Raw genomic sequence first — 115,343 nt, forward strand, 5'->3', positions numbered from 1 at the left:
GCCGGTGACGACCTGCTGCCGCAGAAGGCACGGCTGCTGCTCCTGCTCAGCCTCGCCTTCGCCCCGACGAACGTGGACCGGGTACGGGAGTGGGTCACCACGCTCGGCAACCCGGAATGGGAGACCGCACCCGGCCGGTGAGGCCGTCCTAGTCGTCGGCGGCCGGTGCCCGGGGACGGCGGAAACGTACCCGGGGCCGGCCGTCGGCCTCGGCGGTGACGTCGGCGTGGGCCTGGTAGACCTCCAGCAGCCGCTCCGGCGTGCACACCTCGGCCGGGGTGCCGGCGGCGACCACCCGGCCACGGCGCAGCAGCACGATCTGGTCGCAGTACTGCGCGGCCAGGTCGACGTCGTGCAGGGTGACCACCACCGTCATGGCCGACTCGGCGAGCAGGTGCAGCAGCTCCAGTTGGTGCCGTACGTCCAGGTGGTTGGTGGGTTCGTCGAGGAGCAGCAGGTCGGGCTCCTGGAGCAGGGCCCGGGCGATGTCGACCCGCTGCCGTTCCCCACCGGAGAGCGCTGACCAGCGACGCGTCTCGAAGCCGGCCAGGCCCGCATCGGCCAGGGCCCGGCGGGCCAGGTCGAGGTCGGTCGCGCTGACCGGCGCCAGGCGGGACCGGTGCGGGATCCGGCCGAGCAGGAGTACGTCCAGGGTCGACATCTCCACGTCCGGGCTGACCTGCTGGTGCACCACCGCGATCCGGCGGGCGAGCCGCCGACGGGGCACCAGCCCCAGCGGTTCGCCGTCGAGCAGCACCTGGCCGGCGTCGGGTCGACCCAGCCCGGCGAGCAACCGGAGCAGGCTGGACTTGCCGGACCCGTTCGGCCCGAGCAGCCCGACGGTGGCACCGGGTGCGGCGGTGAGCACCGCCCCGCTGAGGATCCGGACGCCCCGTACCCCCCAGTCGACATTGTCCGCGGCGAGCCTCATCCTGCCCGGCTCCTACGACGCATCACGATCGCGAAGACCGGTACGCCGATCAGCGCGGTCAGTACGCCGACCGGCAGTTCCTGCGGGGCGAACACGGTACGGGCCGCGGTGTCCGCCCAGATCAGGAAGACCGCCCCGGCGACCGCGCAGGTGGGGAGCAGGATCCGGTGTTGCGCGCCGACCAGGAGCCGGGCCGCGTGCGGGATGGTCAGGCCGACGAAGCCGATCGCACCGCTCGCCGCGACCAGCACGGCCGCCAACAGCGCGGTCGTGCCGAAGAGCACCAGCCGGGTACGGGCGGCGGCGAAACCGAGCGACTCGGCGGTGTCGACACCGAAGGCGAAGGCGTCCAGCGCGGGCGCGTACCACCAGCAGACGGCGGCACCGGCGGCGGCGACCGTCGCCGCCAGGGTCACCGCCGGCCAGGAGGCCCCGGTGAGCGAGCCGAGCAGCCAGAAGGTGACGCCACGGGCGTTCTGCACACTGGCGTCGGAGATGACGACCAGGCTGGTCACGGCGCTGAACAGTTGGGAGACCGCGACACCGGAGAGGACGATCCGGGTCGACGAGCTCCAGTACCGGCCGGCGAAGAGCAGGACCGCGCCGAACGCGGTGGCGCTGCCGAGGAAGGCCCCGGTGGAGACGGAGACCGAACCGACACCGAGGCCGAGTACCAGCACCGCCACCGCCCCGGTCCCGGCGCCGGCGGAGATGCCGAGCAGGTACGGGTCGGCCAGGGGGTTGCGGGTCAACGCCTGGAGCACCGCGCCACAGAGCGAGAGGCCACCGCCGACCAGTCCGGCAAGCAGGACCCGGGGCATCCGTAGGTCCCAGACGATGCTGTCGGCGAGCCGGGGCAGCGGTCGCGCCGGCAGTCCCAGGTGCACCGCCACCGCACGGGCGACGTCGGTCACCGACAGGTCGGCGGTGCCGATGGTGACCGCCGCCGCGATGCTCAGCGCGAGCACCGCCAGGCCGCCGGTGAGCACCGGCCCTCCGATCCACCGACCCGGTGTGCCGGATCGGTGGATCGGTGTGCCCGCCGATTGCCGCGCCGACGGGCTGATCGGTCGCACCGACTGGTCGGTCGACTCTGCTGGCAGTGGATTCATCGGCGGGCGAAGACCACGTAGTCGTCGAGGTACTGCCAGACGGTGCCGACTTCGGAGAACCCGGCGGTACGCAGCGCGGCGAGGTGGAAGTCGAGCGGGGCGAGCGCCTGCGGGGGCCGGTCGGCGAAGCGCCGTTCCCGCTCCTGCGCGAAGGCGGCGATCGCCGGGTCGGCGAGGGCCTCGTCGTACCACTGCTGGTAGGTGAGCGCACCGCTCGCGAACCCCTTCTCCTGCGCGCGGATGTCGTGCCGTCGGGCGAGGTCGTGCAGGGTGGTCGAGGGGGCGAACCGGAGGTGGTCGGCGTTGAGCAGCAGGCCACCGGGGGGCAGGAGTTCCGCCGCCGCCTGGTAGACGCGGAGCAACTGCTCCGGTGAGAGCCAGTGCAGCGCGGTGGAGCTGAGTACGGCGTCGACCCGACGGCCGTCGAGGACGCCCGGCCAGTCCGGGTCGACCAGGTCGGCCTCGCGTACCTCCGCCCGTGGCCCGTGGTCGGCGAGCACACCACGGGCGATGTGCAACAGGATCGGGTCGTAGTCGACGGCGACGGCGCGGGCGTGGGGAAAGGCGGTGAGGACCCGGTCGGCGATCGCGCCGGGGCCGCAGGCCAGGTCGAGCACGGTCGGATCGTCGGGGAGCAGCAGCCGCAGGACGTCCAGCATGACGGCGAAGCGCTCTTCGCGGTCGGCGACGTACGCGGCCTGCTGCTCGTCCCAGAGTCGCAGCAACCGCCGAGCGGTGGTGGTGCTGGTCGTCGTCGTTTCGGGGGGCATGGGATTCTCCGGGTGTTCAGCGGGTGGTCGGGGCATTGGCGCGGAGTCCGGCGCTGACCTGTTCGAGGGCGGTGACGCTACGGACCGAGGGATCCATCGACGAGCCGGAGACGGTGATGAAACGGTTGTGCACGACCGCGTCGAGCTTGGCGGTGACCGGATTCGACCGCAGGAACTCGATCTTCGATGCGGCGCTGTCGCCCTCGCCGCCACGGGTCAGGTCGGCCAGCACGATGATGTCGGGGTTGCGCTGGGCGATCTCCTCCCAGTTTCCGGCCGGCCACTTCTGTTGCGCGTCGGTGAACGCGTTCCGCGCCCCGAGCAGGGAGCTGATGGTGTCCGGCAGGCCGCCGTGGCCGGCCACGTACGGGGTCTTGGTGCCGGAGTAGTACCAGAGCAGCGAGGTGTCGGGGGCCGTGCCGGCGTTCCGCTTCGCCGCGTCGAGCCGGGCCCGCTGGGCGGCCACCACCTGCTCTCCCCGGTCCGGTACGCCGAAGATGGTGGCGATGTCGCCGATCTCGGCGAAGATGCCGTCGAACGTCACCTCGTCCTTGGCGGCGGACGGGTCTTCGCAGGAGAACGGGGAGAGGTACGCGGGCACCCCGAGGTCGCCCAGTTCCTTGCGCGCGCCTGCGGCGTCCGACGCGTACGCCGACGCGTACGTGGAGTAGACGAAGTCCGGGTTGGCCGCGCGGAGCGCCTCCCGGGACGGGTACAGCTTGGCCAGTACGGGCACCTTCTCGTATCCGGCACGCAGTTCCGGCAGGACCGGGTCGGTCTGGTAACTGGTGCCGGCCATCCGGTCAGCCAGGCCGAGGCTCAGCATGATCTCCGTGGCGTTCTGCTCCAGGGCGACCGCGCGACGGGGCGGCGCGGCCACGGTCAGCGGCAGGCCGCAGTTGGTCACCACGACCGGACCCGCGGTCGTGGCCGGGGAGTCCTGGGCCGGTGAGGTGGTGCCACAAGCGGCGGTGCCGGCAACCGCCAACATCGCCATAATGGAAATGAAAGTCGTTTTCACAAAGCGGGAGATTACCAGGTCAGCGCGTTGCTCCTCGGCCGCCCTCCAGCAAGAGACTCATGTCGTCGCATTGATGGTTGCGACCGCCGATACAACAGAACGCCGGGTCACCAGAACGGTGACCCGGCGTTCGATACATCCGGTTGGCTACGACTGCTCCAGTCACCTGGCGCGTCGGCCAGGAAAGCTACCGACCGCCGCCCCGGAACACCTCGGCGACCGTGCGGAGCACGACCTTGATGTCCAGCCAGAGCGACCAGTTCTCGATGTAGTAGTTGTCGAACCGCGCCCGGTCGGAGATCGGGGTGTCCCCACGCAAGCCGCTGACCTGCGCAAGACCGGTCAACCCGACAGGCACCCGGTGGCGCATGGCGTAGTCGGGGTGTTCGGCGGAGAACTTCTCCACGAAGAAGGGGCGCTCCGGGCGTGGGCCGACCACCGTCATGTCGCCACGCAGGATGTTCCAGAGCTGGGGCAGCTCATCCAGCGACGTACGGCGCATGAACCGCCCGATCGGGCTGACCCGCCGGTCGTCGGCGATGGACCAGTTCGTCTGCGACTCCCGCTCGTTCACCGGCCGCATCGAACGGAACTTGATTACCTTGAACGGCTCGCCGTACCGCCCGATCCGCTCCTGGTAGAAGAAGATCCCGCGACCGCCGTCAAGGAACGTGGCGATCGCGCAGAGCAGCAGGATCGGACTCAGGACGATGAGCGCGAGGGACGCGAAGAAGATGTCCGAGGCGCGCTTGATCGCCCATCTCGGACCAGACAGGGTGGTGTGCCGGATCTGCACCACCGGAATGGCGCCGATGTGGTCCGGCAGCCCGGCGTACGAGCGGGAGCCCCACAACCGCGGCACCGCCCACAGATCGCAGTTCGCCGCGCTCGGCTGCCGCAGGACCTCCATGACGCTGGACTCGGAGGCGTTGACGTCAGCGATGATGAGCACGTCGCACTCGACGATGTCGATCAGCTTCTCGAGGTCGTCCAGGGTTCCGATGAGTGGCGGTGCGCCCGGGTCATTGCGCAACGCGAGGTCCACGCAACCGGCGTAACGGAGACCGTACTGCGGGTAGCGCCGCAGCAGCCGCGCGAGTTCCAGGGCGATCGGACCGCCACCGACGATGATGGCGTTGTGCTCGGCCCACCGCCGCTTTCGGGCAACGATCGCGAGCTTGCGGGTGATCGCACGTCCGATGATGACCAGGACGGCGGAGAGGGCCACGCCGTGCATGAAATCAACCAGGTACCCGAGCGAGTCGTGGCGCGCGGCCGCGATGACCGCCACGATGCCGGCCGAGGCCAACAGTCGCCCACAGATGCTCGGCAACTCGTCGAGAATGCTCACGTGTCGGCGGGCCCGGTAGAGCCCACCCGCCGCGAAGATCACGATGGTCAGCGCCGCCGCGAACAGCGTTCCGCGCCAATAGTCGTCGGAGAGCAGCAGCGGCGCCAGCAGTGCCACCAGGTCGGCCGGCGCGGTGAGCATCCAGGCTCGCAGCCCGCGGGTCTTCTTGGAGGCACGGGAACTCACGTAGGGCAACACCGCGGTGGACGCGTTCGGCAGATGCTCATGCGTGGGCACCTGCTGCTCGTCACTCACACGGGGACCGGGAAGCCTATGTTGGCCACCGACATCGTCGATGGCAGCCTGGTAACCAGGCACCGAAATCGGTTGCCCGGAAGCGTCAGCCGCAGGCGGCTTCACCGTATCCTGGCCCATTGTCGGCCAGCTCGACATCCTTTTGTCCTCCCCGTATGGCGCAACGCGTTACGCGCCGCGAGCAGGATACGGCCGGCATACCTGTTCCGCTAGAGGCACATCCGGCAGAGTTTGTGGGCCGAGAGTAGAAGAAGTCGTGGCGTGCAACTGATTGCCGGGTAAGGCTTACATTGCCGCCACCGTCGAACCAGTCCAATTTGGTCAGATGCGATGTTTTGCCCAGCACTGGAGGCGTCAACAACACGTGTTGCCGAGGGTACGGTCCCCGGAATGAGCCGCCCATCACACCGATTCAGGCTCTTTGCCCGACTAGCGGAAATAACCAAGATTGTCACCTGGCGAATCAGCTCCCGGACTGGATTGGCACCCCGGCCAGACATCCCTGACGACAATCCCGCCCCACGGAAGACGGCGCGCGTGGGCAGAGCCCGACGCGCGCCGCTTCATCCTTGTACGAATTCCCAGGTCAAGACGCCTCTGGCCGGGACAACCCGGATCGGCGTCGCCCGGTCAGCCCCGTTCGATCAGGTGCCCCACCAGGTCCGGACCGAAGACGGCGGTCCCGGAACCATCGCGCCGCTCGTCGGGCTCCGGCAACGCGAGCGGCTCCCCACGCTTGCCCGCACCGACCGGACGCGGGCCGACCCAGGCCACGACCAGCTTGGTCTCGCCCTTGAGGAACCGCTGCGCGCGCACCCCGCCGGTGGCCCGCCCCTTCGCCGGGTAGAGCGCGAACGGCGTGACCTTCACGCCACTGCCGGTGCTGGTCACCACCATCGGTTCACCATGTTCCGGGTCCTCGGTACGGACCGCCCCGAAGAACAGGACCTGGGCGCCGGCGGCCAGGTTCACGCCGGCCATGCCACCGCCCTTGAGTCCCTGCGGACGCACCAGCGACGCGGCGAAGCGCAGCAGCGAGGCGTCCGAGGTCACGAAGGTGAGACTCTCCGTACCGTCGTCGAGCCAGGTGGCACCGACCACCTCGTCGCCCTCACGAAGGCCGATCACCTCGAACTCGTCCGCGCGTACCGGCCACTCCGGTGCGCAGACCTTCACCACGCCCTGCCGGGTGCCCAGCGCGAGCCCCGGCGAACCGGCACCCTGTTCACCCAGGGGCGCCAGCCCGACGACGGTCTCGCCCGGGTGCAGTGCGACCAGTTCCGCGACGGACATGCCACCGCTGACCGACACCGTGCCGGCCTGCTCCGGCAGGACCGGCAGCGGCAGGACATCGGTCTTGAACGCCCGGCCCGCGCTGGTGATCAGGAGAACCTGGCCACGGGCGGTGGTCCGGACCACGGCCCGGATCGCGTCGTGCTTGGTCCGGCCGTTGCGGCGACGCCCCTCGGACGCCTCCTCCGACTCGGCCGCGGTCCGGGCGACCAGCCCGGTCGCGGAGAGGATCACCTGGCACGGGTCGTCGGCCACCTCCAGCGGACCGGCCGGCGCGGACGCGGCGAGCACCTCCTTGAGGTCACCGTCGACCAGCGTCGTACGCCGTTCGGTCGCGAAGTCCTTCACCACCTTGGCCAACTCGTCCGAGACCACCCGGCGCAGCACGCTCTCGTCGTCGAGGATCGCCGACAGTTCGGCGATCTCGCCGCGCAACTGGTCACGCTCGGCCTCCAGCTCGATCCGGTCGAACCGGGTCAGCCGGCGCAGTGGTGTGTCGAGAATGTAGGTGGCCTGGATCTCGGAGAGCGCGAACCGGGCCATCAGCGCGTCCCGGGCCGCCTGGGCGTTGTCACTGCCCCGGATCAGCCGGACCACCTCGTCGATGTCCAGCAGCGCGATCAGCAGCCCGTCGACCAGGTGCAACCGGTCCTGCCGCTTGCGTCGTCGGTACGTCGTACGACGGGTCACCACCTGGTAGCGGTGGGCGAGGAACACCTCCAGCAGGGCCTTCAGGCCGAGGGTCTGCGGCTGCCCGTCCACCAGGACCAGGTTGTTCACGCCGAACGACTGCTCCAGTGGGGTCAGCCGGTAGAGGTCGGCCAGCAGCGCCTGCGGATTCACGCCGACCTTGCACTCGATGACCAGACGGGTGCCGTTCTCCCGGTCGGTCAGGTCCTTCACGTCGGCGATGCCCTGCAACCGCGCCGGCTGCCGCTGCCCCTTGCGCGGCCCGGAGGTGATCACCTTGCCCCGGACCTCGTCCGTGATCGCCTCGATGACCTTCTCCGCCCCGACCCCGTAGGGCAGTTCGGTGACGGTGATGGCCTGCCGGCCCCGGCTCCCCTCGAGCGGGCCGATCGTCACCCGGCCGCGCATCCGGACCACCCCACGGCCGGTCTCGTACGCCTTGCGTACCTCGTCCAGGCCGAGCAGCAGGCCACCGGTCGGCAGGTCGGGGCCGGGGACGAACTCCATCAGCTTGTCCAGCGACGCGTCCGGGTGCCGGATCAGCCAACGGGCCGCCGCGACCACCTCGCCGAGGTTGTGCGGGATCATGTTGGTGGCCATTCCGACCGCGATTCCCGAGGTGCCGTTGACCAGCAGGTTCGGGAACGCCGCCGGCAGCACGCTCGGCTCGGAGAGCGACCCGTCGTAGTTCGGCCGGAAGTCGACCGTGCCCTCGCCGAGTTCGCCGACGAGCAGCATCGCCTCGCGCGACATCCGCGCCTCGGTGTACCGGGCCGCCGCCGGCCCGTCGTCCGGCGAGCCGAAGTTGCCGTGGCCGTCGATCAGGGGGACGTTCAGGGAGAAACTCTGCGCCAGCCGGACCATCGCGTCGTAGATCGCGGTGTCGCCGTGCGGGTGGTACTTACCCATCACGTCACCGACAACACGGGCCGACTTCACGTGACCACGGTCGGGCCGGTAGCCCTGCTCGCTCATCGAGAAGAGGATCCGCCGGTGCACCGGCTTGAGGCCGTCGCGCGCGTCCGGCAGCGCACGGGAATGGATGACCGAGAACGCGTACTCCAGGTAGGAGTCCTCGACCTCGGTGGCGAGCGGGTTGTCGATCACCCGCGCGCCCGCCTGGTCGAAGGCGGAGAGGTCGACCCGCTGCGGATTGCCGGTACGGCGTGCCATGACTACGTGCTCACTTCCATCCGTCGGCCGGTCCACCGGCCACTGAAACGACTTGGACCCGGGCGGGGCGAGCCGGCCGCCAAGGCGACCGGCTCCGGTGCTCACGTGTCGATGGTCTCCTGGTCGACCCGGCTGGCGGAGTCGATGAGCCAGTTCTTGCGGGGCTCGACCTTCTCCCCCATCAGCAGTTCCAGCACTTCCTCGGCGGCCGAGGCGTCATCGAGGGTGATCCGGCGTACGGCCCGGCTCGCCGGGTTCATCGTGGTGTCCCACAGCTCGTCGGCGTCCATCTCACCGAGTCCCTTGAACCGGGGAATCGGGGTGACGACCTGCTTGCCCGCCTTCTCCAGCCGGGCCACCGTGCTCGACATCTCGGCCTGTGTGTAGGTGTAGACCGTCTCCGGGCTGCGGCCCTTCGTGCTCACCTTGTGCAGCGGAGGCACCGCCGCGTAGAGCCGGCCGGCCTCGATCACCGGCCGCATGTACTTGGCGAAGAGTGTGATCAGCAGGGTTCGGATGTGCGACCCGTCCACGTCGGCGTCCGCCATGATCATGATGCGGCCGTACCGGAGCGCGTCCAGGTCGAAGGTACGGCCCGAGCCGGCGCCGAGCACCTGGACGATCGCCGAGCACTCGGCGTTGTCCAGGACCTGCTGGAGGCTGGCCTTCTGCACGTTGAGGATCTTGCCTCGGATCGGCAGCAGGGCCTGGTACTCGGAGGAGCGGGCCAACCGGGCGGTGCCCAGCGCGCTGTCACCCTCCACGATGAACAGCTCACTGCGGGCGACCCCGGTCGACCGGCAGTCCACCAGCTTCGGCGGCATCGACGCGCCCTCCAGCGCGGTCTTGCGCCGGGCGGCGTCCTTCTGCTGCTTCTGGGTCAGCCGGACCCGGGCCGCGTCGACGATCTTCTGTAGGACGGTACGCGCCTCGGTCTTGGTCCGCCGGTCCTCCAGCCAGGTCTTGAGCTGCTGCTCGACCACGTTCTGGACCACCTTGGTGACCGGCGCGGTGGAGAGCTCGTCCTTGGTCTGCGAGGTGAACTGCGGCTCCGGGATCCGTACGTGCACCACGACGGTCATGCCTTCGAGCACGTCGTCGAGGATCGGCGCGTCCTCCTTCGGCTTGAGCAGGCCACGGGTGTTGCGGATCGCGGCCGTCAGCGCCCGTACGGCACCCCGCTCGAAACCCTTGCGGTGGGTGCCGCCGTGCACGTTACGGATGGTGTTGGTGAAGCACTCCACCGTCCGCTCGTAGCCGGTGCCCCACTGGAGCGCGACCTCCACCTCGGCCCGACGCTCAACATTGCTCTGCATGACGCCGTGTTCGTCGGCGGCGTTCTCCCGGTAGTTCCCCTCACCGACGATCAGGAGGGTCCCGGAGACGGGCTTGTCGCCGGCCGGGGCGAGGAAGTCCACCATGTCGGTGAGGCCCTGCGGGAAGTGGAACGTCTCGAGGGTGGGTTCGTCGGCGGTGTTGTCCCGCAGCACGTAGGTGACGCCGGGAACCAGGAACGCGGTGTTGCGCAGCTTGGTCCGGACGGCGTCGACGTCGAGGCTCGCGCCGGTCTCGAAGTAGCGGGCGTCGTACCAGTAGCGGATGGAGGTGCCGGTGGAGGCGCCGCGCTTCATCCGGCCGACCGGCCGCAGTCCCGGTTGCCGGGTGAAGGTGCTCTCCGGTCCGGCACCGTCGAAGACGCCCGGAACGCCGTGCTGGAACGACATCTGGTGGATCTGTCCGCCCCGCTGGACGGTGACGTCGAACCGCCGGGAGAGCGCGTTGACCGCCGAGGCGCCCACGCCGTGCAGACCACCGGAGGTCTTGTAGCCGGAACCGCCGAACTTGCCGCCCGCGTGCAGCCGGGTCAGCACCAGTTCGACACCGGAGAGCCCGGACCTGGCGTGCAGGTCGGTGGGGATTCCCCGGCCGTCGTCGTCCACCTGCACCGAACCGTCGGCGTGCAGAATGACCTCGACCCGGGTGGCATGACCGGCGACGCCCTCGTCGGTGGAGTTGTCGAGGATCTCGTTGAGCAGGTGACCGACGCCACGGCTGTCGGTCGACCCGATGTACATGCCGGGTCGTTTCCGGACGGCATCGAGGCCTTCCAGATGGGTGAGGTCATCGGCCCCGTACAGAATCTCAGGTTGTGCAGTCAACGAGCTGAACTCCCAGAAGTGCGTTCTACACGCCGCGGCACGGCATGATCGTCGTCGGCCCGGCCGGCGCTGCCCGCGAGCCTACCTACTCCCCTGCGCGCTTCGACGGGACTGTCCGTGTCGACGGGCGTGGCAGGGACCGACATCACCGGATCGTGCCGTCCCGGTACGACAGGAACTTGTCCCGTACCACCCCACCGGCACATCTTGTCCTTGCCAAGTTCCCTCGCCAGGGCCGTGTTGTCACCGTAAAGATCGAAGGTGACCCCGCACGGTGCCCCACCGCCCGTCGCGGGCTGCCCCTGGGCGGCCGGCGCGCCGACCCCGCGACGGCGTCCGGCCCGGGCAACCAACCCGGGCCGGAGGCACTCACCGGCGCCGACCCTCTGGTCGGCGCCGGCCGCCGACTCAGTTCGTCCGCGCCGGGCGACGATCGGTACGGCGCAGCTCGTGCCAGAGCAGACGGTAGAAGTCGCCGTAGCTCCGCTCGACATTCGCCGCGAGACGCCGGGTCTCCTCGTGCCGTGACGGCAGCTGGTTGATCGGCACCGTCATCGCCGCGTGATGCTCGATGTGCAGGTTGTTGCCGTTGGTGAACCAGGTGCTCAGCCAGCTGCCCCGGATCGACCGGGTGTTGCGCAGCACGTCGGTGGTGTCGGTCTCACAGAGCAGGTGTTCCGGCAGCTCCACGAGGAAGTGCATCGGCACCGCGAGCAGCAACGGCAGGACCCAGAGACGCAGCGGGTACGCCCCGTACCCGGCCAGGGCCAGGCCGATCACGGCCAGCACGACGACGCCGAGTACGAGGTGTTCGGTGACGATCCGCCGACGCATGGTCGGGCTGACCGCGCCGTACTGGTAACTCCACCGCCCGGTGGCGCAGCGGAGCACGTCCCACCCGACCGAGCCGAGGCGCGGATAGTCGAGCAGCCCGCGCAGCAGCGCGGCCACGGTGATCGGCTGACGGGTGTCGAAGCCGAAGAACTCGGTGTCCTGCGGCGTACCGAGGTAGCGGTGGTGCTGGAGGTGACGCAACCGGTAGTGGCTGTAGACCACGAGCAACGGCAACCCCAACGGCACACCGACCAGCCGGTGCGGCCACGACTGCCGGAAGGCCGAGTGGTGCAGGCACTGGTGCTGCAACTCGACCGCGTGTGTGTACATCGCCGCGAGCAGCACCACCCCGACAGCGATGAGCAGCGGTTCCGGGCGCAGCGCCAGGACCACGCCCACGACGGTGAGCACGGCCAGCGCCACCAGCTTGGCCACGAAGACCCGCTCGTCGGCACGGGACACTCGGGTACGGGTGAACAGCAGGGCCGGGCTTGCGGACGTACGGGCTCCGGGTGCTGCGTCAAGTACGGTCATCACGTCTCCTGGCGTGGCTGATCACGATCTGTGCTGTGTCTGCGGGTCCGGCTCAGCGACCGCTGAGCAGCACCACGTGCGTGCCCGGGGTCAGGCCGACCGCCTCCGCCCGGGCGAGCAGCCCGGCCAGCGCGACGGCACCGGCGGCGGTGGGGTGCGCGCCGTAACCGGCGAGTGCGGTACGCGCCTCGACGAGTTGCCGGTCGTCGGCGCCGTACGCCGCGCCACCGGTGTCGGCGATCGCGGCCATCGCCTCAGGTCCCTGGAGGGCGTGCCAGTTGACCAGCGGCTGGTTGTGGTCCGAGGTGGTGACCCCGTCCGGCGGAAGCATCCGGTACTCGCCCGGCCAGCTCGTCAGTACCGGGTTGTTGCCGGCCGAACCGACGCCGTTGATCACCGTCGGCCAGTCCAGCGCCCGGAGCTGCCGGTGCACCGCGATGATCGTGGTGCCGTTGCCGACCGGGATCCAGAGTGCGGCCGGCGGGTCGCCCAGCACCGCGCGCAGCGCCGGCACCACCACCCCGTGCCCTTCGAAGACCGCGTCGACGTACGGGCCGTCGACGTTGCCGTCGACCGCGCCGTCCTCGGCGGCGAGCCGGCGGGACTCGTCGACCGCGTCCTCGTAGCTGCCGGGAACCAGGTGCACGTGGGCACCGGCGGCCCGCATGAAGGCGCCGCCGTCGCTCCACCCGGTCGGCAGGACGACGGTGCAGGTCAGCCCGCTGGCGCGGCAGGCCATCGCCATGGCCCGTCCGTAGTTTCCGCAGGTGGCGACGACGATGTGCCGGTAACCGTCGGCGATCGCACGGGCGACCACGGCACGGGCGGCCGGTTCCTTGTGGCTGCCGGAGGCGTACCTGGTCTCGTCCTTGATCAGGATCCGGACGCCGGGCACCAGGCCGGTGGCGTCGATCAGTGGCGTGCCGTACGCGTCGACGGGTGCGACGAGGTCGGCGAGGGTCTCGATGGACATGGGGCTCCTCAGGAGGGTCCGGGGTGGCCGGATGGCAGTCGGGTGGGGGGTGGGCTCAGGTCCTGGCCGCGAGAAGCAGCTCGTCCGCCTCGCGCTGGAGGGTGTCCCGGTCACCGATCTCGGCGGGCGGCACCGCGTCCGGCAGGTGGTCCTCGATCAGCCGCAGTGGTCGGTTGAACCAGCCGCGTACCGCCCAGGCGAGTTGGAGCAGGCCGCTGACGACGACCAGCAGGGCGAGACCTCGGCCGGGTCCGGTGCCGATCACCCGGCCGACCGTGTCGGCCAGAGCGCCACCGGGTTCGAGCAGGGGCTGGACGTACCGGTCGGCCAGTGGGCCGACCACCAGGTAGCCCAGCGGCATGGTCAGCATCATCACCGTGATGAAGATCGAGAGGACCCGGCCCTGGAGTTCGAAACCGACCTTGCTCTGGATCAGCGCGATCCAGTGCCCCTCGGTGACCGATTCGCCGAAGGTCAGCAGGAACATGCCGACCGCCGCGAAGACCGGGCTGGCGCCGATGCCGACGACCGCCATCGCGAGGCTGGCCAGCCCCATGAAGATGATCATTCCGTTGGCCCGCCGGGCGGTGCCGCCCCAGAGCCCCATCAGCAGGCTGCCGCAGAGTCCGCCGAGGCCACCGGCGGAGAGCGCCACGCCGAGCGCGATCGGCGACTGCTCGATCAGCAGCATCGGGGTGATCACCGCGAAACCGAGGGTGTAGAAGGCGTGGTCGATGACGAAGAACCGCAGCGCGGCGCGGAGCCCGGGCCGGCGGGCGATGTACCGCCACCCGTTGGCCACCTCGGTCCGGAAGGTCTCCTCCCGCCGCCGGAACATCAGATCCGGGAAGCGGACCAGGAGCAGCGTGGTCACGCCGACACCGAACGTCGCCACGTCCAGCAGGATCACGCCGTCGATCCCGATCAGACCGATCAGCCCGGCGCCGAGCATCGGCGCGAACACCAGTCCGAAGTTCACCCCGAGCTGGCTGACCCCGTTGGCATGACCGAGGTACCGCTTCGGCACCAGTTGGGCCACCGCCGCCAGGTAGGCGGGCCGTTGGAAGGCACCGGCGACCGAGGTGACCGACACCGCCAGATAGACCTGCCAGAGTTCCAGCCCACCGCCGAAGACCAGCAGGCCGAGCGCACCCATCGCGCACGCCGCCGCCGCGTCGCTGGCAAGCATCACCCGGCGCCGGTCCCACCGGTCGGCGACCGCACCGGCGATCGGGCCGACCAGGATTCCCGGCAGCATGCCCACCGCGCTGACCACGGCGAAGTCGGTGATCGCGCCGGTCTGCTGGTAAACCCAGATGCTCAGCACCAAGGTGCTCAGCCCGCTGCCGATCATCGAGATGAACTGGCCGAACGCGACCAGCGCGAACCGGGACAGGCTCGGTGCCGGCTGCCGGCGCGCGTCGGCCCCGCCGACCACCGGTCCGGCGGCGGCCGCCGGCTCCGCCGCACCCACGGTCGATCCGGGTACGGCAACCGCTTCGCCGCCGTCGACCGGTGCCGCCGCCGGCTCCCGGGCGGACCGGTCCAGCCACCCGCGTGCCCGCTCCACCAGCACCCCGGCCAGTGGTTCGGCGTGGCTGCGGACGAAGAAGTGACCGGCCTTGGGCAGTACCGCCAGGTCGACCTCGGCCGCGAAGTGCTCCCACTCGCGGTGGCGCTCCTGGTAGTGCTCGGTGACCCGGTCGCGGGCACCGACGACGCTCAGCACCGGGGCGCTCAGCTTGGTCGGCTCGTCGCCCCGGTAGTCGGCGGTGAAGTACTCCTCGGCGTCCCGCGCGTCGTGCCGTACGTTGCGCAGCACGAACGCCTCGTCCTCGGGGCGGTCCAGGTCGGTGAAGCCGCCCCGGCCACGGAGGTAGGCGAGGTACTCCCGGTCGGAGGTGAACCGGTCGGTCGGCACCAACCGGTAGAACCAGTCGAAGAACCGGCCGGGCAACCGGGCGGTGGGGAAGCCGGCGCCGAGCCCCACCCCGATCAGCTCGACCCCGGCCTCCTCGGCCCGCCGGGCGAGTTCCACGGTGACCGCTACCCCGAGGCAGTGCCCGTAGAGCAGAACCGGTCCGCTGATCCGCTGGAGTTCGGGCAGTACCCGGGCCGCCACCTCGGTACCGGGCAGCAGCGGGTCGTCCGGCCGGGCCTGGTCGTGACCGGGCAGTTCGAGTGCGTAGAGCGCCCAGTTGGCGGGCAGCGCCGACGCGAGGGGCTGGTATGCGATGGCGCTGCCACCGGAGTAGGGGACGGCGACCACGGTGACGCCACCGGTGGCCGGGTCGGCGTCGGCCGGGGTCAGCCGGTGCAGCAGCCGGTCCGGCTGCCGGTCCGGCCCGGCCGAGCGCTGGTCGAGCAGAGCGGCGAGGGTACGCACGGTCGGGTGCTGGTACAGCTCGATCAGGGTCGGCGCCGGTTCGATCCGCCGGACCAGCCGCAGTGCGCTGAACGAGTCGCCGCCGAGGGAGAAGAAGCTGTCGTCGATGCCGATCTCGGCGATCCCGAGCGTCTCGGCCCAGACCGCCGCCAGTCGCCGCTCGGTGCCCGTACGCGGGGCCGTTCCGCCGGGTGCGGCGCCCGTCTCCGGTGGTGCGGGCAGAGCGCGCCGGTCGAGCTTGCCGTTCGGGGTGAGCGGCAGTTTCGGCAGCGGAACCACCCGAGCCGGCACCATGTGCACCGGCAGGGTGGCGGCGAGCGCCTCCCGTACCTCCGCCTCGGTGACCTCGACGCCGGGCTGGGCCACCAGGTATCCGACCAACTGGGCGATGCCGGAGGGCAGCGGGTGTACGGCCGCGGCGCAGGCGAGCACGCCGGGCAGGGCCCCGATGGCGGCCTCGACCTCGCCCAGTTCCACCCGGTAACCATTGATCTTCACCTGGTCGTCCAGCCGGCCGAGGAAGTCCACGTTGCCGTCGCGGTGGAACCGGGCCGCGTCCCCGGTCCGGTACATCCGGGCCGGGCCCGCGTTCCGGTCCTGCTCCGGGCCCGCGTTCCGGTCCTGGTCGGGGGCGGTGGAGGAGGCCACGAACGGGTCGGGGACGAACCGCTCGGCGGTCAGCTCCGGCCGGTCGTGGTAGCCGGGCGCGACCCCGACACCACCGAGGTACAGCTCGCCGACCACACCCGCGGGCACCGGCTCGCCGTACCCGTCGAGCACGTACACCCGGTTGTTCGGGAAGGGCTGCCCGATCGGCAGCGGCGCGTCCAGCGGCAGCGTGTCGACGGCACCGTCGAAGTAGACGTTGTCGACGGTGACCTCGGTGACGCCGTACGCGTTCACCACCCGGTTGCCGGCCCCGACCAGACGCCGGGCCTGCTGGTACTCCCGGACATGCCACTTCTCGCCGCCGCCGATCAGCAACCGGACGAAGTCCAGCCGCTCCCCCGCCGCGTCCACGTGGGCGAGCAGGGTACGCAGCACCGCCGGCACGAGTTCGGTGCAGTTGACCTGTTCGTCGCGCATCAGGGCGTACAGGTCGGCCGGATCGAGCAGGACCTCCCGGGGCACCACCACCAGCCGGCCGCCGGTGCAGAGCGCACGCAGCGTCTCCCCGACGAACATGTCGAACGAGAAGCTGGCCGCCTGCTGGTAGGTCCACCCCGGATCGAGCCGGTACGCGCGCTGCCACATCACCGCCGCGTGCACCAGGTTGCCGTGGTTGACCACCACGCCCTTGGCCCGCCCGGTGGAGCCGGAGGTGTAGATCACGTACGCCGGGTCCTCGGGCGAGGTCACCACCGGCAGGTCGTCGTCGGCGGCGCTGTCGACCTCGGCCGCGTCGCGGTCCAGCGCCAGCACCGCCACGCCGTCCGGCGCCGCCGGGGCGCCGGCCAGGTCGAGCCGGGTCACCAGGGCCAGTGACCGGCTGTCGGTCAGCATGTAACGCAGCCGGTCCGGCGGGTAGGCCGGGTCGAGCGGCACGTACGCACCGCCGGCCTTGAGTACGGCCCACATCGCCACGAAGAGTTCGATCCCCCGGTCGAGGCAGATCGCCACCCGGGTGCCGGGCCGTACGCCGCGCTCGCGCAGCAGCCGCGCGAGCTGGTTGGCCCGCCCGTTGAGCTCCCGGTAGCTGACGGTGGTGGCACCGTGGGTGAGTGCCGGCGCGTCCGGGGTCGCCGCCGCGCACCGCTCGAAGAGCTGGTGTACGCCGTCGGCCTCGGGCACCTCCATCGTGTGGTCGTTCCAGTCGTGCAGGATCCGGTGCCGCTCGGCCGGCGTCAGCAGCGCCAGCCGGGTGACCGGGGTGGACGGTGCCCCAGCTCCGGCCGCCAGCAGTGTCAACAGATGGTCCAGCAGTGCCTCGACCCGCTCGGCGTCGAAGAGTTCGGTGGCGTAGTCGACGCTCAGCACCGGACCGTCGACCGGGAAGTCCAACCCGACCGCGAGGTCCACCATGGTCGCCGCCGGGGCCACCTCGCCGGCGTACCGCACCGTGTCGGTGCCGGGCGCGGGCGTGTTGTGCACTGTGAGCATGACCCCGCTGAGCCGGTTGCGGTTGCCGGTCGCCGGTCGCCGGGTCGCCGCGATGATGTCCGGCAACGACAGTTCCTGGTGGTCCAGGTCGCGTACCACCGACTCCCGGACCCGGCGGACCAACTCGGCGAAGCTCGGCTCGCCGCCGACGTCGCCCCGGATCGGCAGGATGTTGAGCACCGGGCCGACCAGTGACTCCAGCTCCGGCGCGGTCCGCCCGGCGACCGGCGCCAGCACGGTCACGTCGGTCCGGCCGGTGTAGCGCGACAGCACCGACTGGAGCCCGGCGAGCACCACCATGAAGAGGCTCGCCCGCTGTGCCCGTCCGTACCCGCGCAGCCGTTCGACCAGCTCCGGGTCGAGCGGCCGGCAGACCCGGCCGGCGGCGAACGAGCGTACCGGCGGGCGGGGACGGTCGGCGGGCAGTTCCAGGTCCAGGTCGGCGTCGGCGAACCGGTCGCGCCAGTAGTCGGTGAGCGAGGTGTCGTCGGCGTACGCCCGGCGCCGGGCGGCGAGGTCCGGCAGTGGGTGCGACCGCACCCGTACCGGCTCCCGACCTGCCGACAGGTCCCGGTAGAGCCCGGCGAGTTCGTCACCGAACAACCCGACCGACCAGCCGTCGAAGGCCAGGTGGTGCACCACGAGCAGCAGCTCGTCGTCGTCCGCGCCGGTACGCAGCAGCAGCGCCCGCGCCAGCGGCCCGTCGGCCAGGTCGATCGGTTCCCGTACGGCCTGCCGGCGTACCTCCTCGGCCCGGGGTTCCCGCTGCCGGGGCGGCAGGTCGCGCAGGTCGACCTCGGTCAGCTCGACCGTGCCGAACGGCGCCACCACCATCCGGGGTTCGTCCCCGTCGAGCGGGAACCGGGCCCGGAGTAGGGGGTGCCGACGAACCAGTTCGGTCAGGCAGTCGGCCAGGATCTCGGCCCGGACGCCGCCCGCCATCCGGTAGCGGATGCCGAGCGTGTGCGCCGGCAGGTCGGCGCAGACCTGCTCGGCGATCCAGAAGTCGCGTTGCAGCGGGGTGAGCGCCAGTCCGGCCGGGTCGCCCACCACCGGGACACCCACCGTGGGTGCCGACGGGGCGCCGGTCGCGGTCGTCGCCGTACCTTCGGCCGCCGTGGTCCGCTCCGGGGCGGCCGCCCGGACCAGGTCGGCGAGCTCGGCCAGGGTCGGTGCCGCGTAGAGCCGGCCGAGGGTGAGCTCCACGCCGTACTCGCGGCGGAGCGCGCTGATCAGCCGGACCGCGTCGAGGGAGTCGGCGCCGAGGGCGAAGAAGTCCTCGGACGTGGTGACCTCGGGGACGCCGAGCAGGTCGGCCCAGAGCCCGCTGATCCGTGCCACGACGGGATCGCCGGACGGTTCGGCCGGGGTCGGACCGGCCGACGGCGTGGGAGCGTCCACCCCGGCCAGTGCGACCCGGTCCACCTTGCCCTGGAGGGTGAGCGGGAAGCGGGCGTGGCCGACGAACGCGCCCGGTACGAGGTAACCGGGAAGGGTCTCGGCGAGCTGTCGGCGTACCGAGACCACGTCGAGCGTGCCGTCGTCGACCGTGAGGTGGCCGACCAGTCTCGGCGAACCGGTCCGTTCGTCGACCAGGACCACGGCGTCGGTGATCCCGGGCAGGTCGCGCAGCGCGGACTCGATCTCCCCCAGCTCGACCCGGAACCCGCGGATCTTCACCTGGTGGTCGAGCCGACCCAGGTACTCCAGTTGACCGTCGGCGAGCTGCCGGACCCGGTCACCGGTCCGGTACTCCGGTGTGCCGTCCGGGCCGGGAACGAAACGTTCCTCGGTCAACTCCGGACGACGCAGGTAGCCGGTGGCGACACCGGCACCGCCGACGGAGAGCTCGCCGGCCTCGCCGACCGGCACCGGGACACCGTCCGGGTCGAGCACCCGGATCGTGACACCCGTCAGCGGGTGCCCGATCGGCACCGGACCGTCGCCACTGTATGTGGTCAGGTCGGCGGCGGTCGCGACCACCGTCGTCTCGGTCGGACCGTACGTGTTGAGCAGCCGTACCGCCGGGTCGACCCGGTCCCGCCAGCGTTGCACGGCGGACGGCCGCGCCGCCTCCCCGCCGATGATCACGAGTCGCACCGCCGTCGGCAGTACGGCCTCTCCCCGGTCGATCGCGTCGACCAGCTCGTGCCAGTACGCCGTGGGCAGGTCCAGCACGGTGACGCCGAGCGCGGCGCAGCGGTCCAGGAAGAGGTCGGGCCGGCTGATCATGTCCTCGTCACGGATCACCACGGCGGCACCGGCGACCAGCGGCGGGAAGATCTCCTCGACGCTCGCGTCGAAGCTGATCGAGGCGAACTGGAGCACCCGGTCGCCCGGGGTGAGCGCGTACCGTTCGACGGCCGCCGCGCAGAAGTGGTCCAACGCGCGGCGGGGCAGCACCACTCCCTTGGGCTGGCCGGTGGAGCCGGAGGTGAAGATGACGTACGCCGGGTCCTCGGCCGCCGCCCGCGCGGTCGGCGCGGCGACGGACCCGGTCGGGGCGCCGATCGGCAGCAGCGTGGTTCCGGCCGGCAGCACCGGCGGATCGACGTCGGCGGGCACGAGCACCAGGCGGGGCCGTACCTGCTCGGTCATGAAGGCCAGCCGGGCCGCCGGATAGCCGGGGTCGAACGGCACGTAGCCCGCGCCGGCCCGCAGCACCGCGAGCATCGCCACCACCGCGTCCCGGCCCCGGGGCAGGCAGAGTCCCACCAGGTCACCGACGCCGACCCCGGCGGCGGCGAGGACACCCGCCAGACCGTCCACCTCGGCGAGCAGCTCCGCGTACGTCAGTTCGCCGGTCGTGTCGACCAGGGCGAGCGCCGTCGGGGTCCGGTCCGCCCGCGACCCGATCGCGTCGAGTACGTCGAGGTGACCGGCCCAGCCGTTCGCGGAGTCCCGCCGCGGCTCGACGGGTCGGCTGACGTCGGACAGGTCGACGGCAGGTACGGCACCCACGGTGAATCTCCTTGACCTTCGCGGCACGAGCGGGGACGGCGCTGAACGCTACGAAGGAAGTGCCGGTCGTGGGTGAACCGGCGACGAACATCAACCCATGATCAGGATGGGGTCACATGACAATTTGCCGATGGACGATTTTTCCTGACAACAACCACTGTCCTATGTCGAGGCGGATCAGCCGAGCGACTTGGCGAACCAGTGCGCCGCGTACGGGCTGTCGTTGAAGCGCTCCACCTCGACGTACCCGTGCCGGGCGTAGAGCCGGCGGGCCTCGACCAGGTCATGCCGGGTGTCGAGGCGCAGCCGGGACCTGCCGTTGACCCGGGCGGCCCGCTCCAGTTCGGTGAGCAGCCGTGACGCCACGCCACGCCGCCGGGCGCTCTCCGCCACGAAGACCCGGGTGACCTCGCCGAGACCGTCCGGCAGCAGGCGCAGGCCGGCGCAGCCGACGGCCCGCACCCCGTCGGTCGCCACCAGGAACAGGCCGTACGGCGGGGTGAGGTCGTCGCTGGGTTCGTCCACCAGCACGGCGTCGACCTCGGCGGTGGTCGCCGGGCGGCCGTGGTAACGGCCCACGATGTCGTCGTAGTACGCGCGCAGGATCGTGCGGGCGACCTCGCCGTCGGGGCGTACCACCGTGATCAGGATGTTGTTCGGGGTCGACGTCACCGGGTGATGATCGTCCGCCCACCCACCCCACACCACCGCTTTCCCTCACCGGGGCCATTCCTTCCACGCGTCACGGGTGGGGGGTGGTCGCGGCGGCCTCGATGCCGTCGAGCAGGACGGTGAGACCGAAGTCGAAGGTCTCCCTCGCCTCCTGCTCCAGGTAGGGCACGGTCTCGTCGTCCATCCGGAACCCCTGGTCGCTCTCCATCCGGGTCAGCGCCGGGAACCGCTCGGCCAGGTCGGGCGCGACCTCCGCCAGCAGCGCGGAGCGGGCGTACCACCACTCCTCGTCGGACATCCCGGTGGCGGCCTGCGCCTGCCGGGCCTCGGCGACGGTCTGGGCGGTGCCTCGGACGAAGTGGAACAGGGTGCCGACCGTACGTCGCAGTGCCTTCGCGTCGAGGCCGGTCCGGTAGAGGATGCGCACGACTGTCTCCAGGACGACGTACTCGTGCGGGCCGAGCACCGGCCGGGCCTGTGACACCTGAAGCAGCCAGGGGTGGCGCAGGTAGAACCTCCAGAGGTCGCCGGCCCAGGCGGTGAGTGAGGTCCGCCAGCCGTCGGTCTGGTCGTACCCGGTGGGTAGCTCGGCGTGCGCCCGGTCGTACATCAGGTCGAGCAGTTCGCTCTTGCTCGGCACGTAGGTGTAGAGCGCCATGGCGGTGCGGCCGAACCGCTCGCCGACCGCGCGCATGGAGAGCCCGGCCATCCCGTCTTGGTCGGCCACCTCGATCGCGGCGTCCACGATCTGGTCCACGCTCAGCGCGGGTCTCGGGCCGGGGCCGGTCCGCAAGTCGGAGGGGCCCGGGCTACGCCACAGCAGGGCCATCGAGCGGCGCGCGTCGCCCTGACCGGCAAAGACCACCACTTGCAACTCCTTAGCACATAAAGTAACCTCGCGAGGTTATCTTTTTATGTCCTAAGGATATCAGGGGGAACGGTATGGGCTCCGAGCACGTCAGCCACCTGTCGGGAAACGGCAACGGGCCGGAGGGCGGACTGCTGCTGGCCGACGACGAGCCACGCGACGAGCGACCCACAACCGAGGTCACCCCTGGTCAGCGAGGTGAGAGCGGAGTTCCCCACGCGGCCGACAGCCACGAGGTGATCGAGGTTCGGGGCGCCCGGGAAAACAACCTCGCGGACGTGTCGCTGGACATACCGAAACGTCGGCTCACGGTTTTCACCGGAGTCTCCGGATCAGGAAAGTCCTCCCTTGTCTTCGGCACCATCGCCGCCGAATCGCAGCGGCTGATCAACGAGACGTACACCGCGTTCATCCAGTCGTTCATGCCGAGCCAGGGCCGGCCGGACGTCGACGCGCTGCACAACCTGAGCGCGGCGATCGTGGTCGACCAGGAACGGATGGGCGCCAACTCCCGCTCCACCGTCGGCACCGCGACCGACGCCCACACCATGCTCCGGATCATCTTCAGCCGCCTCGGCACCCCGTACATCGGCACCTCGACCGCGTTCAGCTTCAACAGCGCCGAGGGCATGTGCCCGACGTGCGAGGGGATCGGCCGGGTCTCGACCATCGACGTCAACGCGTTGGTCGACACCGAACGGACCCTCAACGACGGAGCGATCACCGCGCCGAACTTCGCCGTCGGTTCCTGGTACTGGCAGACCATGGCCCAGTCGGGACTCTTCGACCCCGACGTCAAGCTGAAGGACTACACCCCCCAGCAGTGGGAGGACTTCCTCCACAAGCCCGCCACGAAGATCAAGCAGGGCACCTTCAACACCACGTACGAAGGTCTGCTGGTCAAGGTGCAGCGGCTCTACCTCGCCAAGGAACGCGAGTCGATGCAACCGCACATCCGGGCGTTCGTGGACCGGGCCTTCACCTTCACCGGCTGCCCGGCGTGCGGCGGCGCCCGGCTGAACGCGGCCGCCCTGGGTTCGACCATCGACGGCCGCAACATCGCCGAGTGCTCGGCCATGCACATCAGCGACCTGGCCCGGTTCGTGGCCGGCATCGAGGACGCCTCGGTACGGCCGGTGGTCAGCACCCTGCGTGACACCCTGGACTCGCTGGTCGAGATCGGTCTGGGTTACCTCAGCCTGGACCGGGAGTCCGGCACCCTCTCCGGCGGTGAGGCGCAACGGGTGAAGATGGTCCGTCACCTCGGCTCCAGCCTGACCGACGTCACGTACGTCTTCGACGAACCGACCGTCGGCCTGCACCCGCACGACATCGCTCGGATGAACGACCTGCTGATCCGGCTGCGAGACAAGGGCAACACCGTGCTTGTGGTCGAGCACAAGCCGGAGGTGATCGAGATCGCCGATCACGTGGTCGATCTGGGACCGGGAGCGGGATCGGCCGGTGGGCAGATCTGCTACACCGGCGACGTGGCGGGGCTGCGGCGTTCCGGGACGCTCACCGGCCGACACCTGGGACACCGGGCCCGGCTACGGGACCGGGTCCGCCAACCGCACGGCCAGTTGCGCATCACCGGCGCCCGGCTGCACAACCTCAGGGACGTCGACGTCGACATCCCGCTGGGCGTACTGACCGTGGTGACCGGTGTCGCCGGATCGGGCAAGAGTTCGCTGATCCACGGCTCGCTGCCCCGCCGCGACGGGGTGGCGGTGGTGGACCAGTCCCCCATCCGGGGATCACGGCGCAGTAACCCGGCCACCTACACCGGGCTGCTCGACCCGATCCGCACCGCCTTCGCCAAGGCCAACGGAGTGAAGGCGGCCCTGTTCAGCGCGAACTCCGAGGGTGCCTGCCCGAACTGCAAGGGCATCGGCCTGGTCTACACCGACCTGGCGATGATGGCGGGGGTCGCCACGGTCTGCGAACAGTGCGAGGGCAAGCGCTTCACCCCGGAGGTGCTCACCCACAAGCTGCGGGGCAAGGACATCAGCGAGGTGCTGGCGATGTCGGTGACCGAGGCGCGCGACTTCTTCGGCAGCGGGGCGGCGCGGGCGATCCTCGACCGGCTCGCCGACACCGGCCTGGGCTACCTCGGCCTGGGGCAACCGCTCACCACGCTCTCCGGGGGCGAGCGGCAGCGGTTGAAGCTGGCGATCCAGATGGCCGAGAAGGCCACCACGTACGTGCTGGACGAGCCGACCACCGGGCTGCACCTGGCCGACGTGGACACGTTGCTTGCGCTGCTGGACCGGCTAGTCGACGACGGCAACACGGTGATCGTGATCGAGCACCACCAGGCCGTGATGGCGCACGCCGACTGGGTGATCGACCTCGGTCCGGGCGCGGGACAGGACGGTGGCCGGGTGGTCTTCACCGGCACACCCGCCGATCTCGTCGCGACCGGTGACACGCTCACCGCCCGGCACCTGCGCGAGTACCTGCGATCGGGCGGCGTCTCCTGAGCCGACCCAGGACGATCCTGCTGGTGCGGTGGGCGGCGCCGCACGGCCGGTTCCGTCCCGAACCGGACCGTTAGGCTCGCCCCGGTTGCCGATCGGAGGAAGTGGCCATGGCCGAGGATCCGGATATCGCGTTGACGGTGGCGCTGGCCGAGTACGAGCACCTGCGCGAGGCGCGCCGGGCGAACAACGACCAGGCCACCGCACGGTTCAACTTCTTCCTGGTGGTAGCCTCGGCCGCGACCGCGGTGGCGGGTGCTCTGATCACCGGCGGGGCAGGTACGGCCACCACCAGCGCGGTGGCCGGGATCGGCGCCCTGGTGCTGCTGCTCGGACTGACCATCTTCGTACGCCAGGTCGAGTTCACCAACCGGGCCCGGCTCTACGCGGTGGCGATCGACTCGATCCGCACCTATCTCGTGCGGCGGGCACCCGAACTCGGTCCGTACGTCGTCATGCCCACTCTGGACGACGATGGCGTCTACCAGGGGCGTCCGCCCGGCGGGCCGTGGCTACGCGACGCGGTCGGCCTCTCCGGCACGATCGGGCTGGTGAACAGCGCCCTGTTGGCGCTCGCCACCGGACTCGGTGTACGGCACGTCGGAGCCGCGTGGTGGCTCGCGGTCACCTGCGGTGCGCTGGTGCTGGGCGGTGGTGCGAGCACGCACGTCTGGTACGTCCGGCGGCGCTCCCGTGCGTCGCACGCGCGGATCCGCGCCACGGTGGAGCGTCGGCATCAGCCGGCCGACGATCCGCCGGTCACGGCACCGCCCAGCGCTCCCCGGGGCGGGGCCACGAGCGAAACACCCCGGGTGCGCTGGACGCCGTAGCTCGTCCGCGACGGGAGCCCGTCGAGGTCGAGCAAGCAGCGGGCACGTCATCGGATGTATGCACGTCCGTCGACCAGCTCCGACCACCACAACAACGGACATCTCCACGCTGTCCCGGTGGCGTGCGGTACCGGTTCCACTACCGACGATCATCGCCATACCGGTCATCTCGAGGGCCTGACCTGGGCCGACAGAACATCGACAGTCAAGGATTGACTAGCAAAGACATCCGATGTTAACTGCATGTGACAGACGTGAGTCCGCTGGGCATCGGGGTCGGATCTTCCGGCCAAGGTGCCCATCGCACTCGCACGTCACAGTCTCGTGGTAGCTCCCCACTTCGGCGGATGGGGAGTGCATGGTCGCACCCGCGTCCCGTGGCACGAGACTCATCGGTTCGAGCGATCTAGAGGGGATCGTGTCGATGAAGATGAGTACGCCGACCCGTATCGCCGCCGCCGCCCTGCTTCTGGTCGGCCTGGCGGTCAGCGGAGAGAGCAGCCCCGCGCAGGCGTCACCGACCGACGCCGCCTTCAACTCCGGCACCGGGGCACTCAACGTCAACTACGCCAACTATCTGTCCAAGCACGACATTGTCTACAACCGCCCGAACACCAACCCGTTGCACGGCCTCACCGTCGGCAACGGGCGCACCGGGGCGATGGCGTGGAACCAGAACGGCCTGACCATGCAGGTCTCCGGCGTGGACCTGTCGCAGCAGTCGACGTACGCGGCAGGCAACGTCAACCTGTTCAGCAACCCGCAGATGGACACCGGGTACACCACGTTCCAGCAGCGGCTGTCGCTCTATGACGGAACGCTGACCACGAAGTACGACAGCAACCGCACGGTGACCGTGATGAGCTCGCCCAACTCCGAGGTGATGGGCATCCACGTCGAGGACACCCGCCCCGGGGTCACCAGCGTCGGGCTCGACCTGAGCCTCTGGGACCCGAACACGGTGCAGAACATCGCCGACGTACCGGACCTGAACACCTGGCGCACGTACTCCACCTTCGCCGACACGGCCGGCGTCGGCATCAGCCGGGGCCAGACCGACCCGAACAACTTCGGCTACACCCTGGCCGCCACCGTCGAAGGCGCGAGCTACACCTCGCAGGTCGTGGGCGGCAGGCAGGTACGGCTGAACATCACCCCGACCTCCAGCTACACGATCTGGTTCACCGCGGCCAGCCGGATCAACTCCCCCGGCCTCAACTCGGTCACCCAGGCCCGCAACCAGCTCGCCTCGGTCAAGAACACCGGGTACGGCACCACGCTGAACAACTACCGCAACTGGTGGCACGCGTTCTGGGAGAAGTCGTTCGTCCAGTACTCCAACTCCGCCGGTGACGCCGACTACCTGGAAAACGCCTACTACCTCGCGACGTACATGATCGCCGCCGGCGGCTACGGCAACTACCCGATGCACTTCATCAACGGCGTGTTCCGGGCGACCCAGGACCAGAGCAAGTGGAGCAACGGCTACTGGTACTGGAACCAGCGTGACGTCTACAACTCGTTCTACGCCTCGAACCACACCGAGCTGATGGGCGGGTTCAACCGGCTCTACAGCCGCAACCTCGCCGCGCTCAAGGCGTACACCACCACCCGGTACGGCAGTGACGGGCTCTGGGTGCCGGAGACGATGGGCTGGGACGGCAACGCCCGCGGCACCATCAACAGCGACTACGTCAACGACCTCTACTCGACCGGCACCGAGGCCGCCTACAACATGTACCTGCAGTACCGGTACACCAACGACGAGAACTACCTGCGCAACACGGCGTACCCGTACATGCGGGAGGCGGTGAAGTTCTACGAGGACCGGCTCTCGGTCGACGGCAACGGCCGCTACTACATGGCGAACTCGAACTCGCACGAGACGTACTGGGACGTACGCAACGCGATCACCGACCTGGCCGCCGTACGGCTACTCTTCCCGCTCACCATCTCCGTCAGCAACCAGCTCGGGCTCGACAGCGGACTGCGGGCGAACTGGCAGAACATCGTCAACAACCTGGCGCCGTACCAGATCCAGAACGGCGCGTACCTGCCGCACGACCCGCCGATCTCGCAGACCCGCAACAACGAGAACGTGGCGCTGGAACTCGTCTGGCCCTACGACCAGACCGGGATCGGCTACCCCGACCAGCAGACCGCGATCAACACGTTCAACGTGCGGCCGCACCCGTACGGCAACGTCTGGTCCAACGACCACGTGCACGCGGCGCGGCTCGGCCTCGCCGACCAGGCGTTCCAGGGCATGCGGACGATGTTGCAGAAGTACCAGAACTACCCCAACGGCATGACCAACAACACCAACGGGGTCTTCGAGTACCTGGGCATCCACCTCGCCGCGATGAACGAGTCGCTGATGCAGAGCTACAACGACAAGATCCGGGTCTTCCCGGCGATCCCGTCGGGCTTCGTCGGCAAGTTCACCCTGCTCGCCAAGGACGGTTTCCTGGTCAGCTCGGAGCGCGAGTCCAACGAGACCAAGTACGTCGGGCTCAACAGCCTGTACGGCAAGCAGGCCCGGGTGGTCAACCCGTGGGGCACCCAGGAGGTCCGGGTCCGGCGTACGTCGGACAACGCCATCCTGACGACCAGCTCGGCCGGCGAGATCACCTTCGCCACCGCGGCGAACGCGGTCTACGTGCTGGAGCGGACCGCCAAGCCGCTGGCCAACTACAGCTCGACCACCCTCACCGGGACCGCCAACCAGGGCGCCAAGACCCTGCTCAACACGGCGTCGACGCTCGGCCTCGGCGGTGCCGGCAGCGGCGGGCTGGTGAACAACACCCTGCTCACCTACGACGCCGACTGGCACCTGACCACCGCTCGCGGATACGGCGACTACAACGACGACACCCACCACACCAACACCGTCGGGGCGACCGCGTCGTACACCTTCACCGGCACCGGGGTGGAGTACCTCTCCGAACGCAACGGCGACATGGGCAACGTCGACGTCTACATCGACAACGTGTTCCAGGCCAACGTGAACCTGTACGTCAGCGGGGCACGGCAGGCCCAGGCGGTGGTCTACAGCAAGACCGGCCTGGCGAACGGCACCCACACCATCCGGATCGTCAACAGGGCGACCTCGGTCGGCATGGTCGACGCGCTGCGCATCCTGGCCGGTGGCACACCCCCGCCAGCCACCGGCGGCACCGCCATCCGGGCCGAGGCCAACGGTCAGTACGTCACCGCCGGCAGCACGCCACTGATCGCCAACTCGGCCACCATCGGCGCCACCCAGCAGTTCGACCTGGTCAGCCTCGGCTCCGGCAACGTGGCACTGAGGTCACGGGCGAACTCGATGTTCGTCTGCGCCGAGAACGCCGGCGCGGGCGCGTTGGTCGCCAACCGTCCGACGGCCGGCTCGTGGGAGACGTTCGCCCGGGTCGACAACCCGGACGGCACGGTGAGCTTCCGGGCCACCGTGAACAGCAATTACGTGACCGCCGAGAACGGCGGCGCGGAGGCACTCATCGCCAACCGTCCCGCGATCGGCCCCTGGGAGAAGTTCAACCTGGTCGCCAGCTAGCGCGCCCACGCCACGAACCCCGGGCGGGACCGCCCGCCCGGGGTCGGCTCCGCCCTCCCACCTGCCCCGCCAGTCCTGTGCGAAGGAGCACATCCATGCGCGTCCGTGCGCTCTCCACGGCCCTGAGCCTCACCCTGGTGGCCGCCGCCGCCCTGGTCGGGGCGAGTCCCCCCGCGTCGGCGGCTCCCCTGGCCAAGGTGCTGGTCTTCTCGAAGACCGCCGGCTTCCGCCACTCGTCCATTCCCAACGGCATCGCCGCGATCCAGCAGCTAGGTACCGCGAACGGTTTCACCGTCACCGCGACCGAGGACGCCGGCCAGTTCACCACCGCCAACCTCGCCCAGTACCAGGCCGTGGTCTGGCTCTCCACCACCGGTGACGTACTCGACACGGCACAGCAGAACGCGTTTCAGGCGTACATCGCCGCAGGTGGCGGCTATGTCGGGGTGCACGCCGCCGCCGACACCGAGTACGACTGGGCCTGGTACGGCGGTCTGGTCGGCGGCTACTTCAGCTCCCACCCGGCGACCCAGCAGGCGACCGTACGCACCGAGGACCGGTCGAACGTCTCCACCGCCCACCTGCCGCAGAACTGGACCCGCACCGACGAGTGGTACAACTACCGCGCCAACCCCCGGGCGAACGTGAAGGTCCTGTCCAACCTGGACGAGTCGTCGTACAGCGGCGGCACGATGAACGGCGACCACCCGATCACCTGGTGCCAGAACTACGGCGGCGGGCGGGCCTGGTACACCGGGCTCGGCCACACCGAGCAGACCTACACCGAGGCGAACTTCACCCGGATGCTGCTCGGCGGCATCCAGATCGCGGCCGGGGCGAAGCCGGCGGACTGCCGGCCGGAGGTCGGCTACACCGCACTCTTCGACGGCACCCAGGCGAGCCTGAACCAGTGGCGGCAGGCCGGACCGGGCGGCTTCACCCTGGCCGACGGCACGCTCACCTCCAACGGCGGCATGGGCCTGCTCTGGTACCCGGTCCGCACCTTCGCCAACTACTCGCTGAAGCTCGACTGGATGATGCCGGGCGACGACAACGGCGGCGTCTTCATCGGCTTCCCGGACCCGCAGGGCGACCCGTGGCAGCCGGTCGACGCCGGCCACGAGATCCAGATCGACGCGACCGACGCCGACCCGTCCCGGACCACCGGCAGCGTCTACAGCCTCCAGGCGCCGGACACCGCCGCGCGGGCCGCCGCGCTGAACCCGCCCGGCTCGTGGAACACGTACGAGATCGGCGTACACGGGCAGCGGGTGGAGATCTGGCTCAACGGCGTGAAGATCAACGACTACACCAGTACCCGGAACATCGCCAACGGCTACATCGGCGTGCAGAACGACGGCGCCGGAATGGACATCAACTACCGCAACATCCGGATCAGGACCGACGGTGGCGACCCGCCGCAGCCGCCCACCACCGACCTGGCCCAGGGCAAGCCGACCGCCGCCTCCAGCGTCGAGCCCGGCAGCCCGCACGTGGCCGCCAACGCGGTCGACGGCAACAGTGGCACCCGCTGGGGCAGCGCGCACGCCGATCCGCAGTGGATCTCCGTCGACCTCGGGGCCTCCTACGCGCTGAACCGGGTCCGGCTCAACTGGGAGGCGGCGTACGGGCGGGCGTACCAGATCCAGACCTCGCCGAACAACAGCACCTGGACCACCGTCCACTCGACCAGCACCTCCGACGGGGGCGTGGACGACGTGGCGCTCACCGGCACCGGGCGCTACGTCCGGGTGAACGGCACCACGCGGGGCACCGCCTGGGGCTACTCGCTCTGGGACCTGTCCGTCTACGGCACCCCGGTCACCGGCACCCCGACACTGCTCTCCTCGGGCCGACCGACCGCCACCTCCAGCGTCGAGCCCGGCAGCGCGCACGTGGCCGCCAACGCGGTCGACGGCAACACCGCGACCCGTTGGGGCAGCGCCTACGCCGATCCGCAGTGGATCTCCGTCGACCTCGGCGCCACCCGCTCACTGAGCCGGGTCCGGCTCAACTGGGAGGCGGCGTACGGGCGGGCGTACCAGATCCAGACCTCGCCGGACAACAACACCTGGACCACCGTCTACTCCACCACCGCCTCCGACGGCGGGATCGACGACATCACGCTCACCGGCACCGGCCGCCACGTCCGGGTCCACGGCACCCAGCGGGCGCTGACCCCGTACGGCTACTCCCTCTGGGAGCTCGAGGTCTACGGCGCCTGACCCACCCCCTCCCCGCCCCCGCGCCACCCGAAAGGAAGCCGATGTCCCCCACCCGTCATCGCTGGTCGCGCCTGCTCGTCGCGGCCACGGTCGCCGCGGCGAGCACCGCGCTCACCGTGGCCGCCGCGCCGAGCGCGGCGCAGGCAGTGGTCATCCCCGCCGCCGACTACCAGCAGGTTCCGCTCGCCACCGGCTCCGCCGAGATCGGCGAGGCCATGTCCCTGGCGGTGCTGCCGAACCGCTCGGTGGTGCACACCGCCCGCAACGGCACCGTCCGGGTCACCGACGCCGCCGGCAACACCAAGGTCGCCGGCACCCTGCCGGTCTACACCCACGACGAGGAGGGGTTGCAGGGTGTCGCCGCCGACCCCAACTTCGCCAGCAACCGCTTCATCTACCTGTACTACTCCCCCACCCTGAGCACACCCGGCGGGGACGCCCCCACCACCGGTACGGCGGCCGACTTCGAGCCGTGGAAGGGACACCTGCGGCTGTCCCGGTTCACCCTGAACGCCGACGACACGCTGAACATGGGCAGTGAGCGGATCATGCTCCAGGTCAACAACGACCGGGGCCAGTGCTGCCACGTCGGCGGAGACATCGACTTCGACGCCGCCGGCAACCTCTACCTCAGCACCGGCGACGACACGAACCCGTTCGAGTCCAACTCGTACACCCCAATCGACGAGCGGACCAACCGCAACCCGCAGTTCGACGCCCAGCGCTCCTCGGGCAACACCAACGACCTGCGCGGCAAGGTGCTGCGGATCAAGCCGCAGGCGGACGGGACGTACACCATCCCGGCCGGGAACATGTTCGCGCCCGGTACGGCCAACACCCGGCCGGAGATCTACGCGATGGGTTTCCGCAACCCGTTCCGGATGAGCGTCGACAAGCCCACCGGCGTCGTCTACCTCGGTGACTACGGTCCGGACGCCGGTGTCAGCGACGCCAACCGGGGACCGAGCGGTCAGGTGGAGTTCAACCGGATCACCGCGCCCGGCAACTACGGCTGGCCGTACTGCACCGGTACGAACACCACGGCGGAGACGTACAACGAGTACACCTTCCCCTCGGGCCCGTCGCAGGCGAAGTACAACTGCACCGGCGGCCCGACCAACAACTCGTTCCGCAACACCGGTCAGACCACGCTGCCGCCGGCCAAACCGAGCTGGATCCGGTACGGCGGCGACGCGGGCTCGCCGCCGGAGTTCGGTGGCGGTTCGGAGTCGCCGATGGGTGGCCCGGTCTACCGGTACAACGCCTCTTTGAACTCCCCGGTCAAGTTCCCGCAGTCGCTCGACGGCCAGTTCTTCGCCGGCGAGTACGGCCGCCGCTGGATCAAGGCGGTCGCGGTCAACTCCAACGGCACCCCCGGCGAGATCTCCGCCTTCCCGTGGACCGGGACGCAGGTGATGGACATGGCCTTCGGCCCGGACGGGGCGCTCTACGTGCTCGACTACGGGACCGGGTCGAACAATCAGGCCCTGTACCGGGTCGAGTACATCGGCGGCGGCAACCGGAGCCCGGTGGCGGTCGCGTCGGCGAACCGCACCTCCGGCCCGAACCCGCTGACCGTCACCTTCTCCTCGGCCGGCAGTTCCGACCCGGAGGGTGGGGCGCTCTCCTACCTCTGGACCTTCGGCGACGGCACCACCTCCATCTCGGCGAACCCGACGAAGACGTACACCGCGAACGGGACCTTCACCCCGACGTTGCGGGTCACCGACCCGACCGGGCTCTCCGGCACCGCGAGCCTGGTGATCACCGTCGGCAACACCGCGCCGGTGGTGAACCTGCAACTGCCGGCCGACGGGCAGTTGTTCAACTTCGGTGACACCGTCCCGTTCACGGTCAGCGCCAGCGACGCCGAGGACGGCACGATCAACTGTGCCCGGGTGACGGTGACGTACTCGCTGGGCCACGACAGCCACGCCCACCAGATCACCTCCAGGACCGGATGCACCGGGACGATCACCGTGCCGGTCGACGGCGAGCACGACACCGCCGCGAACATCTTCGGCGTCTTCGACGCCACCTACACCGACAACGGCGGACTCACCTCGCGCAGTACCAGGACGCTGCAACCGAAGCACCGGCAGGGTGAGCACTTCGGCGCCCAGTCCGGCATCCAGACCGCCGACCACGCCGCCGCCGAGGGGGGCCGGACCGCCGGCTTCGTCGACAACGGCGACTGGATCTCGTACCAGCCGTACCTGCTCGGCAACGCCACCCAGTTCACCGCCCGGGTCTCCTCCGGCGGGGTCGGCGGAACCATCGAGGTACGCACCGGCTCGGCGACCGGCACCCTGCTGGGCAGCGTCGCGGTGGCGCCGACCGGCGGCTGGGACACGTTCACCAACGTCACCGCCAACCTCTCCAACGTCCCAACCGGCAGTACCACGCTCTACCTCGTGTTCAAGGGTGTCACCGGGCAGGGCAACCTGTTCGACGTGGACGCGTTCACCTTCGTCACCGGCACCGTCGCCACGCCCACGGTGATCAGCCTGCGGGCTCGGGTGAACACCTCGTACGTCGCCGCCGACAACGCCGGCGCCGCACCCCTGATCGCCAACCGGACCGCCGTCGGCCCCTGGGAACAGTTCGACCGCCTCGACGCCGGCAACGGCACCATCGCCCTGCGCGCCAAGGCCAACGGACTGATCGTGAGCGCGTCCGGCGGCACCGCGCCACTGATCGCCAACGCGACCACCATCGGCACCTGGGAGAGGTTCCAACTCGTCAACAATACCGACGGCAGTGTCAGCCTCCGCGCCACCGCCAACAACATGTACGTCGCCGCCGAAGGCGCCGGCGCCCAACCCCTGATCGCCAACCGCGCCGCCATCGGCGCCTGGGAACGGTTCGACCTGATCACCAGCTGACCGCCGGAACCCGGTGACCGGTGCGGGCGATCCACCGCCCGCACCGGTCCGGCCCCGGCGACTACGGAGGAACGACATGCACCCGATCACCCGCTGGGCGCGCACCGCCCTGGCGTCCCTGCTGCTCGTCGCAGCCGGGATCGCCGGCGCCCCCGGCCCGGCCGCGACGGCGTCACCGCGGACCGCCGCGGAGCCGACGGCGGCGGCACTTGCCGCGCCCGCGCAGAACGTCCACATCTTCTACTACTCCTGGTACGGCAGCCCAGCCGTCAACGGCAGCTACCGACACTGGCAGCAGGGCGACCACACCCCGCCGCAGGACGTCGGCGCCAACTTCTACCCGACCCTGGGCGCGTACGACTCAGGCGACGTCAACACGATCAACCAGCACATGGCCTGGATCAGCCAGGCCGGTGTGGGGACCATCGTCTACAGCTGGTGGGGGCAGGGGTCGTACGAGGACAACCTGACCGCGCGGGTGCTCACCGCCGCCGCCCAGTACGGCCTCAAGGTCGCCTGGCACCTGGAGCCGTACACCGGACGGACGGCGGCCAGCACCGTCGCCGACATCAACTACATCAACTCCCGGTACGGCTCCAGCCCGGCCTTCTACCGGGACGCCGCGAACGGCAACCGGCCGGCGTTCTACGTCTTCGAGAGCCTACGGATCACCGACTGGTCCGCGCTGGCCCAGGTACGGGCGAACAACATCGTGCTCGCCCAGACCACCGACACCTCGAAGGTGGCGAACTTCGGCGGGATGTACACCTACGACGGCATCGCCGGGGCGACCGCGCCGGGCTGGGCGAACGCGGCGGCGTACTGCGAGGCGAACGGGTTGGTCTGGGCGCCCTCGGTGGCCCCCGGATATCTCGACGACCGGGCCGTGCCCGGCAACACCACACCGACCCTGGACCGGGACAACGGCGCCGCGTACGACCGGCAGTGGAGCAACGCGCTCGGTACGCCGACCCGCCCCGACTGGGTGTCGATCACGTCGTTCAACGAGTGGCACGAGGGTTCGACCATCGAACCGGCGAGCGCCAACCCGCCGGCCGGGCACGGCTATCTGACCTACTCCGGCGCGTACGGGCGGACCGGGGTGTCGGCGGAGACGGCGTACCTGGACCGGACCCGGTACTGGGTCGAGCAGTTCAACCCGGCCGCGCCGACCAGCCCGGTGATCAGCCTGCGGGCTCGGGTGAACACCTCGTACGTCGCCGCCGACAACGCCGGCGCCGCACCCCTGATCGCCAACCGGACCGCCGTCGGCCCCTGGGAACAGTTCGACCGCCTCGACGCAGGCAACGGCACCATCGCCCTGCGCGCCAAGGCCAACGGACTGATCGTCACCGCGAACGGCGGCACGGCACCGCTGATCGCCGACAAGACCACCATCGGCACCTGGGAAACATTTCAAATCGTCAACAATACCGACGGCAGTGTCAGCCTCCGCGCCACCGCCAACAACATGTACGTCGCCGCCGAAGGCGCCGGCGCCCAACCCCTGATCGCCAACCGCGCCGCCATCGGCGCCTGGGAACGGTTCGACCTCATCACCTAGCTGACCTGCGTCAACCGTGACTCGTGCGGGCCAGCCGACCCCGCGCGCCGCTGCCGCCGCGATGAGGCCGACGCCTTGTCGCGGCGGTGGCGTATTCTCGATCGCCGGACCGTACGGGTATCGCCGATGCCGCGGATTCCGGGACCGACGGATGAGGCGCCGACGGCTGGAACAGGAGACGATAAGCGGATGAAGGTCCTATTCCTTGGCGGTCCGTGGCACGACCAACGCCATGAGGTAACACCCGCTCGCGCAGTGGCTGCGGCTCGTTCGCTGCCGATGTACCTGAAAGTGCCGGTTACGGCGACCGAGGGCGGCGAGTCCGCCGACCCGACCTCGACCCTCCCTCGGCAGTCCGGCGGTCACGTGACCTACACCCGCCGGTTCGCCCGTGGTGGCGGCGAGCGCCTGCCGGTATACGTCGCACCGGATTACGACGGGCCGCCCCGGGCCTGAGGCCTCGGCGGTCGCGCGGGGCGGCGGGAAATCGCCCCGCGCCATCCGATCCTGACGGCACTCTCCCCCGGTGCCGGACCAGGGCCCAGCGGTCCTCGCCGCTGGTCACCTCTTCCCCTCGTGCTCCGGCCGGCGCCGGACCGCGCCCTGAAAGGGTGCGGTCAGCGCCGGCCGCGGCTTTCCAGCCGGCTGCGGTCAGCGCCGGCCGCGGCTCCCCAGCCGACTGCCGGCCGAGAACGCGGCGGCACTGCGTGCCGGGTTTGAGGTCTCTTGAGGGGTTCGTCCCGATTCAGACTGTTCAGAGCCCGTTTGGCTGGTCCCGCGGCGTGCCGAACGGTGCCGCCCCGAACCGCCACGAGCGGTGCCGTCGCGACCCGACTCCCCACGTCCGGCGCCCTCACGACCAGCACCGGCACGCACCGAGCCATCGTGGCCCGCCCCGGCCCGGCCGGCGCCCGCACGACCCGACCCGCCACGGCCCGAGCCGTCGCGACCCGAGCCGCCACGACCAGAGCCGTCGCGTCCCGACCATGCGCTCTCGGCGGAGCCCGCACGACCGGAGGCATCGCCGCTGGCGGCCGACCGGACCGGCGGGGCGGTGAACCTGCGCTCGCCCGGGGCGAGTTCCGCCAGCAGCGCGTGACCAGGCCGCAGGGGGGTGATGGTCGGCTTGATGCCCGCCTGCCGGGTCAGGTCCCGGACGTCGGCAACCTGGTCGTCGGTCATCAGGGTGACCACGGTGCCACTGGCCCCGGCGCGGGCCGTCCGGCCCGACCGGTGCAGATAGGCCTTGTGCTCGGCCGGCGGGTCGGCGTGGATCACCAGGGTCACGTCGTCGACGTGGATGCCACGCGCCGCGATGTCGGTGGCGACGAGCGTACGGGCGTCGCCGGTGGAGAACGCGGCCAGATTCCGGGTGCGGGCGTTCTGCGCCAGGTTGCCGTGCAGCTCCACGGCGGGGATGCCCGAGGCGACCAGTTGGCTCGTCAGCCGCTTGGCCCCCCGCTTGGTACGGGTGAAGACGAGCGTGCGGCCGGGGGCGGCGGCGAGGTCGATCAGCACCGGCAGCCGGTCGTCGTGGCGTACCTGGAGCACGTGGTGGGTCATCGCCGCGACCGGGGAGGTCGCCGAGTCGACGCTGTGCGTGACCGGACTGCTGAGGTAGCGCCGGACCAGGACGTCGACACCGGCGTCCAGGGTCGCCGAGAAGAGCAGCCGCTGGGTGCCGGCCGGCGTACGGTCGAGCAGCCGGCGTACCACCGGCAGGAAGCCGAGGTCGGCCATGTGGTCAGCCTCGTCGAGCACGGTGATCTCGACCGCGTCAAGGCTCGCCTGACCGGTCGAGACGTGGTCGGCCAGGCGCCCCGGGCAGGCGATCATGATGTCGACACCGGCCCGCAGGGCGGTCACCTGGGGCCGTGCGCTCACCCCGCCGAAGACGGTCTGGGTGCGCAGTGAGAGCGCCTCGGCCAGCGGCGCGATCGTCGCCTCGATCTGGGTGGCCAGTTCCCGGGTGGGGGCCAGGATCAACGATCGCGGTCGGCCGGGGCGCCGGGGCGTCTTCGACGCGGCGAGCCGGGCGAGGACCGGGATGGCGAAGGCGTAGGTCTTGCCGGAACCGGTCCTGCCCCGACCAAGCACGTCCCGACCGGCGAGTGCGTCCGGCAGGGTCGCGGCCTGGATCGGGAACGGGGCGGTGATGCCCGCCCGGCCGAGCGCGGCGACGAGTGGGCCGGGCACGCCGAGTTCGGCGAAGGAGGTTACCGGGGTATCGAGCGTCTTACTGGGGCGGCGTGCCGCCATGGAGTGTCTCCGAACGTGGAAGGAATCGCCCTGCACGGCGCTGACCGTGCGGTCGCGGCGCGTGATGGTCGACATCAGGCAGGTCGCGGTGATGACCGGCGGGCTGCACTCGCCACTCTACCCGCTGTCGAAGAGCGGACACCGACCGTACGCCGAAGTCGTGTCGGGGTGGCGGGGTACGCTCAGGCTGCGATCGGATGACGACTTCCGGCGATCGACCGGATCCACTCCCGCTCGCTTCTCCACCCCGCTCTCGTACCATCCCGTTCGTTTCCCGGCCGGCCCGCGTCCGCCAGCGGGCGAGCCGCGCGTCAGCGCAAGCATTGGAGCAGATGTTGACCGGTGTGACCCTGCATGACCCGAACCCGTTCGGCGACCAGCCGGAGGGTGACCCGACGGTCGACGACCGACCCACCGTCGACGTGAGTTCGGACGCGATGACCAAGTTGCGCAGCCCGTTCGAGGTCAGCTCGGACGCCCCGGGGCACGGCGACCGTGCCGAGCGGCGCTGATCGCCACTCCGGAGTCCATCGCCACCGGCCGCGGCCCGCGCGGGACCGCTAGCCGGTGTGCTGCCGGTCGACCCGCCGCCGCTCGGTCTGGGCCACGGCGGGCCGACCACCGATGATGCCGTGCCGCCGGGCGAGGTGGCCCAGATAGGTGATCGCGCCGAGCAGGATTCCGATGTCGTCCAGGTAGATCGGATCCGGCAGCACGTCCACGGGCGATATTCCGTAGATCACCGCGGCCCAGAACGCGGCCTTGCCGGAGAACGGCATCTTGGCACTGCGGATCAGAGACCTCATCCTGAGCAGCCTGATCACCAGCACGACGGCGACGACGAGCGTCACCGCGGCCAGCACCACCAGCACCACGACCATCCACGAGTCCATGTGTCCTCCTGACGCACCGGTGACAGGTGGTCCCGCGCCCGGTCGGGCGACCGCCTGTGGAGCGTAGGTTACGTGCCCCGACCGCTTGATCCTTATGCGCTCGAACCACCATGAGCCGAACGCGCTCGGACCACCATGTCCCCGGTTCCGCTCGGCGCGTTCGCAAGTGGACGGGATCGCCCCGGACCCCGGCACCCGCACCGTCGGGGATCAGCCGACGTGCACCCGTGGTCGCCGACGCCGGTCCGGTTCGGCCTGGCGGAGCACCTCACGGGTGAGCGGGGCGACCTCACCGTCGCCGAAGAACAGGTAACGCAGCAGGTAGAACAGCGGATTTCCCTCGGTCCAGGCAAAGTAGATGTGCGGCAGTTCCCCGGTCGTGTCACGTACGTGCAGCAGGAAACCGGCGATCGCGTTGGCAATGCTGGCACCTTCGACCCGAAGGATCCGGTAGCCGAACCGTTCCTCGCCGGTGACGATCAGCTCGGACTCGAACTCGGACGGGTCCCGGACCGTCACCTCGAGGAAGAGCACCGGGTCCTCGGCCGGGATGTGGCTGTCGGCGCGTTCCTCGGCCTCCTTCTCCCGGTACTCGGTCTCGTCGCGCTCGTTCGGCTCGTTGGCGATGATGTGGATCTCGCCCCGTGCGGCCACGTCGGCGATGAACCGTTGGGCCTCCGGGTCGAGAACCACACCGGTGACCCGCAGTTCGGTTGCCCGGAACACCCGGGACAGGATGGAGGTGGCGATGATCGCGGCGATGAACAGTGACGCGATCCGGACGCCGTCCGGGCGCTCGATCACGTTCGCCACGGTGGTGTAACCGAGCACCAGGGTGATCACCGCGAACGCGACCATCGACGTACGCCGTCGGCGCCGCCGGGCGGAAAGGGTCACCGCGAGGGCGGCCGAGGTGATCAACACGAGCACACCGGTGGCGTACGCGCCACCCTGGGCGGTGACGTCCGCGCGGAAGACCACGGTGATCAGGAACGCGATGAGGGTGAAGACCAGGACCAGTGGCCGGATCGCCCGGCTCCAGTTCGGCGCCATGCCGTACCTGGGCAGATACCTGGGTACGAGATTGAGCAGGCCGGCCATGGCCGACGCGCCGGCGAACCAGAGGATCAGCACGGTGCTGATGTCGTAGACGGTGCCGAAGAGGTTGCCGAGATAGGTGTGGGCGAGGAAGGCCAGTGCGCGACCGTTCGCCTGCCCCCCGGCCTCGAACTCGTGCTGGGGGATGAGGACGGTGGTGACGAAGCTGCTGGTGATGAGGAAGATGCTCATGATGATGGCCGCCGTGGTGAGCAGCCGGTGCGCACCACGGATCCGTCCCTCGGGCCGACGCGGCAGGTCGTCGGGACGGCCCTTGATCAGTGGCATGACGGCCACCCCGGTCTCGAAGCCGGAGAGACCCAGGGCCAGCCGGGGGAAGACCAGCAGGGCCACCACCAGGATGCCGAGCAGGTCCGGATGCTCGTTGAAGAGCAGGCGCCGCCACTGCGAGACGAGTTCCGGATGCTCCAGCAGATGCCGGAAGGACACGATCATGACGATCAGGTTGAGCAGCAGGTAGACGCCGACCAGCACCACCGCGATACCGATGGCCTCCTTGAAGCCCTTGAGGAAGACCGCGCCGAGGAGCGCGACCAGCACCAGCGTCAGTTCGACCTGGAGCCCGGCCAGCCCTTCCGGCAGGTACGGGTTCTCCATGATGTGCGCGCTGGCGTCGGCGGCGGAGAGGGTGATGGTGATGATGAAGTCGGTGGCGGCGAACCCGAGCAACGCCAGGACCAGCAGCTTGCCGTTCCAACGCGGCAGCAGCCGCTCCAGCATGGCGATCGACCCCTGGCCGTGCGGGCTCTCCCGGGCCACCCGCCGGTAGACCGGCAACGCGCCGAGCAGCGTCAACGCGACCAGGACCAGGGTGGCGATCGGGGAGATCACTCCTGCGGCGAGGGCGGCGATGCCGGGCTGGTAGCCGAGGGTGGAGAAGTAGTCCAGGCCGGTCAGGCACATGACCCGCCACCATGGCCGTTGGTGCTCGGTGCTCTCGGTGGTGTACGGACCGCTCGCCCGGCCCGGTTCGAGGCCGTGCAGGAGCCAGCGTCGGACCCGACCTGCGGGCTCCGCCGCCGGCCGCTCCCCCATTGCCTGACCTGCCACGTCGCTGCCCCCGCCCGCCGGTACCCGCCATCGCCGCGACCAAACCTGCTGGTCGCCGCGCCTGTCCGACCGGCGCCCCGCCGACTCGCGCCCGCCCGACCGGGCAACCGGCCAGTTCCGGCATGACCGGTGCCGGAGTGGGCAATCACCGTTACCGCACCGACCCGTCAACGAGGTGAGCCGATGACCGGCAGCGAGGTGATTCGATGACCGCGAAGAAGCCGTCCGCGAAGGGCACCGAGGCGGGCAACGCCGGCCAGGGCGGGCCGGAATCGGTCGGACCGTGGGGTACGACCCGCGGCCTCGACCAGGACGCCCCCTGGGGAGTCGAGGAGGACTCGCCGCTGGACGAGGGGTCCGAGCCGACCGCCGTCGCCGAAGGCCGGCGTGGCGAGCGGCGGGCCGCTCCGTCGGCTGCCGCCGGCGAGGACGGCCTCGGCACGGTCGAGCCGACCCGCTTTCCCGAGGCGGGTCCGGGGCTGACCCCGAACGCGCCCGGGCACCATCCGTTTCCGAACGACAGTTCGACCGGCTCGCTGTCGGACAACCCGCTCGAGGAGGAGACCGGCATGCGTCCGGAGGGCGTGTCCCGCCGCGAAGGCCACTGACCGGGTCGACCGTCGGGCCCACCCGTCCGTTGCCGGTCTTTCCCGTCGGCTAACGCCAGGGCCAGGGCAGGTTCCCGAAGGCCGCGTCGACCAGAAGCCGTTCGAGGTCGCGCAGGAACCGCTCGATCGCGTCCGGTGGCAGGTGGGCGGTGTCCGCGGTGAGCGCCAGCCCGACCCCGCCGGGCCGGTCGATGACCTCGATCCGGGTACGCCAGGTGAAGGTGTCGAGCCCATGGGTCCAGGTGCAGGACGAGTCCGCCATCGCCGCCCGTACCTCGCTCTCCTCGGTCGCGCGGCCGAACAGGTCGACGTCGGTGGAGAGCCGGATGTCGTTCAGGTAGAGATGCGGGCTCACCCCCTCGGCGTACGGGTGCCCACGGGCCCGCAGCGCCTGCCTGACCCAGGTGGGGTCGTAGTACGCGTGCCGGTAGGCGGCGAGCGCGGCCCGCCAGACCCGCGGCAGCAGGTCCGCGAAGTCGGGGCGGTCGGCCAACTCCACCACGACCAGTCCGAGCTGGTTGAGCTTGGCGACCGCGTCGCGGTAACCGTCCCGGGACCGGTTGCTCGCCATGCTGTGGACGCCGACCACCTCGTTGCCGGACCAGTGCGCGGCCACCACGGCGGCCGCCGCCACCAGAACGGTGGAACTGGTCACCCGGTGCCGTGCGGCGATCAGTCGGATGGCGGTGTCGGCCGAGGTGGAGGTCAGCACCGCCCGGCGGAACCGGGGTGTCAACGCCGGGCCGAGCCGGGGCAGGGTGTCGACGGGCAGTCGGTCGAAACTGCGTACCCAGTGGCCGACCGCGCGTTCGGCCTGACGGCGCTCCTCCCCGTTCTGCTCGCGCCGGGCGACGTCGACCGACTGGAGGCCGGCGGGTGCGGCGATCGATCCCCGCAGCAACAGCAGCCGCAGGTCCCGGAGCAGGATCTCGATCGCGTGGAAGTCGACCGTGGTGTGGCTGAAGACGACCGCGATCTGACGGACCTCTCCCGCGACCAGGATCAGCCCGACCCGCTGCGGCCACTCGTGGGCGTGGTCGAACTGCCGGTCGGCCAGTCGTTCGGCGACCGTCCGGGCGAGTGCGGCACCGTCGTCGTCGCCGATCGCGACTAACGCGGCCGGGTCGGCCCGGACCAGGAGCACGGGCAGCCCACCTCGGTCGGCGACGACCTGGCACCGTTCACCGTCGACCACCGGCATCCGGGTACGCAACGAGCTGTGTCGGCCGATCAACGTGGCGAGTGCCCGCGAGACCGTGTCCGGGTCGCGGCCGGCTCGACGGGGTACCGCCAGGGTCCGGCGCAGGCTGATCATCACGTACCCCGGTCCATGTCGTTCGATGGCGTTCCACAACGCGCGCTGGCCCCAGGTCAGGGGTGCGACCGGTTGCCCTTCGCCGACAAAGTCCACGACCGTCCATTCGGTCGCGGCTCCGGCGATGGTGACCGCGGAGGCGGCCGGCTCGGCCGGCGGTGGTGCGGCACTGCCCGCGCGGATCACCACAGTCTGTCTCCGCTCCCCGGGCCGGCGGCACGGCCGCCGATCCACCCGACTCGATGCGACCAGTATCCGGGGCTCGGTAAGGGCCACGAACTCCTCGAGAAAGCGCATTCCTGTACCCGATCGGCCGATCCCGCGCGACGTACGCTGCGCGCGGTGAACTGTCGGACCGGTCTGGCATCCTCGGGCGATGACGACGCCACACGAGATCGCGCTGCTCCGGCTCGTCGCCCAGCGGATCGCGAACCCGCCGCCGGCCACCCCGACCGACACCGTCCGTTGGTTGACCGCCGCCCAGGCACAGGACTTTCCCGGGGCGCTCACCTCCATCGCGCTACGCTCCGCCGGCGGCACCCGCCAGGCCGTGCACGCGGCGCTCGACGCTGGCGAGATCGTCAGGTCATGGCCGATGCGCGGCACCCTGCACCTGCTGGTCGCCGAGGACCTGCCCTGGGTCCTCGGGCTGACGGCGTCACGTACGCTGGCCCGCGCCGCCGGGCGTCAGGCCCAACTCGGTCTCGACCCGGCGACCCTGGTACGGGCCCGGGACCTGGCCGTGGAGGCGCTCGTCGGCGGTCACCGGTTGCGCCGCGACGAACTGCTCGCCGTCTGGAACACCGCCGGACTTGGCACCGATGCCCAGCGCGGCTACCACCTGATCTGGCACCTGGCGCAGACCGGGACGCTCTGTTTCGGACCGATGGCCGACGGCGAGCAGCAGATCGTGCTCGTCGACGAGTGGATCCCACAACCCCGCCGACCGGACCGGGAGGAGGCCCTCGGCGAACTGGCCGCGCGTTACTTCCGCGGCCACGGCCCCGCCACGACCAGGGACTTCACCCGCTGGGCGAACCTGGTGGCGGCGGACGTACGGGTCGGTCTGGCGCTGGCCCGGCCGACGCTCGCCCGGATCGAGGTCGACGGTGTCGAGTACCTGATGGACCCGCTCACCCCGGAACTGCTCGACACCGACCGGGCCCGCGCCGGCGGAGTGTTCCTGCTACCGGGATTCGACGAGTTCATCCTCGGCTACCAGGATCGCTCGGCGGTGCTCCCGGCCGAGTTCGCGGACCGCATCGTCCCCGGCAACAACGGCATGTTCCGGCCGACGGTGATCGCCGACGGCCGGGTCCTCGGCACCTGGACCCGGAACCGGCGGGGCGCCGACCAGGGCGTCGTCGCGACCCCGTTCCGCGACTTCCCGCCCGATGTCCTGGACGCGATCCCGTTGACCTACGCCAGGCTACCGATGCCGGAGTGAGACCGACAGCACTGTGTCCGGCGACCGTGGGTCGATAGCGTCGACCACATGAGCGACGCCGCCCGCCCCCTCACCCCGTACGCCGACGCCTCGGGGCCCCGGCAGGCACCACTCGCCGCGATCCGTGATGCGGTGGCGCGACACAGCGGACAGACGACGCCCGGCATCGACGACATCGGCCGGTACCTGGCGGCACAGAACGGGGACACCTCGCACCGGGAGGTCACCGGCCCACTGCTGCCGGGATCCGGGGCCAGTGGTGTGGTGCTGCACCAGGGTTCGGTCGTCGCCCGGTGGGGCGATCCGACCGTACCGGAAATGCTCTTCAGCGGAACCAAGAGTGTCGTGGCCACGGTCGCCGGGATCGCGTTCGACCGGGGGCTGCTCGACGTCGACACACCGGTCGCGGCGACGGTCGATCATCCCGTCTTCGGCACCGCCGCGGCGCGCGACATCACCTGGCACCATCTGCTGCGGCAGACCAGCCAGTGGCACGGCGAGCTGTGGGGCAAGCCCACCCGGGTGGACGCGCAGAGCCGGCGGGAGGGAAACGAGCCCGAGGGTGGGCCGCCGGGCTCCGGCTGGGCCTACAACGACGTACGGGTGAACCTGCTCTGCCTGGCTCTCACCCTGTTGTTCGGCAGACCGCTGCCGACAGTCCTGGGCGAGGAGGTGCTCGGACCGCTCGGCGCCTCCGGCACCTGGTCCTGGCACGGCTACCGGGACGCGGCGGTGCGGGTCGACGGGAGGACCGTGCCGGTGGTCAGCGGCGGCGCCCACTGGGGCGGCGGGATCTGGATCTCGGCCGAGGATCTGGCGCTGCTCGGCGCGCTTCACCTGAACCGTGGACGGTGGGCGGGGCGGCGGGTGCTGAGCGAGGAGTGGGTCGACCGCTGCTGGCAGCCGGGTGAGCACAATCCCGACTACGGCTACCTCTGGTGGCTCAACGAACGCGGCCGGGTCCAACCCGCCGCCCCGTTGACCGGCCGGTGTGCCCGCGGCAACGGCGGCCGGCACCTGCTCTGGGTCGATCCGGCACGGGACCTGGTGATCGCGTCGCACTGGACCGAGCAGATCGGTGAGCTGCTCGCGGCCGTGTCGGCCGTGGTGCCGACGGTCGGCCGGTCCTCGTCGGATTGAGACCGCCGGGGCCCTGCGCGCTCAGCAGCCGCAGGTGGTGCCGGTTCCGGGCGCGGTGAGGTCGTCGACCGGCCGACGGACGAGACCGCTCGGGGTCCGTACCGGGAAACCCTCACGGACCCAGTACTCGTAGCCGCCGATCATCTCCTTGACCGGGTAACCCAGCCGGGCGAACTCCAGCGCGGCCCGGGTGGCTCCGTTGCAGCCCGGGCCCCAGCAGTAGGTGACAACCGAGGCGCCGACCGGGACCAGTTCCGCCGCCCGTCGCGCGATGTCGGCCCGGGGCAGGTGGACGGCGCCGGGCAGGTGCCCCTGCCGCCAGGCCCGGTCGTCGCGGGAGTCCACCACCACCAGGCCGTCCACGCCGGTTTCCAGGTCGGCGTGGACGTCGCTGACGTCGGTTTCGAAGGCGAGCCGGGCGGCGAAGTGGGCGACCGCCTCGGCCGCCGACGCGGTCGGGACACGCAGAACGTTCGACGTGTCGGGGAGCAGGTTCGTCATACCGATGATCGTCGCCGCCCACCAAACCCCCCACCAGTGGCACCCATGCCACTCCCCCTCAAAATCCCGCCAGCCCCCTTCCTCGCGCTAGGGCATATCGCGGTGGACGGAGATCCACTAGTAGCGATATGCCCTAGACCGAGTACGGGAGGTGGAGGGAGGGGGGTTACAGGATCAGGAGGCTGCCGGTGGAGAGGTTCGTCTCCGTGGTGTGGGTACCGGGCCAGTCCGAGGAGAGGAGCAGCCGCTCACCGTCGAGCAGGGTGACCCCGAGACTGTCCTTCGAGCTGAGCAGCCCACGGTCGGTCGCGGTGAGCCGCAGGGTCAGGCCGGTGCCGACGGCAACAGGACGTCGGGCGTCGGTGACGTCGTACAGACCGGCCCTGCCGCGCCACTCCAGCACGTCCGCGCCGCCACCGGTACGGGCACCGAAGGAGGCGATGTCGGTGCCACGGATCTCGTACCGCCGGCCGCCGGAGGCGAACCCGACAGTGGCGAGCCCGGTCGGTGCGCCGATCCGGGCCTGGGCCACCAGCAGCGTGAACTCCGCCCTCGACCCGGCGTCAACCGGGTAGGCGCCAGCGGAACGGTTCGGTGTGAGCGTGCCGGCGCCGATCACCGCCCGGTTCTCCGGCCGGACGATCTCGACCCGGGCCGAGGCGGTGCCGGTGTAGTTGCCGCCGACGGTCACCGTGACCTGGTGCGTGCCGAGCGGCAGAGCGGCGTCACAGCTCGCCGATGCCGTGGTCGTGTCGGCGGTGACGAGCAGCCCGATCGCGCCGGTACAGAGCGTCCGGCCACCAGCGGAGAAGGTCACCGTCGCCGTACGGATGTCACCGGGCCGGGAATCGACCGGGTCACCGGCGGCCCAGCTGTCCCGAACGGTCGCGCGCAGCCGCGCGGTCACGCCGCCACCGCTGCGGCCGTACGCCAGGGTGTCCCCGGTGTACGTCACCTCGGCGTCCTCGGCGACCACACGAATGAGGAAGCTCGTGGTCGCGGTGCCACCGGTCTCGTCACTGACCGTCACGGTCACCGGGTAGTCGCCGAACGCCGCGGTGGTGTTCCCGACGATCAGCCAGCGCCTGGTGCCGGGGCGGACGCCGGGCTCGGACGGATCCTTCAGCCCGAGGAACAGCCCGGCGGGCAGTCCGGTCGCGGTCGCCGACAGCGCGTCACCGCTGCTGTCCGGGTCGGTCGCCAACACGGTGACCTGCGGCGAGATGTGGTCGGTCCACTGCACCGTCGCGACGCCCCCCGGTGCGTCGTTGGTGACCTGCGGAGCGACCCGGATGATGATGGTGCCGTCGTTCAGGTCGAAGAAGACGTTGCCGACCGCCTCGACCTTGATCTTCCCCGTGCTGGTGCCGACGTTCGGCAGGGTCACCGTCTCGTTGCCGTCGTTGGCGGTCCGCTCGGCCAGCACGTACGGGAACGTGGCGCCGTTGTCGGTGGAGAGCGAGATCTTCACCTCGGAGACGCCGATCGGTGCGGCGTCCGTGCCGGCCACGTCCCAGGTCACGGCCTGGGTCGACCCGGCGGCCACGGCGCCCTTCTCAGGCTGGGAGGTGACCAGGAACGGTCCGGCGGTCGGGGCTACGGTCAGGGCGGTGTCCGCGCTGCCGATGCCACCGGCGCCCGGGTGCCCGTCCCGGGCGGTGAGCCGGAAGTGCATGGTGCGACTGTTGTCGAAGCCGACCCAGTCGGCGGTGGGGAGGAACTCCGAGAAGCAGTCGACAATGTGCGCGGGCACGTTGGTCGCACCACCGGTCGGCGGCGCGGGCGGCGCGTCCGGGCAGGCGCCGGTCCTGGCGTTGGTGTTGCCGGAGGCGATCTGGGCCGGGTCCGGGAAGACCCGGGTCGGGTCCGTGGTCACCGCGTTCAACCCTGGCGAGTGGTACTCCAGGGTGTCCTCCGGGCTCACCACGGCGGCAGTGCCGAACTGACGGAAGAGCGGACCGTTGGTCTTGGTGTTGCTGACCAGCGCGGTGCCGGCGGCACCGCCCCGGTCGTTCTGCTCCCACAGGTACGTGAGCGTGTCGCCGTCCGCGTCGGTGGCGCCGCCGGTCAGCGCGAACGGGGTACGCGCCGGAATGGTGTACGAGGTCGGCACGCTGACCACCGGTGCCCGGTTCGTGGTCTGCTCGACCAGCCAGCCGCCGTTGTCCACCGCGCCGCCCTTGACCGTCTCGCCGACCGTGCCGGAGGCGCCGGTCGCGGCGGTGATGGTGAGCGGGCCGACGTTGACCGCCGCGAGCGGGCCGGCGTTGAAGGTCACCTGGAATCCGGTGTCGTCCAGCGTTGCGCTGCCGCCGAACGCCGCGACACTCACCGTGGCACCGGCCGGCCAGTCCGGGATCGCCTCGATCGCGGCCTTGAGGCCGGCGGTGGTGTAGCTGGTGCCCCGTACGATCGGCGCCGACTCGCGGCCACCGTAGCTGATCGTGAACGAGTCACCGTCGGTGTCGAAGCCGCGCAGCGCGGCGGTCTGCACCTCGTTGATCGCCGGACGGGCCGAGCCGACGAACGTGGTGATCTCGGTGTAGCTCCGCTGCGACCAGTACGGGTCGCTGTGCGGTTGCAGGTTGTCCTGCTGGCAGATGCCGGCGTACGCCATGATCGACGACCCGCTGCCCGGCTCGTACGAGTTCGCGGCGCTGCGGTTGCCGCCGGAGCAGTTGTACTGGGTGCCGTTGAAGGTGTGGTTGCCGGCGAACTGGTGGCCGATCTCGTGCGCCACGTAGTCGACCGCGTAGAAGTCGCCGACCGGGGTCGGCAGTCCGGTGCAGCCCCGGGCCTTGCTCGCGCCACCGACCACACCGAGGCCCGCGACGCCGCCGCCGTTGACACCGAGGCCGATGTGCCCGACGTCGTAGTTGCCGGCGCCGACGAGCTGGCCGAGCACGATCTGGTTACGGCTCAGCGTGCCGCTGCCGCAGGAGGTGATCTGGGCCGGGGTGAAACAGGCCGCCGCACCGCAGGGGCCGTTCGGTTCGGTGGCCATGGCCGTGGTGTTGAGGTTGGTCCGGTCGGTCTCGTTGACCAGTACCAGCCGGATCGCGGTCTCGTCCTCGTAGACCTGGGTCACCCGGTTGACCAGCGTGGCCTTGGCCGCGGTGACGTTCTCCGGGCCGAAGAAGGTGGCGTACGACGGGTCGGTGACCAGGGCCAGCCGGTAGGTCCGCAGCGTCACGGGCGGTCCGGCCACGGTCGGCTCGACCTGCCCGGTCACCGCCTCGGCCGCCGACTCGACATCCTCCAGCTCGGCCGGCGGCTCCTCCGGGTCGGCCAGGTCGCGCCCGTAGTAGCTGGCGTAGACGCTCTGGTCCCGGTGGTAGTACGGATCGACGAACCAGACGCCGCGCGTCGACCGGACCGAGGCGTGGAAGCCGAGCGGGGTGAGGTCGCCGCGTACGGTGGCGGTCTTGTCGTCCAGCCCCCGGCCCGCGTACGTCCGGATCTCCGGGTGCCTCGCGGCGAGCCCGGACTCCAGCACCGGCGAGTCGACCAGCTCGAACTGTTGCAGGACGCCCTCGGGGGTGGGCAGCGACAGCACCAGCGGCCGCACCCGGGAGGTGGCCGCCGTCCGCTCCTGCGGCGCGCGCGCCAGCTCGGACTCGATCATCGCCCGGTCCAAGGTGTACGCGGCGAACCGGGTGGCCTGGATGTCGACCGGGCGGCTCGACCGGGCGGCGGCCAGGTCACCGTCGATCCTGGCCCACGCGGTGGTGGGCTTCTCCGGGGCCGCCACGGCGGGGGCGGCGGTGACCAGCACCGGCAGCAGGGCGGCGGCGAGACTCGCCACCACCAACGTGGCGAGTCGTGGTCGGGGCGCGGCCCGACCACGGGCAGCGACTGATAACGAGGGGATCGTCAACTCTGTCTCCTTGGGACTCGGGCGCCGGCCCGACGAGATCGGCAACCGTCTTCACACCCAGGTCCGCCCATTGATCACCTGAGCGGTTGATCAGACGATAGGCGCCGAAACCCAGCCATGGATAGGGCTCAGTACGTTACGGATCGATGTGGCGTGCCGACCCCGACCTCCCTCGGGAGAAAACAATGCGGCTGCTCAGGCACACGACGCATCCATGACATGTGTGCCTGAGCAGCCGACGATCGGGCAACGCCGACGAAGGAGCGGCGGATCAGGGGTTGCGGGCGGTGGCGTACGCGGCGCAGCCGATCAGTTCCAACGAGACCTGGAGACGTTCGACGCTGACGTTCTTCTCGATGGTGTCCTCGGGGCTGTGGTACGGCGGTTCGAGCAGTGCCGGCGACTCCTCACCGCGCCAGGAGAAGTTGGCGCTGGCGATGCCGACCTCCTGGAACGACTGGTGGTCGCTGGAGCCGCGCAGGGTGACCGGTGAGATGCGCGGGTCGTAGCCGAGCCGGGTGGCGGCGGCGGCCACCTCGTTCGTCGCCCGGTTGGCGAGGCCGTCGAAGGAGAGCAGCCAGTATCGGGTGGCCGGATCCCAACTGGTCGCCACCATGTCGTTCTGGTAGACGGCGACGATCCGGTCCCGTTCGGCCTGCGGCAACTGGGCCACGTGGTACCGGGAGCCGATCAGCCCCTGCTCCTCGGAACCCCAGAGTCCGAACCGGATGGTGGCGTCCGTCGGCAGGGAGCGCAGCACCCGGGCGAGTTCCAGGCAGAGTACGGTGCCGGAGCCGTCGTCGTTGGCGCCCGGGGCTCCGATCACGGTGTCGTAGTGGGCGCTGACCATCACCACCGGGCTGGTGCTGCCGTGCCGGCGCGGAGACCGCTCGGCGAGCACGTTGTGCGAGGTGAGTCCCCGGTGCGCCGAGGTGCTGACGGTCAGGGTGAAGGGGCGGGCGGCGAGACGTTCCCGGAGCCGGTGCTTCTGTGCCTGGGCCACCCCGACCACCGGAATCGGCACCGGTGACGTCGCCGAGCCGGGCAGGGTGGGCGCGAAGGCCGAGGCACGCCTCGGCTCCACCAGATCCGCCGGGAGGAAGACGACGGCCGCGGCACCCTTCGCCACGGCGGTGGCGACGAGCGCCTCCCGCTGGGCGGCGACGTAGTCGACGAGCACCACCTTGCCGGTGACGTCCTCCGGGTAGTCGGCGGGCGTACCGGCCTTGACGTCCACCACCCGGCCGCTGACCCGGGTGTCGAGGGCGGCGTGCGGTGAGGCGCCGACCTGCCAGTTCAGGTCGTTCGGCAGTCCCGGACGGGAACTGAGCTGGGCGAGGAACTTGTCGGCGACCGCGAACGGCTGCAGCGACGTACGGTAACCGAGATCGTCCAGCACGTCGGCCAGGTAGTCGGCTGCGGTGCGTTCCGATGCGGTACCGCCGATTCGTGGGCCGATCCGCTCGGAGAGGACCCGCAGGTGCCCCAGTGCCCGCCAGGCCGAGACCCGGCTCGCCACCAGCCGGTCGCCCGGGTGCAGGGACGGTGGACGGGTGGATCCGGGCCGCTGGTCGGTGACCGCCCAGGCCGGCGAGGCGACGGCCAGCCCGGCGGCACCACCGAGGCCGATGGCCAGTGCCCGGCGGCGGGACAAGAAGGAGCCGGACGAGGTGTGTTCGGAGGGGGTGGTGCCGGTGGGGGCGGCGGCGGCGGAAGAGTCGGAAGATGACGCTGCGCTGGTGTCCATTGAAGACCTCCGGTCAGGCCGGGATCATCCGGCGGCGTAGGTACGGACAGCGACCGCGATCGCATCGACAGCGGTGATCACTCGGGAGAATGTAGCGTCCGACGCGGCCCCGACTCAAGATCGCGGCGGTTCCGAACCGTCGCGGGGAGCGTCCTGGTCGCGCATGCCGAACAGGAACCGGGTCACCCGGGTACGCCGTACCAGCAGGTCGTACGCGGCAACGGTCAGGACGAGCGAGGCGGCGACGATGGCGGCGTACTCGACCAGGATCGGGGCCCGCCAACGGACCACGCCGTACGCGACGGCCACCACGATCGGCTGGTGCAGGACGTAGAGCGGCAGCACGGCGGCGGAGAGGTAGGCGTACAGGCGCCGGACCGGTGCGTCCCGGTCGACGGTGCCGGCGGTACGTCGCGGGCGCCGGTCGAGCAGTCCCAGGATCGCGACCAGCCAGCACCAACCGGTCGCGCCGTAGAGGGCGCGGGCGCCGATCGCGAGCGGGGTGTGGTCGGTGAACGGGTCACCGCTCTCCCCCGCGACCAGGAATCCGGGCAGGCCGACGGCGAACAGCAGCAGGCCGAGTACGGCGGCGAGCGTGGCGTCGCGGCGCATCGCCGTCCGGAACCGCCCGTCGGCGGCGAGTGCGAATCCGAGCAGGAAGAAGAGCAGGTACGCCCAGCGGTGCCAGGCGGCGAAGCCCTCCTCGAGCCCGAGTACGGCGCTGACGGCGGCGACCGCCACGCCGGGCAGCAGCACCAGGCCACGGTGGCGTACCGCCTCGCCGGCCCGGTCGCGTGACCGGCTTCCCCACCGGGCCGGCAGCCAGCCGGCCACCGGCGCCAGGAGCAGCGAGAAGGCGAGCAGCAGTACCACGAACCAGAGGTGACCGGTCTCGAAGTGTTCGCCCTGGAGCACGAACGGGAAGTCGGCGGGCGCGAGACGTACGTCGAAGAAACGCGGCAGGAAACGCAGGTACGACTCGTGGTAGTCGGGGTCGGCGCGTAGGCGCAGCCACTGTGGTACCGGCACGATGGTGAGGGTGGCGAAGAGCAGGGGGATCCCGAGCCGGCGTACGCGTTCCCGGGCGAACCCGGCCGGCCCCCGGCGGCGTAGTGAGTGCCACGAGCCAAGGCCGGCGATGAGGAAGAGCATCGGCATCGCCCAGACCACACCGAGACTCGCGAAGATCATCGTGACGTCGGTGGTCTCGGCGTTCTTGACGTAGAAGTCGTCCCGGCTGTCGAAGACCAGGGCCGAGTGGAAGAAGACGAGCCCGACCACGACCAGGGCACGGATCGCGTCCAGTTCCGGCCGTCGCGCCGGGTGCGCCACCCGGGACGGGTCGATCCGCTCCGCCGTCATACCGCCACCGCCGTTCGAATTCTCCCCGCCACCGCAACGACGGTTATCAGTGTCGGGCCCGGAGCGGGCGGGACACCATGCCCCGGTCGGCCCCTTGCCGGATCACGCAAGGCGCCGGAGGCGGCGGGCCACGCGAGCAGTCATGGGGCGGCGGGCCACCCGAGGGACCGGCAGCCGTTCAGCGTGGAGCGTTGCGGGCGAGGCGGAACCCGAGGTCGTCAACCTGGAAGGTGGGATGGCTGCGGCGCCGGACCGAGGCCCGGCAGCTCCAGTGCTCGTCGAACCAGCCGCCGCCCCGAAGCACCCGGTAGGTGCCGTAGACCTCGGCGTCGTAGATGTCCCAGCACCAGTCCCAGGTGTTGCCGAGCATGTCGTACAGGCCCCAGGGGTTGGGCCGCTTCCCGCCCACGTCGTGGATCCGCTCCTGCGAGTTGCCCCGGTACCAGGCGATGTCGTCGAGCTGCCCGTACCGTGGGCCGGCCGTACCGGCGCGCCACGCGTACTCCCACTCGGCCTCGGTCGGCAGCCGGTACCCGTCGGCGGCGGCGTCCCACTCCGCCTCCTCGCCCTCGACGTCGAGGCGGTACGCGGGGTCCAGCCCGTGCCGGCGGGACAGGGCGTTGCAGAACCGGACCGCCTCCCACCAGGAGACGCCTTCGACCGGCAACCGGTCGCCGTGCGTGGCGCCCGGCCGCTCGCCAGTGACGTCCGCGTACAACGCCTGGGTGACCGGAACGGTGGCGAGCTGGTACGGCGCGAGCTCCACCGGCCAACTACGCTGGGTGCGCCGGTCCGAGAGCGTTACCCACCCCGCCGGGATGGTGAGCAGCTCGAGTCCCGCGCCTGTCTCCATGGGTAGGCGAGCCTACCGGCACCGTTCCCCCGCACCACGCCGATTTCCATTCTCCGGCTGGGGCGCGACTCCGTTACGCCGCCCGGTGGCCCCAGGGGGCGAGCCGCCGTGCCTGGGCGGTGGCCCGGGAGGGAGTGTCGGTGAGGGCGGCGCGGCCCCGGGCGGCTAGGAAGGCCGCCACGCAGGTGGCGGCGACCATCCCGGCGAGCGGCAGGTAGCTGCGTACGGTGTTCATGTCGGGACCACCGCGCGGGTGCCACGTGCGTCGAGCCGTTCCCGCTGCGGCCCGACGGTGTACTTCGGATCTTTCGCCGAGGCGAGGCCGGCGTGGAAGATGCCGAGCCGGGTGCAGAGGGAACCGGCGAGCAGCGCCGCGCCCGCCAGCACGGTCGCCTTCCGGTTCCGGCCGGCCAGGGCCAGGGTCAGTACGGCGGTCGCGGTGAACGCCTTGCCGGCGCGGATCAACGCCCCACCGGTGTCCTGTTGCATCGGTTCGGCGAGTGGACCGAGCCGCTGCTCCAGGCGGCGGGTCATGGCCAGTTCGGTGACCGCGCCGAGCAGGGCGGCCCGACGCGCCGGACCCGCCTCGGCGCACGGGGTGACGAGCAGGCCGAGGCCGCCGGCGGACGCGGCGGCGGAGCCGACGAAGAGCAGCGGCATCTCCCGGTGCCCCTCGTGCCAGGCGGGCACGGCGGTGTTCGAGATCAAAGCCGCGGTGTACGAGGCGATGCCGGGTCCGAGCAGCGCGGCGCCGACCGTGGCGAGCCGGCCGACCATGGTGAAGCGCCCGGTGACCTCGGTGCCGGCCGCCACGATCGCCATCGGGGCGTAACCGGCGAGCAGCCAGGAGCCGATGCTCATCGGCGAGGTCACCTTGACCACCCGGAGCATGTTGATGAACCGTTCCGGCCGACCCAGGTCGTGCACCAGGTTGTAGAGCGATCCGGTGATGGCGGTGGCGGCGCCGGCCTTGAGCGCACGGGCGAGTTTCGGGCGGCCGGTGAACTCCGCCGCCGCCGCGAGGGTGGAGGAGGCGCCGGCCAACCCGCCGAGGAAGAGGTAGCCGCCGATGTCGGGCGCTTCCCAGGTCGGCTGGTTGAGCACCGGTAGCCCGTAGTAGGAGCGGAAGTCGGCCTTCGGCACCATCAGCCGTTCGCCGCGCTGGCGGCGGTTCTTACGCCCGGCCGAGCCGACCACCGCATCCCGCTCCGCCGGCAGGTCCGGTGCGTCGTCCAGCCGTACGTCGGTCAGTGCGCCGCCCGTCGCGGTTCCCGTGCGGCTCATCGGTGCCCTCCCGTCCGGCGTCCGCCGACCGGCATCGCGACCGCGATCAGGCCGATCAGCAGGCCCGCGGCGGCCACCCCGACCCGGCGCCACATGGCGGGCAGGTCGCGGGTGGTGACGACCGGGTCCGGCGGCAGACCGTAGACCTCGGGTTCGTCGAGGAGCAGGAAGAACGCGCCGGCGCCGCCGACCCCGTCGTCGGGGTCGGCGCCGTAGAGTCGGGCGCTGCCGACCCCGGCCGCCTGCAACGCCAGCACCCGCCGCCCCGCCCGCTCCCGTAGCTCCTCGAGTTCGCCGAACTGGATCGAGTCGGTGGGGCAGCTCTTGGCGCACGCCGGTTCCTGGCCCACCGACAACCGGTCGTAGCACATGGTGCACTTCCAGACCCGGCCGTCCGAGGGGCGCTTGTCGATCACACCGAACGGGCAGGCGGGTACGCAGTAACCACAGCCGTTGCAGATGTCCTCCTGCACCACGACCGTGCCGAACTCGGTGCGGAACAGCGAGCCGGTCGGGCAGACGTCCAGGCAGGCCGCGTGGGTGCAGTGCTTGCACACGTCGGAGGACATCAGCCAGCGGAAGTCCATCTCCCGCACGGCACCGACTGCGCCGTCCGGCGGGGCGGACGCCGGCATGCCGAGCGAGACCGGGGTCCGGCCGGCCGCCGCCTGCTTGAGGTCGCCTGGTAGCTCGGTCGGGGCCAGGTAGGTCTCCTGCCGGCCGAGCTGTCGCGGCTGCTCGATGAAGGCGACGTGCCGCCAGGTGTCGGCGCCGAGGCCGACGCTGTTGTCGTACGACATGCCGGTGAAGAGCAGGCCGTCCTCCGGTACGGCGTTCCACTCCTTGCACGCCACCTCGCAGGCCTTGCAGCCGATGCAGACGCTGGTGTCGGTGAAGAAGCCGACCCGTTCGGGGTGGTCCCGGTAGCCGCCGGCGGTTGCCGGGTCGGTTCCCGTACCCGCCGCCTCGCGTAGGTCGAACGTCATGGCCTCACACCTCCGTGCCGGTGCGTTCGGTGATACCGGCCCGGCGCTGGTAGTCCCGGACCATCGCCGGGCGGGACGACCCCCGGGGTCGGCGGCCCGGCCGGATGTCCGCGCTGAACGCCTTGACCTCCTGGATGTGCGAATTCGGATCCAGACTGATCGCGGAGAGTTCGTTCGCTGCGTCGCCCCTGCTGTAGCCGTTCGGTCCCCAGTGGAACGGCAGCCCGATCTGGTGGATCACCCGACCGTCGACCCGCAGCGGGGCCATCCGGGAGGTGACCAGCACCCGGGCCTCGATCGCGTTGCGGGCGGTGACGATGGTGGCCCAGCCGGCGTGTTCCAGCCCCCGCTCGGTCGCCAGCTCCGGCGAGACCTCGCAGAAGAACTCCGGTTGCAGCTCGGCCAGGTACGGGTTGTTCCGGGTCATCGCGCCGGCGGTGAAGTGTTCGGTGAGCCGGTAGGTGGTCACCACGTACGGGAAGATCTCCGCGCCCGGTTCGGAGCCGCTGGGCTGGTACCGGTTCTCGGGGTGCGGGCGCAGCAGCCGGGCCGGGTTGCGCTGCTGACCGTAGAGCGGATTGCGCACCGGCGAGTCCTGCGGCTCGTAGTGCGTCGGCAGCGGCCCGTCCAGTACGCCGGTGGGCACGTAGAGCCAGCCCAGGCCGTCGGCCTGCATGATGAAGGCGTCGGTGCCGCGCAGTGCCGCCACCCCCTCAGCCCCCTCCGGCGGCTGGTAGTCCGGCCGCTTGGTCGGTTCGAAGTCGGGTACGTCGTGCCCGGTCCACCGCCCGGCCTGCTCGTCCCACCAGACCAGCCGTTTCCGTTCGCTCCACGGCTGCCCGTCCGGCCGGGCCGACGCCCGGTTGTAGAGCACCCGCCGGTTGGCCGGCCAGGCCCAGGACCATTCGGCTCCGATCCAGTTCTGCTCCTGGCCGGGCTTGCGCCGGGCCGACTGGTTGATCCCGTCGGCGTAGACGCCGCAGTAGATCCAGACGCCGCAGGTGGTGGAGCCGTCGTCGCGCAGTTCGTTGTAGTTCGACAGCGGCCGGCCGTCGCCGTCCCAGCCGTTGATCTCGGCGAGGACCGCTTCGGCCATCGGCTCGCCGGTCCGCCCCTCGGTGGGATAGTCCCAGGTCAGGTCGAGGATCGGCCGGTCCATCGGATCGGTCGAGCCGGCCAGCTTCGCCCGGATGATTCGACCGAGGTGGTACGTGAACCAGAGTTCGCTGCGCTGGTCGCCGGCCGGTTCCACCGCCTGGTGGTGCCACTGGAGCATCCGGTTGGTGTTGGTGAAGCTGCCGGACTTCTCGGTGTGTGCGGCGGCCGGCATGAAGAAGACCTCGGTGCCGATCTGCTCGGTCGACAGTTCGCCCGACTCGATCTCCGGGCCGTCCTTCCACCAGGTGGCGCTCTCGATCAGGCTGAAGTCCCGGACCACGAGCCAGTCGAGCTTCGCCATGCCGAGCCGTTGCATCCGGGCGTTCGCCGAGCCGACCGCGGGGTTCTCGCCGAGCAGGAAGTAGCCCTTGCAGGTCCCCTTGAGCTGTTCGAGCGTGGTGTCGTAGGCGGAGTGGCTGCCGGTGATCCGGGGCAGGTAGTCGAAGCAGAAGCCGTTCTCCGGCTGGGCTACCGGACCCCACCAGGCCTTGAGCATGCTCGCCATGTACGCGCGCAGGTTCGACCAGAACCCCTTGCGCGCCGCGTCGCCGTCGATGAAGTCGTCGAAGTCGCCCTGGCGGTGGGCGTGCGGCATCGGAATGTAGCCGGGCAGCAGGTTGAACAGGGTCGGGATGTCGGTCGAGCCCTGGATGCTGGCGTGACCCCGCAGCGCCTGGATCCCGCCGCCGGGCCGCCCGATGTTGCCGAGCAGCAGTTGCAGGATGCTCGCCGCCCGGATGAACTGCGACCCGTCGGTGTGCTGGGTCCAGCCCACCGCGTAGACGAACGCGCTGGTCCGTTCGGGCCCGCTCGCCTCGATCAGGTGCCGGCAGACCTGGTCGAACACGTCCTGCGGGATTCCGGTCACCCGCTCGACCATCTCCGGGGTGTAGCGGGAGAAGTGCCGTTTGAGGATCTGGTAGACGCAGCGCGGGTCCCGCAGCGTCGGGTCCTGTCGGGGGTCGCCGTCCAGGGCCGCGGTGCCGGAGCCGAACTTCTCCCCCCGTCCGGCGGGGTTGACCTGCCGGCGGGCGGCGAGCCGACGCTCGTACGCCACGTCGCGGTCACCGGAGGAGGTGGCCACCTGGGTGCCCTCGTACTGCCAGCTCGTCTCGTCGTACTGGTGGACGTCGGCGTCGAAGCCGGAGAAGAGGCCGTCCAGGTCCTCGGTGTCGCGGAACTGCTCGCCGACGATGGTCGAGGCGTTCGTGTACGCGAGCACGTACTCGCGGAAGTCCTTCTCCTCGGTCAGGACCTTGTTGATGATCCCGCCGAGGAAGGCGATGTCCGCTCCGGCCCGGATCGGCACGTGCAGGTCCGCCAGGGCGCTGGTACGGGTGAACCGGGGGTCGACGTGGATCACGGTGGCGCCGCGCGCCTTCGCCTCCATCACCCACTGGAAGCCGACCGGGTGTGCCTCGGCGAAGTTCGACCCCTCGATGATGATGCAGTCGGAGTGCTGGAGGTCCTGCATGAAGGTGGTCGCTCCGCCTCGTCCGAACGAGGTGCCGAGGCCGATCACGGTGGAGCTGTGGCAGACCCGGGCCTGGTTCTCCACCTGCACCACACCGAGCCCGGTGAAGAGCTTCTTGATCAGGTAGTTCTCCTCGTTGTCCAGGGTGGCGCCGCCCAGGCTGGCGATGCCCATGGTGCGGTTCACCTGGAGGCCGTCGTACTCCCACTCCCAGGTGTCCCGCCGGGTCCGGATCACCCGGTCGGCGATCATGTCCATGGCGGTGTCCAGGTCGAGTTCGCGCCACTCCCGCGCGTGCGGAGGGCGGTAGAGGACCTTCTCGAGCCGCCCCGAGTCGGTGGTCAACTGGAGTGTCGCCGCGCCCTTGGGGCAGAGCCGGCCCCGGCTCACCGGCGAGTCCGGGTCGCCCTCGATCTGCACCACCCGCTCGTCGCGGACGTACACGTTCTGGGCGCAGCCGACCGCGCAGTACGGGCAGATCGACTTGACCACGCGGTCGGCGGTGGCGGTCCGGGCTTCCAGGGACGCGCTGTGTGACGACCGTACGGCGGCGGCCCGGCCGAACGGGTCGGCCGCGGTCAGCTGACGCCAGACCGGCCACGATCCGATGGAGATTGGTTGACGCACCGGTACCCGCCTCCTCTTCCGCACTCCGTTGGTCGGTTCGCCGAAGGGGCGCTACCGCGTCGGGTGGTCACGTCTGGCTCTGTCACGCATCCACTCGTGTACCCGCTCGGAGTGGGTCGGATTGGCCTCGCGCGGGTTGACCAGTCGTTGTGATCGGGAGGGGAGCAGGCCCGGTCGCTCCCGCTGCCGACCCGTGACGGTGTCGCCACCGTCGGCGGGGATACCGGTCCCGACGAGGTACGCCTGTCCGGCCGGAACGCCGAGCATCCGGCCGATTTCGGGGTAACCGTGGCCCTGGTCGACCAGGCGCAGGACCTGCTGCTTACTGACCATGCGAACCTCCACTTGCCGACAAGTTTCGCATTTCGCCCCGCTGTCGGTCCTGGAATGCGGAAACCCGGAACGCGGGTGGCGGCCGGTGGATCGGGGCCGCGTACCCGCGCCGTTCTGCAGCACCACCTGCGGCCGGCTGGTACTCAGACTCGGGCAGGTGACGCTCGGCGGCGAGCGTCCCGCAGGCGTCCTGCGCCAGCCCTGCCGGCTGGTCATCCGCGAGTCCACCGGACCGGTCCCGGCCCGCTCGACCAGCACCGGCAGGGACGGCGGCGACTGACGCGCCGGGTGCCGTACGCCTGGCTTCCATCGATGGCTTCCGGCAACCTGTACGGGGCGGAACACCACCACCCGCCCCGGAGGAGCCGAACATGTCGATTCGCCGAAGTACCGCCGCGCTCTTGTCCGTGATGCTGGCCGTGGCCCTGCCCGCCGCCCCGGCCAGCGCCGAGCCGAAGGGATCCGGGCACGACGACGCGAAGGCGCTGCACTCGCTGCGCGCCCCGGTCACGGACGAGAACTTCTACTTCGTCATGGCCGACCGGTTCGCCAACGGCGACCCCGGCAACGACCGCGGTGGTCTCGGCGACGACCCGCTCGTCTCCGGCTTCGACCCGACCCGGACCGGTTTCTACAACGGCGGCGACCTCTTGGGCCTACGCGACCGGATCGACTACATCCGGGAGCTGGGCACCACCTCGATCTGGCTCACCCCCAGCTTCAAGAACAAGGCGGTGCAGCTCGAGGACGGCCCCTCCGCCGGCTACCACGGCTACTGGATCACGGACTTCACCCAGATCGACCCGCACCTGGGCAGCAACGCGGACCTGCGGGCACTGGTCGACGCCGCACACGCCCGGGGCATGAAGGTCTACTTCGACATCATCACCAACCACACCGCCGACGTGATCGGCTACCAGCAGGGCGCCCGGATGGCGTACACCGGGAAGGACGCGGTGCCGTACCGGACCGCCGCCGGGGCGCCGTTCGACGACCGGGACCACGCGGGGCGGAACAGCTTCCCGTCGCTGAGTGCCACCGGGTCGTTCCCGTACACGCCGGTGCTGGACCCGGACGAGCGGAACCTGAAGGTGCCGGCCTGGCTCAACGACGTGACGCTCTACCACAACCGGGGCGACACCACCTTCACCGGCGAGGACTCCTACTACGGCGACTTCTTCGGCCTGGACGATCTCTTCACCGAGGATCCCCGGGTGGTCGACGGCATGATCGACATCTACCAGCGGTGGATCGGCGACTTCGGCATCGACGGCTTCCGGATCGACACCATGAAGCACGTCAACGACGAGTTCTGGCAGCGGTTCGGCCCGGAGGTGCTGCGCTACGCCCACCGCCAGGGCAAGTCCGAGTTCTTCATGTTCGGCGAGGTCTTCGACACCACCCGCGCGTTCACCTCGCAGTTCACCACCCGCGACACCATGCAGGCCGTGCTGGACTTCCCGTTCCAGGAGGCGGCGCGCAACTTCGCCTCACGCGGCCAGCCGGCCAGCCAGCTCGCCTCGTTCTTCGCCGACGACGACTGGTACACCGATCGGGACTCGAACGTCTACCAGCTGCCGACCTTCCTCGGTAACCACGACATGGGTCGGATCGGCGGCTTCGTCGCCGCCGACAACCCGGGCGCCGACGACACCGAACTGGTGGCCCGCGACCGGCTCGCGCACGAGCTGATGTACCTGTCCCGTGGCAACCCGGTCATCTACTACGGGGACGAGCAGGGCTTCACCGGTCCCGGCGGCGACCAGGCCGCCCGGCAGACGATGTTCGCCAGTCAGGTCCCGGCGTACCTCGACGACGACCTGATCGGCACCGACGCCACCCACGGGCAGGACAACTTCGTCCCCACCCACCCGCTCTACCAGTCGATCCGGGCGCTCGCCGGGCTCACCCGGGCACATCCGGCCCTGCGCGACGGGGCCCAGCAGCACCGTTACGCCACCGACGGTCCGGGCATCTACGCCCACTCCCGGCTCGACCGCACCGAGCAGCGCGAGTACGTGGTCGCGACCAACAACAGCGAACAGCCACGGACCGCCGCCATCCCGACCTACCTGGCCGGGCACACCTTCACCAACCTGTACGGCGACGGTCCCGACCGGGTACGCACCGGCGGCGACCGGAAGCTGAGCCTGACCGTGCCGCCGCTGAGCACCGTGGTCTACCAGTCGACCGGACGACTCCCCCGCTCCAAGGCCGCCCCGGCGATCTCGCTCGCGACGTCGGTGCCCGCCGCCGAGACAGCGGGACGGATCCGGGTCGGCGCCGACGTGGCCGGATCGGCGTTCCACGAGGTCACCTTCTACGCCCGGACCGGCAACGGTCGGTGGGAGTCGATCGGCACCGACGACAGCGCGCCGTACCGGGTCTTCCACGACGTGTCCGGGCTGGCTCCGGGCACCCCGGTGCAGTACCGGGCGGTGGTCGGGGACAACAACCGGCACAGCGCGCAGAGCCGGGTCCGTACCGCCGTGGTGCCGGCACCGACCCTGACCATCGCCGCGCCGACCGAGGGAAGCGGCGTACGGGGGCGGGTCGAGGTGCGGGCCACCGCGGACCCGGAGCGGGCGACGCACGTCGTCGAGGTCGAACGGCGCATCGACGGCGGCGCCTGGCGGCGGGTCGGCACCGACGCCTCGTCCCCGGTCTACACCGTCTTCGACGACCTCACCCCGTTGGACCTGCCCGCCGACACGGTCGTCGAGTACCGGGCGATCCTCACCGAGCCGAACGGAACCCGGGTCACCAGCGCCACCCGAAGGGTCCGGGCGGCGGGGCCACCGATCACCACCGCCACCCTGCATTACCTGCGACCCGCCGCCGACTACGGCCAGTGGGGTCTGCACCTCTGGGGTGACGCGGTAGACCCGGCGACCCTGGCCACGATCGGCTGGGACCGGCCGTTGCCGGTGACCCGGACCGAGGGTGGTTGGGCGGAGTACGACATCCCGCTCGTCGACGACACCCGCCCGGTCAACTTCATCATGCACCTGCCCAACGGTGACAGCGTGCCGGCCACCCGGGAGCCGGGCGGCGACCGCTCGTTCCTCCCGATCGATCGTCCCGAGGTCTGGATCGTCCAGGGAGATCCGACCGTCCACTCCAGCCCACCCGCCCGCTGACCGGTCCGCTCTCCGGTGCCGCCGGGGTTGGGCACGTGCCGAACCCCGGCGGTTGCCGCCCATCACACTGTCAACGGTATCGTTGGACCAAGCGTTGAAACTTATCCGGGACATTGGCAGGACAGTGCGGCGAAACCTTCAAGACGCTGGGCGGCTCAGACCGGTTGACCTGGCGCGTGCGCACGGTCTGTCCACGCAGGCGGTCAGGAACTACGAGGCGGCCGGGATCCTTCCGGAGGCCGAGCGCACTCCGCATGGCTACCGCACCTACACGCCGAGGCACGCGCAAGCGCTACGCGCGTTCCTCGCCCTCGTACCCGGACACGGCCACCAGACGGCCACGTTGATCATGCAGGCGATCAACCGGGGCGCGACAGCGGACGCGCTCCGGCTCATCGACGAGAGCCACGCCCAGATTCTCGACGACCGCCGCACCCTCCAGGCCGTCGAAGCCGCGCTTCACGACCTCAGTCCCGTACCGCAGGAACGCGGCGACACGTTCGTGGGCCCGCTGGCGGGAAGGCTGGGCATCCGCCCCGCCACCCTGCGCAAATGGGAACGCGCCGGCTTGGTCCAACCGCGCCGCGACCCGCTCACGGGCTACCGGGTCTACAGCGCCGCCGACGTACGCGACGCCCAACTGGTCCACCAGCTCAGACGCGGCGGCTACCTGCTGGAGCAGATCGCCCCGCTGATCGTCCAGGTCCGCTCCGCCGGAGGTGTGGCACCCCTCGAGTCGATGCTGGGCGACTGGCATGCCCGCCTCTCGGCCCGCAGCCGCGCCATGCTCACCGGTGCCGCCGCACTCGACGCCTACCTCGGCTGACGACCGGACCTCGCCCGGAGTGAGGTAGCCCGCCGGCCGGCGGGCGCGAGTCCCGCGAGGCGGCGCGCGAACAGCAGGATCACGACGAGCGCGGACACCTCGGCCGCCGCGGTCGCGGCGGCCGCGCCGAGCGGGCCGAACCGGGGTACGCCGAGCGTGACGGCGACGGTCAGCAGCGCCGCGAGCACCGCCATGGCCCTCGTCGCCCGCCCGTAATGGCCGTCTCCGATCCAGTTGAACATCAGCGCCCGGCTGACCGCCATGAACGGCAGCGCCAGCATGAACAGCGTCAGCCAACCGGCAGCCTCCCGGTGCGGCAGGGAGAGCATCGTGCCGGTGAGCCAGGGTGCGAGCCAGGCGACGGCCGCCGCCATGGGGACCGCGCAGAGCAGCGCGACCACCACCGAGAAGTGGGCCGGGTGTGCCGAGTACTCGAAGCCCAACCGGCGGCGCGCCCGCGCCACCATGGGCACCTGCAGCGCCGACTGCACGACACCGCCGATGGCCTGGTAGGCGGTGATGAGGGCCCCGAAGCTGCCCATGACCGCCGGTGTCGCGACCAGCGACAGCACCAGCGTGGCGAACCGCGCCACGTACAGGTCGCCGAGGGCGAAGCCGAACAGATGCCGACTGGAGCGGTATCCGGCCAGGGCGCGCCGGAGCGAGAGCTCCCGGAACCGCTCGCGCCGCAGCGAGCCGTCGCCGCCGAGGACGACTTCGCCGACCACGAGCTGCGTCAGCCCGGCGGCGGCGAGTGCGACGGTCAGCGGCGCCCCGAGCAGGACCATGACCAGCGACGCCGCCTTGCTGCCGCACATCAGTACGGCGCTGGCGAGGAACCGCATCCGGCGGCTGAAGTCGGCGGTCTGCAACTGGGCCAGGCCGTTGCCGAGCGCCACCACGCCCGCCGCCGCCAACGCGGTCGCGTCGTACCCCCGGTGGGCGTAGAACGCGCCGACGACCAGCACGCCGAGCAGCAGTCCGGGTACGACCACCAGCGTCCACTGGCTCCGCACGAGCGTACGCTGCTCCTCGGTGCCGTTGAGGTAGAGCAGCGCCGATCCCCCGCTGACGACGATCAGCACGAAGGCCAGCGCCGACGTGACCACCGTGTACGCCGCGATCTCGCCCGTCTGGCCGAACGACGCGCACAGCGCCAGGATCACCGCGCTCAGCAGCCCGTTGGCGACGACCGCACCGGCCGCGATCGCCGAGTTCCTGGCGAGCGCCCGGTAGCCGGGCCCCGGGTCGGTGGGGCGAACGGCGTCAACGTCGTCTGTCGGCTCGCCGGCCGTCGTTCGCACGATCCGTACTTTACGCAGCACCGATCCGGCGACGCGTCGTCGCATAGCCTGGTGCCATGACTGGTGGGCAGGCTCGTTCCGGTGGGCGGGAAGTGGTCGTCCTGGCGGTGGTCCTGGACTGTGCCGATCTGGCCCGCTCGGGGGCGTTCTGGTCCGACGCACTCGGGTACGTCGCCGAGCCGCTCTCGTCCGGGCGTTACCGGCGGTTGCTGCCCCCGGACGGGGAAGGCGTCGAACTGCTGTTGCAGCGGGTTCCCGAACCGAAGACGCAGAAGAACAGGATGCATCTGGACCTGCGCGTGCCCGACCTGGAGGCGGAGGTGGCCAGGATGCTGTCCCTGGGGGCGCGGTGCGTCACGGAGAGCCCCGTCGAGGAAGACGGCTGGGCGTGGCACGTGCTCGCCGATCCCGACGGCAACGAGTTCTGCGTGCTGCGGCCACCGGCAACGGCCACCGCACCTTGACCACACCGTCGACGGCCGCGCGATCGGGGCTAATCGGCCGATGGCGTATCGGCGAAGGTTTCACGAAGTGCCGGGCCGAGTGACCGGCCGGTCGTCGGCTCGATGAACAGTTCGGCGAGCAGCAGGTCGGCGAGGTAGGTGGGGTTGACCCCCGACTCCTTGCCGCCGAGGGACTGCAGCACGCCGCCGCTTCGTAGGGCGGCCCGTACGGCGGCGGCAGGCAGGCGACGGACCCGGCGCGGTCGGCCGACCGCCTCGGCGATGCGCGCGATCATGTCGTGCCAGGTGAGGTTTTCGTCGGCGACCGGAATGTCCTCGGCACGGGCGTGCTCGAGCGCCTCGACCGCGACATCGGCCACGCTGCGGGCCGAGGCCGCGGCAGTCCCGCCGGCGGGGACGACCAGGGGTGAACGAGACCTTGCCCAACGGTCCAGCGGGCCGGCCCAGTTGGGAAGCCGGTCGCCGGCCCGGCCGAAGATGAAGGGCAACTCGAGCACCGCTACCGGTAGATCCGGGCCGGCGGCCGCTCGTCCCTCCCGGGCCTGCTCCACCCTGCATCGGATGTACGTGTGGCGGGCCGCGAGGCGCCACTGCGGATGCAGCCGATCGTGATAGGTGTAGTACGAGCCCATGATGACCCCACGGGTGAGACCTTCGTGGCGGGCGGCGGTGAAGAGGCGGACCACGGGTTCGACGTTGTCCCGGCGGAAAGCCGGATAGATCGGCTTGCGTAGCGGTCGCTGCTCGTCGGTGCGGGTCGCGTACACCACGCCGTCGTGGCCGGCGAGCAATGGTCGCAGTTCGTCGACCGAGGCAGACTCGACATCGAGCAAGTGATCAATGCCCGGACGGGCGGTGCGCGCCAACGTGGTGACCGCATGGCCTCGCTCCCGCAGCACCTCCACGACATGAGCGCCGATCAGACCACTTCCGCCCACGACAAGAATTCTCACGCCGCATCGTCCACTCCGGACCCGGCTGCTTGTCAAGCCACGATCTGGGCACGGCGCGGGTGGCCCAGCCACGGTCAGCGGCGTAGGTGGGCACAAAACAGGGTCGACGGCGGATCGCGCCGATGGGAGCATCACCGCGTGGTACCACTGCGGATCATCAGAGGCGATGCGACCAGTCCTCAGGCCAGGGGACCGAAGATCATCGCCCATGTGTGCAACGACCTCGGTGGGTGGGGCAAGGGCTTCGTACTGGCCGTCTCCCGTCGGTGGCCGGAACCGGAACACGCCTTTCGGCAGTGGCACCGTGAGCGCTCCGGCAACGACTTCGGCCTCGGCGCCACCCAGTTGATTCAGGTCCGGTCCGACACCTGGGTGGCCAACATGGTCGCCCAACGCGGCATCCGCACCGGCAGCGGCGGGCCGCCGATCCGCTACGAGGCCGTCGAGCGCTGCCTGAACGCCGTCGCCGAGCACGCCACGCGGCTGTCCGCCAGCGTCCACATGCCGCGCATCGGGTGCGGCCTGGCTGGTGGCCGCTGGGAGCGGATCGAACCGCTCGTCATCGCCACCTTGTCTGACCGCGACATAGCCACCACCGTCTACGACCAGAACTGACCGACCCGCCGGCACCGGGAAGGCTGTGGCCGCCTACTGCCCCTGGCGGGCTAGCAGACGGCCACAACGGCTCAGCGGTGGTGCCGGATCAGGAGGCGTACGCCTCGAACTCGGAGAGCTGACCGGCCGGCCAGCCCGTGTTGCCGGTGAAGGTCAGTCGCAGGTAGCGCTGCGACGTGCCCTGGAAGGTGATGGTCACGGTGTTGCCGGTGGCCGGGTTGAACGAGTATCCGGCTGAACCGACCACGGTCGCGTAGGTCGACCCGTTGGTGGAGCCGAGCACCGACAGGGTCTGGGTACGGGTCTGCCAGTCGGCCTGCGGCGGCAGCTTGAGTACCAGGCGGGATACCGTCGTCGCGGTGCCGAGGTCGACCGTGAGCGACTGCGGGAACGCGTTGTTCGCGCTCTCCCAGTAACTCGACGCGTTGCCGTCGACCGCGTTGCCCGGCCCGTACGACTGGTTGGTGCTGGTCGCGGTGATCGGCCGGCCCGCCGCCAGGTTGGTGTTGGTGGAGGTGCCGGTGCCCGACAGCGCCACCGTGTGCGGGCTGCCGGGTGCGTTCGAGACCACCGACAGGGTGCCCGTACGGGCCCCGGACGCGGTGGGCGTGAACGTCACGTTGACCGTGCAGGTCGCCCCGGCCGCCAGGCTCGACCCGCAGTTGTGCGACTGCGCGAAGTCCCCGGTCACCGAGACGCCGGTGAGGTTCGCCGCGGCCGTACCGGCGTTGGTCACCGTGACCGCCGACGCCGGGCTGGGTGATCCGACCGTACGGCTGCCGAACGACAGCGAGCCGGGTGAGAGGCTCAGCGCCGGTCCCCCGGTGCCGCTGCCGGCGTACACCTCGAACTCGGCGAGCTGCGCCGCCGGCCAGCCGCTGTTGCCGGTGAAGGTCAACCGCAGGTAGCGGCGGGCCCCGGCCGGCAGGTTGAGGGTGACGGTGTTGGCACTGGCCGGGTTGAAGGTGTAACTGGCCGCGCCGAGCACCGTCGTGTACGTCGTACCGTCGGTGGAACCGAGCACCGAGAGCGTCTGGTTGCGGGTCTCCCAGTTCGCCGGCAGTTTGAGCACCGCCCGGTTGACCGTCGCCGACGTACCGAGGTCGACCGTGAGCGACTGCGGGAACGCGTTGTTCGCGCTCTCCCAGTAACTCGACACGTTGCCGTCGACCGTGTTGCCCGGCCCGTACCCCTGGTTGGTGCTGGTCGCGGTGACCGGCCGGCCCGCCGCCAGGTTGCTCGACGGGGTGACGCCGGTGCCGGCCAACGGCACCGTCAGGACGCTGCCGGTCGCCGGGGTCACCGTCAGCGAGCCACTGCGGGCCCCTGCGGCGGTCGGCCGGAACGTCACGTTGACCGTGCAGGTGGCGCCGGCCGCGAGCGACGAGCCGCAGGTGTTGGTCTGGCTGAAGTCACCGCCGGTGACCACGCCGGTGAGGGCCACCGCGGCGGTGCCGGTGTTGCGGATCGTCACCGCCTGGGCGGCGCTGCTGGTGTTGACGTTCTGCGCGCCGAAGCTGAGGCTGGTCGGCTGGGCCACCAGACCACCGCCGGTGCCGGCGCGCCGCCGTTCGAACTCGGCCGCCCAGTACGCGGTCCGGTCGAGGTAGGCGGTCTCCGCCGACGCCCCGGTGCGCCCGTACGCGCCGGAGAAGGTCTGGTAGTTGAAGCCGGCCGGCGGGGTGCTCCGGGCGGGTTCGAGGGTGGAGCCCTCGTGCCACTCGTTGAACGAGGTGATCGACACCCAGGTCGGCAGTCCGCCGGTTGCCGTACCGAGGGCGTTGTTCCACACCTGGTCGTAGGTGGCGCCGTTGTTGCGGGCCAGGGTGGGGGTGGTGTTGCCGGGCACGGCCCGGTCGTCGATGTAGCCGGGGCCGATCGACGGGGCCCAGATCAGCCCGTTGGCCTTGGCGTACGCGCTGGCGTTCGCCCAGCCCGGCGCGGTCGCGGCGGCGATCGCGTCGTAGGTGTACATGCCGGAGAAGTTGGCGATCTTCGAGGTGTCGGTGGTCTGGGCCAGGATGATGTTGTTCGCGTTGACCTGCGCCAACGCCGACCAGTCTGGGATCAGCAGGCTCTCGAAGACATAGAACGCCGGGCGGTTGCCCTGGTCCGCCGCCCGGTAGAACGCCGGGTGGTTGCCGTACCGGGTGTTGATGTAGTTGATGTCGGCGACCGTCGAGGCGGCGGTGCGCCCGGCGTACGGCTCCAGGTGCCAGGCGATCTTGATGCCCTGCTGGGCCGCCGCGTTCATCACCGTGTTGACCAGGTTGTCCTCGTACGAGCCCTGGCCCCACCAGCTGTAGACGAGCACGTTCGCACCGGACTGCTTCACCCAGTTCATGTGCTGCGTGAGCACCGCCGGATCACCCGAGTCGTACGCGCCCAGGGTCGGGTAGAAGTCCGCGCCGACGTCGTTCGGCGGGGTGCGCCCACCCTGCTGCCAGTGCCGCCAGCCGCCGTTCGGGCCGGTCGGACTGCCGTACCACGGGTAGTAGAACAGGTGCACGTTCGACGAGCCGGTGGGTGTCGGACCACCGGTGGCGGTGACCACGACCGTGGCGGTGCCACGCGCACCACGGGAGTCGGTGACGGTCAGCGTCGCGGTGAAGGTACCGGCGCTGGCGTACGTGTGGGTGGCATTGGCGGTGTTCGCCGTGCCGCCGTCGCCGAAGTCCCAGGCGTAGCTGAGCGGGTTGTCGCCCTCGGCGTCGGTGGCGTTGCCGGTGAAGGTCACCAGCAGTGGTGCGCTGCCCGAGGTCGGTGTCGCCGACGCCGTCACCTGCGGCGGGGTGTTGCCGCCGACGCCCGGTCCGATGAAGTCCACCCAGTTGACGTTGACCAGGGCGGTTCCCGCCGGGGTGCCCGCCGCCGCCTTCGCCACGAAGTAGAGCGCCCCGGTGCTGGTGCTGGCGGCCAACGGCACGGTCAGGTCGGTGTAGGTCTGCCATCCGCCGGTGCCCGGTACGGTCACCGAGCCGAGCAGTGTGCCGGTCGCCGATCCGCTGCGGACCTCCACTGTGCCGCCGGAACTGCCGGAGGCGGCCCGCAACCGCAGCGACTGGATACCGGTGAGGTTGGTCGGCGAGTACGACCACCAGTCGCCGTTCTCGACGAAGGCGATGTTCTGGAAGCCGCCCTGCGGGTCACTGGTGGTTTCCCGCTGCACGCCCGGCGTGCCGCCGGTCGGTGCGCCGGCGACCCGGCCGGTGGTGGTGAAGTACTCCGCCTGCTTGCGCTTCGGCTGCAACTGCACCAGCGACCGGCCGGTCAGCGGCGCCGCGCCGCCGGGTCCGCCGAGGTCGGTGTAGGTCGCCTCGAGTACGGCGAAGATGTTCGCGTCGCCGCCGTGTCCGCTGTCCAACGAGGTCTGGATGCTGCCCGAGCAGCCCGTCTTCTGCTGCAACGGGTGGGCGTGCTCGTCGTGTCCGAGCAGGTACTGCAGCACCACCCGGGAACAGTCGATCGTGCCGCCGTCCGGGTCGGTGACGTTCACCGTGTAGTTGACCTGGGCGCCCCAGTCGAAGAACCCGCCGTTCGGCGGCGGGCTCAGGGTCACCACCGGCGCGGTGTTGCCGACCGTGACCGGTACGTTCGCCACCGCGCTGCGCCCGCCGGGGTCCGTCACCGTCAGCTGGGCGGTGAAGTTGCCGTTGCCGGTGTACGTGTGGCTCGGGTTCGCCTGGGTCGAGGTGCCGCCGTCACCGAAGCGCCACGCGTACGTGATCGGCTGCCCCTCCGGGTCGCGCGAACCGGCGCTGCTGAACTGTACGGTGAGCGGTGCCCGCCCACTGACCGGTTGCCCGGTCGCGGCGGCGATCGGCGCCGGGTCGACGGCCCGGTAGTCGATCCGGTAGACGCCCGAGTCGTCGTTGTTACCGCCGAAGCCACTCCCCCACTCGATCAGGTACAGCGCGCCGTCCGGCCCGAAGTCGAAGTCCATCGGCCGTACCGTCGACATACCGGTGAGCAGCGGGTTGATGTCGACCAACGACCGGCCGTCGGCGCTGACCTGCATCGTGTACATCTTCGACTGGTTCCACTCGCCGAAGATCGCCTTGCCGTCGTAGTAGGCCGGCCACTTGCGGGCCGAGGCGAGGCCCGGGTCGTACCGGTAGACCGGCCCGGCCATCGGGGCGCCGCCACCGCCGAGTTCGGGGAAGAGCGGGTTGGCGTCGTAGTCGTAGTCGACCGTGGCCGGGACCACCGGGGGCAGGTTGGTCAGGCCGGTGTTGTTCGGCGAGTTGTTGACCGGGGCGGCGCAGTTGAACGCCGGGCCGCTCGGTCCGTTCGGGAAGGTGTAGTCCCGGTACGCGACGTTGCGCCCGACGCAGTACGGCCAGCCGTAGTTGCCGGCCTGGCCGACGATGTTCCACTCCACCGTGTTGCCGGGGCCCCGATCGGCGTTCGCCTGCCCAGCGTCCGGTCCGTAGTCGGCCACGTAGAGGGCGTTCGTCTCCGGGTCGACACCGATCCGGAACGGGTTCCGGAAGCCCATCGCGTAGATCTCCGGACGGGTCTGCGCGGTGCCCGGCGCGAAGAGGTTGCCGGCCGGCACGGTGTAGGTGCCGTTCGCCTCGGGACGGATCCGGATCACCTTGCCGCGCAGGTCGTTGGTGTTACCGGAGCTGCGCTGGGCGTCGAAGTCCTGGCGCCCGGCGCGCTCGTCCAACGGCGAGTAACCACCGGACTCGAACGGGTTCGTGTTGTCGCCGGTGGCGAGGTAGAGGTTGCCCGCGCTGTCGAAGGTCATGGTGCCGCCGGAGTGGCAGCAGGTGTTGCGTTGGGTGTCGACCTGTAACAGGATCCGCTCGCTGGCCAGGTCGAGGGTGTCGCCGTTCATGGTGAACCGGGAGAGCAGGTTGCGTGCCGCCCCACCGTTCGGCGAGTAGTACAGATAGACCCAGCGGTTGGTGGCGAAGTTCGGGTCGAGGGTGAGGCCGAGCAGCCCGTCCTCGTTGCCGGTGAAGACGTTCAGCGTGGCGGCGGTGACCGTGGTCTGGGTGTCCGGCTTGATGATCCGCAGCCGGCCGTCGCGTTCCAGGTAGAACACCCGGCCGTCGGGCGCGATGTCCAGCTCCATCGGGTTGTTGGTGGAGCTGTCGAGGGTCACCTTCTCGAAACTGCTGGTCTGCGACGCGCCGCAGTCGGCCGCGACCACCCCGGCCGCCGTCTGGATGCCGCCGAGCAGGTGGGCCCGGAACTGCGCGTCGGCGTACGACTCGTTCGTGTGGCCGCCGCCGGTGTACCAGGACCGGCCCCCGTCGTACGTCTTGCACCAGGCGGTCGGGTGGTCCGCGCCCATCGCGCCGGACCCCGGGGTGTAGGTCGACTCGTCGAGGCTGGCGAGTACGTGTGCCGAGCCGCGCGGATTGGTCCGGAAGTTGTACCACTCGTCGAACCGGCTCCAGCGGGCCGGCAGCGTGGCGGTGGACGGGTGGCCCGGGTCCTCGACCTTGACGGTCGCCTGCTGGTTGGCCGGGTGCGAGGCGAAGTACGCACCGACCAGGTTGCCGTACCAGGACCAGTCGTACTCGGTGTCGGCGGCGGCGTGGATGCCGACGTAGCCGCCACCGGCCCGGATGTAGCGCTCGAACGCCGCCTGCTGGGTCGGGTCGAGTACGTCCCCGGTGGTGGAGAGCCAGATGACGGCCCGGTAGCGGGACAGGTTCGCGTCGGTGAATGCGGTGGCGTCCTCGGTCGCGTCGACGGTGAAGTCGTTCGCGGCACCGAGTTGCTGGATCGCGGTGATGCCGGCCGGGATCGAGTCGTGGCGGAAGCCGGCCGTCTTGGAGAAGACCAGCACCGCGTACGCCGCGGCGGCCTGCGCGTCCTGGGCGGCGGGGGCGTTTCGGCTGTTTCCGGTGCGCTCGGGCGCCTGGGCCGGCGACTTGGCCTGGGCCGCCGGGGCGGCCTGCGACGGCGCTGCGACGGCGGGCGGGGCGACGGCGCCGAGGGCGGTGACCGTGGCGGTCACGGCGGCGGTCAGCCCGGCCAGCGTCCGGACGAGTCTTCGTGGTGTCGGTGGGTGCGGGGAGCGGTGGTGGGACCGGAACATTCGGGGTCTCCTTTCCCGGTGGCGGTACCGGGACAGGCGCCATCGGCTCGGCGAGACCGTGGTGCCATGGCGGTGCCCGCATCGGGTCTTCGACGAGGACCGCGTCCACCCCCCGCTGTGCGGGTGTTGCGGTCATGTTTCGGCGATGTGTTGAGCGATAGATTAGTCCCGATGCCTGAAAGAATCCATCGGAACCTAGAAAAATTTCGACTATTAGATGCCCGCTTCCCGCTACCAGGGAACGCCCATCTGGCGGTAAGTAACTGAGCATCCCGCACTTCGTTACAAAGGTCAGGTTTGGGCAGATTCCTCGATTGCCGAGGGAGACACCAATATGATCTTGAAACGAGGCGAGGACGTGCGTCCCATCTGGCAGACCACCTCCGCCGCAGCGCTGGCCCTCGCGGTAGCGGGGGTGGCAACGGTGGGGACAGCGTCGCCCGCGCTCGCAGCACCCGGCGACGCGAGCGCCACCGCAGTGGTGGTAGACCTCGACGCCGATGTTTCCGGCGACCCGCTGGTCGCCGCGAACGCCACGATCGGCAACGTCACCGCACCGCCCGGCGGTGGCACCGACTCCGACACGGCGCTGGCGATCAGCCTGCCGGGCGCGCTCAATGTGGTCGCCAGCGGCACGGCGAGCGTCAGTGCCACCCGTGACCCGGGCATCTCGTCCGCCTCATCCGAGATCGAGAATTTCTCGCTCAGCATCATGGGAGTCACGGTGCTCACCGCTGACGCGATCGCCGCGCAGGTGACCTGCCCGGCCGTCGGGGCTCAGACCGCCGACACCCAACTGACCGACGCGGAGTTGCTCGGGGCGCCCGTCATCCCGCCGCCATACCCGAACTTCGGTTACGCCGGGATCGTGGTGCCCGGGCTGATACACGCGGTGCTCGACGTCGACCTGGACAAGGTCGAGACCGTGAACGCGAGCGGGGCCACCACCACCGCCATACTCCTCAGGGTCAGGATCTCGGGCGACGTCAGTCCGGACGTGGCGTACTTCGCCAACGTGGGCACGGTTACCCTCGCCCGGGCGAGCTGCGAGCGGGCAGTGGCCGCGCCGGCGCCAACTGCGACGGCGATCGATCCCGACTCCGGACCGCAGTCCGGTGGGCAGCAGGTGACGATCACCGGGACCAACTTCGTTCCGGCGGACACGACGGTAACCTTCGACGGCGTCGCGGCTACCAATGTGGTCATCGCACCCGGCGGTACGTCGTTGACCGCGACCGCTCCGGTCGGGGCGGTCGGCCCAGCGTCGGTGGTGGTCGGTACGACGAGCGGTGCCGCCGCACCGTTGACGTACACATATCTCGCCGATGGCAGTGACGCGACCGTGACGAACCTGGTTCCGCCGTCCGGTCCGACCTCGGGTGGCACCTTGGTCACCCTCACCGGTACGGGTTTCCAGGGCGCTACCGGAGTGACCTTCGACGGGATCCCGGGAACCGGGTTCACACTGAACCCGGCCGCGACCACGATCACCGTGTCGACGCCGCCGAACGGTGCCGGCCCGGCCACGGTCAACCTCGTCTTCCCGGCCGGCACCACGGCCGCACCGAACTTCACCTACCTCCTCGCCGCGCCGCTCATCGCCGCAATCGCCCCGGACCAGGGCCCGACCTCGGGCGGTACGACCGTGACGGTGACCGGCAGCGGGTTCGTACCGGGCCAGACGACCGTCACGATCTGCAATCGAACCGTTTCCGGCGGCGCCGTCGCGGTGAATCCGAACGGGCTGTCGCTGACCTTCATCGCTCCGGCCTGCGCGAAGGGAGACGCCACCGTCACGGTGACCACCCCGGCCGGCACCTCCAACGGCGTCACCTTCCGGTACGTCTACGCCGGGCTGCCGGTCACCGGTGTGCCGGCGGGCACCCTGTTCGCCATCGCGGTGACGTTGATCGGTGCCGGGGCGATCGCGCTGACGTTGATGCGGCGCCGGTCACGGCTCCTCTTCACCGTCTGATCCGTGCTGGGTCCGTTTGCTGAAACGTGATCACCGCTTGCGTGCGCGGGGCTGCCGGCGGATCGGGATCGTCGCCCGTCCCGGTGGCGGCCCCGGCACCATCCAGTGCGTCGGCCGGACGAGCGCCGCCGGCAGTCGCGTGTCCCCGTCGCCGGTTGCCGCGTTGACCCCGAACTGGGTGAGGAAGATGCTGCCGCGCAGGTCGGCGCCGCGCAGGTTGGTCGCCCGGAGGTCGGCGCCGAGAAGGTCGGCCAGCCGGAGATCGGCACCGGAGAGGTCGGCGCCGATCAGGTACGCGCCCCGCAGGTTCGCACCGCGCAGGTCGGCACCACGCAGCCGGGCGCCGATCAGATCTGCTCCCCGGCGGTCGAGCCCTCGGCCACCGGCGCTGCCCCGCACCAGCTCGCTCGTGCGCAGCAACAGCTCGTTCACCTCCCGCCGGTACGCCGCCACGTCGAGTTCGAGCAGGTCCTCGGGGCTGAGGCGGGTGAGGCTCTCGGTCCGTTCGAGTGCGACACCGAGCTCGGGGCGGATCACCCGGGCCGGTTCCAGGTCGAGCGCCTCGGTCAGATACCAGAGCAGTTCGTGCAGCTGCCGCATGACGGTGAAGACGTCGAACATCTGGTTCGCCGTCTCCGGGGCCCGTCGCCAGTCCTCGCCCCGGTAGGTGACCTGGGCCACCTTCTGCCCAGCGCCGAGACAGTCGAAGACGGTGCACCCGGCGAATCCCTGTTGCCGCAGGTCGCGGTGGATGCCACAGCGGAAGTCCTGGTCCAGGTTCGGGCAGGCGTGTCCGGCCAACTTGTCGATCGCGAAGTCCGCCGAGGCGGCGAAGGCCGGCCCGACGCAGCAGAGCCCGAAGCAGTTTTCGCAGTCGGCCCGCAGGTCGGGGCGGACATGCTCGGGGTGTGACGCGGACAAGGCAGCAATCTCCAGGCGGATGCGGTCGGGCCGATGAAGCGTACCCGCGGTGTGACCGGTCAGAACGCGTGGTACATCAGGTGCAGGCCGACCCGACCCAGGGTCGGGTGCGCGAACGCGCCGGGGACGGTGCCGAGCACCTCGAAGCCGTGGTGGCGGTACAACTCGACGGCGGTGGTGTTCGACTCGACGACCGCGTTGAACTGCATTCCGGCGTACCCACGTGCTCTGGCCCAGTCGAGCGCGTAGCGGCAGAGGGCGGTGCCGACCCCCTGTCCCCGTACGTCGGCCGCGACCATGAAACTGGCGGTCGCGACGTGCGATCCCGGTCCGGGCCGGTTCGTTCCCATCTTGGCGGTGCCCAGCACCTGGTTCCCGTCCACCGCCACCACGGTCAGGCCCGGCGCTGCCTCGACCCACATCCCCCGTGACTGCTCCTCGCTCATCCCGGGGTCGTACGGAAACGTCTCCTCCGCTCGGACGACCTCCCGCACGATCGGCCATACCTGAACCCAGTCGACCTCGGCATACTCTCGGATCAGCACGGCCGGACGGTAACGCCACGGCCAGGTACGGACAACCGATTTGTACGCCGGCCCGTCCAGCGGTGACCCGGCGCCGACCGACCGGTCAGCCGTCGAAGATCCCCTGCCGGCGACGTCGACGCCGGCCGACCGGGCGCTGCGGACCACGCTGACGCGACACCAGCAGGGCCACCACCGTCACCACCGCCGCGACGGCGAGAGCCGCACCGAGCCCGACACCGGTCGTCGGTGACACCCCGGACCACCACGGAGTGCTCCGGGCGGTGGCCCTGGTCGTCGACGCGCCACCGCGCCGGGTCGAGGCCGGGGACGGCGACGGGGTTGCCGTCGCCTCACCCGGATCGACAAGTCGACCGACCGAGGTCTCCCGGGGCAGAGCGAACCCCCAGTCGAGCAGCGCCGCACCCTGCTGCCAGCCCCGCAGCGGTCTCGCCTCGGCGCCGAGCAGGGTCACGACCAGCCGTCGACCGTCGCGCTCGGCCGCCCCGACGTACGTGTGTCGGGCCAGATCGGTGAAGCCGGTCTTGCCACCGATCGCGCCCCGGTAGTTGAACAGGAGCTGGTTGTCGTTCTGGATCTGGAAGCCCTTCTTGGGCGGCTGCGCGGGAATCTGAGCACGTTCGGTCTGCTCGTACCGGACGAACGTCTCCTCGGCGAAGCAGGCGCGGGCGATCAGCGCCAGGTCGTACGCGCTGGTGAACTGCCCGGGAGCGTCAAGGCCGGAGGGTGTCACCGCGTGGGTCTGCAGGGCGCCGAGCTCCCGTGCCCGCTCATTCATCGCCTCCAGGGTGCCGGCGACACCGGCGTCCCCACCGGCCAGACGGGCGAGTACGTTCGCCGCGTCGTTGCCCGAGTTCAGCAGCAGCCCGAGCCAGAGGGTCTCGATCGAGTAGCGGCCGTTGAGCAGTAGGCCGACGGCCGAGCTGCCCTGTTCGAAGTCGAGGTCCTTGCGGGTCACGGTGACGACCTGCTTCGGGTCGAGCTTCGGCAGCACCGTGGCGGTCAGCAGGAGCTTCTGCACGCTCGCCGGGGTGCCGTACTCGTGCGGGCCGCAGCCACCGAGAACAGCACCCGTGTCCAGGTCGGCGACCAGCCACGACGTCGCGCTCACCGCCGGCGGCCTGGCCGAGCCGGGCGCGACGACCAGGCCGGACGTGGCGAGTTCCGGACCTCCGACGGCGCGCTTCACCGGGTCGTCGGCGGGCGGTTTCGGACGTGGCGGTGACGTCGGACGCGGCACCGGTGGCGTGGGCACCGGGCAGGGCACCGGCGGTGTGCTCGGTGCCACCGTGGCCGAGCTGGTCGGTGCGACACCGACCGCGCTCACCGGAACGGCCGTCGCGACGGCGGACGCGCTCACCGGAAGGGCCGTAGCGGCGAGTACGACCCCGGTCACCGCGGCGAGCAGACGCCGCCCCCTCATGAGCGCCAACCTCTCATGGCCAAGGAGGGTAACCGGGATCATTCGCCCGCGTGCGCCAGCCCCTGTCCGGCTGACGCCGGCCGCCGTGTCCTCACCCAGTACGTATCTACTGGTTTCGAGACGGTACGGATTCGCGCGCTTCGGTATGGTCGACGTCACGCCAGCGCGAAGGGGAGAGCATGCCGCGCGTCATCGTCCCGGTGGGATTCAGCCTGGGGCCGCAGCACCGGTACGTCCGACCGGCCGACCCTGAACCGGAGTTCTACGAGGTCCATCTCGGCGGTGACATGATCGAACTGGACCTGGACGAGTTCACCGTCTACGGCTCGGCGTTTCTGGATGTGGCGGGGCACGCCAAGTTAAGAGTGACCCGGGACCACCTGGTACGCAGCCTGCTGACCGCACCAACGCCGCAGCCGGACGCCGAGCGCCTGGTGACGAGTCTGGTGGATCGCGGTCTGCTGTTGGAGTTCGACCCCGAGGGTCCGCTACAGGAGTTGTTCAGCCGCTACCGACTCTTCCCCACCGCCGAGGGCATGGGTACGACCGCGGAGGAGCCCGAGTTCCATCGCATGGGCCGCATGGGCACACCACTGGTCGCCGTACACAACACCGCATACGTGATGTGGGCGTTCTCGTTCCTCCACTCCGACCTCTGGAAGGCCTCGACATACCTGGCAGCGGGAGACACAGAGGAACTGGAACTCGATGAGGAACCGGTCGGTCTGACGCCCGAGGGAGTTGCTCGGGAGTTGGCCCTCAACCTGCCCATGATGATCTCCACACAGTGTGCCTTCCTAGACCCCGTCGTTCGGCTATGAACTATCGCCGTCGACACAATCGCCGGGAAGTGGTCGAATCAACCTACCGGCGCACCTGGAAATACGAGTTCTCCAAGGAAGGGCTTGGCAAGTTCCTGGAGAAGCTCAGCGAGTGGGGTGGCGCCGCCGTCGGTCTGGCTGCTGGTGCGGCGGCGGCTCGGCAGGGACTGCCGGTGAATTCAACGATCGCCTCAGGAGCCGGCATGGTCCTCGGCGCAACCGTGGGCGCTGTCGGCAAGTCGGCCGTTGTCGCCGCGTTCGACACGCTCAAGGAGCGTCGGAGCAAGCGGGAGGCGCGGCAAGACACCGACGGGAGCACGCGGGAATCGGGCGAACCCGCACGGGGTGCCGGGCGCGCGTCACGGACCATGCGACGGGCATCTCGTGCAGCGACACACCGACCCCGAGGCGGGTATGCGAGCCGCAGCGGGGTCGTCAGCGCCGGAGCGGTAAAGAGCGAACTCGATCAGGTGCTGGCCGAGATCGACCGAGCTCACCACGAGCTAACCGGAGTGATTGAGCATCTTCAAAACACGGCCGGTTGGATCATGTTGTTGTTGGCCGGTGGCCGTTCCGAAGCGACACACCACGTCAATGCCCGGATGAGCGGCAGCCGGACGGCGATCGATGAGGCCCGCACACTGCTGCGCCTCGCCAAGGACGATGTCCGGAGTTACCTCCGGAGTATCTAGCGCGGAATCACGCCCGATCAGAACTCGCCGAGCCAGGTCGCCGGGTCGGTGATGAAGATTCCCTTGCCCTGGTGACGCCTGATTACCCGCAGCGCCTCCAGCCGTACGTAGACCATCTGAATGGTCGACGTGCCAACGCCATACTGCGCGGCCAGCTGGGCGATTGACGGCAGTTTGTCCTCCGGCTTGAGCTTCTTGGCTTTGACCGCGCCGATGATCTCGTCGGCGATCCGGATGTAGTCGGGCGTGATCGGCATGGCACTCCTCGCGTGGCACAGCCATTCGATCACGAGCCGCCCTTCGGCAACAACCAACGGTTGACTTACACGGCTTAGTCGTTAGAGTTGAGGTGAGTCGCTTCTCGCGTGGCAACGAGACCGGCTCAGGTTTGTGGTCGGGGCAGGTACATCGCCCGTCTCGACCACCTTTCGAAACCGACCTACGGCGGCCCGCACTCCAAGCTCAGCCGGCACGGCACATGGATCGGGAGGATTGGGTGAGGACGGCAATCACATTGAGCTCAGGTGGGTGGGCGGCGGCTGGCCAGGATGACACGTATCTCGCGGCGTACCTCGGCGGTTTCCCGCACCAGCCTGCGGTGCGCGTACCGGACCACCAGGATGCCGAGGGTGGCCAGGGCTGCGTCCCGGCGCAGATCGATCTCACGTTGACGAGGGTCGGCGTGGCTGGCCGCACCATCAAGTTCGAAATTGACCCGTTCCCGCTCGGCGTACACGTCGAGGTAGAAGGTTCGGCGGGCCACCTGGACGCGTACCTGGCGTTGCAAAGGGGGCAGGTCCCGGCCGGTGAACACGTGATCATGTCCCCAGATTTCCAACGCGCTGCGACAACCGGCCGCGAGCAGGTCGATCAGCCGCCGCAACTCGGCACACCCGGCGAGCTTCGGCGCGATGCGCAGCGCGGCGGCAACCCGTCGCGGCGTGGTGAGACGGTCGTTGACCGCCCGGATGAGTGGTGCCGGCCGGTCGACCGGCGGCAGCAACGGCCACGCGTCGACCAGGGACTGCTCGATCCGGGTGACCGGCAGACCCCGGCGCGACAGCACCTGCGGCGAAGCGATGACAAGACCGAGTCGTTGGTGGACCACCAATCCCGTCCGGCTGCGCAGCCCGGTGTGCTCCGGGACGCTCAGGTGCTGCGGTTCGGTGCCCGGTTGTCGACACAACCCCCATACGTCGAGCGCGCTGAGGTGGCTCAACGCGCCGCGCCCGTCCGCGTACGCGATCACCGCCCGGCGACGCAGTTCGGCATCGAGACGGCCGAGCGCGTCGGTGCTGTCACGAGTCACCAGGTCGCCAGTGGCGTCGAGCAGACCCGCGTCGACGTAGACCCCGGGCAGTACTCGGCGGAGCCGTCCAGACCTGGCCGCCGAGTCCAGGATCTGCCGCGACACGACCTGCTGGGCCAACCGCCGCATCACCAGCCCGTCGCCGAGATCGACCAGGGATCGGAGTACCGGGTTCACGCCCACGACCGTGCGGAGCGGCAGAAAGTGGCGCAACCCGCCCCGCCCACCTGTGGAGCCCCGCGCCCCTTGTGGAAAGCCCCCACCGCTCCCCCTCGTGTGCTACGGGGCTCCACGATCGTCAGTTGCTCTGCCGTAGTTACTCCGGCGTGGCGGGAGGCAGAGCAACTGACGATCAAGGCAGATACACGCGGCGGCGAGGGGGGTGGATGGGGTGGTGACGGGGGTGCGTGAGGTGGGTGAGGTGCTGGACGAGTTGCGGGAGGGGTACTTCCTGGTTGCCGCTGCGGTCGATCAGGCGGCGACGGTGACGGCGGGTTCGCGGCATCCGTTGCCGGCACGGGCGGATCGGTGCTGGGTCGAGGCGTTGGCACTGATCGACCAGGCCGAGCGGGCGTTGAGCGCCGGCATAGGTGAGCTGCGGCGGGTGCCGGGAGCAAGCCCGCTCGCCACGGTCGCCGAGCTGGCGGCGGTGTTGACCACTGCTCAGGCCGGCGTCGACACGGTAGCGACGCGGGTGGGGCGGTTACGCGAGCAGGTCGAGCAGGCCCGGTCGCGGCTGTTGGAGATCGAGCCGGTTGACCCGGCGGTGCAGGCGGCGGCCGGGCAGTGGGAGCTGGCGGTCGTACGCCTGGACCGGTTGACGGTTCGGCTGAACCACGGATCGGCGGCGCTGTCCGCGTACGCGACGGGGTTGTTGGGGGTTGATCCGGAGCCAGAGCGGGCGACGCGGCTGGCCGGCCTGCTGCCACGGACCCGACCGCCGGCTGGCGAGATCATGGCCGGCGCGGTGACGGCGGGCCGGCTGGTCTTCGAGGTCTATCCCGATCTGTACGCGGTGCCGGTGCCCGCCGCCCGCGAAGCGTCATGGGCGCACCGGCTCTGGACAGCGGCACTGCGTCGCCATTGGCGAGCGACGAACCGAGCCGCGGAGCAGGGCGCACACGGCGAAGCGACGCCGGCGACCTGTGGGCGGGCGGTGCGGCTGTTGGCCCGTGGCGACCTGGTCGGCTACCAACGCTGCCTGACCCGGCTCGACCGGCAAGGACAGCTTGAGACGTACGCGAGGTTCCTCGCCGCCGCTCTCCTGCTCGCGGTCGGGCGGCGGTTCCGGTCCGGCTGGGATGACGCGTCGGTGACCAGGTTCGTTACCGGGGCGCGGATCCACTACGCGCTGTCCGCCGAGGATGACGCGCTCGGTGTGGTGCTGATCCGAGCCGCGCTCGGAGAGGCGCACGCGCCGATCGCCGGTGCGGCGCAGGTCGTCACCGTCGAGTCGGTGTTGCTGCTCGGACTGCTCGCCGACGAGGACCTGACCCGGGCCGAACTGGATGAGTTCCTCGCCGAGGCTGGTCGCCTCTGTGGGGCGTACCGCGTGGACCCGTGACGGGTCTTGCTGCACCCCGGCCGGCGCATGACGCGGCGGCCGGTCCTGGTCGGGCCCGGGGCGGGTGCTGGGCCGCCGGTCGTCATCACCCCCTCGGTGACGAACGACCCCGCCCGCCTCGGTGCCGCCCGGGTGACCCACGAACACCGCCGAGAAGGGGAGGAACGGTCGTGCCGCACGTCATCTCGAAGTCGGGAAGGGATACCTGGTGATCTACCCGGCGGCCGACGCCCGGCTCCACTCCCACCACGTACGGGCCGAAGCCTTCGGCACCCGCTGGCGCGGGCTCGACCCGGCCGAAGTGCATGCCTACCTGCATCGGGTAGCCGACGAACTGGACAGTCTGCACCGGGACCTGGCCAACGCCCGGGCCGACGCCGAACGCGCCAAGCAGGGGCTGCGTCAGTGGCAGACCCGGCACATCGGCTGTCGCTTCTCCGACCCGCAGTGGCCGTTCCACACCAACCGGGGACCGCGATGACCGACCCACATTGGGTGATCCACCTTCCCACCCTGCTCACCACCCGCGACCGGGCCACCGCCCTGGTGGAGGCGCTCCGCCGCTCCCTCTCCCACCTGCCCCAACTGGACTTCGGGGAGGTCACGGTCTCACCCGAGGACAACCAACGCCGTCGTCACCTCGTCTACTGCAACCGCTCGCTTGATCACGGCAGGCGATGCCGTCTGCCGGATCAACACCGGGCGGAGTGCGAGAGCGATGGAGGTGGCTAGCCGTACGCCTATGGGGTGCCGTTGTCAATCAGGAACCGGTCAGCGTTTCCGCCTCCACAACAGAGCGTCGCGACCGTCAACTCGTGGCCTGGACGTTCAGCCAGTGATAGTCTCCGGCTGATTCCACTGCGCAGTCAGCTCGCGACACTCTGTGACCGAGATGGTGACACTGGCCAACGGAGGCCGGCAACCGTGGTGATCATTTCCTGATCGAAAAAGGAGTGCCCCATGCCGCCCTCTGCGTCACAGCGCTTCGCCGAGCTGGCCACGGCGCAACAGCCCACCGACACCCGGATCATCATGCGCCGGGCGGTGGTCCTCGGTGGGAGCATCGCCGGCCTGCTGGCCGCCCGGGTGCTCAGCGACCACGCCGACGAGGTGCTCGTGATCGAGCGGGACACCACCGACGTCGGGCTTGGGCCACGTCCCGGCGTACCGCAGGGCAGTCAGGTCCACGCGCTGCTGGCGGCGGGGCAGGCGCAACTCGAACGGTGGTTCCCCGGCTTCACCCAGCAGGCTTTCGACGCGGGTGCGCCACGGCCGACCAGCGGCACCGGCCGGGTCTTCATCAACGGCGTACGGCGTACCGCGCCGATGTCCCGGCCGCAGGTGCCGGGCCTCATCACCACCCGCCCCTTCCTCGAGGCACTGGTGCGCCGCCGGACCCTGGCGATCGGAAACGTCACGCTCGTGCCCGGCCGCGCGGACGGTGTGATCCTCGACCGCGACCGGGTGTCCGGCGTCCGGTACCTCCCCGACGGTGCCGACGAACCCGTCACCGTCGCCAGCGACCTGGTGGTCGACGCGATGGGGCGCTCAAGCCGGCTCGGTGACTGGCTCGAGGAGAACGGATGGCCCCGGCCACCGATGCGTCGGATACCGATCAAACTGAACTACGCCACCGCACTGTTCAAGCGGGACGAACAGGTCAGCGACGCCTGGATGGCGATCGCGCAGACCACACCCGGCGACGGACGGATCCCCCGCATCGGAGGGATCAACTCGGTCGAGGGCGACCGCTGGCTGATGCTGGTCGCCGGGTACGACGACGACCGTCCCCGCCGCGACGCGGACGACTTCATCGCCCGATGCCGCGACCACTTCCCCGCCGAGTTCCGGGAGATCGCCGAGAACGGCCAGATGATCGGCGAAGTGGCCACCTACCACCAGGCGGACAGCCGACGCCGCGACTTCCACGAGCTGGACCGGCTTCCGGCCGGGCTGGTCGCGGCCGGAGACGCGGTCGCCTCGTTCAACCCGATCTACGGGCAGGGCATGACGTCGGCCGCGTTGCACGCCTCCTGCCTCTCGGCGTACCTGCGCTCCGGCCCGGCACCGCACACCGAGCCCGCGCGGGCCTACTTCGCACAGGTACGGGTGATCGTCGACGCGGCCTGGCAGGTCTCCACCTTCGCCGACCTCGCACTACCGCATGTCCTCGGCCCGTACCCGCCCGGATACCGGCTGATCAAGTGGTTCAGCGAACTGCTTCTCGAGGGCTCGATGACCGACGAGGTGATCGACGAACGGCTGGCCAGGGTGACCACGATGGCCGAGCATCCGTACGCGCTAGCCCGACCGGGCACCGTGTGGCGGGCCCTCCGGTTCCGCCTCCGCCGCTCCCGTCGCTCCCGGCGTTAGCGCGAGCGCTGCGGACGGCACCGAGGGCGTACGGCCGAAATGGTCACGGCGTACGGCGGCCGTACGCACCGGCGGCGATCGAGACCCCGACGGCGGCGAGACCAACCTGGAGGGCGAGTTCGATCCAGTCGACACCTCGGGTGTCGGCGACGTCCAGGGCACCGGCGACGATGGTGCCGAGCAGGGCGGCGAGGATGCCGATGACCAGGGTGAGCCAGATCGGAATGCTCTGCTTGCCCGGTACGACGAGACGTCCGAGAGCACCGATGACGAGGCCGATGATGATTGCGGTGAAGATGCCGCCGATCTCCATGTCGGTCCCTTCCCTTCTTGTCTGCCGGGTGGTTCCGCCCACCCGGTGGGCCGTCTGCTCCCAGTGTGGCCCCGCGACGGAAGGGCGAGCAGAAGTCCGTCGACGCACCATCTGGGCGTGGGGCCGGAAACGATCAGCGGTCGGTCGGACACATCGATCGCGCCGGGTAGGTTGGTGGCTCCGACCGGTCAGTGAGGGAAGGCGTCGCGGCGTGGGTGGATACGGGCTCCAGGTAGCGCTGGTAGCGGTACTGGTGCTGGTCAACGCGGTTTTCTCGGGCAGCGAGATGGCGTTGGTGTCACTGCGGGAGAGCCAACTGCAACGGCTGGAGCGCGGGTCACGTACCGGGCGGGTGCTGGCCCGGCTGGCGCGGGAGCCGAACCGGTTCCTGGCCACCATCCAGATCGGCATCACGCTGGCCGGTTTCCTCGCCTCGGCCGCCGCGGCCGTGTCTCTCTCCGCGCCCCTGGTCGAACCACTGGGCTGGCTCGGCTCGGCGGCCGAACCGGTGTCGATCGTGCTGGTGACCATCCTGCTGACCTTCGTCACCCTGGTCTTCGGCGAGCTGGCCCCGAAGCGGATCGCGATGCAGCGCACCGAGGGCTGGGCGTTGCTGGTGGCCCGCCCGCTGGACATGCTCTCCACCTTCTCCCGGCCGGCGGTGTGGTTGCTCAGCCGGGCCACGAACACGGTCGTACGGCTGACCGGCGCCGACCCGGACGGGGGCAGGGAGGAGGTCACCGCCGAGGAACTACGGGACATGGTCGCCGCCCAGCCGAGCCTGACCGCCGAACACCGGACGATCATCAGTGGCGCGTTCGAGGTGGCCGACCGGATCCTGCGGGAGATCCTGGTGCCCCGGGGCGAGGTCGTGGCGCTCCGGACCGACCTGTCCACCGCCGACGCGCTGCACCAGCTCGCCGCCTCCGGGCACTCCCGGGCCCCCGTGGTCACCCGCGCCGGTCTGGACAACGTCGTCGGGGTGGTGCACCTGCGCGACCTGCTCGACGGCAGCGGGGTGGTCGGTGACCACGTCTCCGAGCCGATGTTCATGCCGGAGACCCTCGGCGTCACCGACGCGATCCGGCAGATGCGCCAGCAACGACAGCAGTTCGCGCTGGTCGTGGACGAGCGCGGTTCGATCGACGGGATCGTGACCATGGAGGACCTGATCGAGGAGATCGTCGGCGAGATCTACGACGAGACCGACCGGGACGTCCAGGCCGTCGTACGCGAACCCGGCGGGACGATGCTGCTCTCCGGCACCTTCCCCATCCACGACCTGCCCGACATCGGACTCGATCTCGACGAGGCCGACGACGGCGACTACACCACGATCGCCGGGCTCCTGCTCGCCCGCCTCGGCCACATCCCGACAGCTCCCGGCGAGACGGTCGAGGTGCCCGCGTTCAGTGCGCAGGTGGTCGAGATCACCGGTCATGCGATCACCAAGGTCCGGCTGCGTCCCCGGGCCGCCGACCCGTCCGAGGTCGACGACGAGGTCCCGGCGGACGCTCCGGCGAAGCGGTAGCCGTTCCGGCCAGCAGGCCGGGTGTCGACCTGCCCCGGGCGGGGCGACCGGCGGGTCGGGCGACCCGGTCAGCCGAGGTCGAAGCTGGCGATTCCGGAGCGGACGCCGTTGACCTGGACTTCGATCGCGTGTTCGCCGGGGTAGTAGCGGCGGGTGCTGATCGGTTTGAAGGAGTGCCGTCGGGTGATCGTGAGTTGTTGCCCCGGAGCCAGGACCCGGGTGGTCAACTTGAAGACCTTCGGCACCAACGCGCCGTTCGCCTTCCGGTGGTGCACGACGTAGTCGATCACCAGGTTGGCGTCCTGTGTGCCCTTGTTGGCGACGACGAGTTCGAAGGCGAGTTCGCCGCCGAGCCCGACCGAGGTCTCGGCCAGGTGCGGTCCGCTCACCGCCACGTCGGCGACCGGTGGGAACCCGAGCAGGGACATGGCGCCGGGGTCGGCGGCCTTGACCAGGGTACGCATCGCGTGCCGGACCAGGCGTGGCGTGCTCGGCTCCGGCTGCGCCAACCAACGGGCGGCGGTGGCGACGGCGAGTTCCGGGGCGAGCCGGCTGACGTCGTTGAGGTGGTTCGCCACCGAGCGTCGCACGTACTCCACCTCGTCGCGGTAGAGCGCGTCGAGGATCGGCACGGTCGCGGCGGGGCGCAGCTTCAGCGCCGGGACCTGCTTGGCCCACGGCAGCCGGGGACGGGTGCCCTCGCTGGCGAGTCGCCGTACGTGCTCATCCGGGTGCCCGGTCCAGTCGACCACCGTCGCCAGGGTGCGGTCGAGATCGGCGTTGAGGAACGTACGTAGGGCGAACTCACTGGTCAGACGGCTGGTCAGAGCGGCGAGCAGGCCGAGCCCGGCCTCGAAGTCACCGTCGCGGGGAGAGCCGAGCGCGCGTACCGCGACGGCCTCGGTCACCGGCCAGACCATCCAGCCGGTGAAGGCGGGGTCGGCCAGGGCGGCGTCGACGATCGCGGCGGAGGACGCGTACGAGTCGGGCAGATCGAGCAGAAGAGCATCACGGATGGCCTGCGACCGCTCACTCAAGGTGAGGTTGCCGAGGCGGGTGGCGGTGGCGGCAACCGTCTCCCAGCGTCGACCGGACTCGGCGGCGGTGAGGACCCGGACGAGTCCGGCAAGCGTCGCCCTACTGATCAGCTCTTCGGCGGTGGGCATGTCCGTCCTTACCGTGGTGCCGGCTACGGCCCGGGCAGGGCCGGCGCGAGCATCGCATGAGGCTGGGACATCTTCGGCCGCCGCGCGGCGTCACCATCGAATGGCATCGCGCCCGGCGCCCGGGTGATGGGTGCGAGTGCCGAGAACGACGACACGCCGGGCCGGTGGATGGAATCCCCGCCGGTCGCCGGTGGTCCGGTGTTTGATGGGAACGAATCAGCCGGATTGAGCACCGTTCGCCTCGCGCTGCCGGGTGCTTCTGGCGACCATGAGCAGAAGGAGCCTGACGCATGCAGCTCGGAGTACAGATTCCCACCTTCACCTGGCCCGGCGGGTCGGCCGCACTCGCCGGCGACCTGGCGAACGTCGCCCGCACCGCCGACCAGGCGGGCTTCGGATACATCGCGGTGATGGACCACTTCTTCCAGATCCCCACCGTCGGTGCTCCCGAGGAGGACATGCTGGAGGCGTACACGACGCTCGCATTCCTCGCCGGCCACACCGAACGCGCCACGCTGCTGACCCTGATCAGCGGCGTGCACCACCGACCGGCTGGACTGCTCGCGAAGATCCTGACCACCCTGGACGTGCTCTCCGGTGGCCGGGCGATGGTCGGGATAGGCGCCGGCTGGAACGAGGAGGAGTCGCGTGGGCTCGGATTCCCGTTCCCCCCGCTCGCCGAACGTTTCGAGCTGCTGGAGGAGACACTCCGGTACCTGCTACAGATGTGGTCGGATGACGATGGCCCGTTCGCCGGCAAACACATCCACGCCGCACGTCTCCTGAACGCCCCGCAGCCGTTGACGAGACCACACCCGCCAATCATGATCGGCGGCGGCGGGGAGAAGAAGACCCTTCGGCTCGTCGCACAGTACGGTCAGGCGTGCAACCTGTTCAACACGCCCGAACTGCCGCACAAGCTCGACGTTCTCCGCCGGCACTGCGACAAGGTGGGCCGCGACTACAACGAGATCACGAAGACGGTCTACCAGCTCATGGACGTCGGCGACAACGGCGAGAAGACCAATGAGCTGATCGACGAACTCGGCCGGCTGCACGGCCTGGGATTTGCCATGGCGATCGGCGCGGTGCCGCAACTGCCACGGGCGGACGCACTCGAGCGGCTCGGCACCGACGTGGTCCCGGTCGCCGCCGCGTTCTGATCGGACGGTGGCGTCCGCCGCCTCGGTCAGTGGCACAACCTGATCTCGTACATCTACTGTCCCTGATGTAACCACCCCTGCGTCACCGGGGTTTCGCCGCCTCGGCCCTGGGCGTTCACGGATGCCCTCCAGGGTTAGCGACCATGAAGAGGCTCAGTCGCCGCACCATCGTCCTCGGTGGACTCGCCACCGCCGGCTCGGTGGTGGCGCCCTGGCACACCGCCCAGGCCGCCGTACCGTTCCCGTTCAAGCTCGGAGTCGCCTCCGGTGAGCCGGCGCCCGACAGCGTCGTGCTCTGGACCCGCCTGGCCCCGTCGCCGCTCAACGCGGACGGGCAGGGCGGCATGGCCAACGCCGACGTGACCGTCGAGTGGCAGGTGTCGACCAACGAGCGGTTCAGCTCGCTGGTCTCCGCCGGCTCGGTCGCCGCCCGCTACGCCGACGCCCACTCGGTGCACGTGGTGGCAGGCGGGCTCGCTCCCGACTCCGACTACTACTACCGGTTCCGCGCCCAGGGACACATCTCCCCGGTCGGGCGGACCCGTACCGCACCGGCGGTCGGCACCTTCGGCCGCGACCTGGTGATGGCCTTCGCCTCGTGCGCGCACTACGAGTCGGGCTACTACACCGCCTACCGCCGGATCGCCGAGGACAACCCGGGGCTCGTCCTGCACCTGGGCGACTACATCTACGAGGACGCGGCGAGCGCCGGCTCGGTACGGGAACACCTGGGCAGCGAGATCGTGTCGCTCGCCGACTACCGCCGCCGCTACGCCCAGTACAAGTCCGACCCGGACCTGCAGGCGGCGCACGCGGCAGCGCCCTGGCTGGTGGTGCCGGACGACCACGAGGTGGAGAACAACTACGCGAACATGGTCCGGGCCGACAGCAGCCCGGCGCTGACCGCCGCAGAGTGGACCGCTCGTCGTACCGCCGCCTACCGCGCCTACTACGAGAACATGCCGTTGCGGCCGAGTTCGGCCCCGAGCGGCAACGCCATCTCGCTCTTCCGGCGGGTCCGGTGGGGTCAGCTCGCCACCTTCCACATGCTCGACACCCGCCAGTTCCGGGACGACCAGGCCAGTGGCGACGGGTGGAAGGTCTCCACCGACGCCGACCTCGCCTCCCGCAGCCTCACCGGCGCAGCCCAGGAGACCTGGCTGCTCGACGGGCTGGCGCAGCACTACGGCACCTGGGACATCCTCGGCCAGCAGGTCTTCTTCGCCCGGCAACTGAACTCGGCCGGTGCGGCCAACATGGACGCCTGGGACGGTTACCGGGCCTCCCGCTCCCGGATCCAGCAGGGCTGGTTGAACCGGGGCGTGCGCAACCCGCTGGTGCTCACCGGCGACGTGCACCAGGCGTGGGCGAACGACCTCAAGGCGGACTACGCCAACCCGGCCTCGGCCACCATCGGCACCGAACTGGTCTGCACCTCGATCTCCTCGGGTGGCAACGGGACCGCGAGCACGACGATCCCGAACGTGTCGAACAACCCGCACCTGAAGTTCTTCTCGGACCGGCGGGGCTACGTCCGTACGACCATCAGTCCCACCCAGGTCCGGGCCGACTTCCGCGCGGTGGCCTCGGTCACCGAGCACGCTGCCCCGGTCTCCACGGTCGGCTCGTTCGTCATCGTCGACGGCCAGCCCGGCCTGCGGCCCGCGTAGGAAGAGAAACACATGTCAGCCATCACCTCCATGATCGTCGCGGCGCTGCTCGCGGCACCCGTACCGACCGACATCGCCGCCGAGCCGGTGACCTGGTCCACGGCGAACAGCGTCGCCACCGGCGACCAGGACACACCGGCCATCGCGGCGAACCGCAACGGGCGGGTCGCGGTGGTGTGGGAGGACGACCGGGACGACACCGTGCCGGGCGACAACCTGCACTCAGAGATCTACCTGCGGATGTTCAACAACGGCGCCGCCGTCTACGAGACCAAGATCTCGGCCGGCGGGACCAGTGGCGCCGCCTGGAAGCACATCAGCCCCGACGTGGGGCTGGACGACAAGGGCAACGCGGTCGTGGTCTGGTCCGACGACCCGGACGGCAACGGTGTCTACAACGTGCCGTACCGGGTGGTGTCGCCGACCGGGGCGGTGCTCGCCTCCGGGCGGGCCAACGTGGACGCCGCCGGTCAGCAGCTGGCGCCGAAGGTGGCCGTCGACCCGGACGGGGTGCCGAACAACGCCGCCGGGGTGGCCTTCACCGTGGTCTGGGAGGACGTCCAGGGCACCGCGCCGGCGACGGTGAAGGCCGCCGGCTACACGAACCTGACCACCAAGGCGTACGAGGTGACGGCGAGCCAGACCACCGGCCAGCACCACTGGCCGGATGTGGCGGTGTCGGCCTCCGGGGAGGCGACGGTCGTCTGGGACGAGGACGGCGACGCCAACGGTTCCTACAACATCGGTCTGGTCCGGCTGGCCAGGGCGAACGGCGCGGCGACGCTCTCCCGGCGGACCGCCAACGCCACCAGCGCCGGTCAGCAGGTCCGGCCGGCCGTGGCGGCGAACTTCGCCGGTGACTTCGGCGTCGTCTGGGAGTCCGACCACACCGGCACCCGTGGGGTGTGGACCCGCTCGTTCACCGCCGCCGGGGTGGCCCGGCACAACGAGGTGGAGACCTCGACCGGTGCCGGTGCCGTCGCGCCCGGCATCGGCATCGACGACCAGGCCAACGTGGTGGTCGCCTGGACGGTGCAGGCGGCCGACGCGGACGTCCGGGTCCGCGGCCTCAACCCGGACGGTACGGGCACCGGACGGCTCGCCGCCCAGGTGTTCAGCCAGTCGACCACCGGCCGTCAGGAGCAGATCGCGATCGCCAGTTCGGCCTGGGGCGAGGTGGCCGTCTGCTACACCGACGACAACGACGGCAACCAGTTCGACCAGGTGCTGCTCGGTGTCGGGGCGACGAACTCCACCTGGTGACCAGCTCCCCCTGGTGACTGTCGCGCACCGCCCCGGGCCAGCGGACCGCTGCCCCGGGGCGGCCACTCCCCCGGCAGGTCGTTTCACGTTCGGTGGCCGTGGGTACCTCCGGCCTCCGATGAAGCTGCCCACTCTGCACTCGACCCGCCTGCGCCGCGTGGCGCGGCAACACTTCGGCTGGGGCTCGCTGCGTCCCGGCCAGCTCGCCGCGATGCGGGCGCTGTTGAAACGGCGCGACGCCCTGGTCGTGCTCCCCACCGGGGCCGGCAAGTCGGCCATCTACCAGGTGCCGGCGGCACTGCTGCCCGGCCCGACCGTGGTGGTCTCCCCGCTGCTGGCGTTGCAGGAGGACCAGATCCGGGCACTCAACGACCGGGGCGACACGCGACTGCGGGCGGTTCGGGTCAGTTCGGCCGAGACGCCGAACCAGCAGGCGGCGGCGCTACGTGAGATCGCGACGGGCGCGGCCCGGTTCCTGTTCATCACCCCGGAGCAGTTGAGCAACCCGGAATGCCTGGCGAAGGTGCGCGCGCTCCGGCCCGCCCTGGTCGCGGTCGACGAGGCGCACTGCATCTCGGCGTGGGGAAACGACTTCCGCCCGGACTACCTGGCGTTGGGGCAACTGATCCGGGGGTTGGGGCGTCCGCCGGTGGTCGCGTTGACCGCGACCGCCTCGCCGCCGGTACGCGAGGACATCGTCGCCCGGCTCGGTCTGGAGAACCCGCGTACGGTGGTCGCCGGGCTGGACCGGCCGAACCTCTTCCTCGAGGTCGCGCACTGCCCGACCGAGGAGTACCGGTGGCGGCGACTGCTCCGACTGCTCGACACGGACCAGCGGCCCGGCATCGTCTACGTGCCGACCCGGCGGGCCGCCGAGGAACTGGCCGCCCGGTTGACCGAGGCCGGCCATGACGCCGCGTACTACCACGGCGGGATGCCGGCCGGCGCCCGTACCGAGCTGCACGAACGGTTCCTCGACGACCAGGTTCCGATCATGGTGGCGACGTCGGCGTTCGGCATGGGCATCGACAAGCCCAACATCCGCTGGGTGGCGCACCTGGCGCTGCCGGACTCACCGGACAGCTACCTGCAGGAGATCGGCCGGGCCGGTCGGGACGGGTCCCCCGCCCACGCCCTGTTGCTCTGGCGGGCCGAGGACGTCGGCCTGCAACGCTTCTTCACCGGCGGCACACCGGACGCCGACGAGCTGGCCGAACTCGCCGCGGTGCTGCGTACCGGACCGGTGACCCGGGCGGCGCTGCGGGAGCGGACCGGGTGGGGGTCGCGCAAGCTCGGCCAGCTCCTGGCCCTGTTGGAACGGGTCGGGGCGGCCGGTACGACCGGTCCGAAGCAGCGGGTGTCGAGCCCCCGGTACGCGCCCGAGCCGGCCGAGGCGGCTCGGGCCGCGGTGGCCGAGGCGGAACGGCAGCAGGCGGTGCAGCGCTCCCGTACGGACATGATGCGGGCGTTCGCCGAGGCCACCGGCTGCCGGAGCCAGCCCCTGCTGGCGTACTTCGGTGAGCAGTTGGAGTCGACCTGCGGGCACTGCGACAGCTGCCACGCCGGCACCAGCACCGCCGGGGACGGGGCGAGCGGGCCGTTCCCGGTGCACAGCACGGTGCGGCATGCGGAGTGGGGACCGGGGCTGGTGCTGAGCTACGAGGACGACCGAATGACCGTCCTGTTCGAGAATGTCGGATATAAGACGCTGTCCGTACCGGTGGTCAGCGAACAGGGCCTGCTCACCGGGGACGGAAGTCGGAACTCGTAGAATCCCCGGATGGCTTCCCCGACCGAGCTGCGGACCAGCGAATCGTTGCAGGTGCTGCGCCGGGTCTTCGGCTACGACGCCTTCCGGGGCAGCCAGCAGGAGATCATCGACCAGGTCGTCGGCGGCGGCGACGCGCTCGTGCTGATGCCGACCGGCGGCGGCAAGTCACTCTGCTACCAGATCCCGGCACTGGTCCGCGACGGCGTCGCGGTGGTCGTCTCGCCACTGATCGCACTGATGCAGGACCAGGTCGACGCCCTCACCAACCTCGGGGTACGCGCCGGGTTCCTCAACTCCACCCAGGATCTCGCCGCCCGGCGGCGGGTCGAGTCGGCCTTCCTCGCGGGCGAGATCGACTTGCTCTACCTGGCGCCGGAGGCACTGGGCTCCGGCGCGACCATCAGTCTGCTGGACCGGGGCACGATCGCCCTGTTCGCCATCGACGAGGCGCACTGCGTGGCCCAGTGGGGCCACGACTTCCGCCCCGACTACCTGGCCCTGTCGATGCTGCACGAACGGTGGCCGGACGTACCCCGGATCGCCCTGACCGCCACCGCGACCCCGGCCACGCACGCCGAGATCGCGACCCGACTCAACCTGCGCGACGCCCGCCACTTCGTGGCGAACTTCGACCGGCCGAACATCCAGTACCGGATCGTGGCGAAGCAGGAGCCCCGCCGGCAACTGCTCGACCTGCTGCGCAACGAGCACCCCGGGGACGCCGGCATCGTCTACTGCCTCTCCCGTGCCTCGGTGGACAAGATCGCCGAGTTTCTGGTCGCCAACGGCATCAACGCGCTGCCGTACCACGCGGGGCTGGACGCGTCGACCCGGGCCGCGAACCAGAAGCGGTTCCTGCGCGAGGACGGCCTGGTGATGGTCGCCACGATCGCGTTCGGCATGGGGATCGACAAGCCGGACGTACGCTTCGTCGCCCATCTCGACCTGCCGAAGTCGGTCGAGGGCTACTACCAGGAGACCGGTCGGGCCGGCCGGGACGGGCTGCCGTCCACCGCCTGGCTGGCGTACGGGCTCCAGGACGTGGTGCAGCAGCGCAAGATGATCGACAGTTCGGAGGGGGACCTGACGCACCGTCGGATGCTCGCCGGGCACCTCGACGCGATGCTGGCCCTCTGCGAGACGGTCGAGTGCCGACGGGTCGGGCTGCTCGCCTACTTCGGCCAGCACAGCGACCCGTGCGGCAACTGCGACACCTGCCTCACCCCGCCGCAGTCCTGGGACGCGACGATCCCGGCCCAGAAGCTGCTCTCCACCGTGCTGCGCCTGCACCGCGAACGGAATCAGAAGTTCGGCGCCGGACAGTCGATCGACATCCTGCTCGGCAAGAAGACGGAAAAGGTCGCGCAGTACGGGCACGACTCGCTCACCGTCTTCGGTATCGGCGGTGAACTGCGCGAGGCCGAGTGGCGCGCGGTGGTCCGCCAACTCCTGGCCCAGGGCCTGCTCGCGGTCCAGGGTGAGTACGGCACCCTGGTCCTCACCGAGACCAGCGCGGAGGTGCTGGGCCGGCAGCGGACGGTGATGATGCGGCGGGAGCCGGAGCGGTCCACCTCCCGTGCCGCCAGGCCGCGCGGCGCGGCCGCGACGGTCGAGCTGCCGCCGGGCGCCGAGCCGGTGTTCGAGCGGCTCCGGGCCTGGCGCGCGGCGACCGCGAAGGACCAGGGCGTGCCGGCGTACGTGATCTTCCACGACGCGACGCTGCGTCAGATCGCGACCGAGGTCCCGTCGTCCCTGTCCAAGCTGGGCGGGGTCAGCGGCGTCGGCGAGAACAAGCTGGCCAAGTACGGCCAGCAGATCCTGGACACCCTGGCGAACGACTGAGCGGCTCAGCCCAGCGGATCCCCCGACCGGCGCAGATTCCACCGTCCGGCACCACCCCTGAGCACGGTCCCGGTCAGCGGGGCGATGTCGATACGCCAGAACGAGGCGGGCGTCGCCGCGATCGCGTTGACGACCAGGGCACGGATCACCATCGGATGGGTGACGGCGATGACCGTACGGGCGGTGCCGGGAAGTTCCCGCAGCCAGGTCCCGGTCCGGGCGAGCAGGTCGTCGAGGCTCTCGCCGCCGTGTGGCGCGGCCGCCGGGTCGGTCAGCCAGGCCGCGACCGCGTCCGGCTCGTCGGCGGCGACCTCGTCGAGGGTACGCCCCGACCAGCGACCGAGATCCCCGTCACGCAACCCGTCGTCGGTGACGGGAGTCAGCCCGAGCGCGGTGGCGGTCTGCGCGCAGCGGCGGGCGGGGGCGCAGCGCACCTCGTCGTGGCGGGGCAGGTTCGCGGCGGCGGCGCTGGCGGCGGCGAGCCCGTGCGGGTCCAGCGGCTCGTCCAGGGGAAACGCCGCCCGGCGTACCGCCGGGGTGGGCGCGTGGGAGACGAGGACCAGTCGGATCGTCACCGCTGCGTCGACCTGCTTTCGATCCGGGTGCCGGGTCACGCCGGGACCGCCGGTGCGCGGGGCATGTGGGGCCGCAGGTTGACACCCCGGCGCCGCCGCCCGTAGCGTCCCGACCACAGCGTGACGGTGGGAGGAAGCCGGTGGGAACCCGGCACGGTCGCGCCACTGTAACCGGTCCCCGGATAACGGCGGCTCCCGGAAGTCAGACCCTCCACCGTCACGGACGCCGCTATGGGACGCGTGATCCCGAGGAGGTTTGCCATGGCAAACGTATCCGTATCCGCACTGCCGACGCCGACCGCCGTACCGGCGCCGACGCCGATCCCGCTCCGCCAGATCCTGCCCTGGGCGATCTTCGGTGCGGTGCTCGCCGTCGTGCTGCTCTACTTCGTCGGCGCGGAGCAGGGTGTGACCTCCGTCTTCTCCGGTGAGTCGGTGCACGAGTTCGTCCACGACGGACGCCACCTGCTCGGTTTCCCCTGTCACTAGCAGCGGGCGGACCAAGATGCTCTCCGCTCGTTCGCTGCTGATCCGTGGGATGCTGGTCGGCCTCGCCGCCGGTGTCGCCGCCTACCTGTTCGCCACCCTCTTCGGTGAGGGCCCGGTCGGGCAGGCGATCGATTTCGAGTCCGCGCAGGGTGCCGCCGCACACGCGGCGGCGCACGCGGCCGACGCCGGGGCACACACCGACGCGGCCGAGCCCGAACTGGTCAGCCGTCTCGTGCAGAGCACGATCGGGTTGGCCACCGCCGCACTCGTGTACGGGGTGGCGCTCGGTGGCCTGTTCGCACTCGCGTTCGCGATCGCGTACGGCCGGATCGGTCGGTTCACCCCGCGTGCGACCGCCGCTCTGGTCGCCCTCGGCGGCTTCGTGACGGTCGCTCTCGTCCCGTTCCTGAAATACCCGGCGAACCCGCCGGCCACGGGTAACCCGGACACCCTCGACCAGCGGACCGTCCTGTACTTCCTGATGATCGTGATCGGGGTGGCTGCCGGGCTGCTCGCCCTGCACCTCGGCCGGTGGCTCCAACCCCGGTACGGCGCGTGGAACGCGACCCTGCTCGCGGTGGGGGCGTACGCGGTCTTCATCACCGTCGTGCAGTTCTCACTGCCGACGATCAACGAGGTGCCGGACGGCTTCCCCGCCCTGGTGCTGTGGGAGTTCCGGCTCGCGTCACTCGGCACCCAGTTCGTCACCTGGGCCACCCTCGGGTTGCTCTTCGGCGCGCTCACCGAACGCCGGGTCCGCGCCAGCGCCACCCGACGGGTGGGCGAGACGGTCCCGGCCTGACGGGTCCGGCACGCGACAGCGCACGACCACCTCCGCTCGGCGGGCTCCACGCCCGTCGAGCGGTGGCCGTCGCCGCCGCTGCCGCCCCGCCGGTCAGCGCCGGCTGTGGACCGGGTTCGGGGTGTGTGGCAGCTTGCCGAGCTGCCGCCACTCGGTCTCGGCCACCTCGACCCCGTAGTGCTTCGCGGCGGCCTTGATGTTGGCGAACGCCTGCTCCCGCTCGGCGTCCGTCACGCCCTGTACCTGGTCGAACCGGGCCACCGCGTTACGTACGTGGGACGCGTCGACCATGGGTTCCTTGCGTTTTGTCGGGAACGCGAAGACCGTGTCTGGTAGTTCCCGCTTCTGCTTGCTACCGAGGGTGCCGTGCTCCTCGTGCGGCTTCCAGGTGGTTTTCATGCTGTTTCCCTACCCCGACCGGGGCGGGATACACCGGTTCAGTGGCTGCGGTGTTCGCCGCCGTCGGCATCGGTGGGCAGCTTGCCGAGGACCTTGTCGATGATGTGGATCCGGGCGTTGACGGCCCGGTAGTCGGCGCAGAGGGTGCCCGCCTGGCCCGCCACCCGGGCCATCGTGCCGCTGGCGGTGACCTCGACCGGGGTGCCGTCCAGGGTGGTCACCCGGCCGGCGGCCACCAGCTCGGCCAGCGGGTGGGACCCGTCCACGATGTGCGCCTTGAGCAAGGCGCGCAGGTCGTCCTTGCGCTCGATGAAGAGCTCGTCGAGGGTGTCCTCGGAGAACTTGCCGCCGAACGCGTCGTCGGTCGGGGCGAGAATGGTCAGCCCCGTCATGCCGCGCAGTTCGGGCGCGAGTCCCGAGGCCCGCAGCGCCGCCTCGAACCGGGTGAGGACGGGGATCCACTGCAGCGCCACGTCGACCGGTTCACCGGCGAGCGACGCCGGATTGCCGGGGTCGGTGCCGGCGGGCAGCACGTCGCAGAGTGGACCGGTCACCCCGACGGGTGCCGGTGCGGCCTGGGTGGCGCCCCGCTCACCGTGGTCGGTGCCCGTACATCCGGTCGCGACGAGCGCCAGGAGCAGTGCCGCGACGGCGAGGCCCGGTGCGGTGCGGGACCGGCGGGTGCCGGGGAGGGTCGATGGGTGGTACGGAGCGGATGGCTCGGACACGGTCTCAGCCCTTCGGATCCGGTCGTACCGACGGACCGGGCACGGGGCCCGGCCCGCCGGTACGAGGGTGCCGGTGGTGATCGGTGCGTTACGGGTCCTAGCTGGTCAGAGCAGCGCGCACTGGCCCGATCGGGGCCCCTGCACGGTGTTGCGGAGGCCGAGGCTGATCGGCGCCGGGCTGTTGCCGGCGCAGCTCAGCGGGCCGTTGACGGTGTTCCCGGCGACCAGGGGCAGGTCGGCGCCGGTGGCGTTGGCCGCCAGGGTGACCGGACCGGAGACCGTGACGTCGACCAGGGCGATCGCGCCGCTGGTGCCGGTGACCGACACCGGACCGCGCACCGTGCTGTCGGCCAGGAAGACCCCGGCGGCGCCGGTGGCGCTGACCGGGCCACTGATGGTCGTACCGGTGGCGATCAGGGTGGCGCCCGGCCGGACCGTGACCGGGCCGTTCACGGTGGCACCGGCGAGGCAGGTGACGCCGGAGACGACCAGCGGCCCGTTGTGCCGGCTCGGGCCGCTCGGGTAGACCCGCTCGGCACCGACGAGTTCCTCGGTGCCCTGGGCGTCGAGCAGCAGCGGGATCAGGCCCCGCTCCGGCTGGGCCAGCGGTACGACGTACCCGTCGGCGGTCTTGACGACCTTCCAGCCGTGCGCCCGTATGCGCTGCGCGACCGTGAAGCCCACCCCACCGGGACCGTCGGTACGGGCCCCGTTGTACTGCTCCTCGGTGAGCTTGTACGCGCACGGCGCGTTCTCCAGGATCTGGTCCTCGGTCGGCGCGTTCGCCGGTGGCGGGGCCTCTCCCGGGTGCGGCGCCGGGTGCGCCGGGATCAGGTGCGAGCCACGGAAGACGATCCGGCTGCTGTTCGACGCCTGGAACGTGATCGCCTCGGTCCGGGCCTGCTTGATCGCGTTCAGGTTGGCCCGGTGGTAGTCGAGGAACTCGTTGAACGTCCAGAGTGCGGAGAACGTCTTGCGCCGCCGGTTGTTCGCCGTGTTGCCCTCGTCCGGGCGGGTGGCGCCACCCGAGCTGCGCAGTTCGAGCAGCGAGTTGACCACGTTCTTCAGGCCGAGGGTGTTGCGCAGGATGGTCTCCTCGCCCAGCCCCACGTTGCCCCCGCCGTTGCACCCGTACGGGCACGGCCACCAGCCGTCCTTGGCGCCGTGTTCGTACATGTGGCCCTCGATCATGTGCTGCGACTCGTTGAAGATCGAGGTGGCCACGTTCTGGTGACGCGGCGGCAGCATCGGCAGGTCACCGGCGCTGGAGTTGCCGAACTCGTGCCCGTCGTAGCCGGCCACCGGCCGGTACTCGCGCAGCATCTGCACGAAGGAGAGGGTCTCCGGCTGACGGATCAGGGAGTAGTCGCGGTTGAGGTCCTGACCGGTGGAGTTGCCCCGGGTGTTGGCCGCCCGGCCGTCGCCGTTGATGGTCGGGACGATCAGCACGGTGGTGTGCGACAACAGGTCCTTCGTCCGCGCGTCGTCGCTGAAGGCCAGCTGGCGGGCCATGATCAGGCAGGCTTCGCGGTCGCCGGGTTCGTTGCCGTGCACGTTGCAGTTGACCGAGAGCGGCGAGGTGGCTGCCACCTCGGCCGGGGTGGCCGGCGGAGTGGGGTAGCCGATGACGAACATGTTGATCGGGCGGCCGAGCACGGTTCGGCCGATCTCGACGATCCGGACCCGCTCACTGCGCTCGTCGATCGCCGCGGTGTAGGCGTACTCGTCGACGTCGCTGGTGTACTGCGCGGCCTTGGTGGTCTCCCACTGGGTACGCAGGTTCTGGCCGGGTACCGCCGGGTCGCCCCAGGGCGCGGTGGTGGTGCCGGAGACCGGCAACGAGTACGGCTGCTCGGTGGTGCCGAGGCGGGCGCGTACCCGCCACTGGAACCGGTCGCCGGGGTTGAAGCCGGCGTCGGCGAAGGTCGGCTTCTCGTTGTTGATCTGACGGTTGGGGCGCCAGACACCGACGATGGTCGCCGGACCGGTGGCGGTGCCGGCGTCGTCCACGAGGGTGCGTTCGATCTGGTAGTCGGTGGCGCCGGCGACCGGCGTCCAGGCCAGGGTGGCGAAGCCGTCGGCCTGCTTGACGGTCAGGTCCTGAACCTGGTTCGGTTCGGGCGCGGCGAGTGCGGCGAGGGTGGTCGTGGCCGGGTTGCCGAGCGCGGCCGCCGGGGCGGTGACCGTACCGAGGGTGGCGACGAGCAGTCCGGACAGGACGACCGCCGACGATCTTCTGTATCTCATGGGACCTCCAGGGTGGAAGGCACAGTTGACCAGGGACAGCAGTCCGGCCAGCATGATCGACTCACGTGGATGACGCAAGATCTTGAGCAAATCTTGAGGTTCGATCGCGCGTCGTCCAGGCCGGGGGTCACGGTCGATCCCGCCAGACGGGCCGTGTCAGCCGTCCAGATCGGACAGGGCGGCGCCGTGCCGCTCGACGCCGATGGGCTCAGGCGACGCCGGCCGGGCGGAACTGCACACTGACCCGGGGGCCGACCGGACGGCTCGTCTTCGGGATCGCGTGCTCCCAGGTGCGCTGACAGGAACCGCCCATCACGACGAGGTCTCCGTGGCCGAGCGGGAAACGCAGACTGTTCCCGCCACCCCTGGGGCGGAGCAACAGGGGGCGCGGCGTGCCGAAGGAGACGATCGCGACCATCGTGTCGACGGTGGCGGAACGACCATGGGTGTCACCGTGCCAGGCCACGCTGTCCCGACCGGTGCGGTAGAGACACATGCCGGCGGTGACGAACGGCTCCCCCAACTCCGGCCCGTAGTGCGCGTTGAGTCGACGGCGCGCCTCGGTCAGCAGCGGATGCGGCAGCGTCTCGTGGCCGGCGTACCACCGCAGCAGGCGCGGCACGTCGACCTGGTCGTCGTACATCCGGCGGCGCTCGGCGCGCCAGTCGACCTCGTCAAGCAGGGTGCCCAACACCAGGTCGGAGCCGTGCACCCAGCCGGGGAGGTGGTCGACCCAGGCGCCGCGGGTCAGCTCGTGGCGGCGGACCGCCCCGGCGAGCCGACCGAGACTCGCCGTGGGTGCCGTGTCCAGCATCGAGGGCTGGTAGCTGCCGTGCGCCACCCGGTCAGCGTACGCGACCTCTCGAACAAACGTACGAGCGGGTCCCTTCCGGGGCTGGTCAGAACCGGCGCACCGCCGTCACTCAGTCGACGAACGTGGTACGCGGCACCGTCTCCGGTGACCAGCGCACGTCGTACCGCGAGGCGGCGACGCCCTCGGCGAACGCCCTGCTCGCCGCCCGCGAGCTGACGATCCGCCAGTCGAGTTCCTTGTCCACCTCGAACCAGATGAGCCCGATGATGTCCTTGTGCCGGGGCAGCAACTGGAACGTCTCCTCGATCCATTCGACCTTCCGCCCGTTGTCGTCGGCCGCCGCGGTCTCGGTGATCACCAACGGCCGCTCGCTGAACGTACGCATCTCGTCGATGGTCTCGTCGAAGATCTCGTCGAAGGAGCGATAGTCCGAGAAGTACCCGGTGCCGTAGTAGCCGGAGAGCCCGAGCCAGTCGACGTACTCGTCGCCCGGGTAGAGCGTCTCCAGCGGCGGGTTGCTCTCGTCCCACTGCACGTTCGGGCTCCACACCCAGGTCACGTTCTCGGCCCCGGCGGTACGGAAGAGGTCGTGCAGGTGCCGCCACGCCTTGACGTACTCGCCGCGACGGTTGCCGTTGGCCGCCTCCGACCAGGGGTACCAGTCGCCGTTCATCTCGTGGGCGAACCGGATCGCCACCGGATAGTCGAGCGACTTGATCCCCTCGGCCCAGGAGAGCAGATAGTCGTCGAGGTCGCCGCGGATGATCCGGGAGAGCCGGTAGTCGGGCTGGTCGGAGCGGATCTCGTCGATCTCGCGCTGGTCCAGGTCCTGCTCCCGGGCCTGCTCGTCGATCCGGTAGTCCCACGGTTCCCAGGCCAGCATCGGCATCATGCCCCGGTCCCGGACCCGGTCGAAGAGCGCCCGGTCGAACCGGGCGACCGCCCAGTCCGCGCTGAAGAGCATCACCTGCGGCTGCCGGCCGGCGGCCTCGGCGAAGTCGTCCACCGCGCCGAAGTCGTAGGCGCCCTCGTGCGTCATCACGCCGACGAACACCTTGCCGGCGGGCGGGAAGAGCTCCCGCTCCCGGGGACTCGGCGACGACGAACCGCCCGGGCCGGTCGTCGCCGCGACCCCGGAGCCGACGTCCGCGCCCCACCGCGGCGCCGTGCGGGGTGCGACCACGAAGGCGTACGTCAGCAGCAGCACGCCGATCAGCGCGACCACGACCCTCGGTACGGTCAGCCTTGCCATTGCCTGTCCCCTCGACTGTTCCGGGTAACGGACGCGGCCGGCGCGGCCGGTTCGTCGCGAAGTTCACGGCGGGCCAGCAGTCCGGTCACGATGGCGATCGCGGGCGGGGCCAACGCCGCCACCAGCGTCAGCGCCGGCCACACCCGCAGCAGCGGATAGCTGTGGTCCAACACGAAGCTCAGGGTGAGCATGGCGGCGGCGAACCCGGCCCAGAGGAAGTGCAGCCGGAAGGTGCCGAGCGACTCGGTGGTGCGCAACTTGCCCTTGGCGGTGACCACGAAGGCGAGCTTGCGCCGCAGCAGCGCGGAGAGGCCGGCGGCGACGTAGATCGGGCCGACGAACAACGCGAGCGCCATCCCCACCATGCCGATCTCCTCCCGTTCGTGCGCGGCGATGTTGTAGCGGCGCAGCCAGAGCCAGACCATGAACCAGGTGACGAGGGTGGTCCCCCAGAGCGTGGCCCAGACGGTGGTGTCGAGCTGGGCCGTGGTGACGCCGGTGCACATGTAGAGGGCGGTGGCGAAGTTGCCGAGCAGCAGGCTGACCGCGACGCTCGGGTAGTAGAACTGGAGCAGCCGGTACTGCCACCGTCGCCGGGTCCCCAGTGCGCGCGGCGCGCGCAGGTCGGGACGGACCAGGATCTCCCAGATCCCGGCCGCCCACCGTTTCTGCTGGTTCAGGTAGTCCGCCCAGGACGTGGGGCCCTCGCCGATCGCCACGACGTCCGGGGTGTAGACGCCCTTCCAACGGTTGCCGGTCTGCGGATTGGTCGCGGCGTGGATCCGGATGCTGGTCAGGTGGTCCTCGATGATCGAGTCCTGGTACCCGCCGATGGACCGCCAGGCGCTGGGGCGGTACAGGTGACCGGTGCCGGTGAGCAGCGGCGCGTCGAGTCCGTTGCCGCCGCGCGCGATCAGGCCGTTGTAGAGGTACTGCTGTACCGAGGCGCCGTGCGCGACCCAGTTCTGGTGCATGTTGCCGTACACCTGCGGGGTCACCACGAAGGCGACGTCCGGGTCGCGGAAGTAACCGAGGGTCCGTTCGAGGAAACCGGGCAGCGGTACGTGGTCCGGGTCGACGTTCGCGACCACGTCGTAGTGGTGCTCGTGCTCGGCCCGCCAGGAGTTGTGGTTGCCGGACTTGGTGCGGGTACGGAACTCACCACTGGGCTGGTTGTACTCGGGCCTGCCCTTGCGGCTGAAGTGACGTACGCCGAGCCGCGCGGCCATCGCCCGTACCGCCGGGTCGTCACCCTCGTCGAGGATCCAGACGTCGACCGGGCCGCAGTAGACCAGCTCCCGCATTCTGCGCAGGGTCCGCTCGGCGACCTCGATCGGCTCCTTGCTGGGCACGATCGTGGTGAGCAGGGCGACCCGCAGCCCGACCGGCGGGTCGACCGGAACCGGGTCCTTCGCGTTGAAGGCGAAGACCCAGACCGCGACGTTCTGCGCGATGCGGATCAGCTCGATCGCGACGACCACGCAGAAGCCGATCCGGGCGAGGGTCAGTTGCCAACCGCTGATCCCGATCACCCCTGCGCCGGGTACGTGACCGGGCAGCAGCAGCCAGGCGACGAAGAGCAGGCCGGCGGCGCCGTTGAGACAGACGAGCAGGGTCAGCACCAGCCGTGCGGCGGGCGAGGCGACGTGCCGGAACTCGACCGACGGCTGTTCCCGCCGGGGCGGGACCAGCGGTCCGGCGGTCGCGCCGCAGTCCGCGTACGCCACCCGGGCGCTGATGTTGCGCTGGCGTCGGTCCGGCGGGCGCCGCCGGTCCGTCGACCTCGATCCGTGGCGGCGGTTGCCGCCTCCCGGCGGCGGCGCGGGTGGGACGCGGGTAGGGCTGGCCTTGTCGGCGACGCTCACGATTTCCCCCAAGAACCTGAACCCTGCTCGCCTCAAACCCTGCTAGCCAGATCTTAAGCGGGCGATGCTGACAAACATTGCGAACCTGCTTAGTACCCACAAATGCGGCAACCCGCCCCGATCAGCTGCCCGAATTCGCTTCCCGGATCAGCTGCCCGACCGCTCAGACCGCCGTCCGCTCGTCCACCAGCAGCGCCAACGTGAATCCCGTCGGACGCCAGATCTGCGCCACCTCGTACCGCGTGCGCAGCAGTTCCTCCTTGCGTCCACCGATCGCGTGCATCGGATCGGTCAGCTCGCCCAAGCGCACCACCCAGAGCCGTCCGGCGTCGCCGAGGCAGCGGCCGACCTCCACGCACTCGGCGACCGGGACATCGCCGAAGGCGCTGACCGGTCCGATCGCGAGCAGGTCGTCGGGGCGGCGGTCGGCCGGCAGGTACCGGTCGAGCGCACCCCGGCCGACCCGGCCGCCGTCCGGATCGGTCGAGACGTAGACGACCCCGTCTCCCGACCGCATCCCGGACTCGACGATCGCGGCGAGTTGCCGGGTGTTCTGGTCGTGGCCGTCGGGCTCGCGGAGCGCCGCCTGCACCGGCATGCCGATCACCGCGATCGCGGCCAGCACCGCCGCGCCCCACACCATCCGGGTCCGCCCGAGCGCGACCGCGCCGAGGGTCGCCCACGCCGGCAGGGTGAAGAGCAGGCACTGCGGCAGCGACAGGGACACGACTCGCGAGACCAGCAGCAGCACGAGCAACGGTACGACCGCCCAGGCGGTGTAGATCGCTGTGGTGCGGCGCAGCGGGAGGCTGAACAGGGCCAACCCGAGCAGCAACGCACCCAGGGCGGTGACGCCGAACAGTTCCCCCGGCGCGCCGGCGAGCAGCCCCGGATCGCCCCCGGATGCGCGCAGCGGCAGCCCGGTCACCCGCGAACCGAGCCAGAGCAGGGCGAGCACGGGCAGCGCACCGGCCGACGACGCCAGCAGCCACCGCCGGGCCAACTGGCGCCCGAACGCGAGCACCGCCCAGCCGTGCCCGGCGAGCAGCACCAGCGCGACCGTGTCGAAGAGACCGAGCAGCAGCACCGAGGTGCCGTACGCGACCAGCAGCCAGCGGCGGGGCCGGTCGATCGCCAGCACCAGGAACAGGCTGGCGAGCACCGCGACCAGCAGGGTGAACGCGTACGGCCGGGCCTCCTGCGCGTACCGGGTCGAGGTCGGCAACAGCGCGAAGATCACCCCGGCGAGAAGGCCGACGCGCGCCCCGAACAGTCGGGTCGCCAGTGCGCCGACGAGCGCCGCCGCGGCCGCCATCGCCAGCAGCGAAGGCGCCCGCAGGGCCAGGTCAGAGGTGCCCAAGCCCTCCACCCACGCCCGCATGACCAGGTGGTACGGCACGCTGCCGACGTCTGTCCCGTGGCTCGGGAGCCAGTTCTCCCGCCAGGACGACGTGGCCCGGTCCCAGGTCACCAGTTCGGCGGCCCAGAGTCCGGGTCCGGCCACCCCGGCGAGGCCGAGCAGTCCCATCACCGCACCGGGCACCAGCCAGGACGCGATCCGCGCCACGACGGCCGCAGGCCCGGCGCTGTCCCGGTCCACTGTTCCGTACCGGGCGATCCGACCCTCTCCCCAGGGGTCCTCGACGCTCGCCTCCGACGCCCCGATCCGGGGCATCACTACGGTTTCCGCATCCGTCATCGTGACTCACGACTTCCCTAGGGATGGGCGGTCAAGGCCATGGCGATGCCGCCCTGAAGCGATGCCAGGACAAGGTCTTCGGTGTTCGCACAGCGTCTCGGGTGTTCGCGCAGCGGCGGCGGCACCCCGCCCGAGCTTCCCGGTGGGTGCCGGCTGTCATCTGGATCGTAGTGAGGATCCTTCGGGAAAAACCTTCAAATGCCCCGTATCCCGGGCGTCCCGCCCGAGGCGCGCCGGGCTTTCGCACGATCGGGTGACGGCGGTCGGGGTCCGGCAGAAGGTCGGCCGGAGTGTGGGCGCCTGGACGTTGGCGACGAAACTCCGATCTGGACGGTCCGCTGCCGGCCACCGCCCGCGAAATCCGAGGTCCGCCCGACTGACCACCGGTCGGCGGACCCCGGCCGACATCGCCGGGGCGTCGACGAACCGGAGGGTCCGACGAAACGATTGCCCGAACCACTTGGCACTCATCGGTGGAGAGTGCTAAAAAATGAGATGTCGCACCTGACCAGGGCGGTGAAAGACCACCTTGCTCGGGCAGGCGCGACCTCGGAAACGAGCGCCACAGGACCTGCCGGACCCGCCGGCAGGCAGTCTCAAGGAGGTGGTTGGCGTGGTGCTGACTTTCGATCCCTTCCGCGAGTTCGACCGTCTGGCCGGTCAGGTGTTCGGCACCACCGGCAGCGGCGCCGCGACCATGGCGATGCCCATGGACCTGTACCGGTCGGGTGACCACTTCGTGCTGCACTGCGACCTCGCCGGGATCGACCCCGGTTCGGTCGACGTGAACGTCGACGGCAGGGCCCTGACCATCCGGGCCGAACGCAGCGCCCGCACCGACGCGGACGTGCAGTGGGTGCGCCGGGAACGGGCCACCGGAACGTTCGAGCGCCGTATCGCCCTGGGCGACGGGCTCGACCTCGACCGGATCAGCGCGACCTGGCAGGACGGGGTGCTCACGCTGACGATCCCGGTCGCCGAGCAGGCCAAGCCCCGCCGGATCCCGATCGGAACGACCGCGGGCCCGGCCCTGACGGGCACCGCCACCGCCACCGACACCGTCGCCCTCGACAGGTCCTGACCGACCGGAGGACGGGTGACGTGCCCACCGGTACGACACCCGTGGGTCTCGCGGGCGGTTCGCCCGCGAGGCCCACCGGGCCGGTGCTCATTCCTCCGGACGTGGTCCGGGCTTCTCCCCGTCGCCGCCCCGGCCGCCGGGGCGGGTGCTGGCGAGCCAGATCCCGAAGACCATGGCGAGTATGGCGGGCACCTCGACCAGCAACCGCAGCCCGGTGATGGAGAGGGTCTCGTGGAACGCGGTCACCCCGATCACCACGCTGGCGATCGGGTCCACCAGCGTGATCGCGGTCAGCGGCGCGGCCAGCGGCCCGTTCTGGAAGGCGTTCTGGTTGAGCATCACACCACCGAGCCCGGCCAGGGCCAGGGCGTAGAGGTGCCAGTCGGTGAGGGCGTCGAGCGGGTCCGCGAAGAAGCGTCCGGTGAACGCCTTCAGCAGCACCGCCACCCCGGCGTAGAAAATGCCGGTGGCGACCCCGAGCAGCGTCCCACGCAGGGCACTGGTGGCACGGTGGGCGAGGGCCAGGCAGACCACCACCACCAGTCCGCTGCCGAGCCCCACCCCCAGCCAGGCCATCAAGGTCGGCTCCGGCACACCGGGGCGCGGCCGCGCGACGACGAGAAAGGCACCGAGCCCGACCACGCAGGAGGTGACCGCGATGACGTCGCGGGGGTGCGGGCGTCGACGGTCGAGGGCCGCCTCCAGCGGGATGGCCAGGAACATGCCGCTGATCAGCAGCGGCTGGACCAGCGTCAGCGGGCCGTACCGGAGCGCGAGCGCCTGCAGCAGGGTGCCGGTGATGTCGGGGATCTTGCCGAAGAGCCAGCTCCGGCGGCGCAGCAGCCGCATGAACAGCCGGGGGTCGAATGTGTGGTGCGCCGGCTCACGCCGGGCGGCGCGCTGCTGGAGCGCGGCCCCGGTGGCAAAACAGGCGGCGGCACAGAGCGCGAGCAGCACCGCGAGCGGTGTCACGGATCGTCCCGCTCGCGACGCGACGCCCCCGACTCCGTACGCACACAATCACGCTACGTGATTAGCTGCGGTCCCGCCGCGCAGTTACCCGTACGACCACAGACTCCCGAGGCACCCGGAACAGCCCGCCCCGACTGGTGTTAGGAAGGGCCCCTTCCTCTACCGAAAGCGATAACAAGGGGCCCTTCCTTCCGCTCATTCGGGCCACGGGTTGGTCTCGATCACCTGGACGAAGTCGGTACGGGTGAAACCGGGCACGAAGTGCGCGAGCACGTCGGCGTTGACGGTGCCGAACGTGGTCTCCGGACGGTCCCGGAACCCGTTGGTGAACGCGGCCAGGATCTGCCGCTTGAAGTCGGGGCGGGGATGCGCCTCGACGACCGCCGCGATCGCCGCCGGGTCGAGGTCGTGGTAGCCGATGCCCAGCACATCGGTCTCCACCCCGGCGGTGACGAGGGCGACCTCGGGTTCCATGAACTCGGGGATGCCCGGGGTGGTGTGCAGGGCGATCCCGGTCCAGACCTTGCGTACCGAGTCGGCGTCGATGCCGTGCGCGACCAGGAAGCGGCGGGCCTCGTCCGCGCCGTCGATCTCGAAGCGCCGATCGGCGCTGCGGTAGCCGTCGGTCAGCCCGAGATCGTGGAACATCGCGCCGACGTAGAGCAGTTCCGGGTTCGGGTGCAACCCCCGGCGCTGTCCCTGGAGCATGCCGAAGAGGTAGACCCGCCGGGAGTGGTGGAACAGCAGCGACGGCGCCGCCTCGCGTACCAGGTCGGTCGCCTCGCCGACCAGGCGGCTCGGCGGGATCTCGATTCCGGCGATGCGCTCGGCCATCGGTTTCTCCTCAGGATCGGAAGGTGGGGACGGACGCCCCTGGGTCGTGGCCCACTCTCGCCGTCCGTGCCGATCAGCCGCCATGTCCTTTGAGCCATACTGGCCACAGATTAGGACATCACACCAGGTGGTAGAACCATGACGGACGGATCCATCCGACCCCACCGGGTCGGCGTGCTCGTTTTTCCCGGCGTCACCCTGCTCGACGTCGCCGGTCCGGCCGAGGTCTTCACCGAAGCGAACCGGTACGGGGCCTCGTACGAGGTCACGCTCCACTCGCCCGACGGCGAACCGGTACGGTCCTCGACCGGCCTGGGGCTGACCGTCGACGGCCCGGTCCCGGCCGTGACCGGGCTCGACACCGTTCTCCTGCCCGGTGCCGAGGCGCTGGCCGTCGCCGGGCTCGATCCCGCACTGGTGACGGCGGCCACCACGATGGCCCGCTCGGCCCGACGGGTGGTCTCCGTCTGCACCGGCGCGTTCCTGCTCGCCGCCACCGGTCTGCTCGACGGCCGTCGCGCCACCACCCACTGGCGGCACGCGGAGACGCTCGCCCGGCGACACCCGAAGGTCGCCGTCGAGGAGGACTCCCTCTACGTCATCGACGGCGAGGTGGCGACCTCGGCCGGCGTCACCGCCGGAATCGACCTCGCCCTGGCCCTGGTGGAGGCCGACCACGGTCCGGCACTGAGCCGGGACGTGGCCCGTTCCCTGGTGGTGTTCCTGCAACGGCCCGGCGGGCAGTCCCAGTTCTCCGCCCCGTCGCGGACGCCCAGGCCGCGCCACCGACCGCTACGCGAACTGCTCGACACCGTCGCCGCCGACCCGGCCGGCGACTACTCCGTACCCGAACTCGCCGCCGCTGCGGGCGTCAGCCCCCGCCACCTGACCCGGCTCTTCCAGCGGGAACTCGGCACCACTCCGGCGCGGCACATCGAGCGCCTCCGGCTCGAGGCGGCGCAGACCCTGCTCGATGCCGGCCACACCGTCACCTCGGCGGCCGGGCGGAGCGGTTTCGGCAGCGACGAGAACCTGCGCCGGGCCTTCATCCAGCACCTCGGCATACCGCCGGCGACCTACCGGCGCCGCTTCGCCAGCACCATCCGGCCCCGCTGACCGGCCCTGGACCACCTGGGTCGCAACCGCCACACCAGCACGCCCGCCAACGCCGCGACCAGCAGGCTCACGGCCGCGGCGACCTGCCGCACCGGCGCGGGCCAAGGCCCCCGGTCCGGGTCGTCGCCCGACCGTACGGTCAGCGTCGGCAGGAGCGCGGTGGCGGCCCGGATCTCGAGCGCCAGGCACGGCTGCGTGTGGTACTCGCAGCTGCTGCCCCGGTCCAGGCGGGTCAGCACGACCGGGTCGCCCCCGCCGACCGGAAGTTCGCTGATGCCGCCCAGGGTGAGCGTGAGGATCCGGTCGGACGAGCGCCAGCCGAGCAGTTGCTCGGCCGAGACCGGGGGCGGCACCGGCGCGTCCGAGACGGCGTCGACGAAGCGGACCTGGTGGGGGTCCGAGGCCCCGGCACCCGAGAACGGGTCGGCGGGTTGGACCGCGAGCAGCCGGCCGTCGGGTGACCAGGCCACCCGGGGCGCCAGGACGAAGCCGTGGGGGATGTCCACCCGGCGCAGCCGCCGCCCGGCCCGGTCGACGATCCAGGTCTCCGCACCGGACTGCACCGCCAACGATTCACCGTCCGGGGAGAACGCCGCCGCCGACACCGACTCCACCCCGGTCACGGTGGTGCTACGGCCGTCGGTCAGGTCGAGCAGGGTGAGTGTCCCCCGCTCCCGGGCGATCTGCTCGACCTCGCCGATGATGGAGGTGCTGCCCTGGTACGGCGCGGCCGAGTAGGCGACGTAGCGGCCGTCCGGCGAGGCGGCGAGCAGGGCGACGGCGGCCGGAGCGGGTAGCCGGAACTGGTGCCGCAGTCCGGTGGAGAGGTCCAGCACCGTGAAGGCGCTGGTGGCCCGGTTCGCTTCGGTCGTGACCACCGCGCGGCCGTCGGCGGTCAGCAGCCAGGGCGTCCCCGGCGCTATCCCGTCGAGCTGCCGGTAGCTGTTGCCGTCGGCACCGAGTGCGAGCCGCTGCCATACATTGATCGTCTCGCCGCTGCCGTACTCGAAGATCATGACTGCCCGGTCCAACGGGGCGTCCCCGATCGTGCCGGTACGGAACGAGAAGGGTGCGAGCCGGTCGGGCAGGCCGACGCCGGCCGTCGGGGTGGCGGGCTGCGGCGACCGGGACGGAAGCGGGCCCAGCCCGAGCAGGCCGACCGCGAGCAGGACAACGAGCAGGACCGACCCGCCGAGCGCCCGCCGACGGCGTACGCCGCGCCGGCCGACCGCCACCAGTCGCTCGGCGTACCCCTCGGGCAGCGCCGGCCCGTCCCCCGGATCGGCTCCCCGGAACAGCTCGCTCACCCGCTGCTCGATCATCAGGACTCCCGCACGTAGTCGGGCATCAGCCGGCGCAACGCGGCGATGGCGAGTGAGGTCTGGCTCTTGACCGTGCCCGAGGAACAGCCGAGCGTCCGGGCGGTCTCGGCCACGTCGAGTCCGTCCCAGAAGCGGAGCACGAGCACCGCGCGTTGCCCGGGTGAGATCCGGGCCAGCGCCGCCATCAGGTCCAGGCGGCTCTCCGTACCCGGGTCCGGGGCCGGCCGGTCGGCGGACTCGGCGAACGTCCGGACCCGCCGGGCCCACCAGCTCTGCCGCTGGTCGAGGAAGGTGTTGACCAGCATCCGGCGGACGTACGCGTCGGGTGACTCGGCGGTCGACGCCTGTGACCAGTACCGGTACAGCTTGAGCAGGGCCGCCTGCACCAGGTCGTGCGCCTCGTGCCAGTCCCCGCAGAGCTGGAAGGCGGTACGGCGCAACGCCACCGTCCGACCGCGGACGTACTCGACGTACGCCTCTTCCTCGTCGGCGCGCATCCGACCCCCTCCCTCGCACCTGATAGACACCAGCAGGGCCGTTCGGGGTTGTGGGCGATGATCGGATTTCTTCGCCGAGGGTACGGTTTCCTCGCCGACGGTACCGACGGCGGCGACCGGTGCACCCTCGGGTGTGATGTGAGGAGTCCAGATGACCTCGGTAGCGGTGACCCGCTTCGGCATTGTCGGCAGTGGCTGGCGTTCGTTGTTCTTCCTTCGACTGGCCCGGCTGCTGCCCCAGTGGTTCGAGGTGACCGGGGTGGTGACCCGGACGGCGGAGCGGGGCGACGAGGTACGGGCCGAGTGGGGTGTGCCGACCTTCCGTACGACGGACGAGTTGCTCGCCCAGGGGCGGCCCGACTTCGTCATCGTCTCGGTGCCCTGGGCAGTGACCCCGGCGGTCACCCGTGAACTGGTCGGCCAGGGGGTACGGGTCCTCGCGGAGACGCCTCCCGCGCCGGACCTGGACGGGCTGCGGTCGCTCTGGGCCGAGGTCGGCGGCAGTGGCCTGGTGCAGGTCGCCGAGCAGTACCTGCTGATGCCCGGCCACGCCGCGCGGCTCGAACTGGTCCGGGCCGGGGTGATCGGGGAGCCGACCTCGGTACAGATCTCGTCGACGCACCTCTACCACGCGGTCTCGCTGATCCGTGGCCTGCTCGGGGTCGACTACGACAGCGCCGAGGTGAGCGCCCGGGCGTTCGTCGCCCCGCTGGCGAACCCGTTGTCTCCGACCGGTTGGAGCGGTGACGGTACGCCGCAGCAGCTCGCCACCACGCTCGCGACGATCGACTTCGGTGGGCGGATGGGCCTGTACGACTTCACCGACAACCAGTGGTGGAACCCGTTGCGGGCCCGGCGGCTGACCGTACGCGGGTCGCTCGGCGAGCTGGTGGACGACACCGTGGTTCGGCTGGTCGACCCGACGACCCCGGTCGAGTCGACGCTGGTACGCCGGCAGACCGGGATCGACCTCAACCTGGAGGGGCTGGACCTGAAGCACATCAGCTTCGACGGGACGGTGGTGTACCGCAACCCGTTCGTCGGCACCGGGCTCTCCGACGACGACATCGCGGTGGCGGACATCGTGGCGCGTACCGGTGCCTGGGCGCGTGGGGAGGCGGCGGCCCCGTACCCGCTCGCGCAGGCGTGTCAGGACCATCTGATCAGCCTGGCCATCGAGGAGTCGGTCCGGACCGGCGTACCGGTGGTCACCGCACGGGAGGACTGGGCCGGCGCCTGAGGTCGGAGCCGGAGGTCGGGGCTGACTCCGTTCCGGGGGTTCCGGACGATTCGTCCCACCTGAGGCCAACCGAGCGCCTATCTTGATCACGGAGTGCGATCCGTCGATCACGAAGAGGTGCCGCCGGTGTTCGCTGCTGTGGGACGGCTCGTGGTCCGCCACCCCGTCTGGGTGATCCTGGCCTGGGTGGCCGCCGCGGTCGGCGTGATCGGCTTCGCGCCGACGCTGACGGCCACCACCGACGAGGCGTCGTTCCTCCCCTCGCACTACGAGTCGATCCGGGCCGCGCAGCTCCAGCAGCAGGCGTTCCCCCGGGCCGCCACACCGGCGGCGATCATCGTGTTCGAACGCCAGGACAACGGACCGCTGACGGAGGCCGACGCGGCGAAGGTGACCTCGATCGCCCAGGCACTGGCCGGGCGGCACATCCCGGACGTCATCAACCTCACCCCGACACCGCCGTCACCCAACCGACTGATCCAGATCATCGCGGTCGAGATGACTCCGCAGCGGGGACCGGGTGACCAGGCGCAGCCGGACGCGGTCAAGGCGCTCCGGGCCGCGCTACCGGACCAGCTCGCGGGCTCCGGGCTCAAGTCCGGCATCACCGGTACGGCCGCGCAGAACCTCGACGCCCAGAAGTCCGGGGACCGGGCCAACGCGATCATCGGAATCACCACGATCGGCCTCATCCTCATCCTGCTGCTGATCATCTTCCGCAGCCCGATCATCGCCATCCTGCCGGTGATCGCGATCGGTCTGGTGTCGCAGATCGCGACCGGGCTGATCGCCTGGGCCAACCAGGCCTTCGACCTCAAGACCGACAGTTCGGTCAGCGCGATGCTGATCGTGGTGCTGTTCGGGGTCGGCACCGACTACATCCTGTTCCTGATGTTCCGCTTCCGGGAACGACTACGGCTCGGCGAGGACCCGAAGACGGCGATGGTGAGCGCGGTCGCGCGGGCTGGTGAGGCGATCGCCTCGGCGGCCGGCGCGGTGATCATCGCGTTCCTGGCCCTGACCCTCTCGACCCTCGGCCTGTTCCGCTCCCTCGGGCCGGCGTTGGCGATCGCGGTCGCCACCACGCTCGTCGCCGGTCTGACGCTGATCCCGGCGATCGTCTCGCTCCTCGGCACGAAGGTGTTCTGGCCGTCGAAGGCGTGGCGGCACGAGCCGCGCGGGGCCCGGTTCGCGGCCATCGGCCGCTCGCTCGGCCGCCGCCCGGCGCTCTACGCGGGGGTGTCCGGGGTCGCGCTGGTCATCCTCGCCGTCTTCTCCTTCGGCTTCCACCCCAACTTCGACCTCAGCAGCGGATCGACCGCCACCGAGTCGGAGTCGAACGTCTGGAGCAAGGAACTGCTCAAGGGACTGCCGGCCGGGGCGACCGAACCCTCCATGGTGTTCCTCCGCTCCGACGCGGGCCAGCCGCTCCCGGCCGACCAGCTCACCGCGTACCGGGCGGCGCTGGCCAAGGTGCCCGGCGTCGGGCAGGTCGGGGAACCCGCACTGTCACCGGACAAGACCGTCGCCGACTTCCAGGTGACGTTGGCGAACACCCCGCAGTCCGCCGCCGCGCTGCGTACGGTCAAGGGCCCGCTGCGCGACACCGCGCACTCGGCCGCCCCGGACGGCACCACCGCGCTCGTCGGCGGCATCACCGCGGTCTTCGTCGACATCCAGGCGGCGGTGAACCGGGACTACGCCGTGGTGTTCCCGGTCGCGGCCGTGCTCATCATGATTATTCTCGGACTGCTGCTCCGCAGCGTGGTGGCGCCCTGGTACCTCATCCTCTCCGTCGGGCTGGGCTTCGCCGCCACCCTCGGCGCCACCGTGCTGATCTTCCAGGACGCCCTCGGCGAACCCGGCCTGATCTTCATCCTGCCGGTGATCATGTATCTCTTCGTGGTCGCGCTCGGCACCGACTACAACATCCTCATGGTGGCCCGGCTCCGGGAGGAGGCCCGCGAGGGACGCGACCCCCGCGACGCCGCCGCCATGGCGATCCGGCACGCCGGACCGACCATCGCCGCCGCCGGTCTCATCCTCGCCGGTACGT

General features: G+C 70.6%; 84 protein-coding genes and 1 riboswitch (2 of these 85 cut by a window edge). Of the genes, 36 read left to right on the forward strand and 48 right to left on the reverse strand.

All coding sequences use genetic code 11. The features are described 5' to 3' along the window. Positions 1-141, forward strand: the end of a protein-coding gene (locus tag BDK92_RS02220) for an asparaginase (RefSeq protein ID WP_121154114.1). Its footprint begins 1,158 nt before the window's first position; 141 of the gene's 1,299 nt are visible here — the last part of the coding sequence; the start codon falls outside the window, past its left edge; its stop codon occupies positions 139-141. A gap of 7 nt (positions 142-148) precedes the next feature. Here the strand turns inward: BDK92_RS02220 and BDK92_RS02225 are convergent, their stop codons facing one another. The 12 genes from BDK92_RS02225 to BDK92_RS02280 all read right to left on the reverse strand — a co-directional run bounded on the left by BDK92_RS02225 (position 149) and on the right by BDK92_RS02280 (position 22,083). Then, the gene (locus tag BDK92_RS02225) at positions 149-931 is read right to left on the reverse strand and encodes an ABC transporter ATP-binding protein (RefSeq protein ID WP_121154116.1); all 783 of its coding nucleotides are present in this window, start codon (positions 929-931) and stop codon (positions 149-151) included. Next, positions 928-1,920 carry a FecCD family ABC transporter permease gene (locus BDK92_RS02230; protein WP_246016738.1) on the reverse strand — a complete coding sequence of 331 codons (993 nt, stop codon included), beginning with the start codon at positions 1,918-1,920 and terminating at the stop codon, positions 928-930. Before BDK92_RS02230 ends, BDK92_RS02225 begins: the two co-directional genes overlap by 4 nt. A gap of 119 nt (positions 1,921-2,039) precedes the next feature. Next, positions 2,040-2,813 (reverse strand): class I SAM-dependent methyltransferase, encoded by a 774-nt coding sequence (locus BDK92_RS02235; protein WP_121154120.1) that lies wholly within the window; start codon positions 2,811-2,813, stop codon positions 2,040-2,042. Between the two features lie 16 nt (positions 2,814-2,829). Next, positions 2,830-3,810 (reverse strand): ABC transporter substrate-binding protein, encoded by a 981-nt coding sequence (locus BDK92_RS02240; protein WP_211349022.1) that lies wholly within the window; start codon positions 3,808-3,810, stop codon positions 2,830-2,832. A gap of 211 nt (positions 3,811-4,021) precedes the next feature. Then, positions 4,022-5,440 carry a sugar transferase gene (locus BDK92_RS02245; protein WP_246016739.1) on the reverse strand — a complete coding sequence of 473 codons (1,419 nt, stop codon included), beginning with the start codon at positions 5,438-5,440 and terminating at the stop codon, positions 4,022-4,024. Between the two features lie 630 nt (positions 5,441-6,070). Continuing rightward, positions 6,071-8,596, reverse strand: a complete 2,526-nt coding sequence (locus BDK92_RS02250) for a DNA gyrase/topoisomerase IV subunit A (protein ID WP_121154122.1) — start codon at positions 8,594-8,596, stop codon at positions 6,071-6,073. Positions 8,597-8,697: 101 nt separating this feature from the next. Continuing rightward, a complete protein-coding gene (locus tag BDK92_RS02255; RefSeq protein WP_121154124.1) occupies positions 8,698-10,755 on the reverse strand; it encodes a DNA gyrase/topoisomerase IV subunit B in 2,058 nt (685 codons plus the stop codon). 408 nt (positions 10,756-11,163) lie between these two features. Further along, positions 11,164-12,123, reverse strand: a complete 960-nt coding sequence (locus BDK92_RS02260) for a fatty acid desaturase family protein (RefSeq protein ID WP_121154126.1) — start codon at positions 12,121-12,123, stop codon at positions 11,164-11,166. Positions 12,124-12,175: 52 nt separating this feature from the next. Continuing rightward, entirely contained in the window at positions 12,176-13,096 is a 921-nt protein-coding gene (locus BDK92_RS02265) for a pyridoxal-phosphate dependent enzyme (RefSeq protein WP_121154128.1), read from the reverse strand. Positions 13,097-13,151: 55 nt separating this feature from the next. After that, entirely contained in the window at positions 13,152-20,543 is a 7,392-nt protein-coding gene (locus BDK92_RS02270; RefSeq protein ID WP_211349023.1) for a non-ribosomal peptide synthetase/MFS transporter, read from the reverse strand. Positions 20,544-20,720: 177 nt separating this feature from the next. Next, positions 20,721-21,215: a GNAT family N-acetyltransferase gene (locus tag BDK92_RS02275; RefSeq protein WP_246016740.1), complete on the reverse strand. Its 495-nt coding sequence runs from the start codon at positions 21,213-21,215 to the stop codon at positions 20,721-20,723. Between the two features lie 70 nt (positions 21,216-21,285). Continuing rightward, the gene (locus BDK92_RS02280) at positions 21,286-22,083 is read right to left on the reverse strand and encodes a TetR/AcrR family transcriptional regulator (RefSeq protein WP_121154130.1); all 798 of its coding nucleotides are present in this window, start codon (positions 22,081-22,083) and stop codon (positions 21,286-21,288) included. A gap of 74 nt (positions 22,084-22,157) precedes the next feature. On the opposite strand from BDK92_RS02280, the gene BDK92_RS02285 reads away from it, so the two are divergent. From BDK92_RS02285 to BDK92_RS38300, 7 genes are all read left to right on the forward strand, one after another. Further along, complete coding sequence (locus BDK92_RS02285) at positions 22,158-24,566, forward strand: ATP-binding cassette domain-containing protein (protein WP_121154132.1); 2,409 nt, start codon at positions 22,158-22,160, stop codon at positions 24,564-24,566. A gap of 107 nt (positions 24,567-24,673) precedes the next feature. Beyond that, the gene (locus BDK92_RS02290; RefSeq protein ID WP_121154134.1) at positions 24,674-25,393 is read left to right on the forward strand and encodes a hypothetical protein; all 720 of its coding nucleotides are present in this window, start codon (positions 24,674-24,676) and stop codon (positions 25,391-25,393) included. A 424-nt stretch (positions 25,394-25,817) separates the two neighbouring features. Next, a complete protein-coding gene (locus tag BDK92_RS02295) occupies positions 25,818-28,946 on the forward strand; it encodes a glycosyl hydrolase family 95 catalytic domain-containing protein (protein ID WP_246016741.1) in 3,129 nt (1,042 codons plus the stop codon). Positions 28,947-29,041: 95 nt separating this feature from the next. Next, positions 29,042-31,171 carry a ThuA domain-containing protein gene (locus tag BDK92_RS40050; protein WP_246016742.1) on the forward strand — a complete coding sequence of 710 codons (2,130 nt, stop codon included), beginning with the start codon at positions 29,042-29,044 and terminating at the stop codon, positions 31,169-31,171. Positions 31,172-31,212: 41 nt separating this feature from the next. Then, on the forward strand, positions 31,213-34,056 hold the full coding sequence (locus BDK92_RS02310; protein ID WP_121154136.1) for a PQQ-dependent sugar dehydrogenase: 2,844 nt from the start codon (positions 31,213-31,215) through the stop codon (positions 34,054-34,056). Between the two features lie 76 nt (positions 34,057-34,132). Then, a complete protein-coding gene (locus BDK92_RS02315) occupies positions 34,133-35,620 on the forward strand; it encodes a glycoside hydrolase family 99 protein (RefSeq protein ID WP_121154138.1) in 1,488 nt (495 codons plus the stop codon). Between the two features lie 255 nt (positions 35,621-35,875). After that, positions 35,876-36,076: a hypothetical protein gene (locus BDK92_RS38300; RefSeq protein WP_147456884.1), complete on the forward strand. Its 201-nt coding sequence runs from the start codon at positions 35,876-35,878 to the stop codon at positions 36,074-36,076. Between the two features lie 195 nt (positions 36,077-36,271). Here the strand turns inward: BDK92_RS38300 and BDK92_RS02320 are convergent, their stop codons facing one another. Then, on the reverse strand, positions 36,272-37,879 hold the full coding sequence (locus BDK92_RS02320; RefSeq protein ID WP_121161518.1) for a DEAD/DEAH box helicase: 1,608 nt from the start codon (positions 37,877-37,879) through the stop codon (positions 36,272-36,274). A 332-nt stretch (positions 37,880-38,211) separates the two neighbouring features. Here BDK92_RS02320 and BDK92_RS02325 point away from each other — a divergent pair, with 332 nt between their 5' ends. Beyond that, complete coding sequence (locus BDK92_RS02325) at positions 38,212-38,391, forward strand: hypothetical protein (protein WP_121154140.1); 180 nt, start codon at positions 38,212-38,214, stop codon at positions 38,389-38,391. 48 nt (positions 38,392-38,439) lie between these two features. Here the strand turns inward: BDK92_RS02325 and BDK92_RS02330 are convergent, their stop codons facing one another. Continuing rightward, positions 38,440-38,772 carry a YkvA family protein gene (locus tag BDK92_RS02330; RefSeq protein ID WP_121154142.1) on the reverse strand — a complete coding sequence of 111 codons (333 nt, stop codon included), beginning with the start codon at positions 38,770-38,772 and terminating at the stop codon, positions 38,440-38,442. A gap of 210 nt (positions 38,773-38,982) precedes the next feature. Further along, a complete protein-coding gene (locus BDK92_RS02335; protein ID WP_121154144.1) occupies positions 38,983-40,926 on the reverse strand; it encodes an APC family permease in 1,944 nt (647 codons plus the stop codon). Between the two features lie 221 nt (positions 40,927-41,147). Between BDK92_RS02335 and BDK92_RS02340 the strand changes: the two genes are divergently transcribed. After that, positions 41,148-41,549 (forward strand): hypothetical protein, encoded by a 402-nt coding sequence (locus BDK92_RS02340; protein WP_121154146.1) that lies wholly within the window; start codon positions 41,148-41,150, stop codon positions 41,547-41,549. Between the two features lie 49 nt (positions 41,550-41,598). Here BDK92_RS02340 and BDK92_RS02345 read toward each other — a convergent pair whose 3' ends face one another. Next, positions 41,599-43,053 carry a condensation domain-containing protein gene (locus BDK92_RS02345; RefSeq protein ID WP_170208455.1) on the reverse strand — a complete coding sequence of 485 codons (1,455 nt, stop codon included), beginning with the start codon at positions 43,051-43,053 and terminating at the stop codon, positions 41,599-41,601. Between the two features lie 187 nt (positions 43,054-43,240). Between BDK92_RS02345 and BDK92_RS02350 the strand changes: the two genes are divergently transcribed. Both BDK92_RS02350 and BDK92_RS02355 read left to right on the forward strand, forming a co-directional pair. Then, positions 43,241-44,311: a winged helix DNA-binding domain-containing protein gene (locus BDK92_RS02350; protein WP_121154150.1), complete on the forward strand. Its 1,071-nt coding sequence runs from the start codon at positions 43,241-43,243 to the stop codon at positions 44,309-44,311. Between the two features lie 48 nt (positions 44,312-44,359). Further along, positions 44,360-45,451 (forward strand): serine hydrolase domain-containing protein, encoded by a 1,092-nt coding sequence (locus tag BDK92_RS02355; RefSeq protein WP_121154152.1) that lies wholly within the window; start codon positions 44,360-44,362, stop codon positions 45,449-45,451. 21 nt (positions 45,452-45,472) lie between these two features. On the opposite strand, the gene BDK92_RS02360 is transcribed toward BDK92_RS02355, so the two are convergent. From BDK92_RS02360 to BDK92_RS02400, 10 genes are all read right to left on the reverse strand, one after another. After that, the gene (locus tag BDK92_RS02360; protein ID WP_121154154.1) at positions 45,473-45,952 is read right to left on the reverse strand and encodes a rhodanese-like domain-containing protein; all 480 of its coding nucleotides are present in this window, start codon (positions 45,950-45,952) and stop codon (positions 45,473-45,475) included. Positions 45,953-46,118: 166 nt separating this feature from the next. Next, entirely contained in the window at positions 46,119-49,829 is a 3,711-nt protein-coding gene (locus BDK92_RS02365) for a reprolysin-like metallopeptidase (RefSeq protein WP_246016743.1), read from the reverse strand. A 271-nt stretch (positions 49,830-50,100) separates the two neighbouring features. Continuing rightward, complete coding sequence (locus BDK92_RS02370) at positions 50,101-51,576, reverse strand: M28 family peptidase (RefSeq protein WP_121154156.1); 1,476 nt, start codon at positions 51,574-51,576, stop codon at positions 50,101-50,103. A 114-nt stretch (positions 51,577-51,690) separates the two neighbouring features. After that, positions 51,691-52,938: an acyltransferase family protein gene (locus tag BDK92_RS02375; protein ID WP_121154158.1), complete on the reverse strand. Its 1,248-nt coding sequence runs from the start codon at positions 52,936-52,938 to the stop codon at positions 51,691-51,693. A 178-nt stretch (positions 52,939-53,116) separates the two neighbouring features. Beyond that, a complete protein-coding gene (locus tag BDK92_RS02380) occupies positions 53,117-53,791 on the reverse strand; it encodes a formylglycine-generating enzyme family protein (protein WP_121154160.1) in 675 nt (224 codons plus the stop codon). Between the two features lie 73 nt (positions 53,792-53,864). Further along, on the reverse strand, positions 53,865-54,026 hold the full coding sequence (locus BDK92_RS38720) for a hypothetical protein (protein WP_170208456.1): 162 nt from the start codon (positions 54,024-54,026) through the stop codon (positions 53,865-53,867). After that, positions 54,023-55,075: an NrfD/PsrC family molybdoenzyme membrane anchor subunit gene (nrfD, locus tag BDK92_RS02385; RefSeq protein ID WP_121154162.1), complete on the reverse strand. Its 1,053-nt coding sequence runs from the start codon at positions 55,073-55,075 to the stop codon at positions 54,023-54,025. The genes BDK92_RS38720 and nrfD overlap by 4 nt, the downstream gene beginning before the upstream one ends. Further along, positions 55,072-56,061: a 4Fe-4S dicluster domain-containing protein gene (locus BDK92_RS02390; RefSeq protein WP_121154164.1), complete on the reverse strand. Its 990-nt coding sequence runs from the start codon at positions 56,059-56,061 to the stop codon at positions 55,072-55,074. The genes nrfD and BDK92_RS02390 overlap by 4 nt, the downstream gene beginning before the upstream one ends. Positions 56,062-56,065: 4 nt before the next feature. Continuing rightward, positions 56,066-59,320 carry a formate dehydrogenase gene (gene fdh, locus BDK92_RS02395; RefSeq protein ID WP_121154166.1) on the reverse strand — a complete coding sequence of 1,085 codons (3,255 nt, stop codon included), beginning with the start codon at positions 59,318-59,320 and terminating at the stop codon, positions 56,066-56,068. Positions 59,321-59,371: 51 nt separating this feature from the next. Continuing rightward, positions 59,372-59,653: a hypothetical protein gene (locus BDK92_RS02400; RefSeq protein WP_121161520.1), complete on the reverse strand. Its 282-nt coding sequence runs from the start codon at positions 59,651-59,653 to the stop codon at positions 59,372-59,374. 85 nt (positions 59,654-59,738) lie between these two features. On the opposite strand from BDK92_RS02400, the gene BDK92_RS02405 reads away from it, so the two are divergent. The 3 genes from BDK92_RS02405 to BDK92_RS02415 all read left to right on the forward strand — a co-directional run bounded on the left by BDK92_RS02405 (position 59,739) and on the right by BDK92_RS02415 (position 63,619). Continuing rightward, a complete protein-coding gene (locus tag BDK92_RS02405; protein WP_121154168.1) occupies positions 59,739-59,933 on the forward strand; it encodes a hypothetical protein in 195 nt (64 codons plus the stop codon). A 91-nt stretch (positions 59,934-60,024) separates the two neighbouring features. Beyond that, entirely contained in the window at positions 60,025-62,793 is a 2,769-nt protein-coding gene (locus BDK92_RS02410) for an alpha-amylase family glycosyl hydrolase (RefSeq protein WP_121154169.1), read from the forward strand. A 124-nt stretch (positions 62,794-62,917) separates the two neighbouring features. Beyond that, positions 62,918-63,619 carry a TioE family transcriptional regulator gene (locus tag BDK92_RS02415; protein ID WP_121154171.1) on the forward strand — a complete coding sequence of 234 codons (702 nt, stop codon included), beginning with the start codon at positions 62,918-62,920 and terminating at the stop codon, positions 63,617-63,619. On the opposite strand, the gene BDK92_RS02420 is transcribed toward BDK92_RS02415, so the two are convergent. Beyond that, complete coding sequence (locus tag BDK92_RS02420; RefSeq protein ID WP_147456885.1) at positions 63,607-64,923, reverse strand: lipopolysaccharide biosynthesis protein; 1,317 nt, start codon at positions 64,921-64,923, stop codon at positions 63,607-63,609. The two genes, BDK92_RS02415 and BDK92_RS02420, sit on opposite strands and share 13 nt — an antisense overlap. 56 nt (positions 64,924-64,979) lie before the next feature. Here BDK92_RS02420 and BDK92_RS02425 point away from each other — a divergent pair, with 56 nt between their 5' ends. Next, positions 64,980-65,387 (forward strand): VOC family protein, encoded by a 408-nt coding sequence (locus BDK92_RS02425; protein ID WP_121154175.1) that lies wholly within the window; start codon positions 64,980-64,982, stop codon positions 65,385-65,387. Positions 65,388-65,416: 29 nt separating this feature from the next. Here BDK92_RS02425 and BDK92_RS02430 read toward each other — a convergent pair whose 3' ends face one another. Continuing rightward, a complete protein-coding gene (locus tag BDK92_RS02430; RefSeq protein ID WP_246016745.1) occupies positions 65,417-66,325 on the reverse strand; it encodes an NAD-dependent epimerase/dehydratase family protein in 909 nt (302 codons plus the stop codon). A 225-nt stretch (positions 66,326-66,550) separates the two neighbouring features. On the opposite strand from BDK92_RS02430, the gene BDK92_RS02435 reads away from it, so the two are divergent. Further along, a complete protein-coding gene (locus BDK92_RS02435; protein WP_246016747.1) occupies positions 66,551-66,955 on the forward strand; it encodes a macro domain-containing protein in 405 nt (134 codons plus the stop codon). 88 nt (positions 66,956-67,043) lie between these two features. Here BDK92_RS02435 and BDK92_RS39535 read toward each other — a convergent pair whose 3' ends face one another. Further along, entirely contained in the window at positions 67,044-73,013 is a 5,970-nt protein-coding gene (locus BDK92_RS39535) for a ThuA domain-containing protein (protein ID WP_121154181.1), read from the reverse strand. A gap of 334 nt (positions 73,014-73,347) precedes the next feature. Between BDK92_RS39535 and BDK92_RS02445 the strand changes: the two genes are divergently transcribed. After that, positions 73,348-74,988, forward strand: coding sequence for an IPT/TIG domain-containing protein (locus tag BDK92_RS02445; protein ID WP_121154183.1), 1,641 nt, complete (start codon positions 73,348-73,350; stop codon positions 74,986-74,988). 30 nt (positions 74,989-75,018) lie between these two features. Here the strand turns inward: BDK92_RS02445 and BDK92_RS02450 are convergent, their stop codons facing one another. The 3 genes from BDK92_RS02450 to BDK92_RS02460 form a co-directional block, all read right to left on the reverse strand. Then, entirely contained in the window at positions 75,019-75,909 is an 891-nt protein-coding gene (locus BDK92_RS02450) for a pentapeptide repeat-containing protein (protein ID WP_211349025.1), read from the reverse strand. Between the two features lie 59 nt (positions 75,910-75,968). Then, positions 75,969-76,454 carry a GNAT family N-acetyltransferase gene (locus BDK92_RS02455; protein WP_121161522.1) on the reverse strand — a complete coding sequence of 162 codons (486 nt, stop codon included), beginning with the start codon at positions 76,452-76,454 and terminating at the stop codon, positions 75,969-75,971. Positions 76,455-76,539: 85 nt separating this feature from the next. Beyond that, positions 76,540-77,877 carry a D-alanyl-D-alanine carboxypeptidase family protein gene (locus tag BDK92_RS02460; protein ID WP_121154185.1) on the reverse strand — a complete coding sequence of 446 codons (1,338 nt, stop codon included), beginning with the start codon at positions 77,875-77,877 and terminating at the stop codon, positions 76,540-76,542. Between the two features lie 179 nt (positions 77,878-78,056). On the opposite strand from BDK92_RS02460, the gene BDK92_RS02465 reads away from it, so the two are divergent. Both BDK92_RS02465 and BDK92_RS02470 read left to right on the forward strand, forming a co-directional pair. Continuing rightward, complete coding sequence (locus BDK92_RS02465) at positions 78,057-78,698, forward strand: hypothetical protein (RefSeq protein ID WP_121154187.1); 642 nt, start codon at positions 78,057-78,059, stop codon at positions 78,696-78,698. After that, the gene (locus BDK92_RS02470; protein ID WP_147456886.1) at positions 78,695-79,390 is read left to right on the forward strand and encodes a hypothetical protein; all 696 of its coding nucleotides are present in this window, start codon (positions 78,695-78,697) and stop codon (positions 79,388-79,390) included. The genes BDK92_RS02465 and BDK92_RS02470 overlap by 4 nt, the downstream gene beginning before the upstream one ends. A gap of 17 nt (positions 79,391-79,407) precedes the next feature. On the opposite strand, the gene BDK92_RS02475 is transcribed toward BDK92_RS02470, so the two are convergent. Further along, complete coding sequence (locus BDK92_RS02475; protein ID WP_121154191.1) at positions 79,408-79,647, reverse strand: winged helix-turn-helix domain-containing protein; 240 nt, start codon at positions 79,645-79,647, stop codon at positions 79,408-79,410. Positions 79,648-79,910: 263 nt separating this feature from the next. Beyond that, positions 79,911-80,876: a DUF559 domain-containing protein gene (locus BDK92_RS02480; protein WP_121161524.1), complete on the reverse strand. Its 966-nt coding sequence runs from the start codon at positions 80,874-80,876 to the stop codon at positions 79,911-79,913. Positions 80,877-81,093: 217 nt separating this feature from the next. Here BDK92_RS02480 and BDK92_RS02485 point away from each other — a divergent pair, with 217 nt between their 5' ends. From BDK92_RS02485 to BDK92_RS02500, 4 genes are all read left to right on the forward strand, one after another. Continuing rightward, positions 81,094-82,263 (forward strand): hypothetical protein, encoded by a 1,170-nt coding sequence (locus BDK92_RS02485; RefSeq protein ID WP_147456887.1) that lies wholly within the window; start codon positions 81,094-81,096, stop codon positions 82,261-82,263. A 208-nt stretch (positions 82,264-82,471) separates the two neighbouring features. Then, positions 82,472-82,744: a DivIVA domain-containing protein gene (locus tag BDK92_RS02490; RefSeq protein ID WP_121154195.1), complete on the forward strand. Its 273-nt coding sequence runs from the start codon at positions 82,472-82,474 to the stop codon at positions 82,742-82,744. Then, the gene (locus BDK92_RS02495) at positions 82,741-82,995 is read left to right on the forward strand and encodes a hypothetical protein (RefSeq protein WP_211349027.1); all 255 of its coding nucleotides are present in this window, start codon (positions 82,741-82,743) and stop codon (positions 82,993-82,995) included. Before BDK92_RS02490 ends, BDK92_RS02495 begins: the two co-directional genes overlap by 4 nt. Positions 82,996-83,223: 228 nt before the next feature. Next, a complete protein-coding gene (locus BDK92_RS02500) occupies positions 83,224-84,636 on the forward strand; it encodes an FAD-dependent oxidoreductase (protein ID WP_121154197.1) in 1,413 nt (470 codons plus the stop codon). Between the two features lie 43 nt (positions 84,637-84,679). Here BDK92_RS02500 and BDK92_RS02505 read toward each other — a convergent pair whose 3' ends face one another. Further along, positions 84,680-84,949 carry a GlsB/YeaQ/YmgE family stress response membrane protein gene (locus tag BDK92_RS02505; RefSeq protein ID WP_121154199.1) on the reverse strand — a complete coding sequence of 90 codons (270 nt, stop codon included), beginning with the start codon at positions 84,947-84,949 and terminating at the stop codon, positions 84,680-84,682. Positions 84,950-85,160: 211 nt separating this feature from the next. Here BDK92_RS02505 and BDK92_RS02510 point away from each other — a divergent pair, with 211 nt between their 5' ends. Next, complete coding sequence (locus BDK92_RS02510; protein WP_246016749.1) at positions 85,161-86,480, forward strand: hemolysin family protein; 1,320 nt, start codon at positions 85,161-85,163, stop codon at positions 86,478-86,480. A gap of 68 nt (positions 86,481-86,548) precedes the next feature. Here BDK92_RS02510 and BDK92_RS02515 read toward each other — a convergent pair whose 3' ends face one another. Next, positions 86,549-87,646 (reverse strand): DNA alkylation repair protein, encoded by a 1,098-nt coding sequence (locus BDK92_RS02515; protein WP_121154201.1) that lies wholly within the window; start codon positions 87,644-87,646, stop codon positions 86,549-86,551. A 290-nt stretch (positions 87,647-87,936) separates the two neighbouring features. Here BDK92_RS02515 and BDK92_RS02520 point away from each other — a divergent pair, with 290 nt between their 5' ends. The 5 genes from BDK92_RS02520 (at position 87,937) to recQ (ending at position 95,355) form a co-directional block, all read left to right on the forward strand. Beyond that, positions 87,937-88,809 (forward strand): LLM class F420-dependent oxidoreductase, encoded by an 873-nt coding sequence (locus BDK92_RS02520; RefSeq protein ID WP_121154203.1) that lies wholly within the window; start codon positions 87,937-87,939, stop codon positions 88,807-88,809. 143 nt (positions 88,810-88,952) lie between these two features. Next, positions 88,953-90,479 (forward strand): alkaline phosphatase D family protein, encoded by a 1,527-nt coding sequence (locus BDK92_RS02525; RefSeq protein ID WP_121154205.1) that lies wholly within the window; start codon positions 88,953-88,955, stop codon positions 90,477-90,479. A 12-nt stretch (positions 90,480-90,491) separates the two neighbouring features. After that, positions 90,492-91,742, forward strand: a complete 1,251-nt coding sequence (locus BDK92_RS02530) for a hypothetical protein (RefSeq protein WP_121154207.1) — start codon at positions 90,492-90,494, stop codon at positions 91,740-91,742. Between the two features lie 118 nt (positions 91,743-91,860). Next, on the forward strand, positions 91,861-93,513 hold the full coding sequence (locus tag BDK92_RS02535) for a RecQ family ATP-dependent DNA helicase (protein ID WP_121154209.1): 1,653 nt from the start codon (positions 91,861-91,863) through the stop codon (positions 93,511-93,513). A 9-nt stretch (positions 93,514-93,522) separates the two neighbouring features. Continuing rightward, positions 93,523-95,355, forward strand: a complete 1,833-nt coding sequence (recQ, locus tag BDK92_RS02540) for a DNA helicase RecQ (protein ID WP_121154211.1) — start codon at positions 93,523-93,525, stop codon at positions 95,353-95,355. 5 nt (positions 95,356-95,360) lie between these two features. Here the strand turns inward: recQ and BDK92_RS02545 are convergent, their stop codons facing one another. Then, positions 95,361-95,930: a histidine phosphatase family protein gene (locus tag BDK92_RS02545; protein WP_121161528.1), complete on the reverse strand. Its 570-nt coding sequence runs from the start codon at positions 95,928-95,930 to the stop codon at positions 95,361-95,363. A gap of 119 nt (positions 95,931-96,049) precedes the next feature. Further along, positions 96,050-96,152: riboswitch (adenosylcobalamin (AdoCbl) riboswitch) on the forward strand. Between the two features lie 39 nt (positions 96,153-96,191). Here BDK92_RS02545 and BDK92_RS02550 point away from each other — a divergent pair. Both BDK92_RS02550 and BDK92_RS02555 read left to right on the forward strand, forming a co-directional pair. After that, entirely contained in the window at positions 96,192-96,419 is a 228-nt protein-coding gene (locus BDK92_RS02550; RefSeq protein WP_121154213.1) for a CbtB domain-containing protein, read from the forward strand. Positions 96,420-96,435: 16 nt separating this feature from the next. Continuing rightward, complete coding sequence (locus tag BDK92_RS02555; protein ID WP_121154215.1) at positions 96,436-97,221, forward strand: CbtA family protein; 786 nt, start codon at positions 96,436-96,438, stop codon at positions 97,219-97,221. Positions 97,222-97,314: 93 nt separating this feature from the next. Here the strand turns inward: BDK92_RS02555 and BDK92_RS02560 are convergent, their stop codons facing one another. The 7 genes from BDK92_RS02560 to BDK92_RS02590 form a co-directional block, all read right to left on the reverse strand. Next, positions 97,315-97,620, reverse strand: a complete 306-nt coding sequence (locus BDK92_RS02560) for a DUF6582 domain-containing protein (protein WP_121154216.1) — start codon at positions 97,618-97,620, stop codon at positions 97,315-97,317. 38 nt (positions 97,621-97,658) lie between these two features. Beyond that, complete coding sequence (locus tag BDK92_RS02565; protein WP_170208457.1) at positions 97,659-98,348, reverse strand: fasciclin domain-containing protein; 690 nt, start codon at positions 98,346-98,348, stop codon at positions 97,659-97,661. A 105-nt stretch (positions 98,349-98,453) separates the two neighbouring features. After that, positions 98,454-100,595, reverse strand: coding sequence for a M14 family zinc carboxypeptidase (locus tag BDK92_RS02570; RefSeq protein ID WP_121161530.1), 2,142 nt, complete (start codon positions 100,593-100,595; stop codon positions 98,454-98,456). A gap of 208 nt (positions 100,596-100,803) precedes the next feature. Beyond that, the gene (locus BDK92_RS02575; protein ID WP_121161532.1) at positions 100,804-101,409 is read right to left on the reverse strand and encodes an alpha-ketoglutarate-dependent dioxygenase AlkB; all 606 of its coding nucleotides are present in this window, start codon (positions 101,407-101,409) and stop codon (positions 100,804-100,806) included. A 109-nt stretch (positions 101,410-101,518) separates the two neighbouring features. Further along, the gene (locus tag BDK92_RS02580) at positions 101,519-102,661 is read right to left on the reverse strand and encodes a glycoside hydrolase family 26 protein (protein WP_121154218.1); all 1,143 of its coding nucleotides are present in this window, start codon (positions 102,659-102,661) and stop codon (positions 101,519-101,521) included. Next, positions 102,649-104,538 (reverse strand): glycosyltransferase family 2 protein, encoded by a 1,890-nt coding sequence (locus BDK92_RS02585; protein WP_246016751.1) that lies wholly within the window; start codon positions 104,536-104,538, stop codon positions 102,649-102,651. Before BDK92_RS02585 ends, BDK92_RS02580 begins: the two co-directional genes overlap by 13 nt. Positions 104,539-104,689: 151 nt before the next feature. Beyond that, entirely contained in the window at positions 104,690-106,225 is a 1,536-nt protein-coding gene (locus BDK92_RS02590; protein ID WP_121154220.1) for a glycosyltransferase family 39 protein, read from the reverse strand. A 613-nt stretch (positions 106,226-106,838) separates the two neighbouring features. On the opposite strand from BDK92_RS02590, the gene BDK92_RS02595 reads away from it, so the two are divergent. Next, a complete protein-coding gene (locus tag BDK92_RS02595) occupies positions 106,839-107,306 on the forward strand; it encodes an Hsp20/alpha crystallin family protein (protein WP_121154222.1) in 468 nt (155 codons plus the stop codon). Between the two features lie 87 nt (positions 107,307-107,393). On the opposite strand, the gene BDK92_RS02600 is transcribed toward BDK92_RS02595, so the two are convergent. Both BDK92_RS02600 and BDK92_RS02605 read right to left on the reverse strand, forming a co-directional pair. After that, on the reverse strand, positions 107,394-108,278 hold the full coding sequence (locus BDK92_RS02600; protein WP_121154224.1) for a DMT family transporter: 885 nt from the start codon (positions 108,276-108,278) through the stop codon (positions 107,394-107,396). Between the two features lie 195 nt (positions 108,279-108,473). Then, positions 108,474-109,112: an HD domain-containing protein gene (locus tag BDK92_RS02605; RefSeq protein ID WP_121154226.1), complete on the reverse strand. Its 639-nt coding sequence runs from the start codon at positions 109,110-109,112 to the stop codon at positions 108,474-108,476. Positions 109,113-109,250: 138 nt separating this feature from the next. Between BDK92_RS02605 and BDK92_RS02610 the strand changes: the two genes are divergently transcribed. Next, a complete protein-coding gene (locus tag BDK92_RS02610; protein ID WP_121154228.1) occupies positions 109,251-110,228 on the forward strand; it encodes a GlxA family transcriptional regulator in 978 nt (325 codons plus the stop codon). Here BDK92_RS02610 and BDK92_RS02615 read toward each other — a convergent pair. Together BDK92_RS02615 and BDK92_RS02620 are read right to left on the reverse strand one after the other, a co-directional pair. Further along, the gene (locus BDK92_RS02615; protein ID WP_121154230.1) at positions 110,189-111,550 is read right to left on the reverse strand and encodes a WD40 repeat domain-containing protein; all 1,362 of its coding nucleotides are present in this window, start codon (positions 111,548-111,550) and stop codon (positions 110,189-110,191) included. The genes BDK92_RS02610 and BDK92_RS02615 overlap by 40 nt on opposite strands. Further along, complete coding sequence (locus BDK92_RS02620; protein WP_121154232.1) at positions 111,550-112,047, reverse strand: SigE family RNA polymerase sigma factor; 498 nt, start codon at positions 112,045-112,047, stop codon at positions 111,550-111,552. Before BDK92_RS02620 ends, BDK92_RS02615 begins: the two co-directional genes overlap by 1 nt. Positions 112,048-112,198: 151 nt before the next feature. Between BDK92_RS02620 and BDK92_RS02625 the strand changes: the two genes are divergently transcribed. Both BDK92_RS02625 and BDK92_RS02630 read left to right on the forward strand, forming a co-directional pair. Continuing rightward, positions 112,199-113,287, forward strand: coding sequence for a Gfo/Idh/MocA family protein (locus BDK92_RS02625; RefSeq protein WP_121154234.1), 1,089 nt, complete (start codon positions 112,199-112,201; stop codon positions 113,285-113,287). A gap of 126 nt (positions 113,288-113,413) precedes the next feature. Further along, positions 113,414-115,343: the 5' portion of an MMPL family transporter gene (locus BDK92_RS02630; protein WP_121161534.1), read on the forward strand. It continues 209 nt past the right edge of the window; only the first 1,930 of its 2,139 coding nucleotides appear in the window; its start codon is at positions 113,414-113,416; the stop codon falls past the right edge of the window.

The organism is Micromonospora pisi, assembly GCF_003633685.1.
Lineage (GTDB): Bacteria > Actinomycetota > Actinomycetes > Mycobacteriales > Micromonosporaceae > Micromonospora_G > Micromonospora_G pisi.

What these genes read in the sequence shown, in the direction of transcription:
- BDK92_RS02590 (WP_121154220.1), bottom strand. Translation starts at nt 106,225, where the DNA reads ATGACGGATGCGGAAACCGTAGTGATGCCCCGGATCGGGGCGTCGGAG.
- BDK92_RS02370 (WP_121154156.1), bottom strand. Translation starts at nt 51,576, where the DNA reads ATGGACACCAGCGCAGCGTCATCTTCCGACTCTTCCGCCGCCGCCGCC.
- BDK92_RS02465 (WP_121154187.1), top strand. Translation starts at nt 78,057, where the DNA reads ATGCCGCGCGTCATCGTCCCGGTGGGATTCAGCCTGGGGCCGCAGCAC.
- BDK92_RS02325 (WP_121154140.1), top strand. Translation starts at nt 38,212, where the DNA reads ATGTTGACCGGTGTGACCCTGCATGACCCGAACCCGTTCGGCGACCAG.
- BDK92_RS02290 (WP_121154134.1), top strand. Translation starts at nt 24,674, where the DNA reads ATGGCCGAGGATCCGGATATCGCGTTGACGGTGGCGCTGGCCGAGTAC.
- BDK92_RS02555 (WP_121154215.1), top strand. Translation starts at nt 96,436, where the DNA reads ATGCTCTCCGCTCGTTCGCTGCTGATCCGTGGGATGCTGGTCGGCCTC.
- BDK92_RS02625 (WP_121154234.1), top strand. Translation starts at nt 112,199, where the DNA reads ATGACCTCGGTAGCGGTGACCCGCTTCGGCATTGTCGGCAGTGGCTGG.
- BDK92_RS02260 (WP_121154126.1), bottom strand. Translation starts at nt 12,123, where the DNA reads ATGACCGTACTTGACGCAGCACCCGGAGCCCGTACGTCCGCAAGCCCG.
- BDK92_RS02525 (WP_121154205.1), top strand. Translation starts at nt 88,953, where the DNA reads ATGAAGAGGCTCAGTCGCCGCACCATCGTCCTCGGTGGACTCGCCACC.
- BDK92_RS02400 (WP_121161520.1), bottom strand. Translation starts at nt 59,653, where the DNA reads ATGGTCAGTAAGCAGCAGGTCCTGCGCCTGGTCGACCAGGGCCACGGT.
- BDK92_RS02350 (WP_121154150.1), top strand. Translation starts at nt 43,241, where the DNA reads ATGACGACGCCACACGAGATCGCGCTGCTCCGGCTCGTCGCCCAGCGG.
- recQ (WP_121154211.1), top strand. Translation starts at nt 93,523, where the DNA reads ATGGCTTCCCCGACCGAGCTGCGGACCAGCGAATCGTTGCAGGTGCTG.
- BDK92_RS02445 (WP_121154183.1), top strand. Translation starts at nt 73,348, where the DNA reads ATGATCTTGAAACGAGGCGAGGACGTGCGTCCCATCTGGCAGACCACC.
- BDK92_RS02295 (WP_246016741.1), top strand. Translation starts at nt 25,818, where the DNA reads ATGAAGATGAGTACGCCGACCCGTATCGCCGCCGCCGCCCTGCTTCTG.
- BDK92_RS02425 (WP_121154175.1), top strand. Translation starts at nt 64,980, where the DNA reads ATGACTGGTGGGCAGGCTCGTTCCGGTGGGCGGGAAGTGGTCGTCCTG.
- BDK92_RS02520 (WP_121154203.1), top strand. Translation starts at nt 87,937, where the DNA reads ATGCAGCTCGGAGTACAGATTCCCACCTTCACCTGGCCCGGCGGGTCG.
- BDK92_RS40050 (WP_246016742.1), top strand. Translation starts at nt 29,042, where the DNA reads ATGCGCGTCCGTGCGCTCTCCACGGCCCTGAGCCTCACCCTGGTGGCC.
- BDK92_RS02320 (WP_121161518.1), bottom strand. Translation starts at nt 37,879, where the DNA reads ATGGCGGCACGCCGCCCCAGTAAGACGCTCGATACCCCGGTAACCTCC.
- BDK92_RS02330 (WP_121154142.1), bottom strand. Translation starts at nt 38,772, where the DNA reads ATGGACTCGTGGATGGTCGTGGTGCTGGTGGTGCTGGCCGCGGTGACG.
- BDK92_RS02225 (WP_121154116.1), bottom strand. Translation starts at nt 931, where the DNA reads ATGAGGCTCGCCGCGGACAATGTCGACTGGGGGGTACGGGGCGTCCGG.
- BDK92_RS02605 (WP_121154226.1), bottom strand. Translation starts at nt 109,112, where the DNA reads ATGGCCGAGCGCATCGCCGGAATCGAGATCCCGCCGAGCCGCCTGGTC.
- BDK92_RS02390 (WP_121154164.1), bottom strand. Translation starts at nt 56,061, where the DNA reads ATGACGTTCGACCTACGCGAGGCGGCGGGTACGGGAACCGACCCGGCA.
- BDK92_RS02550 (WP_121154213.1), top strand. Translation starts at nt 96,192, where the DNA reads ATGGCAAACGTATCCGTATCCGCACTGCCGACGCCGACCGCCGTACCG.
- nrfD (WP_121154162.1), bottom strand. Translation starts at nt 55,075, where the DNA reads ATGAGCCGCACGGGAACCGCGACGGGCGGCGCACTGACCGACGTACGG.
- BDK92_RS02310 (WP_121154136.1), top strand. Translation starts at nt 31,213, where the DNA reads ATGTCCCCCACCCGTCATCGCTGGTCGCGCCTGCTCGTCGCGGCCACG.
- BDK92_RS02375 (WP_121154158.1), bottom strand. Translation starts at nt 52,938, where the DNA reads ATGACGGCGGAGCGGATCGACCCGTCCCGGGTGGCGCACCCGGCGCGA.
- BDK92_RS02315 (WP_121154138.1), top strand. Translation starts at nt 34,133, where the DNA reads ATGCACCCGATCACCCGCTGGGCGCGCACCGCCCTGGCGTCCCTGCTG.
- BDK92_RS02530 (WP_121154207.1), top strand. Translation starts at nt 90,492, where the DNA reads ATGTCAGCCATCACCTCCATGATCGTCGCGGCGCTGCTCGCGGCACCC.
- BDK92_RS02265 (WP_121154128.1), bottom strand. Translation starts at nt 13,096, where the DNA reads ATGTCCATCGAGACCCTCGCCGACCTCGTCGCACCCGTCGACGCGTAC.
- BDK92_RS02475 (WP_121154191.1), bottom strand. Translation starts at nt 79,647, where the DNA reads ATGCCGATCACGCCCGACTACATCCGGATCGCCGACGAGATCATCGGC.
- BDK92_RS02340 (WP_121154146.1), top strand. Translation starts at nt 41,148, where the DNA reads ATGACCGCGAAGAAGCCGTCCGCGAAGGGCACCGAGGCGGGCAACGCC.
- BDK92_RS02505 (WP_121154199.1), bottom strand. Translation starts at nt 84,949, where the DNA reads ATGGAGATCGGCGGCATCTTCACCGCAATCATCATCGGCCTCGTCATC.
- BDK92_RS02580 (WP_121154218.1), bottom strand. Translation starts at nt 102,661, where the DNA reads ATGGCAAGGCTGACCGTACCGAGGGTCGTGGTCGCGCTGATCGGCGTG.
- BDK92_RS02615 (WP_121154230.1), bottom strand. Translation starts at nt 111,550, where the DNA reads ATGATCGAGCAGCGGGTGAGCGAGCTGTTCCGGGGAGCCGATCCGGGG.
- BDK92_RS02360 (WP_121154154.1), bottom strand. Translation starts at nt 45,952, where the DNA reads ATGACGAACCTGCTCCCCGACACGTCGAACGTTCTGCGTGTCCCGACC.
- BDK92_RS02410 (WP_121154169.1), top strand. Translation starts at nt 60,025, where the DNA reads ATGTCGATTCGCCGAAGTACCGCCGCGCTCTTGTCCGTGATGCTGGCC.
- BDK92_RS02500 (WP_121154197.1), top strand. Translation starts at nt 83,224, where the DNA reads ATGCCGCCCTCTGCGTCACAGCGCTTCGCCGAGCTGGCCACGGCGCAA.
- BDK92_RS02535 (WP_121154209.1), top strand. Translation starts at nt 91,861, where the DNA reads ATGAAGCTGCCCACTCTGCACTCGACCCGCCTGCGCCGCGTGGCGCGG.
- BDK92_RS02575 (WP_121161532.1), bottom strand. Translation starts at nt 101,409, where the DNA reads ATGCTGGACACGGCACCCACGGCGAGTCTCGGTCGGCTCGCCGGGGCG.
- BDK92_RS02380 (WP_121154160.1), bottom strand. Translation starts at nt 53,791, where the DNA reads ATGGAGACAGGCGCGGGACTCGAGCTGCTCACCATCCCGGCGGGGTGG.
- BDK92_RS02240 (WP_211349022.1), bottom strand. Translation starts at nt 3,810, where the DNA reads ATGGCGATGTTGGCGGTTGCCGGCACCGCCGCTTGTGGCACCACCTCA.
- BDK92_RS02620 (WP_121154232.1), bottom strand. Translation starts at nt 112,047, where the DNA reads ATGCGCGCCGACGAGGAAGAGGCGTACGTCGAGTACGTCCGCGGTCGG.
- BDK92_RS02515 (WP_121154201.1), bottom strand. Translation starts at nt 87,646, where the DNA reads ATGCCCACCGCCGAAGAGCTGATCAGTAGGGCGACGCTTGCCGGACTC.
- BDK92_RS02335 (WP_121154144.1), bottom strand. Translation starts at nt 40,926, where the DNA reads ATGGGGGAGCGGCCGGCGGCGGAGCCCGCAGGTCGGGTCCGACGCTGG.
- BDK92_RS39535 (WP_121154181.1), bottom strand. Translation starts at nt 73,013, where the DNA reads ATGTTCCGGTCCCACCACCGCTCCCCGCACCCACCGACACCACGAAGA.
- BDK92_RS02355 (WP_121154152.1), top strand. Translation starts at nt 44,360, where the DNA reads ATGAGCGACGCCGCCCGCCCCCTCACCCCGTACGCCGACGCCTCGGGG.
- BDK92_RS02610 (WP_121154228.1), top strand. Translation starts at nt 109,251, where the DNA reads ATGACGGACGGATCCATCCGACCCCACCGGGTCGGCGTGCTCGTTTTT.
- BDK92_RS02560 (WP_121154216.1), bottom strand. Translation starts at nt 97,620, where the DNA reads ATGAAAACCACCTGGAAGCCGCACGAGGAGCACGGCACCCTCGGTAGC.
- BDK92_RS02235 (WP_121154120.1), bottom strand. Translation starts at nt 2,813, where the DNA reads ATGCCCCCCGAAACGACGACGACCAGCACCACCACCGCTCGGCGGTTG.
- BDK92_RS02250 (WP_121154122.1), bottom strand. Translation starts at nt 8,596, where the DNA reads ATGGCACGCCGTACCGGCAATCCGCAGCGGGTCGACCTCTCCGCCTTC.
- BDK92_RS38720 (WP_170208456.1), bottom strand. Translation starts at nt 54,026, where the DNA reads ATGAACACCGTACGCAGCTACCTGCCGCTCGCCGGGATGGTCGCCGCC.
- BDK92_RS02495 (WP_211349027.1), top strand. Translation starts at nt 82,741, where the DNA reads ATGACCGACCCACATTGGGTGATCCACCTTCCCACCCTGCTCACCACC.
- BDK92_RS02285 (WP_121154132.1), top strand. Translation starts at nt 22,158, where the DNA reads ATGGGCTCCGAGCACGTCAGCCACCTGTCGGGAAACGGCAACGGGCCG.
- BDK92_RS02470 (WP_147456886.1), top strand. Translation starts at nt 78,695, where the DNA reads ATGAACTATCGCCGTCGACACAATCGCCGGGAAGTGGTCGAATCAACC.
- BDK92_RS02460 (WP_121154185.1), bottom strand. Translation starts at nt 77,877, where the DNA reads ATGAGGGGGCGGCGTCTGCTCGCCGCGGTGACCGGGGTCGTACTCGCC.
- BDK92_RS02570 (WP_121161530.1), bottom strand. Translation starts at nt 100,595, where the DNA reads ATGAGATACAGAAGATCGTCGGCGGTCGTCCTGTCCGGACTGCTCGTC.